The 112702-nt window shown below is 65.8% G+C and carries 109 protein-coding genes and 4 tRNA genes (2 of these 113 cut by a window edge); 41 read left to right on the forward strand and 72 right to left on the reverse strand.

Going from position 1 to position 112702, the window contains the following annotated elements:
- A protein-coding gene (locus tag NF551_RS12880) for a DNA-directed RNA polymerase subunit beta' (protein WP_227894260.1) crosses the window boundary here: on the reverse strand, nt 1-3116 show its 5' portion. 775 nt of this gene lie to the left of the window's left edge; only the first 3116 of its 3891 coding nucleotides appear in the window; the start codon lies at nt 3114-3116; the stop codon falls past the left edge of the window.
- A gap of 189 nt (nt 3117-3305) precedes the next feature.
- On the reverse strand, nt 3306-6806 hold the full coding sequence (gene rpoB, locus NF551_RS12885; protein WP_227894259.1) for a DNA-directed RNA polymerase subunit beta: 3501 nt from the start codon (nt 6804-6806) through the stop codon (nt 3306-3308).
- Nucleotides 6807-7354: 548 nt separating this feature from the next.
- Here rpoB and NF551_RS12890 point away from each other — a divergent pair.
- Together NF551_RS12890 and NF551_RS12895 are read left to right on the forward strand one after the other, a co-directional pair.
- Nucleotides 7355-8575 carry an acetyl-CoA C-acetyltransferase gene (locus tag NF551_RS12890; protein WP_227894258.1) on the forward strand — a complete coding sequence of 407 codons (1221 nt, stop codon included), beginning with the start codon at nt 7355-7357 and terminating at the stop codon, nt 8573-8575.
- 32 nt (nt 8576-8607) lie between these two features.
- Nucleotides 8608-9090: an aminoacyl-tRNA deacylase gene (locus tag NF551_RS12895; protein ID WP_227894257.1), complete on the forward strand. Its 483-nt coding sequence runs from the start codon at nt 8608-8610 to the stop codon at nt 9088-9090.
- 95 nt (nt 9091-9185) lie between these two features.
- Here the strand turns inward: NF551_RS12895 and rplL are convergent, their stop codons facing one another.
- The 8 genes from rplL to NF551_RS12935 all read right to left on the reverse strand — a co-directional run bounded on the left by rplL (nt 9186) and on the right by NF551_RS12935 (nt 14381).
- Entirely contained in the window at nt 9186-9560 is a 375-nt protein-coding gene (gene rplL / locus NF551_RS12900; RefSeq protein WP_227894256.1) for a 50S ribosomal protein L7/L12, read from the reverse strand.
- Nucleotides 9561-9621: 61 nt separating this feature from the next.
- Nucleotides 9622-10188: a 50S ribosomal protein L10 gene (rplJ, locus tag NF551_RS12905; RefSeq protein WP_227894255.1), complete on the reverse strand. Its 567-nt coding sequence runs from the start codon at nt 10186-10188 to the stop codon at nt 9622-9624.
- Between the two features lie 281 nt (nt 10189-10469).
- Entirely contained in the window at nt 10470-11543 is a 1074-nt protein-coding gene (locus tag NF551_RS12910; protein WP_227894254.1) for a GNAT family N-acetyltransferase, read from the reverse strand.
- 122 nt (nt 11544-11665) lie between these two features.
- A complete protein-coding gene (rplA, locus tag NF551_RS12915; protein ID WP_152226438.1) occupies nt 11666-12373 on the reverse strand; it encodes a 50S ribosomal protein L1 in 708 nt (235 codons plus the stop codon).
- Between the two features lie 132 nt (nt 12374-12505).
- On the reverse strand, nt 12506-12937 hold the full coding sequence (gene rplK, locus NF551_RS12920) for a 50S ribosomal protein L11 (protein ID WP_227894253.1): 432 nt from the start codon (nt 12935-12937) through the stop codon (nt 12506-12508).
- 126 nt (nt 12938-13063) lie between these two features.
- A complete protein-coding gene (nusG, locus tag NF551_RS12925; protein WP_227894252.1) occupies nt 13064-13840 on the reverse strand; it encodes a transcription termination/antitermination protein NusG in 777 nt (258 codons plus the stop codon).
- 98 nt (nt 13841-13938) lie between these two features.
- On the reverse strand, nt 13939-14205 hold the full coding sequence (gene secE, locus NF551_RS12930; protein WP_227894251.1) for a preprotein translocase subunit SecE: 267 nt from the start codon (nt 14203-14205) through the stop codon (nt 13939-13941).
- Nucleotides 14206-14308: 103 nt separating this feature from the next.
- Nucleotides 14309-14381, reverse strand: a tRNA-Trp gene (locus NF551_RS12935).
- A 360-nt stretch (nt 14382-14741) separates the two neighbouring features.
- Here NF551_RS12935 and NF551_RS12940 point away from each other — a divergent pair.
- Nucleotides 14742-15965: a pyridoxal phosphate-dependent aminotransferase gene (locus NF551_RS12940; protein WP_227894250.1), complete on the forward strand. Its 1224-nt coding sequence runs from the start codon at nt 14742-14744 to the stop codon at nt 15963-15965.
- On the opposite strand, the gene NF551_RS12945 is transcribed toward NF551_RS12940, so the two are convergent.
- Entirely contained in the window at nt 15962-16621 is a 660-nt protein-coding gene (locus tag NF551_RS12945) for a LuxR C-terminal-related transcriptional regulator (RefSeq protein WP_227894249.1), read from the reverse strand. The genes NF551_RS12940 and NF551_RS12945 overlap by 4 nt on opposite strands.
- On the reverse strand, nt 16618-17895 hold the full coding sequence (locus tag NF551_RS12950) for an ATP-binding protein (protein ID WP_227894248.1): 1278 nt from the start codon (nt 17893-17895) through the stop codon (nt 16618-16620). The genes NF551_RS12945 and NF551_RS12950 overlap by 4 nt, the downstream gene beginning before the upstream one ends.
- A 133-nt stretch (nt 17896-18028) precedes the next feature.
- On the opposite strand from NF551_RS12950, the gene NF551_RS12955 reads away from it, so the two are divergent.
- From NF551_RS12955 to NF551_RS12975, 5 genes are all read left to right on the forward strand, one after another.
- Nucleotides 18029-19459: a PspC domain-containing protein gene (locus NF551_RS12955; protein ID WP_227894247.1), complete on the forward strand. Its 1431-nt coding sequence runs from the start codon at nt 18029-18031 to the stop codon at nt 19457-19459.
- Nucleotides 19456-19755, forward strand: a complete 300-nt coding sequence (locus tag NF551_RS19010) for a hypothetical protein (protein ID WP_341482251.1) — start codon at nt 19456-19458, stop codon at nt 19753-19755. Before NF551_RS12955 ends, NF551_RS19010 begins: the two co-directional genes overlap by 4 nt.
- Nucleotides 19756-19822: 67 nt before the next feature.
- Complete coding sequence (locus NF551_RS12965) at nt 19823-20062, forward strand: PspC domain-containing protein (RefSeq protein WP_227894246.1); 240 nt, start codon at nt 19823-19825, stop codon at nt 20060-20062.
- 132 nt (nt 20063-20194) lie between these two features.
- On the forward strand, nt 20195-21223 hold the full coding sequence (locus tag NF551_RS12970) for a 6-phosphofructokinase (RefSeq protein WP_227894245.1): 1029 nt from the start codon (nt 20195-20197) through the stop codon (nt 21221-21223).
- A 65-nt stretch (nt 21224-21288) separates the two neighbouring features.
- The gene (locus NF551_RS12975) at nt 21289-22008 is read left to right on the forward strand and encodes a GNAT family N-acetyltransferase (RefSeq protein ID WP_227894244.1); all 720 of its coding nucleotides are present in this window, start codon (nt 21289-21291) and stop codon (nt 22006-22008) included.
- A gap of 16 nt (nt 22009-22024) precedes the next feature.
- Here NF551_RS12975 and NF551_RS12980 read toward each other — a convergent pair whose 3' ends face one another.
- The 4 genes from NF551_RS12980 to NF551_RS12995 form a co-directional block, all read right to left on the reverse strand.
- Entirely contained in the window at nt 22025-22432 is a 408-nt protein-coding gene (locus tag NF551_RS12980) for an ankyrin repeat domain-containing protein (protein WP_227894243.1), read from the reverse strand.
- A 70-nt stretch (nt 22433-22502) separates the two neighbouring features.
- Complete coding sequence (gene ygfZ / locus NF551_RS12985) at nt 22503-23600, reverse strand: CAF17-like 4Fe-4S cluster assembly/insertion protein YgfZ (RefSeq protein WP_227894242.1); 1098 nt, start codon at nt 23598-23600, stop codon at nt 22503-22505.
- Nucleotides 23601-23695: 95 nt separating this feature from the next.
- A complete protein-coding gene (locus NF551_RS12990; RefSeq protein ID WP_227894241.1) occupies nt 23696-24295 on the reverse strand; it encodes a nitrobindin family protein in 600 nt (199 codons plus the stop codon).
- A gap of 209 nt (nt 24296-24504) precedes the next feature.
- Entirely contained in the window at nt 24505-25257 is a 753-nt protein-coding gene (locus tag NF551_RS12995) for a hypothetical protein (RefSeq protein ID WP_227894240.1), read from the reverse strand.
- A 135-nt stretch (nt 25258-25392) separates the two neighbouring features.
- Here NF551_RS12995 and NF551_RS13000 point away from each other — a divergent pair, with 135 nt between their 5' ends.
- The 10 genes from NF551_RS13000 (at nt 25393) to asd (ending at nt 36075) form a co-directional block, all read left to right on the forward strand.
- Nucleotides 25393-26103, forward strand: a complete 711-nt coding sequence (locus NF551_RS13000; RefSeq protein ID WP_227894239.1) for a winged helix-turn-helix transcriptional regulator — start codon at nt 25393-25395, stop codon at nt 26101-26103.
- Between the two features lie 41 nt (nt 26104-26144).
- Entirely contained in the window at nt 26145-27119 is a 975-nt protein-coding gene (mshD, locus tag NF551_RS13005; RefSeq protein WP_227894238.1) for a mycothiol synthase, read from the forward strand.
- Between the two features lie 89 nt (nt 27120-27208).
- Nucleotides 27209-29434 (forward strand): RNA degradosome polyphosphate kinase, encoded by a 2226-nt coding sequence (locus tag NF551_RS13010; RefSeq protein WP_227894237.1) that lies wholly within the window; start codon nt 27209-27211, stop codon nt 29432-29434.
- Nucleotides 29434-30489 carry an NUDIX hydrolase gene (locus NF551_RS13015; protein ID WP_227894236.1) on the forward strand — a complete coding sequence of 352 codons (1056 nt, stop codon included), beginning with the start codon at nt 29434-29436 and terminating at the stop codon, nt 30487-30489. The genes NF551_RS13010 and NF551_RS13015 overlap by 1 nt, the downstream gene beginning before the upstream one ends.
- Before the next feature lie 115 nt (nt 30490-30604).
- Nucleotides 30605-31129 carry a ferritin gene (locus NF551_RS13020; protein WP_227894235.1) on the forward strand — a complete coding sequence of 175 codons (525 nt, stop codon included), beginning with the start codon at nt 30605-30607 and terminating at the stop codon, nt 31127-31129.
- A gap of 174 nt (nt 31130-31303) precedes the next feature.
- Complete coding sequence (locus NF551_RS13025; RefSeq protein WP_227894234.1) at nt 31304-33019, forward strand: hypothetical protein; 1716 nt, start codon at nt 31304-31306, stop codon at nt 33017-33019.
- Nucleotides 33016-33426 (forward strand): GntR family transcriptional regulator, encoded by a 411-nt coding sequence (locus tag NF551_RS13030; protein WP_227894233.1) that lies wholly within the window; start codon nt 33016-33018, stop codon nt 33424-33426. Before NF551_RS13025 ends, NF551_RS13030 begins: the two co-directional genes overlap by 4 nt.
- Nucleotides 33423-34229 (forward strand): thymidylate synthase, encoded by an 807-nt coding sequence (locus NF551_RS13035; protein ID WP_227894232.1) that lies wholly within the window; start codon nt 33423-33425, stop codon nt 34227-34229. The genes NF551_RS13030 and NF551_RS13035 overlap by 4 nt, the downstream gene beginning before the upstream one ends.
- 13 nt (nt 34230-34242) lie before the next feature.
- Complete coding sequence (locus NF551_RS13040) at nt 34243-34920, forward strand: dihydrofolate reductase (protein ID WP_227894231.1); 678 nt, start codon at nt 34243-34245, stop codon at nt 34918-34920.
- 9 nt (nt 34921-34929) lie between these two features.
- Nucleotides 34930-36075, forward strand: coding sequence for an aspartate-semialdehyde dehydrogenase (asd, locus tag NF551_RS13045; RefSeq protein ID WP_227894230.1), 1146 nt, complete (start codon nt 34930-34932; stop codon nt 36073-36075).
- A 90-nt stretch (nt 36076-36165) separates the two neighbouring features.
- On the opposite strand, the gene NF551_RS13050 is transcribed toward asd, so the two are convergent.
- From NF551_RS13050 to NF551_RS13090, 9 genes are all read right to left on the reverse strand, one after another.
- Entirely contained in the window at nt 36166-37239 is a 1074-nt protein-coding gene (locus tag NF551_RS13050) for a UDP-N-acetylmuramate dehydrogenase (protein ID WP_227894580.1), read from the reverse strand.
- 5 nt (nt 37240-37244) lie between these two features.
- Complete coding sequence (locus tag NF551_RS13055; RefSeq protein ID WP_227894229.1) at nt 37245-37676, reverse strand: MaoC family dehydratase; 432 nt, start codon at nt 37674-37676, stop codon at nt 37245-37247.
- 2 nt (nt 37677-37678) lie between these two features.
- A complete protein-coding gene (locus NF551_RS13060; RefSeq protein WP_227894228.1) occupies nt 37679-38128 on the reverse strand; it encodes an FAS1-like dehydratase domain-containing protein in 450 nt (149 codons plus the stop codon).
- The gene (locus NF551_RS13065) at nt 38125-38355 is read right to left on the reverse strand and encodes a hypothetical protein (protein WP_227894227.1); all 231 of its coding nucleotides are present in this window, start codon (nt 38353-38355) and stop codon (nt 38125-38127) included. Before NF551_RS13065 ends, NF551_RS13060 begins: the two co-directional genes overlap by 4 nt.
- A gap of 69 nt (nt 38356-38424) precedes the next feature.
- A complete protein-coding gene (locus tag NF551_RS13070) occupies nt 38425-39336 on the reverse strand; it encodes a DUF2797 domain-containing protein (protein WP_227894226.1) in 912 nt (303 codons plus the stop codon).
- 136 nt (nt 39337-39472) lie between these two features.
- Nucleotides 39473-40039, reverse strand: a complete 567-nt coding sequence (locus NF551_RS13075) for a type 1 glutamine amidotransferase domain-containing protein (protein WP_227894225.1) — start codon at nt 40037-40039, stop codon at nt 39473-39475.
- A 95-nt stretch (nt 40040-40134) separates the two neighbouring features.
- Entirely contained in the window at nt 40135-42018 is a 1884-nt protein-coding gene (locus NF551_RS13080) for a hypothetical protein (protein ID WP_227894224.1), read from the reverse strand.
- 272 nt (nt 42019-42290) lie between these two features.
- A tRNA-Met gene (locus NF551_RS13085) sits at nt 42291-42364 on the reverse strand.
- A 73-nt stretch (nt 42365-42437) separates the two neighbouring features.
- Nucleotides 42438-42509: transfer RNA gene (locus NF551_RS13090), tRNA-Thr, on the reverse strand.
- A 263-nt stretch (nt 42510-42772) separates the two neighbouring features.
- Between NF551_RS13090 and NF551_RS13095 the strand changes: the two genes are divergently transcribed.
- Both NF551_RS13095 and NF551_RS13100 read left to right on the forward strand, forming a co-directional pair.
- Complete coding sequence (locus tag NF551_RS13095; RefSeq protein ID WP_227894223.1) at nt 42773-44149, forward strand: protein kinase domain-containing protein; 1377 nt, start codon at nt 42773-42775, stop codon at nt 44147-44149.
- A 45-nt stretch (nt 44150-44194) separates the two neighbouring features.
- Nucleotides 44195-44491, forward strand: coding sequence for a PLDc N-terminal domain-containing protein (locus tag NF551_RS13100; RefSeq protein ID WP_227894222.1), 297 nt, complete (start codon nt 44195-44197; stop codon nt 44489-44491).
- Between the two features lie 47 nt (nt 44492-44538).
- On the opposite strand, the gene NF551_RS13105 is transcribed toward NF551_RS13100, so the two are convergent.
- The 3 genes from NF551_RS13105 to NF551_RS13115 all read right to left on the reverse strand — a co-directional run bounded on the left by NF551_RS13105 (nt 44539) and on the right by NF551_RS13115 (nt 48746).
- Nucleotides 44539-46467 carry a DEAD/DEAH box helicase gene (locus tag NF551_RS13105; RefSeq protein ID WP_227894221.1) on the reverse strand — a complete coding sequence of 643 codons (1929 nt, stop codon included), beginning with the start codon at nt 46465-46467 and terminating at the stop codon, nt 44539-44541.
- Nucleotides 46468-46795: 328 nt separating this feature from the next.
- The gene (locus NF551_RS13110; RefSeq protein ID WP_227894220.1) at nt 46796-47449 is read right to left on the reverse strand and encodes an MOSC domain-containing protein; all 654 of its coding nucleotides are present in this window, start codon (nt 47447-47449) and stop codon (nt 46796-46798) included.
- Between the two features lie 10 nt (nt 47450-47459).
- A complete protein-coding gene (locus NF551_RS13115) occupies nt 47460-48746 on the reverse strand; it encodes a glycosyltransferase 87 family protein (protein ID WP_227894219.1) in 1287 nt (428 codons plus the stop codon).
- A gap of 268 nt (nt 48747-49014) precedes the next feature.
- Here NF551_RS13115 and NF551_RS13120 point away from each other — a divergent pair, with 268 nt between their 5' ends.
- Nucleotides 49015-49431 (forward strand): hypothetical protein, encoded by a 417-nt coding sequence (locus NF551_RS13120; protein WP_227894218.1) that lies wholly within the window; start codon nt 49015-49017, stop codon nt 49429-49431.
- Nucleotides 49432-49516: 85 nt separating this feature from the next.
- On the opposite strand, the gene NF551_RS13125 is transcribed toward NF551_RS13120, so the two are convergent.
- On the reverse strand, nt 49517-50665 hold the full coding sequence (locus tag NF551_RS13125) for a cystathionine gamma-synthase (RefSeq protein WP_227894217.1): 1149 nt from the start codon (nt 50663-50665) through the stop codon (nt 49517-49519).
- 52 nt (nt 50666-50717) lie between these two features.
- Complete coding sequence (locus NF551_RS13130; RefSeq protein WP_227894216.1) at nt 50718-52091, reverse strand: cystathionine beta-synthase; 1374 nt, start codon at nt 52089-52091, stop codon at nt 50718-50720.
- Between the two features lie 122 nt (nt 52092-52213).
- Here NF551_RS13130 and NF551_RS13135 point away from each other — a divergent pair, with 122 nt between their 5' ends.
- Both NF551_RS13135 and NF551_RS13140 read left to right on the forward strand, forming a co-directional pair.
- On the forward strand, nt 52214-53221 hold the full coding sequence (locus NF551_RS13135) for a DNA-3-methyladenine glycosylase family protein (RefSeq protein WP_227894215.1): 1008 nt from the start codon (nt 52214-52216) through the stop codon (nt 53219-53221).
- 39 nt (nt 53222-53260) lie between these two features.
- Nucleotides 53261-53539 carry a putative quinol monooxygenase gene (locus tag NF551_RS13140; RefSeq protein ID WP_227894214.1) on the forward strand — a complete coding sequence of 93 codons (279 nt, stop codon included), beginning with the start codon at nt 53261-53263 and terminating at the stop codon, nt 53537-53539.
- Here NF551_RS13140 and amt read toward each other — a convergent pair.
- The 6 genes from amt to NF551_RS13170 form a co-directional block, all read right to left on the reverse strand.
- The gene (gene amt / locus NF551_RS13145; protein ID WP_227894213.1) at nt 53536-55137 is read right to left on the reverse strand and encodes an ammonium transporter; all 1602 of its coding nucleotides are present in this window, start codon (nt 55135-55137) and stop codon (nt 53536-53538) included. The genes NF551_RS13140 and amt overlap by 4 nt on opposite strands.
- 311 nt (nt 55138-55448) lie before the next feature.
- The gene (gene fdhA / locus NF551_RS13150; protein WP_227894212.1) at nt 55449-56675 is read right to left on the reverse strand and encodes a formaldehyde dehydrogenase, glutathione-independent; all 1227 of its coding nucleotides are present in this window, start codon (nt 56673-56675) and stop codon (nt 55449-55451) included.
- A gap of 252 nt (nt 56676-56927) precedes the next feature.
- Nucleotides 56928-57326 (reverse strand): thioredoxin, encoded by a 399-nt coding sequence (trxA, locus tag NF551_RS13155; RefSeq protein ID WP_227894211.1) that lies wholly within the window; start codon nt 57324-57326, stop codon nt 56928-56930.
- A 66-nt stretch (nt 57327-57392) separates the two neighbouring features.
- Nucleotides 57393-57839 carry a MarR family winged helix-turn-helix transcriptional regulator gene (locus tag NF551_RS13160; protein ID WP_227894210.1) on the reverse strand — a complete coding sequence of 149 codons (447 nt, stop codon included), beginning with the start codon at nt 57837-57839 and terminating at the stop codon, nt 57393-57395.
- Nucleotides 57840-58015: 176 nt separating this feature from the next.
- Nucleotides 58016-58097, reverse strand: a tRNA-Tyr gene (locus NF551_RS13165).
- Between the two features lie 91 nt (nt 58098-58188).
- The gene (locus NF551_RS13170) at nt 58189-58566 is read right to left on the reverse strand and encodes a hypothetical protein (RefSeq protein ID WP_227894209.1); all 378 of its coding nucleotides are present in this window, start codon (nt 58564-58566) and stop codon (nt 58189-58191) included.
- A gap of 148 nt (nt 58567-58714) precedes the next feature.
- On the opposite strand from NF551_RS13170, the gene NF551_RS13175 reads away from it, so the two are divergent.
- Nucleotides 58715-59206 carry a YajQ family cyclic di-GMP-binding protein gene (locus NF551_RS13175; RefSeq protein WP_191747349.1) on the forward strand — a complete coding sequence of 164 codons (492 nt, stop codon included), beginning with the start codon at nt 58715-58717 and terminating at the stop codon, nt 59204-59206.
- Nucleotides 59207-59295: 89 nt separating this feature from the next.
- On the opposite strand, the gene NF551_RS13180 is transcribed toward NF551_RS13175, so the two are convergent.
- From NF551_RS13180 to NF551_RS13190, 3 genes are all read right to left on the reverse strand, one after another.
- Entirely contained in the window at nt 59296-59979 is a 684-nt protein-coding gene (locus NF551_RS13180; protein ID WP_227894208.1) for a histidine phosphatase family protein, read from the reverse strand.
- 53 nt (nt 59980-60032) lie between these two features.
- Complete coding sequence (gene htpX, locus NF551_RS13185) at nt 60033-60905, reverse strand: zinc metalloprotease HtpX (RefSeq protein ID WP_227894207.1); 873 nt, start codon at nt 60903-60905, stop codon at nt 60033-60035.
- 162 nt (nt 60906-61067) lie between these two features.
- Nucleotides 61068-62339: an MFS transporter gene (locus NF551_RS13190; RefSeq protein ID WP_227894206.1), complete on the reverse strand. Its 1272-nt coding sequence runs from the start codon at nt 62337-62339 to the stop codon at nt 61068-61070.
- Between the two features lie 156 nt (nt 62340-62495).
- Here NF551_RS13190 and NF551_RS13195 point away from each other — a divergent pair, with 156 nt between their 5' ends.
- Nucleotides 62496-63239, forward strand: a complete 744-nt coding sequence (locus NF551_RS13195) for an MBL fold metallo-hydrolase (RefSeq protein WP_227894205.1) — start codon at nt 62496-62498, stop codon at nt 63237-63239.
- Here the strand turns inward: NF551_RS13195 and NF551_RS13200 are convergent.
- Both NF551_RS13200 and NF551_RS13205 read right to left on the reverse strand, forming a co-directional pair.
- Nucleotides 63236-64012, reverse strand: a complete 777-nt coding sequence (locus NF551_RS13200) for an esterase/lipase family protein (RefSeq protein ID WP_227894204.1) — start codon at nt 64010-64012, stop codon at nt 63236-63238. The genes NF551_RS13195 and NF551_RS13200 overlap by 4 nt on opposite strands.
- On the reverse strand, nt 64009-64767 hold the full coding sequence (locus NF551_RS13205) for an alpha/beta fold hydrolase (protein WP_227894203.1): 759 nt from the start codon (nt 64765-64767) through the stop codon (nt 64009-64011). Before NF551_RS13205 ends, NF551_RS13200 begins: the two co-directional genes overlap by 4 nt.
- Nucleotides 64768-64877: 110 nt before the next feature.
- Between NF551_RS13205 and NF551_RS13210 the strand changes: the two genes are divergently transcribed.
- Nucleotides 64878-65342: a Fur family transcriptional regulator gene (locus NF551_RS13210; RefSeq protein ID WP_227894202.1), complete on the forward strand. Its 465-nt coding sequence runs from the start codon at nt 64878-64880 to the stop codon at nt 65340-65342.
- A gap of 41 nt (nt 65343-65383) precedes the next feature.
- On the forward strand, nt 65384-66874 hold the full coding sequence (locus NF551_RS13215) for a catalase (RefSeq protein ID WP_227894201.1): 1491 nt from the start codon (nt 65384-65386) through the stop codon (nt 66872-66874).
- 160 nt (nt 66875-67034) lie between these two features.
- Here the strand turns inward: NF551_RS13215 and NF551_RS13220 are convergent, their stop codons facing one another.
- Genes NF551_RS13220 through NF551_RS13245 form a run of 6 tightly spaced genes read right to left on the reverse strand, consistent with a single transcriptional unit; the run spans nt 67035 to nt 72198 of the window.
- Nucleotides 67035-67925, reverse strand: a complete 891-nt coding sequence (locus NF551_RS13220) for a prenyltransferase (RefSeq protein WP_227894200.1) — start codon at nt 67923-67925, stop codon at nt 67035-67037.
- Entirely contained in the window at nt 67922-68260 is a 339-nt protein-coding gene (locus NF551_RS13225) for a lycopene cyclase domain-containing protein (protein WP_227894199.1), read from the reverse strand. Before NF551_RS13225 ends, NF551_RS13220 begins: the two co-directional genes overlap by 4 nt.
- Nucleotides 68257-68607, reverse strand: a complete 351-nt coding sequence (locus NF551_RS13230; protein WP_227894198.1) for a lycopene cyclase domain-containing protein — start codon at nt 68605-68607, stop codon at nt 68257-68259. The genes NF551_RS13225 and NF551_RS13230 overlap by 4 nt, the downstream gene beginning before the upstream one ends.
- Nucleotides 68607-70211 (reverse strand): phytoene desaturase family protein, encoded by a 1605-nt coding sequence (gene crtI / locus NF551_RS13235; protein WP_227894197.1) that lies wholly within the window; start codon nt 70209-70211, stop codon nt 68607-68609. Before crtI ends, NF551_RS13230 begins: the two co-directional genes overlap by 1 nt.
- Nucleotides 70208-71128 (reverse strand): phytoene/squalene synthase family protein, encoded by a 921-nt coding sequence (locus NF551_RS13240; protein ID WP_227894196.1) that lies wholly within the window; start codon nt 71126-71128, stop codon nt 70208-70210. Before NF551_RS13240 ends, crtI begins: the two co-directional genes overlap by 4 nt.
- Nucleotides 71129-71130: 2 nt before the next feature.
- Entirely contained in the window at nt 71131-72198 is a 1068-nt protein-coding gene (locus NF551_RS13245) for a polyprenyl synthetase family protein (RefSeq protein ID WP_227894195.1), read from the reverse strand.
- A gap of 35 nt (nt 72199-72233) precedes the next feature.
- Here NF551_RS13245 and idi point away from each other — a divergent pair, with 35 nt between their 5' ends.
- A complete protein-coding gene (idi, locus tag NF551_RS13250) occupies nt 72234-72764 on the forward strand; it encodes an isopentenyl-diphosphate Delta-isomerase (protein ID WP_227894194.1) in 531 nt (176 codons plus the stop codon).
- On the opposite strand, the gene NF551_RS13255 is transcribed toward idi, so the two are convergent.
- Complete coding sequence (locus tag NF551_RS13255; RefSeq protein ID WP_227894193.1) at nt 72712-73488, reverse strand: glycosyltransferase family 2 protein; 777 nt, start codon at nt 73486-73488, stop codon at nt 72712-72714. The genes idi and NF551_RS13255 overlap by 53 nt on opposite strands.
- A gap of 84 nt (nt 73489-73572) precedes the next feature.
- Here NF551_RS13255 and NF551_RS13260 point away from each other — a divergent pair, with 84 nt between their 5' ends.
- A complete protein-coding gene (locus tag NF551_RS13260; protein WP_227894192.1) occupies nt 73573-74205 on the forward strand; it encodes a DUF2238 domain-containing protein in 633 nt (210 codons plus the stop codon).
- Here the strand turns inward: NF551_RS13260 and NF551_RS13265 are convergent.
- The 11 genes from NF551_RS13265 to exaC form a co-directional block, all read right to left on the reverse strand.
- Nucleotides 74164-74946, reverse strand: coding sequence for an ABC transporter permease (locus NF551_RS13265; RefSeq protein WP_227894191.1), 783 nt, complete (start codon nt 74944-74946; stop codon nt 74164-74166). The genes NF551_RS13260 and NF551_RS13265 overlap by 42 nt on opposite strands.
- Nucleotides 74946-75764: an ABC transporter permease gene (locus NF551_RS13270; RefSeq protein WP_227894190.1), complete on the reverse strand. Its 819-nt coding sequence runs from the start codon at nt 75762-75764 to the stop codon at nt 74946-74948. Before NF551_RS13270 ends, NF551_RS13265 begins: the two co-directional genes overlap by 1 nt.
- Nucleotides 75761-76621, reverse strand: a complete 861-nt coding sequence (locus NF551_RS13275) for an ABC transporter ATP-binding protein (protein WP_227894189.1) — start codon at nt 76619-76621, stop codon at nt 75761-75763. The genes NF551_RS13270 and NF551_RS13275 overlap by 4 nt, the downstream gene beginning before the upstream one ends.
- Nucleotides 76622-77692, reverse strand: coding sequence for an ABC transporter substrate-binding protein (locus tag NF551_RS13280; protein WP_227894188.1), 1071 nt, complete (start codon nt 77690-77692; stop codon nt 76622-76624). It lies immediately after the preceding gene.
- A gap of 192 nt (nt 77693-77884) precedes the next feature.
- Complete coding sequence (locus tag NF551_RS13285) at nt 77885-79072, reverse strand: TerC family protein (protein WP_227894187.1); 1188 nt, start codon at nt 79070-79072, stop codon at nt 77885-77887.
- A 182-nt stretch (nt 79073-79254) separates the two neighbouring features.
- Nucleotides 79255-79947, reverse strand: coding sequence for a nucleotidyltransferase family protein (locus NF551_RS13290; protein WP_227894186.1), 693 nt, complete (start codon nt 79945-79947; stop codon nt 79255-79257).
- A 116-nt stretch (nt 79948-80063) separates the two neighbouring features.
- Nucleotides 80064-80363, reverse strand: coding sequence for a DUF4193 domain-containing protein (locus NF551_RS13295; protein WP_227894185.1), 300 nt, complete (start codon nt 80361-80363; stop codon nt 80064-80066).
- A gap of 249 nt (nt 80364-80612) precedes the next feature.
- Nucleotides 80613-81014: a YtxH domain-containing protein gene (locus tag NF551_RS13300; RefSeq protein ID WP_227894184.1), complete on the reverse strand. Its 402-nt coding sequence runs from the start codon at nt 81012-81014 to the stop codon at nt 80613-80615.
- A 107-nt stretch (nt 81015-81121) separates the two neighbouring features.
- Nucleotides 81122-81523: a DUF779 domain-containing protein gene (locus tag NF551_RS13305; RefSeq protein ID WP_227894183.1), complete on the reverse strand. Its 402-nt coding sequence runs from the start codon at nt 81521-81523 to the stop codon at nt 81122-81124.
- Nucleotides 81523-82542, reverse strand: a complete 1020-nt coding sequence (gene adhP / locus NF551_RS13310) for an alcohol dehydrogenase AdhP (RefSeq protein ID WP_227894182.1) — start codon at nt 82540-82542, stop codon at nt 81523-81525. Before adhP ends, NF551_RS13305 begins: the two co-directional genes overlap by 1 nt.
- Before the next feature lie 58 nt (nt 82543-82600).
- Complete coding sequence (gene exaC, locus NF551_RS13315; RefSeq protein ID WP_227894181.1) at nt 82601-84124, reverse strand: acetaldehyde dehydrogenase ExaC; 1524 nt, start codon at nt 84122-84124, stop codon at nt 82601-82603.
- A gap of 192 nt (nt 84125-84316) precedes the next feature.
- On the opposite strand from exaC, the gene NF551_RS13320 reads away from it, so the two are divergent.
- Nucleotides 84317-85981: a DHA2 family efflux MFS transporter permease subunit gene (locus tag NF551_RS13320; protein WP_227894180.1), complete on the forward strand. Its 1665-nt coding sequence runs from the start codon at nt 84317-84319 to the stop codon at nt 85979-85981.
- Here NF551_RS13320 and NF551_RS13325 read toward each other — a convergent pair.
- Entirely contained in the window at nt 85978-87306 is a 1329-nt protein-coding gene (locus NF551_RS13325) for a GAF domain-containing protein (RefSeq protein WP_227894179.1), read from the reverse strand. The genes NF551_RS13320 and NF551_RS13325 overlap by 4 nt on opposite strands.
- A gap of 259 nt (nt 87307-87565) precedes the next feature.
- Entirely contained in the window at nt 87566-88993 is a 1428-nt protein-coding gene (locus NF551_RS13330; protein WP_227894178.1) for an FAD-dependent oxidoreductase, read from the reverse strand.
- A 138-nt stretch (nt 88994-89131) separates the two neighbouring features.
- On the opposite strand from NF551_RS13330, the gene rarD reads away from it, so the two are divergent.
- Nucleotides 89132-90169, forward strand: a complete 1038-nt coding sequence (rarD, locus tag NF551_RS13335; protein ID WP_227894177.1) for an EamA family transporter RarD — start codon at nt 89132-89134, stop codon at nt 90167-90169.
- Between the two features lie 99 nt (nt 90170-90268).
- On the opposite strand, the gene NF551_RS13340 is transcribed toward rarD, so the two are convergent.
- The 4 genes from NF551_RS13340 to NF551_RS13355 form a co-directional block, all read right to left on the reverse strand.
- Nucleotides 90269-91762, reverse strand: coding sequence for a CAP domain-containing protein (locus tag NF551_RS13340; protein WP_227894176.1), 1494 nt, complete (start codon nt 91760-91762; stop codon nt 90269-90271).
- 249 nt (nt 91763-92011) lie between these two features.
- Entirely contained in the window at nt 92012-93583 is a 1572-nt protein-coding gene (locus tag NF551_RS13345) for an APC family permease (RefSeq protein ID WP_227894175.1), read from the reverse strand.
- Nucleotides 93580-94479, reverse strand: coding sequence for a universal stress protein (locus NF551_RS13350; protein ID WP_227894174.1), 900 nt, complete (start codon nt 94477-94479; stop codon nt 93580-93582). The genes NF551_RS13345 and NF551_RS13350 overlap by 4 nt, the downstream gene beginning before the upstream one ends.
- A gap of 4 nt (nt 94480-94483) precedes the next feature.
- Nucleotides 94484-95854 (reverse strand): flavin monoamine oxidase family protein, encoded by a 1371-nt coding sequence (locus NF551_RS13355; protein WP_227894173.1) that lies wholly within the window; start codon nt 95852-95854, stop codon nt 94484-94486.
- Between the two features lie 159 nt (nt 95855-96013).
- Between NF551_RS13355 and NF551_RS13360 the strand changes: the two genes are divergently transcribed.
- The gene (locus tag NF551_RS13360; RefSeq protein WP_227894172.1) at nt 96014-96682 is read left to right on the forward strand and encodes a TetR/AcrR family transcriptional regulator; all 669 of its coding nucleotides are present in this window, start codon (nt 96014-96016) and stop codon (nt 96680-96682) included.
- Between the two features lie 96 nt (nt 96683-96778).
- On the opposite strand, the gene gabT is transcribed toward NF551_RS13360, so the two are convergent.
- Nucleotides 96779-98134: a 4-aminobutyrate--2-oxoglutarate transaminase gene (gabT, locus tag NF551_RS13365; protein ID WP_227894171.1), complete on the reverse strand. Its 1356-nt coding sequence runs from the start codon at nt 98132-98134 to the stop codon at nt 96779-96781.
- Between the two features lie 152 nt (nt 98135-98286).
- Between gabT and NF551_RS13370 the strand changes: the two genes are divergently transcribed.
- From NF551_RS13370 to NF551_RS13380, 3 genes are all read left to right on the forward strand, one after another.
- Entirely contained in the window at nt 98287-99702 is a 1416-nt protein-coding gene (locus NF551_RS13370; protein WP_227894170.1) for a PucR family transcriptional regulator, read from the forward strand.
- A gap of 82 nt (nt 99703-99784) precedes the next feature.
- Nucleotides 99785-100417: a putative glycolipid-binding domain-containing protein gene (locus NF551_RS13375; protein WP_227894169.1), complete on the forward strand. Its 633-nt coding sequence runs from the start codon at nt 99785-99787 to the stop codon at nt 100415-100417.
- Between the two features lie 96 nt (nt 100418-100513).
- Nucleotides 100514-100948, forward strand: a complete 435-nt coding sequence (locus NF551_RS13380) for a hypothetical protein (protein ID WP_227894168.1) — start codon at nt 100514-100516, stop codon at nt 100946-100948.
- A 39-nt stretch (nt 100949-100987) separates the two neighbouring features.
- Here the strand turns inward: NF551_RS13380 and NF551_RS13385 are convergent, their stop codons facing one another.
- From NF551_RS13385 to NF551_RS13395, 3 genes are all read right to left on the reverse strand, one after another.
- Nucleotides 100988-101998 carry a polyprenyl synthetase family protein gene (locus NF551_RS13385; protein ID WP_227894579.1) on the reverse strand — a complete coding sequence of 337 codons (1011 nt, stop codon included), beginning with the start codon at nt 101996-101998 and terminating at the stop codon, nt 100988-100990.
- Between the two features lie 87 nt (nt 101999-102085).
- Nucleotides 102086-103432, reverse strand: a complete 1347-nt coding sequence (locus NF551_RS13390) for a geranylgeranyl reductase family protein (protein WP_227894167.1) — start codon at nt 103430-103432, stop codon at nt 102086-102088.
- A gap of 1 nt (nt 103433) precedes the next feature.
- Nucleotides 103434-104141 carry a demethylmenaquinone methyltransferase gene (locus NF551_RS13395; protein WP_227894166.1) on the reverse strand — a complete coding sequence of 236 codons (708 nt, stop codon included), beginning with the start codon at nt 104139-104141 and terminating at the stop codon, nt 103434-103436.
- Between the two features lie 144 nt (nt 104142-104285).
- Here NF551_RS13395 and NF551_RS13400 point away from each other — a divergent pair, with 144 nt between their 5' ends.
- The 5 genes from NF551_RS13400 to NF551_RS13420 all read left to right on the forward strand — a co-directional run bounded on the left by NF551_RS13400 (nt 104286) and on the right by NF551_RS13420 (nt 109091).
- The gene (locus NF551_RS13400) at nt 104286-105605 is read left to right on the forward strand and encodes an isochorismate synthase (protein ID WP_227894165.1); all 1320 of its coding nucleotides are present in this window, start codon (nt 104286-104288) and stop codon (nt 105603-105605) included.
- A gap of 100 nt (nt 105606-105705) precedes the next feature.
- Nucleotides 105706-106491, forward strand: coding sequence for a basic amino acid ABC transporter substrate-binding protein (locus NF551_RS13405; protein WP_227894164.1), 786 nt, complete (start codon nt 105706-105708; stop codon nt 106489-106491).
- 180 nt (nt 106492-106671) lie between these two features.
- Nucleotides 106672-107457, forward strand: a complete 786-nt coding sequence (locus NF551_RS13410) for a basic amino acid ABC transporter substrate-binding protein (RefSeq protein WP_227894163.1) — start codon at nt 106672-106674, stop codon at nt 107455-107457.
- A gap of 80 nt (nt 107458-107537) precedes the next feature.
- Nucleotides 107538-108323, forward strand: a complete 786-nt coding sequence (locus tag NF551_RS13415) for an amino acid ABC transporter permease (protein WP_227894162.1) — start codon at nt 107538-107540, stop codon at nt 108321-108323.
- Between the two features lie 6 nt (nt 108324-108329).
- A complete protein-coding gene (locus NF551_RS13420; protein WP_279324711.1) occupies nt 108330-109091 on the forward strand; it encodes an amino acid ABC transporter ATP-binding protein in 762 nt (253 codons plus the stop codon).
- A 75-nt stretch (nt 109092-109166) separates the two neighbouring features.
- Here the strand turns inward: NF551_RS13420 and menD are convergent, their stop codons facing one another.
- The 3 genes from menD to NF551_RS13435 are packed head-to-tail and all read right to left on the reverse strand — an operon-like array spanning nt 109167 to nt 112428.
- Nucleotides 109167-110876, reverse strand: coding sequence for a 2-succinyl-5-enolpyruvyl-6-hydroxy-3-cyclohexene-1-carboxylic-acid synthase (gene menD, locus NF551_RS13425; protein WP_227894161.1), 1710 nt, complete (start codon nt 110874-110876; stop codon nt 109167-109169).
- Nucleotides 110877-110885: 9 nt separating this feature from the next.
- A complete protein-coding gene (locus tag NF551_RS13430) occupies nt 110886-111371 on the reverse strand; it encodes an ester cyclase (RefSeq protein ID WP_227894160.1) in 486 nt (161 codons plus the stop codon).
- Between the two features lie 49 nt (nt 111372-111420).
- Nucleotides 111421-112428, reverse strand: a complete 1008-nt coding sequence (locus NF551_RS13435; protein ID WP_227894159.1) for an o-succinylbenzoate synthase — start codon at nt 112426-112428, stop codon at nt 111421-111423.
- Nucleotides 112429-112503: 75 nt separating this feature from the next.
- Between NF551_RS13435 and NF551_RS13440 the strand changes: the two genes are divergently transcribed.
- Nucleotides 112504-112702, forward strand: partial view of a phosphatase PAP2 family protein gene (locus NF551_RS13440; RefSeq protein ID WP_227894158.1) — the beginning only. Its footprint extends 698 nt past the window's final position; the window shows 199 of its 897 coding nt (coding positions 1-199); the start codon lies at nt 112504-112506; its stop codon lies beyond the right edge, outside the window.

The following is a 112702-nucleotide window of genomic DNA, read 5'->3' on the forward strand; positions in this document are numbered from 1 at the left end:
CCGGCCGTCTCGGAGATCGGAGCAACGCCCTTGGGGGTACGTGCTTCGAAGAGCTCCTGGATACGGGGCAGACCCTGGGTGATATCTTCCGCCGATGCAACACCACCGGTGTGGAAGGTACGCATGGTCAGCTGGGTACCGGGCTCACCGATGGACTGTGCGGCAATGATGCCCACGGCCTCTCCGATGTCCACGGTCTTACCCGTGGCCAGAGACCGGCCGTAGCACAGTGCACAGGTTCCAACGGCCGACTCACAGGTCAGCACGGAGCGGACCTTGATGTCGGTGACGCCGGCAGCGAAGAGCTTCGCGATCAGCACGTCGCCGACGTCGTCGCCGCCCTTGGCCAGGACGTTGCCTTCTGCATCGGTGACGTCGGTGGCCAGCGTACGGGCGTACGCCGAGTTCTCGACCTCTTCGTGCAGCACCAGTTCACCGTTGTGATCCGGAACAGCAATGGTGACGTTCAGGCCGCGCTCGGTACCGCAGTCCTCTTCGCGGACAATGACGTCCTGCGAGACGTCCACCAGACGACGGGTCAGGTAACCCGAGTTGGCGGTACGCAGGGCGGTATCGGCCAGACCCTTACGGGCACCGTGGGTGGCGATGAAGTATTCCAGGACCGACAGGCCTTCACGGTAGGAAGACTTGATCGGACGCGGGATGATCTCGCCCTTCGGGTTGGCCACCAGACCGCGGATACCGGCGATCTGCCGGACCTGCAGCCAGTTGCCTCGTGCACCGGAGGACACCATGCGGTTGATGTTGTTCTCGATCGGCATGTTGTCACGCATAGCCTTGGCAACCTCGTTGGTTGCCTGGTTCCAGATGTCGATGAGCTCCTGGCGGCGCTCGTCTTCAGCGATCAGGCCCTTGCCGTACTGGCTTTCGACCTTGGCTGCGCGTGCTTCGTAAACCTCCATGATGGCGGGCTTGTCGATCGGAGCAGCGATGTCCGAGATGGCAACGGTGACGCCTGAGCGGGTGGCCCAGTAGAAACCGGAGTCCTTCAGGTTGTCCAGCGTGGCCGCCGTGACGACCTTCGGGTACCGCTCGGCCAGATCGTTGACGATCTGGGAGAGCTGGCCCTTGTCGGCAACCGCCTCGACCCAGGGGTAGTCCTCAGGCAGGGTCTGGTTGAACAGAACCTGGCCCAGCGACGTCGGGATGAGGGCAGGAGTGCCTTCTTCCCAGCCTTCCGGAGCCGGCTGACCGTCGCTCGGGACGAAGCCGTCAACGCGGATCCTGACCGGAGCGTTCAGGTGCAGCTCGCCAAGGTCGTGGGCCATGATGGCCTCGGCCAGCGAAGCGAACACACGGCCTTCACCGGCTGCGCCCTGACGCTTGGTGGTCAGGTGGTGCAGGCCGATGATCATATCCTGCGAAGGCAGGGTCACCGGACGGCCGTCGGACGGCTTCAGGATGTTGTTCGAGGACAGCATCAGGATGCGTGCTTCGGCCTGGGCTTCGGGGCTCAGCGGCAGGTGCACTGCCATCTGGTCGCCGTCGAAGTCAGCGTTGAAGGCGCCGCAGACCAGCGGGTGCAGCTGGAGGGCCTTGCCCTCAACCAGCTGCGGCTCGAAGGCCTGGATGCCGAGGCGGTGCAGGGTGGGTGCACGGTTGAGCAGCACCGGGTGTTCGGTGATGATCTCTTCCAGCACGTCCCAGACCTGCGGGCGGAAACGCTCGACCATGCGCTTGGCGCTCTTGATGTTCTGTGCGTGGTTGAGGTCAACCAGGCGCTTCATCACGAACGGCTTGAAGAGCTCCAGAGCCATCTGCTTGGGCAGGCCGCACTGGTGCAGCTTCAGCTGCGGGCCAACCACGATCACGGAACGGCCGGAGTAGTCAACGCGCTTGCCGAGCAGGTTCTGGCGGAACCGGCCCTGCTTGCCCTTGAGCATGTCCGAGAGCGACTTCAGCGGGCGGTTGCCCGGTCCGGTGACCGGACGGCCACGGCGGCCGTTGTCGAACAGGGAGTCAACAGCTTCCTGGAGCATGCGCTTTTCGTTGTTCACGATGATCTCGGGGGCACCGAGATCCAGCAGGCGCTTCAGGCGGTTGTTGCGGTTGATCACGCGGCGGTACAGGTCGTTGAGGTCCGACGTCGCGAAACGGCCGCCGTCGAGCTGGACCATCGGGCGCAGTTCCGGCGGGATCACCGGGACAGCGTCGAGGACCATGCCCATGGGGCTGTTCGTGGTGGTCAGGAACGCGTTGACAACCTTCAGGCGCTTCAGGGCACGCGTCTTGCGCTGGCCCTTGCCGTTCTGGATGATCTCGCGCAGGTTCTCAGACTCCTGCTGCATGTCGAAGTCTTCAAGGCGCTTCTTGATTGCTTCCGCACCCATGGAGCCTTCGAAGTACAGGCCGTAACGGTCGCGCAGTTCGCGGTACAGGCCTTCGTCGCCCTCGAGGTCGCCGACCTTGAGGTTCTTGAAGCGCTCCCAGACCTGCTCGAGGCGTTCGATGTTGTTGTCGGCGTCGCGGCGGACCTTGGCCATCTGGCGGTCGGCGGAGTCGCGGGCCTTCTTCTTATCGGCAGCCTTGGCGCCTTCACCTTCGAGGCGGGCAAGCTCGCCTTCGAGGTCCTTGGCAATGGCGGCGATGTCGGAGTCGCGCTGGTCGACGAGGTGCTTGCGCTCCAGGTCGTGCTCGGCCTGCAGGTTCGGCAGTTCGGCGTGGCGGTTATCTTCGTCAACGGCAGTGATCATGTACGCAGCGAAGTAGATGACCTTTTCAAGGTCCTTCGGCGCCAGGTCAAGCAGGTAGCCCAGACGGGAGGGAACACCCTTGAAGTACCAGATGTGGGTAACCGGAGCGGCGAGCTCAATGTGGCCCATCCGCTCGCGGCGGACCTTGGCACGGGTTACTTCGACACCGCAGCGCTCACAAATGATGCCCTTGAAGCGGACGCGCTTGTACTTGCCGCAGTAGCATTCCCAGTCGCGGGACGGACCGAAAATCTTTTCGCAGAAAAGACCGTCCTTCTCCGGCTTCAGGGTTCGGTAGTTGATGGTTTCCGGCTTTTTGACCTCGCCGTAAGACCAGTTGCGGATTTCGTCCGCAGTGGCAAGGCCGATTCGCATGAGGCCGAACGTGGAATCGTTGGACATGGGTCCCTGTTCTCTCTTGTTCTCTAAATCTGAATGTCTCGGGTACGGGAAGAAGCGAAAGCTGAACTGGTCCCCAGCCAGGGCCGGACGGTCCGGGTTGGACGGCTTTAATATTCCTGCGAGCTCTGCGAGCAAGGAATTTCGTTGCCGCCGTTCCGGGCCGCCCGGCCCCAGCCGGGCCAGTTACGGCTAAACCTCTTCTACTGAGCTCGGCTCTGCGCGGGACAGATCAATACCCAGCTCTTCCGCGGCCCGGAAGACTTCTTCATCCGAGTCACGCATTTCAATCGTGTTGCCCTCGGTGGAAAGGACTTCCACGTTCAGGCAGAGCGACTGCATTTCCTTGATGAGCACCTTGAACGATTCCGGAACGCCGGGCTCCGGGATGTTCTCACCCTTGACGATGGCTTCGTAGACCTTGACGCGGCCGTGGATGTCATCGGACTTGATGGTGAGCAGTTCCTGCAGGGTGTAAGCGGCACCGTAGGCTTCCAGGGCCCAGACTTCCATTTCACCGAAGCGCTGGCCGCCGAACTGTGCCTTACCACCCAGCGGCTGCTGCGTGATCATGGAGTACGGACCCGTGGAGCGTGCGTGGATCTTGTCGTCGACAAGGTGGTGCAGCTTCAGGATGTACATGTAGCCAACGGAAATCGGATCCGGGAACGGCTGGCCGGAGCGGCCGTCGAACAGACGGGCCTTTCCGGAAGCACCGATCAGGCGGTCGCCGTCGCGGGTGACGTTCGTGGAGTCCAGCAGGTTGGTGATTTCATCCTCACTGGCACCGTCGAACACCGGGGTGGCAACAGTCGTGGGACCGGTCTCACGCGGCAGTTCGGGCAGGTCCTTGACCCAGTCCGGCTCGCCCTCGATCTTCCAGCCCTGCTTGGCAGCCCAGCCCAGGTGGATTTCCAGGACCTGTCCGACGTTCATTCGGCCCGGGACACCCAGCGGGTTCAGGACGATGTCGACGGGGGTTCCGTCTTCCAGGAACGGCATGTCTTCGATCGGGAGGATCTTGGAGATGACGCCCTTGTTGCCGTGGCGGCCGGCCAGCTTATCGCCGTCCGTGATCTTGCGCTTGTGGGCAACGTAGACGCGCACCAGCTGATTGACGCCCGGGGGCAGCTCGTCGTCGTTGTCACGGTCGAAGATTCGCACGCCGATGACGGTTCCGGACTCGCCGTGGGGAACCTTCAGGGAGGTGTCGCGGACTTCGCGGCTCTTCTCGCCGAAGATGGCGCGCAGCAGGCGCTCTTCGGGGGTCAGCTCGGTTTCACCCTTCGGGGTCACGCGGCCAACCAGGATGTCTCCTGCTTCAACCTCGGCACCGATGTGGATGATGCCGCGCTCGTCGAGCTGGGCCAGAACTTCCTCGGACACGTTCGGGATGTCCCGGGTGATTTCCTCGGCACCGAGCTTGGTGTCGCGGGCATCAACTTCGTGCTCCTCGATGTGGATCGAGGTCAGGACATCGTCGGAGACCATGCGCTGCGAGAGGATGATCGCATCTTCGTAGTTGTGGCCTTCCCAGGACATGAAAGCGACGAGCAGGTTCTTGCCCAGCGCCAGTTCGCCCTGGTCGGTGGAGGGGCCGTCGGCGATAACGTCGTTGACCTCTACCCGGGTGCCCTCAGAGACGGTCACGCGCTGGTTGTACGCGTTGCCCTGGTTCGAGCGCGCGAACTTCATGATCGGGTAGCTGGTCTCGGTGCCGTCGTCGTTCATGACGGTGACAAGGTCAGCGGAAACCTCGGTGACGACGCCGGCCTTGGCGGCGGTGACGGAGTCACCGGCGTCGATGGCTGCGTACTTCTCCATACCGGTGCCCACCACGGGACGCTCGGAACGGAGCAGGGGCACGGCCTGCCGCTGCATGTTCGCACCCATGAGGGCACGGTTGGCATCGTCATGCTCGAGGAACGGAATCAGGGCCGTTGCGACCGACACCATCTGGCGCGGGGAAACGTCCATGTACTCCACCTCGGTGGGCTCCACGAGCACGGGCTCGCCGGATCCGCCGCGGGCACGGACGAGGACCAGGTCCTCTTCGAAGTGGTTGTCGGCACGCAGCGGGGCGTTGGCCTGTGCGATCGTGCGCTCGACTTCGTCATCAGCCGTCAGGTAATCAACCTGGTCGGTCACGACGCCGTCAACAACCTTGCGGTACGGGGTCTCGATGAAGCCGAAGGCGTTGATCCGGGCGTAGGACGCCAGCGAACCGATCAGGCCGATGTTCGGGCCTTCAGGGGTTTCGATGGGGCACATACGTCCGTAGTGCGAGGGGTGGACGTCACGGACTTCCATGCCTGCACGGTCACGGGACAGACCGCCCGGGCCCAGCGCGGACAGGCGGCGCTTGTGCGTCAGACCGGCCAGCGGGTTGTTCTGGTCCATGAACTGCGAGAGCTGGGAGGTTCCGAAGAACTCCTTGATCGCAGCGACAACCGGACGGATGTTGATCAGGGTCTGCGGCGTGATTGCCTCGACGTCCTGGGTGGTCATCCGTTCACGGACAACGCGCTCCATACGGGAAAGGCCGGTGCGGATCTGGTTTTCAATCAGTTCGCCGACGGCGCGGATGCGGCGGTTGCCGAAGTGGTCGATGTCGTCGACCTCAACGCGGATGTCGACGTCTTCACCGTTGCGCTTGCCGGGAATGGTCTTCTCGCCGGCGTGCAGCGCCACGAGGAACTTGATCATCGCGACGATGTCGTCGATGTTCAGGACCGAGGCATCAGAATCGCCAATGGGCTTCTCGACGCCCAGCTTGCGGTTGATCTTGTAACGGCCAACCTTGGCAAGGTCGTAGCGCTTCGGGTTGAAGTACAGGTTCTCCAGCAGCGTCTTTGCGGCTTCGACCGTGGGCGGCTCTCCCGGACGCAGCTTGCGGTAGATGTCCAGCAGGGCATCTTCCTGCGTCTCCGTGGGGTCCTTCTCCAGGGTGGCGCGGATGGAGTCGTACTCGCCAAAGGTCTCGAGGATCTGGCCTTCGGTCCAGCCCAGGGCCTTCAGCAGGATGGTGACGGACTGCTTGCGCTTGCGGTCCAGGCGGACACCCACCTGGTCGCGCTTGTCGATTTCCAGCTCGAACCAGGCACCGCGGGAAGGAATGATCTTCGCGGTGTAGATGTCTTTGTCACTGGTCTTGTCAGCGGTGCGCTCGAAGTAGGCGCCCGGGGAACGGACCAGCTGGGAAACAACGACACGCTCGGTGCCGTTGATCACGAAGGTGCCCTTGTCCGTCATCAGCGGGAAGTCACCCATGAACACGGTCTGCTGCTTGATTTCGCCCGTGTTGTTGTTCATGAACTCGGCCTTAACGTACAGCGGTGCCGAGTACGTAGCGTCCCGGTCCTTGCACTCGGCCATGGTGTACTTCGGGTCCGCGAATTCAGGTTCCGAGAAGCTCAGGGACATGGTGCCCTGGAAGTCTTCGATCGGGGAGATTTCTTCGAAGATGTCCGCGAGGCCGGAGGTGGTAGCGAAGCCGGCGTCGCCTTCTTCCTGCGCCTTCCTCAGGCGTTCCTTCCAGCGTTCGTTGCCGACAAGCCAGTCAAAGCTGTCCGTCTGCAGTGCAAGAAGATTGGGAACATCCAGCGGTTCGTGAATCTTTGCGAATGAAATCCGGGAAGCTGCGTTCTCCGGAGTGGTAGCGGTTGCGTTATTAGAGGTGCTCGAGGCGACCAAGAGGGATCCTTCCACAGACCTTCAGGCGTGTTTCGCGCTCCCCCTCTGCACTGACGGACCTGGTCCGCGTGCGTCCTCCCGGGGCACCGGGCATCGAACAGTTCTTGTGGGAACGCCTATCGATGCCGCCTGGCCCGTGACACAGCCCACCGCTATATGAAGGCTGAAGGTTAAGAGAGGGAAGCAAATATCCACTATAGGGCATTGGGGACACAGAAGTCTACCCGGTAATCGAAACCCCTGCCAGCTCAACCCTGGTTCCAGCAGCTTCGAACCTCTGGTTCGTCGTCTGCTGCGTCCTTGCGGGGAGCTACGGGCGCGGTGCCAGCGTACCGATATGCGGCTGGCTACACACAAGCGTACCCCAAGTCCGCCGGCTGTGCGTGCTTTCATCCACACGCTTCCCATTCCCTGCACAAAGCACTGTGCCCCTGTTCCCCCATCCTGGTTCTCCGGCGCCGCTGCGCCGGGTGTGTCCCACGCCACGGCAAGGGAGGTAGCCTAAGGGCAGAATCTGTACTTCCTCCAACTGAAAGTGGACAGTCCGCATGAGCACATCGGCATTTGCAGGATCCAGTACCGACGGCGCTCCGGAGGTGGTGATCGTCGGCGGCGCGCGTACGCCGCAGGGACGCCTGAACGGCCAGCTGGCGGCCTTTACCGCCGTCGAACTCGGAGCTTTCGCCATCTCCGCCGCCCTGGAGCGTGCCGGTGTTGCCCCGTCCCAGGTGGACGCCCTGATCATGGGGCACGTTGTACAGGCCGGCTGCGGGCAGAACCCCGCCCGCCAGTCTGCCATCAAGGCAGGGCTCGGCTGGGATGTGCCCACGGTGACCATCAACAAGGTCTGCCTCTCCGGCCTCGCTGCGATTACGGACGCGGCACGCCTCATCCGCTCCGGGGAAGCGACCGTGGTTGTTGCGGGCGGCCAGGAGTCCATGACCCGCGGCCCGCACGTGCTGCCGGGTTCCCGCCAGGGCTGGAACTACGGCAACATGTCCGTGGTGGATTCCGTGGCACACGACGGACTGACCGATGCCTTCGACAATGAGTCGATGGGCGTTTCCACGGAACGCGGTAACACTGCCCTCGGGATCGGCCGGACCGCCCAGGACGAAGTTGCCGCTGCTTCGCACCAGCGGGCGGCTGCTGCTGCCGAGGCAGGCATCTTCGACGTCGAAATTACCCCCGTGTCCGTTCCGCAGCGCAAGGGCGACCCGGTGGTGCTCACCGCTGATGAAGGAGTACGGCCCTCCACGACCGTGGAAACCCTGGCGGGACTGCGGCCGGCCTTCGCGGCCGACGGGACGATCACCGCGGGCAACTCTTCACCGCTTTCCGACGGAGCGGCCGCTGTTGTCCTTGCCTCCCGTGCCTTCGCCGAGGAGCAGGGCCTGGAGATCCTGGCCTTCGTGGGCATGCCGGGCCAGGTGGCAGGACCGGACAACAGCCTGCATTCCCAGCCTTCCAATGCCATCGCCCAGGCGCTCAAGCGCGCCGGCTGGACCGCAGCAGACCTGGACTTCGTCGAGATCAATGAAGCCTTCGGTTCCGTCGCCGTACAGTCCCTGCAGGAGCTCGGTATAGACCTGGCCGACTGCAACATCCACGGCGGGGCGATCGCGCTGGGCCATCCGATCGGCGCTTCGGGCGCAAGACTTGCCCTTCATGCCGCCCATGAACTGAACCGGCGGGGCTCCGGCCGCGCCGCCGTCGGTCTCTGCGGCGGCGGCGGGCAGGGCGAGGCGCTGCTCCTGTACCGCAACTAGGAGAGAAACCAGGGAAACCAGGAGAAATGGTCATGGCGGAGGAACTCCGCGGGCGCGAGCGGGTGCTGCGGGCCGCGGACGCGCTGGGACTGGACGTCACCATCGTGGACCGGCCGGCGGCGGCGAGCCTGCCGGAAGCGGCGGCCGCGCTGGGCATCAGCCCGGCGGACATCGTGAAGTCCCTGGTGGTTCGGCGAAGAGCCGGGGATTACCTGTTCGCGCTGGTTCCCGGAGATGAGCAGATTTCGTGGCCTAAGCTCCGCGCCGCAGCGGGCGCGAACAAACTGGTGCTGCCGCCCGCAGACGAGGCATTCGAGGCCACCGGCTATACCCGCGGAACAATTACGCCGCTGGGCAGCACGGCCGCGTGGCCCGTCTTCGCCGCCCCGGGAATCCGCGGCCGGCGCGTTTCCATGGGCGCCGGAGAGCACGGCGCCAGCCTGTTCGTGAACGGCGATGAGCTGCTGGCCGCGCTGGACGCCGAGGTCCTGGACATCACTGAACCGCTCCCCTAGTTTCGCCCGCACGTGAATGCCAAAAGCCCCCGCTGCCTGTTTCCAGGCGGCGGGGGCTTTTGAAAAGCACTGCGGGCAGGCCCGCGGAACTGATGCTACTTGAGGGTAACCGTGGCGCCGGCTGCCTCGAGGGCTTCCTTTGCCTTGTCAGCGGTTTCCTTGTTGGCGCCTTCGAGGATGGCCTTCGGAGCACTGTCAACCAGGTCCTTGGCTTCCTTCAGGCCCAGGGAAGTCAGCGCACGGACTTCCTTGATCACTGCGATCTTCTTGTCGCCTGCGGCTTCGAGGATAACGTCGAATTCGCTCTTCTCTTCAGCAGCTTCAGCAGCGCCTGCGGCCGGGCCGGCAACTGCAACAGCAGCAGCGGTGACGTCGAAGGTCTCTTCGAAGAGCTTCACGAAGTCGGAGAGCTCGATGATGGACAGTTCCTTGAAAGCTTCAATGAGCTCTTCGTTGGTGAGCTTCGCCATGATGTGGCGTCCTTCCTATAAGTGGCGCCCTGGGGCGCCGGAGTTTGAGGGTGAAGAGTTCTTACTCTTCGGTGGCTGCTTCGGCGGCCGGTGCTTCTTCTGCGGCTGCCGGAGCTTCCTCCGCAGCGGGAGCAGCAGCGCCGCCTTCTTCTTCGAGCTTGACGCGCAGGGCATCAACCGAGCGGGCCAGCATGGACATCGGTGCCTTGAGGACACCGGCGACACGTGCAAGCTGGAACTCGCGGGACTCGAGCGCAGCCAGGGCAGCAACACCGGACGCGTCAAGGGCATTGCCCTCGAAGACACCGGTCTTGATGATCAGCTGCGGGTTGGACTTTGCAAAATCCGTCAGGCTCTTCGCAGCGGCAACTGCGTCACCCTTGATGAAGGCGATTGCAGTGGGGCCGGAGAGCTGGCCATCGAACGCGTCGATGCCGGCTTCCTTGGCTGCAATGCCCGTCAGGGTGTTCTTGACGACCGAGTACTTGGTGTCCTGGCCGAGCGAACGGCGCAGCTCCTTGAGCTGTGCAACGGTGAGCCCGCGGTATTCGGTTAGGACAGCGGCGGTTGAATCCTTGAAATCGTTGGCGATTTCTTCAACTGCTGACACCTTGGTTGGCGTTGCCATAACCCTCCTTCCGGGGAAAATAATGCCGGTGGATCTGGTCCTGCCCATAAAAAACGCCCCGGGCAGATGCACGGGGCTTCACTCAACGGATTTCTCCGGAGTTCAGTTCGTTCACCTGCGCAGGCCGCCCTCATGAGGGACTTTCGGATGTTTCCCCAACCGGTTTCCACCCGCGCAGGCTGAAGGTTCAGCTTTTACAGTGGGATTGAAGGCACATCGACCGACGGTCTTTGGTAGTTCAAGAGTACGGGAGATCCCGGGGAGGGACAAATCGGCGGGGCTTAGCCCAAAGAAAGCTCCTTCTGCCACTCCCCCGAATAGCCAATGGCCCGGAACCCGAGCTGTAAGTTGATGGCGAGCATGTACCGGTTCTCCTCGGCGTTCCAGGTGTAAACCCGCTGAACTTCGGGGAAGAGCTGCCCCAGCCGCCGGAGGTTTCCGGCCTTCATCATCATGCCCAGCCGGTTGCCGCGGTGGCGATGCAGCACCAGCGTATCGTCCTGGTAGGCCACGGCGGGGTTGCTCCGCGCAACTTCCAGCACGGTATGCCCCGCGAGCTCACCCGAGGCCGTATGGCGGACGGCGCATACCAGCACGTCATACCCCATCCCGCGGGCCTTGCCCTCGGCTTCCCGGACCCTGGGCACGTCCCAGACTTCCGGCAACAGGTCCAGGCCGCCGAGGGGCGCGTCCGTGCTCATCTTCTGCCTGAGCTGGGCGTAGGCATCCACCAGTGCGTCCGGGCACGCGTCCTGCCAGAAGACGAGTTCGTAGCCGGCGCCCGCTGCGCTGCCCGGGAAACCTTCGCCGGGACCGTCCACCGGCAGGTCGAGCCGGCTGATCCGCTCAACGAGTTCCAGGCTGAATCCGCAGGCCGAGGCGAAGGAAGCCGCTGCGTCCTGCGGGATGAACGACGCCGGACCGCCGCCGGCTCGCTCTTCCCCTCCATCCAGTGGGTGCTCGGTTTCCGCTATCAGCGTCCGCCGGCCGTCCGCGGAAGCCAGCTCCCCAGCCGCAGCGCAGAGCGCCGCGCCGATGCCTCTCCGCCGAGAACGGGCATCCACCACCACGTTCACGGTGCCCGTGTGCAGGTTGTCGGTCAGGGGAAAGTTGAGCTGGGCCACGCCGAGGATTTCCTGCCCGGAACCGCTCCGTGCAACCAGCAGCTGCCGCCGGCGGGTGGGTGTGCTCTGCAGCCTGGCCAGCTGCGCCTGGGGCGTTTCACAAAAGTCGTCATTTCCCCAGATCTCGCGCTGATGGGCATTGAAGAGCCCGGCGGCAGCCAGGAACCCGCCCGCGTCCGGCGATTCCGTGCTCTGCGGCAGGACGAGCGGTTCAATAGCCAAGGGAGTCATGGTCTATATCCTCCCGGAGAACTCCACCGGAACCAAAGAAGGATCCGCAGCGGAAACACAAAACGGCCGCAGCATGAGCTGCGGCCGTTGTGGGGAGGATGCCTCCCGAAGTGATGCGCTGACTATGCGTCTGCGAGAACCTTCGTGACGTTCGGGTCCACGGCGATGCCGGGGCCGAAGGTGGTGGTCACGGTGGCCTTCTGGATGTAGCGGCCCTTGGCTGCGGACGGCTTCAGGCGAAGCACCTCTTCGAGGGCAGCTGCGTAGTTCTCAGCCAGCTTCTGCGCGTCGAAGGAGGTCTTGCCGATGATGAAGTGCAGGTTGGAGTGCTTGTCGACGCGGAAGTCGATCTTGCCGCCCTTGATGTCCGACACTGCCTTGGCAACGTTCGGGGTCACCGTACCGGTCTTCGGGTTCGGCATGAGGTTACGCGGGCCGAGCACGCGGCCCAGGCGGCCGACCTTGCCCATGAGGTCCGGAGTAGCCACTGCGGCGTCGAAGTCGGTCCAGCCTGCTGCAACCTTTTCGATCATGTCATCGGAGCCAACGAAGTCGGCGCCGGCAGCGATTGCTGCTTCAGCCTTCTCGCCGGTCGCGAAAACGAGGACGCGGGCGGTCTTGCCCGTGCCGTTGGGAAGGTTGACCGTGCCGCGGATCATCTGATCAGCCTTGCGGGGGTCAACGCCCAGGCGGAAGGCAACCTCAACGGTTGCGTCCGTCTTGGACGGGTTGGTTTCCTTCGCCAGTGCTACGGCATCTACCGGCGCGTACAGCTTGTCCGCGTCGATCTTTGCCACAGCGGCTTCATATGCTTTGCTGCGCTTTGCCATCTGCTTTTTCTCCTTGTGCAGTTGTGGTCTGTCGGACCGCGCTCGGCCCTGCCACGTGCTGTCCTGCCCTGATGGCGGATCAGCGATGATGAATTTGGTTGTGCCCGGGCGAACCCGTGCGGAAAGGCGTTATTAGCCTTCGACGGTGATGCCCATGGAACGGGCGGTGCCGGCGATGATCTTTGCAGCAGCCTGGACGTCGTTGGCGTTGAGATCTTCCATCTTCTGGGTAGCGATCTCTTCAACCTGTGCCTGGGTCAGGTTCGCAACCTTGACGGTGTGCGGGGTGCCCGAGCCCTTGGCGACGCCGGCAGCCTTCTTGATCAGTTCAGCCGCCGGAGGCGTCTTGGTGATGAAGGTGAAGGAACGGTCTTCGTAAACCGTGATTTCAACCGGGATAACGTTTCCGCGCTGGGATTCCGTTGCAGCGTTGTACGCCTTGCAGAATTCCATGATGTTGACACCGTGCTGGCCAAGCGCGGGACCAATCGGAGGAGCCGGGTTGGCGGCGCCTGCATTGATCTGCAGCTTGATAAGGCCGGTGACCTTCTTCTTGGGGGCCATGAAAGGGTCCTTCTCTAAATTATGTTCCCGAAGAACAGGAGCGTCCATCCGGGTTGGTGGCCGCCGTGGCGCGGCGGCCGAACGCTGCTTGGCGGGATAAAGCGGTCCCGCGGCAGCGAAGTCTGGTTACTGCAGCTTTGTGACCTGGCCGAAGGAGAGCGTCACCGGAGTCTCGCGCTCGAAGATGGTCACCAGGACCACAAGCTGCTGCGATTCCGGCTTGATCTCGGAGATCGTTGCCGGAAGGGTCTCGAACGGGCCCTCGTTCACGGTCACGGACTCGCCGACCTCGAAGTCCACGGTTACGGCGGACTGCGCGGCCTTCGCCTGGGCGCCGGCTGCGGCAGCCTTGGGCGAAACCACCGTGTGCTCCAGCATGGAGAAGACTTCGTTCAGGCTCAGCGGAACCGGGTTGTGTGCGTTGCCGACAAAGCCGGTGACACCCGGAGTGTGGCGGACAACGCCCCAGGAGGCGTCGGTGAGTTCCATGCGGACCAGGACGTAACCGGGGATACGCACCCGGTTCACGATCTTCCGCGTGGTGTTCTTGATCTCGACGACTTCCTCCATCGGAACCTGGATTTCGAAGATGTTCTCTTCCATGTCCAGGGTCTGGATGCGGGTCTCGAGGTTGGCCTTTACGCGGTTCTCGTAGCCTGCGTAGGAGTGGATGACGTACCAGTCACCCTCCTGGCGGCGCAGCTTGGCCTTGAATGCTTCAACAGGATCTTCTTCGGGCTCTTCAGCAGCCGCGGTTTCCGCTTCCTCAGTGGGAGCCTGTTCCGCGTCTTCGGCCGATGCGTCACCGGCAGCCGCCGTGGCGTCTGCTTCGGTTACCTGATCCTCGGTATCCAGATCAGCGGTTTCGTCATTGATCTGTGATTCGAGTTCTTGCTCGGACACGTAGATTCCTGCTTTCTTCTTCAGAGCTCTTTTGGGTTTGTCACTAGCTCAGGTTCTTCGCCGTACCTTCGCGCCTGTACGGCTAAAGGTGCCGGTGGCTAGCTTTCGCCGCCGCCCGAACCGAAGATCCACAGTGCGCCGGTGCCGAAGATGAAGTCCAGCAACGACACGATGATCATCATGACCACCACGAAGGCCATAACCACGATGGTGAACCGCAGCAGCTCCTTGCGGGTGGGGGTCACCACCTTCTTCAGCTCAGCAATGACCTGGCGGAGGAAGAGGGCGATACCGGCGAAGAAGCCGCGCTTCCGGGGCTTGCCTGAGGGGTGTCCCTTAGAGCTGCTGGCAGCTGTTTCGGTCACCTTTCGCCTCACTCATCTGTCGGTTCACAGCTCCGCAGCGTGCGCTGGGAACTGCTGCTTCATGAAGGAACTGCTCTAGACGGCGAAAAAACGACGTCATGCGCAGGGCAGACAGGACTCGAACCTGCAACCTGCGGTTTTGGAGACCGCTGCGCTACCAATTGCGCCACTACCCTTTGGGAGAGTCCCACATTACCGCTACATACCTGCTCCGGCCTAACCGGGCTGCGGGCATGAACCAGCATCGAGAGAACAACACCGAGGATCAAGTCTACGCAATCTTTTGCCCTGAGTCGAACCGGCCCCGCAGGGCCCTGCGGGCACAGCCCCCGGGACAGGCGAACAACCGGCGTCTCAGCCGCAGGAATCAGCCCCCGGGGCCCGGCAGGAAAGTGTAAAAGACTGAAATGTGACTCCGGCACGCCTAAGCTTGGCTTCCATACAGGGGCGGACACCCGCCCTGCGCGGAAGGCAGTGCTTTCCGCGGACAACACACGTAACTGCACGCCTTCAGCATCAAACCAGACGGGAACGCCATGCCTTCCAACGGCCGAATCTCAGAGCGCATCGCCTCCATTGCAGAATCCGCCACCCTTGCAGTCGACGCGAAGGCCAAGGCCCTGAAAGCCGCCGGCCGCCCGGTGATCGGCTTCGGTGCGGGCGAACCGGACTTCCCCACCCCCGGCTACATCGTGGACGCCGCCGTTGCTGCTGCCCGGGAGCCGCGCTTCCACCGGTACTCCCCCGCCGCCGGACTGCCTGAACTCAAGAAGGCCATTGCCGAAAAGACCAGGCGGGACTCCGGGTACGTCGTCGACCCTTCCCAGATCCTGGTGACGAACGGCGGTAAGCAGGCCGTCTACGAGGCATTCGCCACGCTGCTTAATCCCGGCGACGAGGTTCTGGTCCCGACGCCCTACTGGACCACCTATCCCGAAGCCATCCGGCTCGCCGGGGGTATCCCGGTGGAGGTCTTCGCGGGGCCGGAACAGGGCTACATGGTGACCGTCTCACAGCTCGATGCTGCCCTGACGGACAAGACCAAGGTGCTGCTGTTCGTTTCGCCCTCCAACCCCACCGGCGCCGTCTACCCCGCCGAGGCGGTTGCGGAAATCGGCATGTGGGCCGCTGACCACGGGCTGTTCGTCGTTACCGACGAAATCTACGAACACCTGACGTACGACGGAGTGCCGTTCACGTCCATCGCCACGCGCTGCCCGGAGCTGGGCGACAAGGTCGTCATCCTCAACGGCGTGGCGAAGACGTACGCCATGACCGGCTGGCGGGTCGGATGGATGATCGCTGCACCGGACGTCATCAAGGCGGCCACGAACCTGCAGTCCCACCTTTCATCCAATGTTTCGAACATCTCCCAGATGGCCGCCCTGGCAGCAGTGTCGGGCCCGCTGGCCGCCGTCGATGAAATGAAGCTGGCGTTTGACCGCCGCCGCAAGGCCATGGTGGAGGCCCTGAATTCGATTGAGGGCATTAACTGCCCGATGCCGGAAGGCGCGTTCTACGCGTATGCCGACGTCCGCGGCCTGCTCGGGAAGGAATTCCCCGGTGCGGCGGGTCCGGTGCGTCCGCAGACCTCGGCAGAGCTTGCCGCACTGATCCTGGACACCGTGGAAGTCGCAGTCGTTCCGGGTGAGGCCTTCGGCCCCTCCGGCTACCTGCGCCTCTCCTATGCCTTGGGCGACGAAGACCTCAAAACCGGTATGGACCGGCTCAAGGACTTCCTGGGACAGGCCAAGGCCTAGAGCAGCCTGCGGGCTGCAGCCCACCTCGTCAGTTCGTGGCGTGAGGAGAGCTGCAGCTTCCGCAGGACTGCGGAAACGTGGGTCTCCACAGTCTTGACGGAAATAAACAGCTCCTTCGCTACCTCTTTGTAGCTGTAGCCCCGGGCTATCAGGCGCATGACCTCGCGTTCACGCACCGAGAGCCGGTCCAGTTCGTCCTCCACGCTGACCGTCGTCGAGGCCCCGAAAGCGTCGAGGACAAACCCTGCCAGGCGCGGCGAAAAGACGGCGTCCCCGTCTGCCACCCGGAGAACGGCGTCGGAGATCTCGGCGCCCGAAATGGTTTTCGTAACGTAGCCCCGTGCTCCGGCGCGGATCACGGTGACCACGTCCTCGGCTGCGTCGGAGACGCTGAGGGCCAGGAACCGGGTGGAACCCAGCAGGTCCGCGCAGCCAGCAAGGACTTCGGCTCCGCCGCCTCCGGAGCCCCCGGGCAGGTGGACGTCCAAAAGTACTACCTGCGGCTGGAACCGGCGGATGGCTGCAATCGCCGTTTCAACCGTCGCAGCCTCAGCCAGGACATCTATCCGCGCGTCAAGGTCTGCCTTGAGGCCGGAGCGGAAAATCGCGTGGTCGTCCACCACCACTACCGAAATAGGTTCTGCTGGGCTGCTCAACTGTTCTCCGTTTCCCGTTTCGGTTCCACCGGGACGTCGGCGCCGGCCAGTGGCAATGCCAAATGTATCTCGGTGCCGTCTGCACTGCTCCGCACCTTCGCTGTCCCGCCGTTCCGGGTCATGCGCCCGATGATCGATTCCCGTACGCCCAGGCGGTCCTGGGGCACGGCGGCCGGATCAAAGCCGCTGCCCCGGTCGCGGACGAACACTTCAGCCGCCTCGGGCCGGCATTCGAGGTACAGGGAGATCTGTCCGCCGGCGTGCTGGGCTGCGTTGAAGAGGGCTGCCCTGGCGGCCTGGACCAGCGCCGAACTCTGTTCCGTCAGCTCCGCCGTCCCCACGGCAACAAAGTCCACCGGGTGTCCGTACGCGTCTTCCACCTCGGCGGCCGCGGCCTTAAGGGCGTCAGCCACGGTGCCTGTGCCCTTTTCCGGGTCCGCATAAAGCCACTGGCGCAGTTCACGCTCCTGTGCCCGGGCGAGCTTGACGACGTCAGCCTCGGAACCTGCCCGGTTCTGGATCAAGGCCAGTGTCTGGAGGACCGAGTCGTGAAGGTGCGCGGCAATCTCGGCGCGTTCGGTCTGGCGGATCCGGCCGGCCCGTTCAGCATGGAAGGCCCGCCAGGACTTCACGGCCCACGGTGCCAGCACCAGCGCGATGCCGGCCAGCACGGCCAGGGAAGCCAGGGACGCAGCCAGCAGGACATCCCAGGTAAAGGACCCGGAAATCACCAGCAGGAAGCCGGCGATCACCAGGACCAGCCCGGTCACCAGCCGGAACAGGCCCATTTTCCGGTCCCCTCCCGCTCCGGCAACCAGTCCGGCCCTCCTGCTGGCGTCCAGCTGGGACCAGGCGAGGACAGCACCTGCCACGATTACCGCGAAGGGAAGCAGGATCTGCAGGTTGATTGAGGCGCCAAGGGCCTGGGCGACGATCGCAGCGGCCGCCAGGAGCAGTCCGACGCCGATCAGGATTTCCCGGCTGCCCAATACGGCGGTCCCGGCACCGGAACGGTCTCCCTGGCCCTGCTGAAGATAGCGGGCGAAGTTCTCCGCCACACTGCGCGGATTATGTTCCCCGGCAGCTGCCTTTTCCTCGGCGGTAGGCACCATGATCCAGAGCCATGCGTAGAGGACGACGCCGGCACCGGCCAGGAGGGACAGCAGCACCATCAGGAGGCGGACTGTCCGCACCGGCAATCCCAAGTGGGCAGCCAGGCCCGGGCAGACGCCTGCCACTACCTTCTGCTGGGAACGGAGCAAGGGCGGTCTCATGTTCCAATCCAAGCACGCCGGACAGCCGAAACCGCCTTCTCTACGGAGCAGGCGCACGGGTTCAGGGAAGGATCAGGGGTCCCTCAGGGGAAACCCGGATGTAACGTGCGGCCGGGAACGGAAGACTGGAAGCATGAACACGCACCCTTCCGAGCCCTCCAACGGGCACCACCCCGCCCCCGGGCCCAACACCCCGCCCGTTCACCCGAGCGGCGGAGCGCAGCAGAATTCTTTCTTCACCTGGCTTCGGCAGCTGGGCCTCCAACGCTCCCGGGACCGCTGGATTGGCGGAGTGGCCGGCGGAATTGCGCAGCGGACCGGCCTTGATCCAATCCTCGTCCGCGGCCTCGTCATCCTGCTCTCCCTCTTCGGGATCGGTGTGGTCCTCTACGGCGTCGCCTGGGCACTGCTGCCCGAGCCGGACGGCCGGATCCACCTGGAGCAGGCGATCCGCGGAACATGGACTGCGGGTATGACCGGCGCCCTGACCTTCACCATTCTTGGTTTCAGCGGCCCGGGCCTTTCCTTCTTGGCCGATGACGGCTGGCTGGGACCGATCTTCTGGGGACTCTTCTGGGTCGCTGCCGTAATCCTCGTCATCTACTGGGCCACAACGCGGAACGGACGGCCCGGTCCCGCCGGTACGCCGCCCGGGGTACCGGGAACGGACACACGCCGCCCTGCCGCGCCGGCCCAACCGGCGTGGCCGTCCGCAGAGTCTCCCGCAGCGGGCCCGTCCCCCGAGGCAACCGCCGGTTTCCCTCCTGCCGCCGGATACCCGGGTCCGGATGCGCCTACCATGCCGCTTCCCTTCCCCTCCGGAGCTACGGCCTACCCGGGGCAGCCGCACCGGGACAGCGGTTACGGCTACATGCCAGCCCCGCCGCCGCAGCCTGCCAAAGCCCCCAGCACTTCGCCCCCGGCGTCGTGGGCTGCACTGATCTGCGGATTCGCGCTTCTCGCGGCGGGGACCCTGCTGGCACTGGATTACACGGGCATTTACGCCCTCGGGGCCCCGGTAGCCGTCGCCCTCGCCAGCGCAGGAGTAGTCCTTGGCCTCGGCGTCGCGGCACTCGGCGCGGCCGGCAGGTCCTCCGGCATCGCCGGAGGACTGGGAGTCCTCGCCTTGGTCGGAGCGCTGCTGTTCAGCGGCAACTATGCCTACCGGAACCTGGTGGTCGCAAACGAGTCCACCTGGAACGCTGAACAGTCCAGCAGTGCAGCGGAGGGCTACAGCGTGATCGCCGCGGACGGCGCCCTGGACCTGCGTGGTATCGCCGGTGACCTCAAGGACGGTGATGTCATTGTTCCGGTGAGTGTCGCCGCGGGGGACCTCACCATCCTGGTGCCCGACGATGTTCCGGTCTCGGTCTACGGCGAAGTGGCAATGGGCGAAGTGGAGCTGGAGTACGGCGGAACACTTGCCACGTTCGGCGGCCTGTGGGTCGGTGACCAGGAGCGGCAGCTGAACCCCAACGCAACCGGCAACCGGATCGTCATCCAGATCAAGGGTGTCGCCAGCCACGTCCTGGTGACCACGAACGAAAGCAGCCTCAACCAATGAGCGATTTCACGAACGAATCGGAGAAGTTCGGCACCGGTGGCACAGGTGCCTTCGGAGCCGGTCCGTCAGATGACACCTACCTCCCGGAACCCGAACCTGAGCGCCGGCCGCTGCGGGTTGGAACGATCGTCTGGGGCCTGGTCCTGGCAGCGGTCGGCGGACTGATCCTGGTGGTCCAGCTCACCGGCGTCCGGCTCGACACCGCGATGGTGCTCCTTGGCTTGCTCATCGGTGCAGGCGCCGCCCTGGTCATCGGGGGGCTGCTGGCGGTGCTGGGCCACAGGCGAACTCCGTAGCACCCGCACCCCTCCACGCCGGGACCACTACCCTGGCACCAGAACTGAAAGCAGGCAGAATAACCCCATGGAAAAGTTCTATGACGTACTCCGTTCTTCCCCCATCAAGCGTGCCCGCGGCGGCTGGGTAGCCGGCATCTGCGCCGGAATCGCCCAGAAGTTTGGCTGGGACGTCTCCCTGGTGCGCATCGGCGTGCTGCTGAGCTTCCTGCTGCCTTTTATCGGTATCGGCACCTACCTGGTGGCCTGGCTTCTCCTGCCAACCACCGACGGCACGATCGCGCTGCAGAAACTCATCCGCAGCTAACGCCTGCAGCGGCCCCGGGAAGTAAATCCCGGGGCCGCTGCCCGCGCGTGCCGCGTCAATGACGGGACGGTGGGCCGCGGTGGCTAGAATCAAAGAAGGCCGCCGCCCACCAACAGATCCAGGGGTTCTGCAATGAAGATCGGCATTCTCACCAGTGGGGGCGACTGCCCCGGACTCAACGCGGTGATCCGCGGAGCAGTGCTCAACGGCATCAAGACGCACGACGCCGAGTTTGTTGGCTTCCTCGACGGGTGGCGCGGTGTCGTTGACGGGGACATCATTGACCTTCCCCGGACAAGGGTCCGCGGCATTTCCAAACAGGGCGGCACCATTCTGGGCACCTCCCGCACCAACCCCTTCGAAGGTCCCAACGGGGGCCCGGAGAACATCAAGGCAACGATGGACCGTCTCGGCATCGACGCAGTGATCGCCATCGGCGGGGAGGGAACACTCGCTGCCGCCCAGCGGCTCACCGATGCCGGCCTGCATATCGTCGGCGTCCCCAAGACAGTCGACAACGACCTCGACGCAACAGACTTCACTTTCGGTTTTGACACAGCGGTCCAGATCGCGACGGAAGCGATTGACCGGCTCCGCACCACGGGTGAATCGCACCACCGCTGCATGGTCGCGGAGGTAATGGGACGCCACGTCGGCTGGATCGCCCTGCATTCCGGAATGGCCGCCGGCGCGCACGCGATCCTGATTCCCGAGAAGCCCGTCAGCCTGGACCAAATAGCGCAATGGGTCAACGATGCCCGTGAGCGCGGCCGTGCTCCCCTGGTGGTTGTCGCCGAAGGCTTCGTCACCACGGACATGGAAGCCCCCCACTCCGAGCGCGGACTCGATGCCTTCGGCCGCCCGCGCCTCGGCGGGATCGGCGAGCTGCTGGCCCCGGAGATCGAAGCCCGCACCGGCATCGAAACAAGGGCTGCGGTACTGGGACACATCCAGCGCGGCGGGGTGCCCACTGCCTTTGACCGGGTGCTGGCGACCCGGCTGGGCATGGCAGCCGTGGACTCCGTGATGGAGGGCCTGTGGGGCACCATGGTTTCGCTCCATGGAACGGATATAGTCCGGGTTGGATTCGAAAAAGCGCTCGGCAACCTCAAGACCGTTCCGGAGAGCCGCTACGAGGAAGCTGCCATCCTTTTTGGTTAGGGCTCCTATCAAATTCGGGACTCAGTCTTGCGCAGGGCGGCGCACCCCCGTGTAGTTTGACATTTATGGACCTTGACCCCGGCACTGTTGCCATCATTCAGCTCGCATGGTCCCGCAGGCTGGGACTCGACGACGACGCCCTGGCGGCCGCGGACCGCCACGAGCGCATCTACGACGTCCATGACGAGGCCCAGGAAGTTTCGTTCGTCAAGCTGTTTGGACGCGAAGTCTTTTCCGGTCCGGGATGGGCGGCAAAGCAGGTCCGCTCCATCAGCGGAGCCGAACTGAGCAGCGATGCAGCGCTTTTACGGCTTTCCCACCACCACGGCGGCTGCGCAATGGCCACCGAGTACCTGTACTACGCCGATTCTTTTCCCCCGGTTCCCCCCGCCGAAGAACTCGCTGTCGCCCAGGAACCGCACATCGCTGAAGCCCTGGAGCGGCTCTGCCCCCCGGACGACGTCATCGAAGCGAAGCTCTCGCACCGGGATTCGCTGTTTGTGCTGGTGGATGACTCTGACGGGAACAGTCCGGTCCCGGTTGCCGGCGCCGGCTACAGCATCAGGGACGGTATCCTGGCTGACGTCGCCGCGCTGACAGCGCCGGGCCTGCGGATGCGCGGGCTGGGTTCCTATGTCACCAGCATTGCGGTCGAAGATGCCATGGCGGCAGGGCTGATTCCGCAGTCACGCATTCCGTCGAACAACGTCGGGGCGACACGGACGGCTGCAGGCGCAGGGTTCGTCCCGGCGGGCATGCGGTCCTCCGTGTCCCTGACCGCCTAGGCTGCCCGCCGGCGCCCTAGGCAGTTCCGGAGAGCAGGTCCGTCCGCTGGAAGTAAGCAGCTGTTGCGCGGGCCGAGGGGTTACCCGCGTCCGGGTCGGCTCCCGCTTCAGCGAGGACACGGACGACGTCCGCGCATCCCTTGAAGACGGCGCCGGCCAGCGGAGACTGCCCGCGGTCATTGAGCGTATTGACGTCCGCACCCAGCTCCACCAGCAGCGCAACAGCGTCTGCGTGGCCGTGGTAGGCAGCAAGCATCAGCAGGGAATCGCCTGCCGAGTTGGTCAGAGTGGCCGGCACACCGGCCGTGACGTACGTTCGCAGGAGCCCGGTGTCTCCCTCACGTGCCGCGTTGAACAGGCGTTCGGCCAGCTCCAGCATGTCGGCATCCATGCCGTCCTGTGCTGTGTCAGGGGAATCTGTCATCTGTCTTCATCCTTCCTTGCCCCGGCAACACCGCGGCTGCAGGGGCTGTTCCTGGTTCAGGCACCGGCGCTCAGCTGCGCGCCCGTGGCGTACGCAGCAACCCGGACGGGCGGCCGACTGCCTGTCCGGCGTCCGGGGAAACAATCAGTTCCTGGGCTGCGGCGTACAGTTCGCCCTCGTCATCGACGGTCAGTGCGGCTTCGGGGTCTACCGAGCGCTTGATAACAGCCAGGGCCACGGCGCCCATCTCATAGTGCTGGGCCACCGACGTCACGCGTCCGACGGTCCGCTCGCCGAACTTCACGGCAGCTCCGGCGGCCGGAAGGGTGTGCTGGGACCCGTCCAGTTGCAGGAAAACCAGCCTGCGGGGCGGGTGGCCGAGGTTGTGGACACGTGCCACTGTTTCCTGGCCCTTGTAACAGCCCTTGGCCAGATGGACTGCAGTGCGGATCAGGTCGAGTTCGTGCGGAATGGCTTTGTCGTCCGTTTCCATGCCGAGCCGGGGGCGCCAGGCCGCGATGCGCAGCGCCTCTGCTGCCATGGCTCCGGCCAGCGTGCGCCCGGACGCGGCAACAGCTTCCTCCAGGGAAGCACGCGGAATCAGGTATTCATACCAGGAGCGTTCAAGGCCCGGATGCGTTTCCTCCGGAGTCTCCGTGTAGGCAAATCCCCCCGGGCCAACCTTGGGCCACGGGTCGATCCAGGTGAGGTAGCCGGACCACGCCGGCACTGCGGCAACAGAGCCCGCAACGGCCCAGTCGGCGCTGACGTCCCGGACGTCAACCCGGAGCATGAACTTCATGCTCTGCAGCCACGATGCCAGGACCGGCGCTTCGTTCCCTTCCACAATGAGCCAGGTGCGTTCGCCGTCGTCGAGCACGCGGGCGTCATGCTCAATGCGCCCCTGGACACTCAGCAGCAGCAGCTCTGTACTCTCTCCCGGCTCGAGGGAAAGCAGCTGCTGCGAGGAGAGCGTGTTCAGCCAGCTCAGGCGGTCCGGTCCTTCGACCGTGAGAACTCCCCGGTTGGAAAGGTCGGTGACGGCCTCGCCGCGGGCCAGGGCACGCTGTTCACGCAGGGGGTCCCCGTAGTGGGCCGCGATGCCGGAATCCGGGGCACCGGCTTCGACGGCGCCGGAACGGGTCAGGAGAGGGCTCTTGATGCTCATGTCAGGTGCAACGTCCTTGGCTGGCAGCAGTATTCCGGGAAGGCGCATGAAGGGTGCATCACCGTGCCCGCGGCACGGTGAGCGGGCACCGGCGGCTAGGGCTGCTTTTTCAGGATGGCGGAGGCGTGCGCTTCAAGGGCCTTGCCCTCTGCGGCTACGTCCCAGCGCCAGTAAAGATCGCCGTTGACCAGCCCGTAGATGCGGGTGGCCGCAGTGTATTCCTTGGAGTTGACGCCGCGCATGACGAGGTCGGTGCTCAGCTGGATCTGCGGACCTTTGATCTGCCCGTAGTACAGTTCAGCGATTCCGCCGGGATGCACGATCGTGGCGGTGATGTCGAAGCCGCCGTCGTCATTGCGCAGCTGTTCCACCTCATCAGCGCTGCGCATCGCGGGAACAATGTCCGCGGGAATCAGGCCCGGGCCGCCGTCGGCGTCGTTCAGGGGGCGGTCCAGGGCCCAGAAGCCCGTTTCCACGGCCAATGGCCGCAGGACCGTGCCTTCCTCGTCCGTCAGCCAGCTCTCCGCTGTGTACTGCAGGTAGGGCAGGCCGTTCTGCGTAAAGGTGACACGCTGCGAAAAGTGCTCAGATTCGGCATCGCCTTCACCGAGCCGACCTGTTCCTTCCCACACTCCGAGGAGCCAGGAAAGCGGCACCAGTTCAGGTGTCAGGTCAGTGGGGATCTCCATGGGCATGGCCGGACCCTTCCTGTGGTTTTACGGGTGTGGAATTACTTCTGACCCTTGTACAGGCGTGCCACGACGAGGGCTGCGAAGCCGGCCATGGCCAGGCCGGCAACACCCAGGAGAACAATGAAGAAGATTTCGAGAGCAAGAAGCGACATGCCTACATCCTAACCTGCCGGCAGACTGCTTTGTCTCCGTTACGCCGTACTGCAGGCGGCCTACGGGACCAGCAGGCGACCGGCGAAGTACACGGCCGTGCCCAGCGCCAGCACCGGCGCCATACCGGCTGAGACCAGGCCCAGCAGCCCGGGAGAATCATCCCGGATCAGGGCAAGGCGGCGCACCGCCACAACCACGGCCGCACACAGCGCGCCGATGAAAGCGCCGGCAGCGACGGGAAGTCCCGGCACCAGTGCTGCGGCCGCGGCAGCCGCGAGAGCCCCCGTCAGGACACCCAACGGCGCGGTGATCCGGTCCGGAAGCGGAATCAGGGAAACGGCGCCCGCGACGGCGATCGCTGCGGCACTGGCGACGATCAGGCCCTGGGAACCCTCGGCACCTGCCAGCCTGTCCGCGGCAACCCATCCCGCTCCCATGCCGGCAACAAGTGCTCCGCTGATCACTCCCAGGGTGGATTCCAGGCGCTGGGCCTGGCCTGTGCCGCGCAGCAGCTGAATCACGAAGACGGCACCCACGCCTACGGCAACGACGCCCGGCATCCAGGTGAGCATGGCAGTGGCCGGGGCAAAGAAGGCTGCGGCAGTGCTGCCGGCCCCGACGAGTGCCAGGACCGCTCCCTGGGTCTTGCGGGCGGGAACCCCCAGCAGGTAGGGCCAGCCAAAGCCGGCCAGCGCCGCTGCCGCTCCGGTGACGATGGCGACTGCTTCGGGAGAAACGTAGGATGCTGCCACGATGCCGGTCAGTACAGTGGCGGCCGGCACCGCTATGGTCCAAAGTTTCACCCTAGCCATACTGCCTTATTACGCGGCACTCATAAAAGCTACGGGTTCTCCGCGTGCCGCTGGGTATACTTTCAACCACTCTCTGGCCGCTGGGACCGGGTAGTAAACGTGCCCGATGATGTGCGCCTAACTTTCGGAGGTTCGATGTCGCACATTCTGCTCCTGACCAACAGTGCCGGGTCATCAGTTGAAATCCTGCCTGCCCTGGAACTCCTGAACCACAAGGTCCACATAGTCCCGGCCGAACCGACTGCGCTGCTGGATATCGAGCCGTGCGAAGTTGTACTTGTTGATGCCCGCAAAGACCTGGTCGGGGCGCGGTCGCTAACTCAGCTGCTCAAGGCCACCGGACTCGGCGCACCGCTGATCCTGGTCCTGACCGAAGGCGGCATGGCCGCTGTGGCAGCGAACTGGCTGGCCGACGACGTCGTCCTGGACACCGCCGGTCCGGCCGAGCTGGAAGCCCGGCTGCGCCTGGCCGTCTCCCGGTCCAACGCCGCCGCCGAGGACACGGGCACCGAAATCCATGCCTCCGGCGTCGTCATCGATGAGGCAAGCTACACCGCCCGCGTCAGCGGCACGGCGCTGAACCTCACATATAAGGAGTTCGAACTCCTGAAGTACCTTGCCCAGCATCCGGGCCGGGTCTTCACCCGCGACCAGCTGCTGCACGAAGTCTGGGGGTACGACTACTACGGAGGCACCCGAACCGTCGACGTGCACGTCCGGCGCCTCCGCGCCAAGCTGGGGCCGGACCACGAAAACCTGATCGGCACCGTGCGCAACGTCGGCTACCGGTTCGCACGCTCACGGACAGCTGAAGAGCAGACGGCCACCGCCGGACGCGAGGGCTGATGCGTCTCCCCTGACGGGCCCATGGGGGCTAGTCTTCTTCAATGAGCGAGAATCCCCTGACCACATGGCCTATCCTCACTACCCGCGGCACTCCTGACGAAGGTTCACTGCGCGGCATCCTGGAGCTTGCCGGCGCTGCCGCCGAGGCTGACGGAAACCCCCCGCTCTCGGAACAGACCCTGGTGGACCTGCGGGCAGCTGACGCAGACCCGGACCATCTGCGTGTCTATTCCACCTTCGCCCATGACGACCACTCCGATCCCTCCACTGCCCAGGAACTCGCCGGCGTCGCCGTCCTCAGCGGTGATCCCGCAGATCCGGACGCCGGTGTCCTGGAACTCGTGGTGCATCCGAACTACCGCAACAAGGGCGTGGGATCGGCACTGGCCCGTGCCGTACGGGAAGACACCGGCCGGGATTACAAGGCCTGGTCCCACGGCAACCATGAGGCAGCCGTCAGGCTGGCTGCCCACTTCGGCTACCGTCCGGTGCGTGAACTGTGGCGGATGCGCCTCACCCGCGATTCCCTCAAGGCGGAGCTGCCCGCCCCGTCCCTGCCCGACGGCGTCGTGCTGCGTTCCTTCGAACCCGGGCGCGACGAAGATGCCTGGCTGAAGGCCAACGCTGCAGCCTTCGCGCACCACCCGGAACAGGGCGCCATGACCCGCGCGGACCTGGCGGCGCGGATGGAAGAGCCGTGGTTTGATCCTGCCGGGTTCCTGCTGGCGGTCCGCGAAGACGACGGCGAACTGCTGGGCTTCCACTGGACAAAGGTCCACCCCCGCATGGGCAGCCATCCGGCAATGGGCGAGGTGTACGTCGTGGGGGTCACCCCCGAAGCGCAGGGCACCGGCCTGGGCAAGGCCCTGACACTGGCCGGTATCAGGCACCTGCATGATGCCGGGCTGGACGCCGTCATGCTCTACGTCGATGCGGACAACGCCCCCGCGGTTGCGCTCTACCGGAGGCTCGGCTTCGTCCGCTGGGATGTCGACGTGATGTACGCGGCGGAATAGGCGCTGCCGGCTTGTAATGTGGAGGATGAGGTGCGGCACCGGCCTACCGGCGCCCGCAGCCTGCCAGAACTGCCAGGGGAGATAAGACTATGGATTCCGACACCGCAGCCAGCACACGGACTTCCTTCGGGTCAGCCGAAGCCATGCCGGCACCGCGGGCCACACAGGACCGCATCGACATACCGGACTTCGGGCCGGCACTGCTGCCCAGCGGTGAAGTCACCCCGGACCGTTTCCTGGACCGCGAAATCAGCTGGCTGCACTTCAACGCCAGGGTCCTGGAACTGGCTGAGGACCCGGACCTGTACCTGCTGGAGCGGGTCAACTTCCTCTCCATCTTTGCCTCGAACCTGGATGAGTTCTTCATGGTGCGGGTCGCCGGCCTCAAGCGCCGCATCGCGACCGGCCTTGCCGTGCCCTCCGCCGCCGGCCTCAGCCCGGTGGAACAGCTGGAGGAAATCACCGAAGCCGGCTACCGGCTGCAGCAGCGGCATGCGGAGGTCTTTGCCCGGCAGATCCGCCCGGCGCTCGACGACGAGAACATCCACCTCATCAGCTGGAAAGAACTCGACGACGCCTCCAAGGCGCAGCTGCACCGCCAGTTCGCGGCGAAGGTCTTCCCGATCCTGACCCCGCTCGCCGTCGACCCGGCGCACCCGTTCCCCTACATTTCCGGGCTCTCCCTGAACCTGGCCGTGGTGGTCCGCAACCCGGTCAGCGGCAAGGAGTTCTTCGCGCGGGTCAAAGTGCCGGACCAGCTTCCGCGGCTGGTCTCCGTCGACGGGCCCAGGGCGGGAACCGTTGCCGGGCGGACGGCCCGCTTCATTCCGCTCGAGGAAGTCATTGCGGAGCACCTCGACCAGCTCTTCCCCGGCATGGACGTCGTGGAGCACTACACGTTCCGGGTCACCCGCAACGAGGATCTCGAAGTTGAAGAGGACGACGCCGAGAACCTTCTCCAGGCACTGGAGAAGGAACTGCTCCGCCGCCGCTTCGGACCGCCCGTCCGGCTTGAAGTCACTCCGGATATCAATCCGAGCATCCGCCAGCTGCTGGTCCGCGAACTCGGCGTGGAAGAAGACGAGGTCTACACCCTTCCGGCCCCGCTGGACCTGCGCGGGCTCAGCGTCATCAGCCGCATCGACCGGGCGGACCTGCACTATCCCAAGCAGGTTCCGCACACGAGCCTGCACCTGAAGGAGTCGGAAACCTCCAAGCCGGCTGACGTCTTCGCCGCCATGCGCCGCCGGGACATCCTGCTGCACCACCCCTATGACTCCTTCTCCACCTCTGTCCAGGCCTTCCTGGAACAGGCAGCAGCGGATCCCCGCGTGCAGGCCATCAAGCAGACCCTGTACCGCACGTCGGGTGACTCCCCCATTGTCGACGCACTGATCGATGCCGCAGAGTCCGGCAAGCAGGTACTGGCGCTGGTGGAGATCAAGGCCCGCTTCGACGAGCAGGCGAACATTTCCTGGGCACGCAAGCTCGAACAGGCCGGCGTCCATGTGGTCTACGGAATCGTGGGATTGAAGACCCACTGCAAGCTGTCCCTGGTGGTGCGCCAGGAGGTCGACGGGCTGCGCCGCTACTGCCACATCGGCACCGGCAACTACCACCCGCGCACGGCCCGGTACTACGAGGACCTTGGGCTCCTCACCGCCAACGACAAGGTCGGAGAAGACCTGACCAAGCTGTTCAACCAGCTCTCCGGCTACGCCCCCAAGTCCACCTTCAAGCGCCTGCTCGTGGCACCGCGGTCGGTCCGCTCCGGACTGATCGACCGGATCGAACGCGAAATCGCCAATCAGAAGGCCGGACTGGACGCGCGGGTCATCATCAAGGTCAACTCCATGGTGGACGAGGCAATCATCGATTCCCTCTACCGCGCGTCACAGGCAGGCGTGCGGGTGGACGTGATCGTGCGGGGGATCTGCTCGGTGCGGCCGGGCGTTCCCGGCCTCAGCGAGAACATCACCGTGCGTTCGGTGCTGGGACGTTTCCTGGAGCACTCGCGGGTTTTCGCGTTCGCCAATGCCGGGGACCCGGTGGTCTACATCGGATCTGCGGACATGATGCACCGCAACCTGGACCGCCGTGTGGAGGCCCTGGTCCAGCTGGGGTCCAAGGACGACATCACGGACCTGATTGAACTCATGGACCGCTACCTGGACGCCGGAACAGCCAGCTGGCACCTGGACGCCGACGGCATCTGGACCCGGCACCACAAAGACGGTGAAGGAACCCCGCTCCAGGACGTGCAGTCCTGGCTTCTGGCTTCACGCTCCCGCCAACGTGCGTTGGCCCGCCGCTAATGCCCGGCACGGACAGCCCTGCTTCCCTGCAGGGAACCGGCGGCGGCGCCGAACCGATTCCGGGGCAGGACACGCCCGAAGAGACGGCTGCGCTGCTGCTGGGCCGGAGCAGCGCTTCCCTGGACCTCACCGGGGAGCCGCGCGTGGTTGCCGCTGGTGCGCTGTGCTGGCGGGTGCGTGCCGAAGGGCTGCAGGTGCTGCTGATCCATCGTCCGCGGTATGACGACTGGTCCTGGCCCAAAGGCAAACTCGATGCCGGCGAGACCCTGCCGGAATGCGCTGTCCGGGAAGTGAAGGAGGAAGTGGGGCTGGAAATCCGGCTCGGCATCCCGCTGCCGGAAACCCGCTATCCCGTAGCGTCGGGGATCAAGGCAGTCCATTACTGGGCAGCGCAGGTCGACACCGAGAAGCCCCGCCCGGACCGCAAGGAAGTCGACGGGTTCCGCTGGTCCGCGCCGGAAGAAGCCTCCGCGCTGCTCACAAACCCGACCGACCGGGCCCCGCTGGAAGCACTGGTAGCGGCCTTCGAAGCCGGGGACCTCGCGACGTGGCCGCTGATCATTGTCCGTCATGCCAAGGCAAAACCCCGCTCCTCCTGGGCCAGGGCAGAGGGCGACCGTCCGCTCGCCGCGACGGGGCAGCGCCAGGCCAAGGCAACCGCACGCCTTTTGGTTGCATGGCAGCCGGGCCGGGTGGTGTCCAGCCCATGGCTGCGGTGCGTCCAGACCATGGGTCCCTACGTGAATGCCCGCAAGCCCAAGTTCAAGACCGTAGACGCGCTCACGGAACACAATGCCAAGCGCAAGCCCGGGAAGGCGCGCGGCGCCGTCGACAGCCTCTTTGAAAAAATGCGGCCCGTGGCGCTGTGCACGCACCGCCCGGTCCTGCCCCTGGTCTTCGAGGTCCTGGCCTCAACCATGACTGATGCCCTGGCGGACAAACTCCCGGACAAAGACCCGTACCTCGCCCCGGGCGAAATGGTGGTGTGCCAGGTCAGCCGGCGCAATCCGCGCCGTACCGTTTCCGTGGAACGCTACCGCCCATTTGATGACTAGGGTTTGACGGCCAGGGACCGGCGGCCGGCGGCCGGCGGTGAATGCGTAGCCTATCCTTGGCGAGCTAAGCCTATCCGTCCTTTTATCCGCAGGTCAGCACACATATTGTGGGGCTATGAGCAAATTCACCGAACTCCTTGAAGCCCAGATCGGGAACGAATTCAACGCCTCGCAGCAGTACGTGGCCATGGCCGTCTACTTCGACAGCGAAGACCTCCCGCAGCTGGCACGCCACTTCTATGCACAGTCCGTCGAAGAGCGGAACCACGCCATGATGCTGGTCCAGTACATGCTCGACCGGGACCTGCCCGTCCGGATCCCCGGCATCGCTGCAGTGAAGAACGACTTCTCGGACGTCGTGGAGCCGATTGCACTTGCACTCGCACAGGAAAAGCAGGTCACCTCGCAGATTGAGGCCCTGTTCGCTGCTGCCCGCGCCGAAGGCGATGCCCTCGGTGAGCAGTTCATGCTCTGGTTCCTCAAGGAGCAGGTGGAAGAGGTGGCGTCCATGAGCACGCTGCTGACCGTGGCCCGCCGCGCTGACAACCTCTTCGACCTGGAAAACTTTATGGCCCGCGAGCGCGTGGGCGACGGCGGCGAGGACTCGGGTGCTCCCGAGGCCGCGGGCGGCGCCCTCTAACGAGATGACAGAAACTGCCCGTATGAGCGCTCATACGGGCAGTTTCTGCTATCTCGAGTGGTTGTGCGATTGATCCCCGCCCCCCCTTTCCCCTCGAGGGGAAGACCCTTGACGCCCGGAGTTTTGTACCAGAGACTCGGTACAAATATTCGCGGATGAGTTCGGGGGCTCCACATGGCTGCGGCCGCACTATCGGTTATTGGCACCATGGTCTTCTGCGCTGTGGTGGTCGCCTTTATGATGCTCACCGTCCGGCCGAAGCCGGGCACCGACCCCCGGACCATTACTGAAGCGGCGCAGAAGTACGCCCGACGGATCGGGATGGTCGCACTGGGCACCGCGCTGTGGCTTCCCGGAGTGCTGCAGCCGGTGCTGCGGGAAACCGGCGGTGAACTCTGGTGGGACGGACACTACGCGTTCTCCTCCGCAGTGGTGCAGCTGGGCGCACCCACGGTCTTCGCCCTGGCCGTGCTTGCCGCCGGGGAACTCACCTGGCCGCGGCCGCGCGGAACCGTCCGCACCGCCCGCCTGGAACACCGCGGAGTCCGCGCCCTGATCCCCCGGTATATGACGGGCCTGGCCTGTATCTTCCTGGCCTACAACCTGCTCATCCTGGCGACGACGCTGGCCCGTGATCCCGGTTCAGTGCCTGCCCGGCAGCTTCTGGCAGGCTGGGCGCCCTGGCTCCTGCTCACCGTGGCGGCGGTTGCCGGGGTCCTGAAGCTCATCTCGGTCCGGCCTGCTGTTCCGGGCACGGCCCCGGAAGCCGACGCCGCACTGCGGAGGGCTTCAGCCCACCGGGTACTGCGAACTGCGGCCGCTGTGATGCTGCTTCTGGCCTCTTCCGGGGGCATCTTCCTCGGCAACTATCCGGACCCGCCGGGGCTCAGCCCTGCCGCTGACGGCCTGCGGAACCTGTCCCTGCCCCTGTTATTCGCCGGCATCCTGGCACTGTTCAAGCGGGCTCCCCGGGTCCCGCTGCCGGAACCGTCCGCCTTCGCCGGCGCCGTCCCCGCATCCTCGCCGCTGGCGGTGAAGTCACTGGCATCGAGCCTGCGCCTGACCATCGGCGGCACGCTGCTCGCAGGGGTTGCCTGGATCGGGATCTTTGCCCCCAACTGGGAGTACCGGACCGCAGCACCCCTCGCCCTGGCGGCAGCAGCGGGCAGCTTTACCTTCCTTTGTGCGCTGACGGAATACACCTCTGCCCGCCGGATTCGGAAACACTCGCCCGCCGCCGGACCGCTTGACCCTGGGGCCTATGACTTCGTCCGGCCGCCGCGCTGGCTCGGGTGGACCGGAACGGCTGCCGCAGCGCTGGCCCTGGGAACCCTCCTGGGTACCGCGCTGCTTGCGCCGTCCGTGGACCGGGCAGCCCAGGCATTCGCTGAGTCCGCAGCCAACGCGCGTTCCGGGCCCGGGGCCGGCCAGCCCGGCCCCGTCACAGCTCCCGAGCCCTTTTTCGACTGGCGCTTCGCCCTCGCCGCCACCCTGCTGGTCCTGCTGCTGCCGCTGCTGACCTATCTGGTGTCACGGAAGGTGCTGGCCCGGCCGGCTTTGCCGGCAGACCGCGACGTTGACCTCAGGCTGCGCCGGGTCGCCCTGTTCCGGCTGGCGCGCACCAGCACCGCCACGTGCCTCGCGGCCGCGGGACTGGTGTTCTTCGACGTCTCCCTGCACAGTCCGTGGGCCCACACGTACATCCGCGACATAGAAGTCGAACCTCCCCTGACCTGGCTCGCTCCACTGGTCCAGCAGAGCAATGCAGTGGCTTCCCTGCTGCTGCTCGCAGCGATTGTCGTTGCGTGGCGCCAGTTCGGTCCGTCCCATTTCCCGGACGACCCGCGGTACGCCGAGCGGGCAGACCTCTCGCCTGCGCAGCGGGCATGAGCGCACAGATCCAGGTGGATCTGGGCTCCCCCGTACCGCCGTATGAACAGATCCGTGCCCAGGTGAGCACCCTTGTCTCCGCCGGGGCCCTGGCACCGGGCGACCGCCTGCCCACCATCCGCACCCTCGCCTCGGATCTGGGTGTCGCCCCTGGAACCGTCGCGCGGGCGTACAAGGAACTCGAAGCCGAGGGAACGGTCACAGCCCTCCGCCGCCGCGGCACCGTCATTGCACAGCGCGCTGCCCCGCCCGCCGCCGAACCCGGTACCGTTCCCGCTGAAGTGGGCGCCGCCGTCGGGCTCCTCACCGCAGCGGCAGGCCGGCACGGGCTCAGCGACGCCGTTGTGCTCTCGCTCCTGCGCGATGCACTGGCCCACCGCCAGCCCGCTACTACACTGGAGCAGTGACCACCATTCCCACCCCGTACGAAGACCTGCTCCGCGACATCCTGGCGAACGGCACCCGGAAGTCCGACCGGACAGGCACCGGAACCCGCAGCGTCTTCGGCCGCCAGATGCGCTTTGACCTCAGTGAGTCTTTCCCGCTGATCACCACCAAGCGGGTCCACTTCAAGTCCGTGGCCCTGGAGCTGCTGTGGTTCCTGCGCGGAGACTCGAACGTGCGCTGGCTGCAGGAACGCGGCGTCACCATCTGGGACGAATGGGCGGACGACGACGGCGAGCTCGGCCCGGTCTACGGCGTCCAGTGGCGCTCCTGGCCCACTCCGGACGGCGGGCAGATCGACCAGATTCAGAAGCTCATCGAGGGGTTGAAGACCAACCCGGATTCGCGCCGGCATATCGTCACGGCCTGGAACCCGGCTGAAGTCGAGAACATGGCACTGCCTCCCTGCCATGCCATGTTCCAGTTCTACGTTGCCGACGGAAAACTCTCCTGCCAGCTGTACCAGCGCTCGGCGGATACCTTCCTGGGCGTCCCCTTCAACATTGCCTCCTATGCCCTGCTGACGCTGATGGTCGCGCAGCAGGTTGGCCTGGAACCCGGCGAGTTCGTCTGGACCGGAGGCGACGTCCACATCTATGACAATCACATGGACCAGGTAACGCAGCAGCTCACCCGCGCGCCGTTCCCGTATCCTAGACTGCGGCTCAGGCGGAAGCCTGAGAGCATCTTCGACTACGAACTTGATGACTTCGAGGTCCTGGACTACCAGCACCACCCGGGCATCAAGGCACCTATCGCCGTGTGAAAGGGCACCCGCCTTGAACGATCTGAACAAGTTCGCAGATTCCATGCACTACTACCCCGTAGGCGTCGCCGACGCCGACGGCCAGGACCTTGACCAGGCGCTGGCCTCCCGGGGCATGGGCGGCTCCGGCGTCCCCCTGGTGGGCATGATCTGGGCACAGACCACCAACGGAGTCATCGGCAAGGACGGCGGCATGCCGTGGCACCTGCCCGAAGACCTCAAACATTTCAAGGACAGCACGCTGGGGCACCCCGTCGTCATGGGCCGGCGCACCTGGGAGTCCTTCCCCGACGCCTTCCGCCCGCTGCCGGGGCGCACCAACATCGTGATCTCCTCCCGCGAAGGGCTCGCTGCGGAGCTGGAGCCGCTGGGCGCCGTCGTCGTCCCGTCCCTGGAAGCGGCGCTGGAGACAGCGGAGGGAAGCGAAGGCAGCGACAGGATCTGGATTGTCGGCGGATCGCAGGTCTACGGCGAAGCCGAACCCCTGGCGGACATCGCCGTCGTCACCGTCATCAATACCGAAACTGAGGGCGACAGCTACGCTCCCCGGCTTGGGTCGGAGTGGACGTTCACCGGCGTTAGCCCCGCACAGGGCTGGTACACCTCCGGCAACGGACTTCAGTACCGGTTCGCACTGTGGACCCGGAACCGGAACGTAACCGATCAGGACGGCCGCGAGCCGCTGGCCTAGACTGAAACCATGACAACAGCAGCTTCCTCTGTTCCCACCGCGGGCTTCGTCGGCTGGCGGGGCATGGTCGGTTCCGTCCTCATGCAGCGCATGCAGGACGAGGGCGACTTCGACCTGATCAACCCCGTCTTCTTCTCCACGTCGAACGCCGGCGGCTCCGCTCCGGATTTCGCCCAGGGTGCGGGCACCCTGGAAGACGCGTATGACATCGAGACCCTGGCCAAGCTGCCCATTATTGTCACCGCGCAGGGCGGGGACTACACCTCCGAGGTCTACCCCAAGCTGCGCGACGCCGGCTGGGACGGCCTGTGGATCGATGCCGCTTCCACCCTGCGCATGGACGAGAGCGCCATTATCGTGCTGGACCCGGTCAACCGCGACGTCATCGACGCCGGCCTGGCCAGGGGCGTGAAGAATTTCGTTGGCGGCAACTGCACCGTCTCCTGCATGCTGATGGGCCTGGGCGGGCTGTTCCGCAACGGTCTCGTTGAGTGGGGCACGTCCATGACCTACCAGGCAGCGTCCGGCGGCGGTGCCCGCCATATGCGCGAGCTGCTGAACCAGTTCGGTTCCCTGAACTCCGCTGTCGCAGCGAACCTCGCTGATCCGGCGTCGGCCATCCTCGAAATCGACCGCGCGGTCCTGGCCCAGCAGAAGGATCCTTCCATGGATTCTTCGCAGTTCGGCGTTCCGCTGGCCGGTTCGGTCATCCCCTGGATCGACGCGGACCTGGGCAACGGGCAGTCCAAGGAAGAGTGGAAGGGCGGCGCGGAGACCAACAAGATCCTCGGCCGCAACACCGCCGGCGCCGCTCGGATCCCGTTCGACGGGCTGTGCGTGCGGATCGGTGCCATGCGCTCGCATTCCCAGGCGCTCACGCTGAAGCTGACCGAAGACCTGTCCGTCGCCGAGATCGAGCGGATCATCGACGCCGACAATGAATGGGCCAAGGTAGTTCCGAACACCAAGGAAGCCACCATGGAACAGCTCACCCCGGTGGCTGTGACCGGCACACTGGACATTCCCGTCGGCCGGATCCGGAAGCTGGAAATGGGCCCTGAGTACATCAGCGCCTTCACCATCGGCGACCAGCTCCTCTGGGGAGCAGCCGAGCCGCTGCGCCGCATGCTGCGGATCGCCACCGGCAACCTCTAGGTTCTCCTGCCCTTCTCGCCGAGAGGCCAGTTACGGCTCTTTTGAGGTCTCAAAAGAGCCGTAACTGGCCTCTCGGTGGTTAAGCGGGGGCTAGAGCGCGCAGTTGATGAGCAGCGGCTCCGGGTGAAGGCGGATGCCAAACGCCTGTTCGACGCCGTCCGCGACCGCGCGGGCCACCGCCAGCAGGTCTTCGGCTGAGGCAGAGCCGCGGTTCGTGACGGCCAGTGTGTGTTTGGAGGACAGGGCAGCCCGCCCGCCGGCAAGCTCAGCCCCCGGAGTGCCGGGCAGACCGAAGCCCTTTCCAAATCCGGCATGCTCGATCAGCCAGGCAGCGCTGAGCTTGACCATGCCCGGCTCGGCCACGGGGTAGCGGGGGGCGCCGGCGGGGAGCCGGTCAGCGTCCGGAGCAGGCAGGATCGGATTGGTGAAGAAGGAACCGGTGCTGTAGGTATCAGCGTCCGCGGCGTCCAGGACCATCCCCTTCCCGGCACGCAGGCGCAGCACTTCCCGCCGGACATCCGCGGCGTTGGCAGTATCTCCCACTTCAACGCCCAGGGCGCGTGCCAGCTCGGCGTAGCGGATGGGCGCACTGGTGGATCCTCGGGTCAGGGAGAACTGAACGCTCAGCACAACATAGCGGGGCGAGCCGTTCACGGTTGTGCGCTTGAGCAGGGAATCGCGGTAGCCGAACTCGAGTTCACCTGCTCCGAAATGGCGTTCCGTCCGGGTCTGACGGTCCCAGGCACGCACTGAGGCGATGGTGTGCGAGACGTCGGCTCCGTACGCGCCCACGTTCTGCACCGGCGTCGCACCGGCCAGTCCGGGGATGCCGGACAGGGCTTCCAGACCGGCGTATCCCTGGGCGATGGTGAAGGCGACCAGCTCGTCCCAAGGATGGCCGGCCTGCGCCTCGACGAGCGCGGTATTGCCTTTGCCCTCCAGGATCTCGACGCCGCGGTTCCCCACGTGCACGACGGCGCCGTCGAACCCCGCATCAGAGATCAGCAGGTTCGAGCCGCCGCCCACCAGGAGCAGGGGTTCACCGGCTTCATCCGCGGACCGGACCATCGAGATCAGTTCGTCAGCAGTTTCGGCATTGAGGTAACGCCTGGCCGGTCCGCCGACCCGGGAAGTCGTCAGTGATGCAAGCTGTATCGAGGTCAGGGCACTCACCAGACCCGCACCACCGCCTGGGCTTTGACCAGGACCTTCTGGCCGTTAAACGTCACGGAAAGGTCCACACGGGCCGTTGAGTTGTCCGGGTCGATGGCACCGATGGTTCCAACGACGTCAACGACGGCGCCGGGCGCATCGTCGAGGTCTTCGACCGTCACCGGGCGGGTGAACCGCGCCTGGTAGTCAATGACGGCCCCGGGGTCCCCGGTCCAGTCCGAAACAAGCTGGACGGCTGCTCCCATCGTGAACATTCCGTGCGCGATGACGCCGGGCAGGTCCACGGAGCGTGCAAAACGTTCGTTCCAGTGAATGGGGTTGAAGTCGCCGGAAGCGCCGGCGTAGCGGACCAGGTCCGCGCGGCTGATCTCGATGGTGGTGCGGCCAATCTCCTGGCCGGTCTCGAGTTCACTCAGTGCAATGGACATGGTTACTGGCCCTCTCCCCGCACGAGGATGGATGAAACCGTGGTGGCGACTTTCTCGCCTTCCACGGTGGAGATCTCGGCACGTGTGGTGACCAGGGCACCGTCGCCCATGGCGCGGACGGTGTCCACGTGCAGTTCAGCCAGGAGCTCGTCCCCCGCCACGATTGGCCGGTGGTGGGTAAAACGCTGGTCTGCGTGCACTACCCGGGAGAAATCAATCCCCGCGTCGGGATCGCCGATCAGCTGCGCGTCGGCGCGCTGCGCCACGATGATCGCTAACGTCGGAGGGGCGACCAGATCTGAGTAGCCGAGCTTCTGTGCTGCAGCGACTTCGAAGTGGGCGGGATTGCTGGCCTTCACAGCCCGGGCGAACTCGCGGATCTTCTCGCGTCCCACCTGGTAGGACTCGCTGGCGGGGTATCTCCGGCCAGCCAGCTCGGGGTTGATGCTCATTTGGTTCCCTTCATCCGGCGTCGGGCGTCGCGGGCTCGCACCACCATACCGCTCAGGTGCACACTCATGCCCACCACGATGACCGGCAGTGCCAGGTACATGATGATCTGCTGATTGGTGACCGCACCGAGCAGGACCATCAGGATTCCTGCGCCGGTGACGGAAAGAGCGATGACAACCAGGCGGCGGTACAGCGGAGATCCGGTTTCCCAGGGGGTGTTAAGCATGGCTTCAGAATACAGTCGGGGTGCTGGCAGTGCCGAAACGGCCGGCCGCCCGGCAGGCGGCGGTACAGCTCAGAAAAGCGGTTCCTGCAGCGCCGGAAGGGCGCTTGAATAGGCGCCCAGTTCAAGGCGCTGTCCCTTCAGGGCGGTGAGGTCGGCAAGGAAGGAAAGGCCGACGTCGTCAGTTGCCGCGAGTGCGGTGCTCCCGAGCATGCCGCGGAGGACCAGGCCATGCTCGCCCGCGCCAAGCGGAAGCGGATACAGACCGGCGCCGGGGTTCTGCAGCACGACGTCGAAGGCCTCCGGCCGGGTCCAGGCCTCCTTCACAACGTCGAAGCCCTGCTGTTCGCGGTCCAGCAGGAGAGTCCTGGCATCATCAGCGTGGCCTGCATTGATGGATTCCAGGACAGTGTCCGGCAGCGCTGCGGCCAGGGAAGCGCATTTGTGGCCGGAGCGCACAGCCTGAGGCAGCCCCAGGCCTGAGGAAACAGCGTCTTCCAGGATGCGGACCTGCAATCCGTTGGCCGCCCGTGCCACGTACTGGGCTGCCAGCGCACCCTGCTCCGTGAGCCGGAGGGTTTTGCGCTGGTCTGCTGCGGTTCCCACCTTGGTGGTTCCGTCTGCGAACGTCGCGATATAGAGCCACTGCGGGCGTGCAAGGAAGCTGCGCAGGCCTGCCGGCAGGTCCCCGCCGCGGTGGCTGTTGTGGACCAGCCGTCCTTCGTCCGCGAAAAAGCAGCGCCGGCACTGGTATCCGCGCTCGGCTGCAGCCTGGTCGGGGCAGGCACGCGGTTTCCGGCCTTCTTCGTGGACCAGCTCATAGCCCAGGCAGTAGCGCGGCGCTTCGGAACGGATGCGGAAGCGCAGTTCCGCTCCGTGCCCCAGCCGCAGGGCTGCCGGCTGTCCGGCGGGATCGGACAGCCGGAGGAAGGCACCATCACGGTCCCAGCCTGTGCCACCGCACAGGAACGAAGAATTGATCATACGGCAGCGGCCTCCAGAGGCAAAACGGGTTCCCTTTCACGCTAGCGCACCCGCCGTGGGCCCGGGTGCGGGTACGCCCTGGACAGCACTCCGCCCCGGATACCCGAGGGCATCCGGGGCGGAGCAAAGGGCGACGCTAGGCGTGCTGGCCTGCGTGCTGTCCCTCTGAGATCTCCTCGACGACCTTGTCGTTGAAGGCCGGGAGGTCGTCCGGGGTGCGGCTGGTGACCAGTCCCTGATCGACGACGACTTCCTCGTCGGACCAGTTGGCGCCTGCGTTGCGCAGGTCCACTTCCAGGGTATGGAAGGAGGTCAGGTCCCGTCCCTTGACGACACCTGCGTCGATCAGCAGCCACGGACCGTGGCAGATCGCAGCCACCGGCTTGCCTGCTGCGAAGAAGTCCCGGGCGAACCGGCGGGCATCTTCGTTCACGCGCAGGTAGTCGGCGTTGATCACACCGCCGGGCAGGACCAGTGCGTCGAAGTCGGCTGCGCTGGCATCTGCCACGTCCAGGTCGACCGTAAAGGTGTCTGCCTTGTCGGCGCCGTTGAATCCCTGGATGCTGCCGCTGGAGGGCGAGACCAGGACGGGCTGTCCGCCGGCGTCCTTCACGGCTTCCCAGGGACTGGTGAGTTCAATCTGCTCCACGCCGTCCGTGAGCAGGAATGCGACCTTCTTGCCGGAAATATCATGTGCTGACATTTTGCCTCCGTTCGTGGGTCAGGCGGTCCGTTCTGAACCGCCGCTGACCCCTACCCTAGGAAAAGAGGCAATACTAAGCAAGCTGATCTTTCTCCCTAAAGGCCTCCGGCGACGGCGGCCGCGGCCCTCAGCCAGGCACGCTGCGTGGCCGGGCGCAGGGAGGCGTAACGAATCTGTCCCTTTACCAGGGCAGGGTCGTACGGGATGGTCACCGCGGCACGGGCCAGGACGCTGAAGGCCTCCGCGACTTTCCGCGCCTGCGCGTCAGTGCCGTTGCGGTCCGCCTGGGAAACGACGACGACGGCGCCCCGGGCGAGTTCCGCGTACCGTCCCCCGCGTTCGGAAAGCGCTTCGAGCAGGAGCGCACCGGCCTCGGCGTGTTCTTCCACAGTGGTGGTGGCAATGACCAGCTGGTCAGTGTGGTGGATCATCCGCAGCCACCGCTCGGCACTTTCATCATTGCCGGAGTCGACGATGCTGAGCCGGAAATACTTCGAGGCCACGGCATGCAGGGAATCGAAGTCATCCTTCGTTACCTTCTGGGCTGAGGCCAGGACATTGGGGTTCGAGCGGAGGACGTCGTACTTGTCATCAGTCTGGTGGTGCACGAACCGCGCCAGCATGGCCGACTGCGCCTTGGGAGAAAGCAGCAGCCCGGTCTCGGGCAGCAGGTCCATGACCGTTGAGTCGTGCTGGGCCTGTTCGGTACGCCAGCCAAGGGTTCCGCGGGTCTCGTTGTTGTCCCACGCCAAAACCGGCCCACCGCCGTTGCGCGCGAAGAGTGCAGCGAGCATCACCGTGGTGGGCGTCTTGTTGGCCCCGCCCTTGCCGTTCACTACGGAGATGGTCCGCGGCCCCGGCCAGTGCTGGCTGACCATCCGGATGTCACGGCGTTCAGAGAGCTCCTTGGCTGACGGGGCAACACGAAGCCCCATGGACGCGAGGAAGCCGCGGAAACCCCGTGTCGCCGGAATCTTTGCGGTCGAAGTGTCCAGGAAGGTCGCCCTGCGGAAGTCATGCGGTTCACCGCGGACGGCCGCACGGGATTTCTCCCGCAGGTCAACGGGCATCTCTGCGGGATCCTCCGGGAGGTAGTCCTCTCCTGCCTGAACCGGGCCCTCCGCCAGGGGAAGCTCATCGGAATTCGTGGGCGGCTCGGCCGGGGGCTCGGGCACTGCAGCCGGGAAGGGCGACGCCGGCAGGTCCGTATGCAATGGAATCCTGGAAATCCCCGTAGTCCGCGGATTCGGATCCTCCCACCGCTGGACCGGCAGGCTTTCGGACGGTCCGTCCGCTGGTTTTGCTTCCTCGGTGGCCCGGCCTGTGCCGTCCGCTGGCTGGTCCAGCAGCTCGGGTTCGTCATCGCGCAGCTGGACGCCTTCGTACTGGCCTGCCGCAATATCTCCGTGGCCTGCATCGGAAGGAGCATAGGCCGGCTCCGGAAGGAGGGCAGGTTCGGCGACGGGGCCCGGATCCGCAAACTGGGCGGCATCCGGCGCGAAAGAAGGCTCCGAAGCGAAGGAAGACTCCGGGAGCACGGAAGGTTCAGGCAGATACGCGGGCTCAGGCTCAGGCACGGGCTCGTACGCCCGGGCGGGCTCAGGCTCAGGCACGGGCTCGTACGCCTGGGCGGGCTCCGGCTCAGGCACGGACCCGTACGCCTGGGCGGGCTCCGGCTCAGGCACGGACCCGGGACTGAAACCGGGTTCCACCGGAACGCTTGCAACAGCCAGTGCCCCGGGGGCGTTCTGGACCCGGCTACGCCGGCCCGAGACGGGCTGCGGGCTTCCCACTGCACGTCCCTGCTCCCCTGTGGTCCCCTGGTCCGCAGCGGGAAGCTCCTGGGGTGCGGCATCCGCGTCCGCGCCGGTGGCCGGCGTTTCTACGACGTAGGCTGCCCGGCGTGCTTCGGCAGCCCTGCGTCCGCGCCGCGTCGGCCAGGCTTCCGGCTGCTCCGGATCAGGAAGGTTTTCAGTCATCGGGTCTGCATCTTTCGTTCCGCGTTCGGTGCGATTGATTCCGTGCGATTTATTCCGTGTTATTCCGTGTTGTTCCGTGCGGTTGGTTCCGCACGGTTGATCGGGACAGCCTGCTCTCCCCTGCGATCCTACAAGCCGTCCCGCGCCGTCGTTGCTCGTTCCGGGGCAGGTGGGGTAGCGTGTCCCGCGCCCGCCGGACCACCGTCCAGGCAGGACCGGCACCAACCCGGACAACAAAAGGACCCCCGGAGCAGGCTCCGGGGGTCGATCTGTAGCGGTGGGGAGGCTCGATCTCCCGACCTCACGATTATGAGTCGTGCGCTCTAACCAACTGAGCTACACCGCCATAAATGAGTCAAGCCCGCGTGCCTCACCCCTGTTGGACAACAGGGGCTGGAAACGCGGACCCTCCCATTGAGAGCCCCGACCGGGAATCGATCCCGGGACCTCCATCTTACCAAGATGGCGCTCTACCACTGAGCTATCGGGGCATCGCCCCTTACCGGGGCAACGACATAAAACTCTACCAGCACTTTCTCCGCATCACGAAATCGATTCGGGCCAAACTGGGCTTCTGTGACCTAAGACACCGTCTTCGCCTGTCAACCGCCTGTCTTGCCGCCTTTTGGCATGGCCCCAACAGTAGACTGGGAAAGGAAACAACATCGTTTCCGCACCGCCGATCCCCCCGCCGGCAGGACTAGATTCTTACAGGAGTGCGCGGATGCCTAGGCACATGGGTCCAGGAACGGTCGTGGGCGGCAGATACCGCCTGCAGGAAAGAATTGGCTCCGGCTCCATGGGGTCCGTCCACCGCGCAGTAGATGAATTCCTGGGCCGTGAAGTGGCAGTGAAACTTATCGCCTCCCTGGCCCGCACGGAAGAAGAACGCAGCCGGAACGAGGCAGAAGCCAAGGTCCTGTCCCAGCTCAACCACCACAGCCTGATCACACTGTTTGACGCCGGCACCGAGGTTTCGCCGTCGGGCACCTCGATCGTGTGGCTGGCCATGGAACTGGTCCAGGGCTCGGACCTCAGCCGCCGGCTGGCAAAGGGCACGTTGCCGCCCCGCCAGGTGGCGCACCTGGCGTACGACCTGGCGATCGGCCTGGACTACATGCACCGCGGCGGCATTGTGCACCGGGACATCAAACCCGCGAATATCCTGCTTTTTGACTACCGGGAAGACGAGAACCGGCTGCGCGCCAAACTCACGGATTTCGGCGTCGCCCAGATGGCCGGCTCTCCGGACCCGCAGGGAGACGAGTTCACCGGCACAGCCGGCTTCATGAGCCCGGAGCAGGTTCGTTCCGAGCCCGCCGGACCGCACAGCGACGTGTACTCACTGGGTCTCGTGCTGCTGCGCTGCCTTACCGGGAACCGTGCCTTCCCTGGCATGGCTGTAGAAAGCGCACTGGCGCGCCTGTTCCGCGGGCCGGAGATTCCGGATGACCTGGGACCCGAGTGGGTGGGAATCCTGCGGGCCATGACCGCGCTGGAGGCGGCGGAGCGGCCCTCGGCCCACGAGGTTTCCGAAGCCATGCAGGACCTGGCTACGGCCGGCCGCGGACGGCGGAGCACGGCAGCGGACACTGAGCGCGATCGCGCCGCGGAGGAGGTCGCCGCGGTTTCCGAAAACGGACCCGATCCGATCCTCGACCGGATCACTGCCCTGACAGCCCGCATGCTGGACGTGCCGGTGGCGGCCGTTTCGATCGTGGGCGGGGACCGGGTATGGACCATGTCCGGCAGCGGAACGCAACGCGGTTCAGGAGATGCAGCGGACTCCCTTTGCCCCGTGGCCGTGCGCGAAGACTCCCCTTTTATTGTTGACGACGTGCAGAAGGACCCGCGCACTGCAGATGACCCGCGGGTGGCCGCCTCCCCCGGCTTCGGCTTTTACGCCGGCGTGCCCCTGCACAACGCCGAAGGCCAGGCACTCGGCACCCTGTGCGTCATGGACCGGAAGGCCCGGAGCTTTACCGGGGAGCAGGAAGCCACCCTGCGCGACCTGGCTGCCCTGGCGGCCGACGTGCTGCAGCTGCGGCGGGATGCGAGGAACGCCAGGGATGCCGGGGAATCCAGCCGCTGCGCAGAACCCCTGCACAGTCAGCAGGCTGTGGCAGACTAGCTCGGGACCGCGCCGAAAGGCGGCCGCATTCCACAGGAGAGCAGCATGGGCCCAGCCAGCAATCCGACCGTACCGGCGGCATGGGAGTTCATGGTCACGGCCATGGGAGCCCTCATCCTGCTGCTGACAGCCGCTGCCGTCATTTCCCTGGCCCGGGAGAAGACACTGGCGCCGGGCATGAAGTTCCTCTGCCTGCTGGGCGTACTCGGCTTCCCCGTCCTCGGCCCGGCCATCTGGTTCTTCCACCTGCACCGGTCACGGCGCAGCCATCCCGGGAATCCCTCCGAAGACATAGAAGACATAGCTGCGGCCCGGAGACAGGGGCAGCATAACCGGCGTTAAACACAGGAAGGGTGCCCCCTGCGGGACACCCAACCTGTTAGGAACTCTTAGTCGCGGAAACGCGGCTTACGGGCACCCGTTCCGGCACCGGCAGGCTTGCTGAAGCTGCGGTCGCCGTCGAACTTCTTCTTGTACGGGCGGTCCGAACCGCGGTCACCGAAGGAACGCTCGCCGTCACGCTTCTTGAAATCCTTCTTGAAGCCGCCGCGGTCGGCGCGGTCGTGGGATCCGCCTTCACGTGCGGGGCGGCGTCCGTTGTCCAGCTCGAGGTGGATCAGCTCGCCGCCGATCCGGGTGCGGGACAGTGCGCGCAGCTGGTCCTTGGACAGGTCTGCGGGCAGCTCCACCAGGGTGTGGTCGGCACGGATGTCGATGCCGCCGATCTGGGCGGAGGACAGGCCGCCTTCGTTGGCGATGGCGCCGACGATCGAGCCGGGCATCACGCGCTGGCGGCGTCCGACGGCGATGCGGTACGTTGCATTGCCTTCGGTCAGCGGGCGCGTCGGGCCGCGGGAACCGAAGCCGTCGTTCCGGCCTTCGGAACGCTCGCGCTGGCGGGCCGGAGCCTGCGGAATCTCTTCCATCAGCAGCGGGCGGCCGGCCTGGGCCATAACGACCAGGGCTGCGGCGACTTCCTCGGCGGGAACGTCGTTCTCAGCGATGTAATTGGTGACCAGTTCACGGAAGACGGAGAGGTCTTCGGAGTTGCGGGTCTCGGTGATGCGCTCGGAGAACTTGGCCAGGCGCTTGGCGTTGACAACGTCAATGCCGGGCAGCTGCATGTGCTCAACGGGCTGGCGGGTGGCCTTCTCAATGGCCCGCAGCAGGTACTTCTCACGCGGGGTCATGAACAGGATCGCGTCACCGCTGCGGCCTGCACGGCCGGTACGGCCGATGCGGTGCACGTAGGACTCGGTGTCGTGCGGGATGTCGTAGTTGAAGACGTGGCTGATGCGCTCGACGTCCAGGCCGCGGGCGGCGACGTCGGTGGCAACCAGGATGTCGATCTTGCCGTCGCGCAGGGCCTCGACGGTGCGCTCACGCTGCTGCTGCGGGATGTCGCCGTTGATGGCGGCAGCCTTGTAGCCGCGGGACTTCAGCTTGTCGGCGAGGTCCTCGGTGGCCATCTTGGTGCGGACGAAGGCGATGACGCCGTCGAAGTCCTCGGTCTCGAGGATGCGGGACATGGCATCGAGCTTGTGCGGGCCCATGACCTGCACGTAGCGCTGGCGGGTGTTCACACCGGTGGTGGTCTTGGACTTGACCGTGATTTCAGCCGGGTTGTTCAGGTACTTCTTGGCGATCTTGCGGATCGCGCCCGGCATGGTGGCGGAGAAGAGGGCAACCTGCTTCTCATCCGGGGTGGTAGAGAGGATCTGCTCCACGTCTTCGGCGAAGCCCATGCGCAGCATTTCGTCAGCTTCATCCAGGACCAGGTACTGCAGGTTGGACAGATCCAGGGAACCCTTGGAGATGTGGTCGATGACACGGCCCGGGGTACCAACAACAACCTGGGCGCCGCGGCGCAGGCCGGCCAGCTGGGGACCGTACGGGGAGCCGCCGTAGACGGGCAGGACGGTGAAGTCGTCCATGTGCACGGCGTAGGAGGTGAAGGCTTCTGCAACCTGCAGGGCCAGTTCGCGGGTCGGGGCAAGGACCAGGATCTGGGTGTCCTTGGTGGGTCCGTTGACCTCGGCCAGTTCAGCCATGCGGGAAAGGGCGGGGACAGCGAAGGCTGCGGTCTTGCCGGTGCCGGTCTGGGCAAGGCCCACGACGTCGCGGCCTTCAAGCAGAACGGGGATGGTGGCAGCCTGGATCGGCGACGGGGTCTTGTAGCCGACGTCGGTCAGTGCGGCGAGGATGCGTGCATCCAGGTTGAAATCGGAGAACAGAATCTCGTTGGCTTCTTCAGCAACGGCTTCGGTGTTTTCTTCGACAATTTCTTGGGTGTTCTCAGGCAAAGGAGTATTCCTCATCAGTGGGGCCGGGCAGCCAGTTCAGGCGGCTGCAAGTACATAAGTCCGGGCACTGTTGCAATCCCAGGCAGGACTCTCCGTCACAGCTGTGGGCCTGAATCACTGGTTTGCGACCGCGGCTCGGTGTGACGATTTCTTTGCCGGCGCTCCCAGGAGATGAATCTGCCCGCATGTTTCATGCGGGCCCCAACACAACGTACCTGCAATGGACTTAGTCCGCAGGAAAATCAGGGAATACCGGAGTGGGGGATTACTCAAGTGTACGGTATTTACGCCCAAGCGCCAGCCAGCGGGGCGTGAGGTCCGGCACATCCGGGTGGGGAAGGGGTTAGAAGGCCTCTTCCAGGGCCGGCCGGCGGCGCAGGACCTTGCGGATTTCCGGGGACAGGTACTGGCCGGATTCCCCCGCCCCCTGCAGCAGTGCATGCTGCTCAGGGGACAGCCCGGCAAAGACGTCGGCCACTGTTACTCCGTGCTCGGGCCGGGAAAGGACCTGCACGGTGTCTCCGGCCTGGATGGTGCCGCGCTTCAGTACGCGGAGATAGGTTCCCAGCCGGTTCGCTGCGGCGAAACGGGCGACCCACTTCGGCTGGCCCATGTACTGGGCGAAGTTGCGGCACGGGGTGCGCGGACAGGTCACTTCCAGCTCCACGGATTCCCCCACCCGCCACCGCTCCCCCACCACGGCATGGGAGGCATCAATGCCGGCAACCCTGAGGTTTTCGCCGAACCGGCCGGGAGGTACCGCTTGTCCCAGCTCGGCTTCCCAAAACTCGGCGTCTTCCTGCGAATAGGCATAGATGGCCTTGGACTCACCGCCGTGATGCCGGCGGTCCGCCTGCACGTCCCCGGTCAGTCCCAGGGCATAGACCTTCACCGGGCCGTCGGCGGGGCGTTTGTCGATGGCGCTGACGCCCACGGCGTCAGAGGTCGGCCGTAGAACGTGGACGCGGCATACGGCCAGGAGTGATCCGGAACTCATAGGCAACAGTCTAGGGCCGGTGCGCCGGAGGGTGCGCTGCGGCGTGGCCGGGGCGCCACCAGGCTTTGGGCCGGTTGGGCCAGAGCAGGGCGAACCACCAGGCCAGCATGCCGGCTCCGCAGAAAACGCCCGCACTGGCGAGCATCAAGTACGGGAGGGGCGCCTGCGAATCCAGGTCCTGTGCTCCCAGCAGGACGGCGATTGTCTTGGGAGATAAGTAGAACACCACGGTGGAGACTGCCAGCAGGATCCATCCGGCCAGGCTCGACAGGCGCCGCGAGGAATGCAGTCCATACAGGCCGGAGGCAATCAGCGGCAGGAACAGCGCCACCCAGACCCAATGGTGGGACCAGGAGACGGGCGACACGAGCAGCATGAGCAGAGCCGCCGCCGCCAAGGCGAGGAGATGGGAGCCCTGCAGGGTAGCCAGGCGGATGACGACGGCGGCGGCTGCCGCCGCGGCCACGCTCAGCAGCAGCCAGTAGGGTGCCACCTCGGCGTCACCCCCGGCAAAGTGCAGCAGTGCGCCGCGGATGGAGAGATTGTCGATGTAGCCGCCGCCGCCCACACGCGAGGTGTCCGGCAGCAATTCACCCCAGTAGATCTTCGATTCCCGCGGAAGAATCAGGAAGCCCAGCGCAAACGCCGCAAGGAACCCGAAGGCCATGTTCCGCAGGCCCCGCCAGTCTCCGCGCACCAGGAAGTAGAAGGCGAACGCCAGCGGGGTGAGCTTGAGTCCTGCTGCGGCCCCGGTCAGCAGGCCACGGGGCCAGCTGTCCCTCCGCTCGAGGAAATCAAGCATCACCAGGGAGAACAGCAGGATGTTGACCTGCCCGAAGGCCATGGTGTCCCGCCATGGACCCAGCGCGGCCACAAGGCCAAAAGAGACAATGGCGGCAGGCCGAAGCCAAAAGCCCCGGAGGACGGCACCAATGCTGTGCCTGCCGCTGAAATGGCTGACCAGCCACAGCGCCGTCAGCGCTGTGACGGCCAGGGACAAGCCGAAGAAAACGTCAAAACCGATTCGTTCCCCAAACGGAGCCAGCACCGCGAACAGCAGGGCGGCCGCCGGCGGGTAGGTAAACATCAGCCCGGGATTGGGATCGTTGGGGATACTGACGGAATAGAGCTCACCCGTTGCATCGATCACGCTCTGGCCCCCGGCGAGGTACACCCGAAAATCGATGCCGTCCCGGGGCGCAACAGTGAAGGCGAAAAACAGCAGACCGGCTGCGGCGGCCACGGCGCCCAGTGTGAGCGCGGCAGCAGCAGCATGCGAGCGCAGTACCCTGGCCATGTGCCTGTCCCTCCGGCCTGCTCCCGGGCAGGCGAGGGATACTCTACCGGGGCTGCACTCCGGCCGGAGTGGGGACAGCGATATTTCAGTGCCGCCGGCGCAGCATTCACTTTCGGAGATGACGCACCAGCCTGTCCCCTCTCTCCCCCGCTCTCCCCCGCGGGCGCGGGCGCGCGGCTACCTCCGGAAGTCGGGCTACCGTAGGAAGCAAAGACGTACCGCGTCCCGCTTCGGCGGAAGAATCCCCTTCGCTTAGGAGACCACCAGGTTGAGCACTTCCTCCACCGGCACCCCGCTGCCCGGCACCATGCGCATTGCTTCGGTGGCGTGGATCGTTGCCGCCGCCGTCCTGATCCTTGCCGGCGGATCCTTCCTCTTCACGGCACAGACCCAGCGGCAGGACAGCCAGGGACTGCTGAGCCTGGGGATCCTGGGCATCGCCCTGGGTCTGCTGACGGGCTTTTACGCCTTCCGCCTGCGCCGCGGCAAGCGCAGCAGCAGGGAAACCCTCACCACGCTGGGTCTCATCGTCGGAGTTCCGCTGCTGTTCCGGGGGCCCTCGCTGATGGCTCTGGGCCTGCTCCTGCTGTTCTGCGCAGCACTGCTCTGGATGCCGCAGAGCAGCCGGTTCTACGCCCTGCGGGACCCGGTGGTGCGTAAGCGCAGGCTGACCGGACGCCGCTGAAGCTCCTGGCCTCCGCCGAAACCCCTGTCCGCACAGCACGAAGCCCTGCCGGTTCTGGAACGAACAGGCAGGGCTTCGTACTGTCCTAGAGCTGGTTCAGGGCCTGGTCAAGGTCCGCGATCAGGTCTTCGACGTCCTCGATGCCCACCGAGAGCCGCAGCAGGTTCTCGGGGACAGCAAGCTCCGTCCCCTTCACGGATGCATGCGTCATTTCCGACGGATAGTTCATGAGGGACTCGACGCCGCCCAGGGACTCGGCCAGCGTAAAGACCTTCGTGGCCTCCGCTACCTTGCGCGCCGCAGCTTCACCGCCCTTGAAGGACACCGAGACCATGCCGCCGAAGTCCTTCATCTGGGCCTTGGCCAGATCATGTCCCGGATGGTCTTCCAGCCCCGGGTACAGCACGGACTCGACGGCAGGCTGACCCTGCAGCCACGTGGCCACCGCCATGGCATTGGAGGAATGGCGGTCCATCCGGACGCCGAGGGTCTTCAGGCCGCGCGTGGTCAGCCAGGCCTCCATCGGAGCGGAGACCGCACCCACCGCGTACTGGATGAAGCCGATCTTCTCGGCTGCGGCGTCGTCGTCCAGGATGACTGCGCCGCCCACCGCATCCGAGTGCCCGCCGATGTACTTGGTGGTGGAGTGCACCACAATGTCCGCACCGAGGGCGAGCGGCTGCTGCAGGTAGGGGGACGCGAAGGTGTTGTCCACCACCAGGAGGGCACCGGCGTCGTGCGCTGCCTGGGCGACCGCAGCAATATCGGAGATCTTCATCATCGGGTTCGACGGCGTCTCGAGCCAGACGATCTTCGTGTTGCCGGCGGCAATGGCCGTTTCGAGCGCTGGAATGTCGGACATGTCCACCGCTGCGTTGGTGATACCCCAGGCCGAAAGCACCCGGTTGATCAGGCGGTAGGTTCCGCCATAGGCATCGTTGCCGAGGACGATGTGGTCCCCCGGTGCCAGCAGCGCCCGGATCAGGGCGTCTTCGGCAGCCAGTCCGGAGCTGAAGGAGAACGCGTGGCGGCCGCCTTCGAGCGCAGCGAGCTGTTCCTGCAGCGCATCGCGGGTCGGATTGGTGCCGCGGCCGTATTCGTACCCGTTGCGCAGCCCTCCGATCCCGTCCTGGGCGTACGTGGTGCTCTGGTACAGCGGCGGAATCACCGCTCCGGTCGTCGGGTCCGGGGTCTGCCCGGCGTGGATGGCGCGGGTGTTGAAGCCTTCGGTCATGGTTCTTCCTCCTTGTGCCGGCGGACCGGCGGTCGGGGCGTTGGTCGTCTGCCTAGGCGCTCAGGTAGTTGAGCAGGTCGCGGCGGGTGAGGATGCCGTGCCAGGTTCCACCGGAGGAGACCAGCAGCGTGTCGGCTTCGGCCAGGCGCTCGCGGGCCGCGGACACGGATTCGGCTGCACCGATCTGCGGCAGCTTGGGCGCCAGGTGCTCGCTCACGGGATCGCCGGGCTTGGCTTCTCCGCGGAAGAGCTTTTCGGTCAGCGAGCGCTCGTCCACCGATCCGTGGACTTCGCCCAGCACCGCAGGCGGTTCGTGGGCGAGGACCGGGAGGCTGGCAGCGCCGTGCCGTCCCAGCAGTTCCACCGCTTCCAGGACGGTGGCGGATTTGGGGACAAACACCGCTGCGTCCCCTGCCTTGGCGGCCAGCACGTCCGCCACGGTGGCGTCCTCGCCCTCTTCGGCCAGGAACCCGTGGGACTTCATCCAGCCGTCATTGAAGATCTTGCCGATGTAGCCGCGGCCGGAATCCGGCAGCAGGACGACCATGACGTCGTCGGGCCCCAGGTCCTTGGCAGCGCGCAGCGCTGCGACCACGGCCATGCCGGAGGATCCGCCTACCAGCAGGCCCTCTTCCCGGGCCAGGCGGCGGGTCATGGCGAAGGATTCAGCATCGTTGACGGCGATGACTTCATCCGGGACCGACGGATCGTAGTTGCCCGGCCACATGTCCTCGCCCACTCCTTCGACGAAATAGGGGCGTCCGGTACCGCCGGAGTACACGGAACCTTCGGGGTCTGCGGCAATGATCTTCACCGGACCCGCTGCACGGCCGGCAGAGACTTCCTTCAGGTACCGTCCGGTGCCGGTAATGGTTCCGCCGGTTCCCGCGCCGGCCACGAAGTGGGTCACCTTCCCCTCGGTGTCGGTCCAGATTTCGGGTCCGGTGGACTCAAAGTGGCTGGCGGGGGCCGCCGGATTGGAGAACTGGTCCGGCTTGTAGGCGCCGTCAATTTCCCGGACCAGCCGGTCGGAGACGCCGTAGTAGGACTCCGGGCTTTCGGGGGCGACGGCGGTGGGTGTCACCACGACCTCCGCACCGTAGGCGCGCAGCACGTCGCGCTTTTCCACGCCCACTTTGTCCGGGGTGACGAAGATGCACTTGTAGCCCTTCTGCTGGGCCACCAATGCCAGGCCGACGCCGGTGTTGCCGCTGGTCGGTTCGACGATGGTTCCGCCGGGCTGCAGCGTGCCTTCGGCTTCCGCCGCCTCGATCATCCGCACCGCGATGCGGTCCTTGATGGAACCGCCGGGATTGAGGTACTCCAGCTTCACGAGCACCGTGGCTTCGATGCCTTCGGTGACGTGGTGGAGTTTCACCAGCGGGGTGTTGCCGATCAGGTCCAGGACAGTATTGGCATACTTCATGGGCACCACGTTACTGTCTTGGCCCCAAAGGAGCAGGTCCCGCTGAACACGGCGTAGCAAACGTTCCTGCATACTTGCCCATTTGGGACAGAAGTAGCCTTGCGCCGTGCGAGCATGGTGGCATGTCTTCCGGTACCGCAGCAGAAATTCCCGCTGCCGCTGCCGGCGCCTGCGGCAGGGCCCGGACTTCCGGGGCCAGCGCCGGGTTTGAATTCTCCCGGCCGCTGGACCTCGCTGCGACCCTGCGCATTGTGGCGCACGGCGGCGGGGATCCCACGGTCCGATTAGCCGGCTCGCGTGCCTGGCTGTCCTTCCGCACGGCTTCCGGTCCCGTGACGCTCCTTCTGGTGCAGAGCGGGGGCACGCTGCGGCCGCCCGCCCGGGTCTCGGCGCAGGCATGGGGCCCCGGTGCCGCCGAGGCACTGCAGTCCGTCCCGGCACTGCTGGGCGAATTCGACCATTGGACGGGTTTTGACGACCCGGCGTTTATGGCTACGCTGCCGCCTGCCCTCCAGGAGGCCCGCCGGCGCCATCCAGGTCTCCGCCTGCCCAGCACCGGGCGGATCATCGAGTCCCTGGTTCCCGTGGTCCTGGAGCAGAAGGTCACCCAGATGGAGGCGTACCACGCCTGGCGGTACCTGGTGCAGCGCTTTGGCCGGCCGGCTCCGGGCCCGGCACCGGCCGGGCTCATGACAGCCCCTGACGCTGCCGGCTGGCGGAAGGTTCCCAGCTGGGACTGGCACCGGGCCGGCGTGGATTCGCACCGCTCCCGGACCATCCTGGGCGCCTGTTCGGCGGCGTCGGGCCTGGAACGCCTGGCCGCGCAGCCGCTGGGACCCGGGGTCTCCGCGAAGCTGCAGTCCGTGCCTGGTATCGGGCCGTGGAGCGCGGCCGAAATCCTGCAGCGCACGCACGGCTCCCCCGACGACGTTTCGGTGGGAGACTTCCACCTGGCCGCATACGTGGGCGCGGCGCTTACCGGTAAACGGACCGACGACGCCGGGATGCTGGCGCTGCTGGAACCGTGGCGCGGACACCGCCAGCGGGTGGTGCGGCTGATCGGGCTGACCGGCTTCCGCAAACAGGCCTTCGGCCCGCGCCTGTCCCCGCAGGACCACCGCCGTCACTGACCGGGGTGTGGACGGCAGCGTTCGCCTAGAGTTATTCCCATGAGTGCACCCGTAGACCTGACCGCCGTTTTCGTCCCGAACCCCGGAGAGTTCTTCCGGGTCAAGCTGGCCCTGGAGATCGCCATTGAGCAGGTCACCGCGGAGCCTGGATGCCTGCGCTACGAAATCACAGAGGAGTCCGAGGACCGGATTGTGCTGACCGAGCAGTGGGCCTCCGAGGAGGATCTTGACCGCCATGCCCGCGGCGCGGCCAAGCAGGACCTCGACGAATCCCTCAGCGCCCTGCTGGCCGAGCCGGTGGCCCTGCACCGGGGTTAGGAACCGCCATCAGGGCTGAGCTCCAGCCGGTGGATGGAACCCGGTTCCGCACCAAACCGCCGCAGGACGGCAACCACGGCTTCTTCGTGCTCGTCATCAACTGCCGCGGAGACACGCAGCCGGTCTTCGAAGTCGAGCTGGCGTACTTCTGAGCGGAACACCTGGGAGTGGATCCTGCCGGTGTATACGGTGGTCTCGGTGAGCTCCAGCGACCTGGCTCCGGCCATGAGCATTGCATCGCGCAGCCCGTCGATCCGTTCGGTGTTCACGATCGCACTGACCACGTGCAGTCGGGGTCCGCCCGGCTGGACTGCAGCCTCGCGTCCCTCTCCTGCACCCCGCCCGCTGGTGGAAGGCCGGGTGGTGACACCGCTCAGCGAATAACCGGACTGGCCCTGCTGCACCAGATCCAGTGAGTCCTGCTCCGGACCCGGCTCACGCAGTCCAATGGTCTTGCTGATGACGGCTGCAGCGATCCAGCTGACGACGAAGGAAAAGAGGACCACGCAGACGATAGCCACGGTCTGGTGCCATAGCAGGGCCCCGCCTCCGCCGGTGAAAACGCCGTCTTCGCTGACCGGGTTGATGCTGCTGTCAGCGAAGAAGCCCAGCAGGAATGAACCTGTCACCCCACCCACGAAGTGCACAGCGATGACGTCCAGCGCGTCGTCGTAATGCAGGACGCGCTTCAGCCCCACGGCAAAGCAGCAGACACATCCGGCGATCAGGCCGATGAGCAGCGCTGCACCGGTGCCGACATAACCCGCGCAGGGAGTGATGGTGGCCAGCCCGGCCACCGCACCGGACACGGCTCCCACCAAAGTTGAATGGCCGCTGGTCAACCGCTCCACGAGCAGCCACGTCAGCATGGCCGCCCCTCCGGCAACGTGGGTGTTCACCAGTGCCTGGGCAGCGATGCCGTTGGCCTGCAGTCCGTCTCCGGCGTTAAAGCCGAACCAGCCGAACCACAGGATTCCGGCACCCACAAGCATCAGCGGCAGGTTGTTGGGTGAAGTCTTCAGCCTGGGCCAGCCCCGCCGGCGCCCCACCACCAGCAGCACAGCGATGGCCGCGGCACCTGCCGAGGCATGCACCACGATCCCGCCGGCCCAGTCCTGGGCACCGAGCTGGGTCAGCCAGCCCTTGGGGTGCCAGAGCCAGCGGGCGACCTGGGGATAGACCAGGATCGAAAAAGCCACGAGGAACACTGTCCAGCCGGCGAACCGCAGCCGTCCCGCGGTGGCACCGGTCAGCAGCGCCGGGGTAATGATCGCGAACATCATCTGGTAAGCCACGAACGCGAGCGCCGGAATGGTGACTCCGGTGGTCACGGTATGGAACTGCGGCGTATCCACCCCGATCAGGGCGAAAGCATCAAACTCCCCCACAATCGAGTTCCCCTGGTTACTGAAGGCCAGCGTGTAGCCCACCAGCACCCAGGTCACGGTGATGACGCCGAGCGGAATGATGTTCTGCATCATCATGGTCAGCACGTTCCGCACGGGAACCATGCCGCCGTAGAAAAGCGCCAGCCCGGGTGTCATAAACAGCACCAGGCCGGCGCAGACCAGCACCCATGCGGTATCCGCCCCGTTCACAGCCGGGCTCCGGTCCGGGGCACCCGGTGTCCGTGGGAACCGGAAAGCCACGGAATTCGTGCCCGGACTCCGCCGAAGAAATACTTCCTTGAAAGATTGCCTGTTTCGATTGCCAGGAGTGTCCGCATCCGATCCCCGCTTCCAACTCGTATCCGCATGAGTGGTGCCGCCGAGGGGCCGTGAGAATTGGTGGGGTGTCCCCGGCGAATCGAGCTTACCGGCCGGGAAGCGGCGTTTAGAAGGCCGGAAGCCGAAACCGCCGGTGCCGGAGGCAAACACGGATCAGGTGTTTGCCTCCGGCACCCTGCGCGCTAGTTGGCGTTCGGTCCGGTCACGCCGTGCGGGTCGATCACGTACTTTCGTGCCGCCCCCGAATCGAACTCCCGGTACGCTTCCGGTGCGCCGTCCAAACTGATGGCTGTCGCGTTCACGGCTTTGGCGATCTGCACCTTGTCGTTGAGGATCGCCATCATCAGGTCACGGTTGTACTTCATTACCGGACACTGGCCGGTGGTGAAGGACAGGGACTTTGCCCAGCCCGTCCCCAGGCTCAGGGAGAGCGAGCCAACCTTCGCTGCCTCGTCCACTCCGCCCGGATCACCCGTGACGTAGAGTCCGGGGATGCCAAGCGCACCGCCGGCGGCGGTGACATCCATCAGTGAGTTCAGCACGGTTGCCGGTGCTTCGGATCCGGATCCGTGGCCGTGGCCGCGGGCTTCGAACCCCACAGCATCAACGCCGCAGTCGACCTCTGGCACACCGAGCAGCTGCTCGATCTGGTCCCGTGGATCACCCTTGGAGATATCCACCGTTTCGCAGCCGAAGCTGCGCGCCTGGGCCAGACGGTCCTCATTGAGGTCACCGACAATGACGACGGCGGCACCGAGCAGCTGGGCACCGGCTGCAGCGGCCAGTCCTACTGGTCCCGCACCGGCGATATAGACGGTGGATCCGGTCCGAACCCCGGCCGTTATGGCGCCGTGGTAGCCGGTCGGGAAGATATCCGAGAGCATGGTCAGGTCCATGATCTTCTCCATGGCCTGGTCCTTGTCCGGGAACTTCAGCAGGTTCCAGTCCGCGTAGGGCACCAGCGCATACTCGGCCTGGCCGCCCACCCATCCGCCCATGTCCACGTAGCCGTAGGCACTGCCGGGCCGGTCGGGATTAACGTTCAGGCAGACACCGGTCTTGCGTTCCTTGCAGTTCTTGCACCTGCCGCAGGAGATGTTGAAGGGAACCGACACCAGATCCCCCACCTTGATGAATTCGACGCCGGGGCCGGTTTCAACCACCTCGCCGGTGATTTCATGGCCAAGGATCAGGTTGGGCGGTGCCGTGGTGCGGCCCCGGACCATGTGCTGGTCAGAACCGCAGATGTTCGTTGTTACCACCTTCAGGATTGCGGCGTGGGGCAGTTTCCGCCCCACGTTGGCCGGGTTCACACCCGGTCCGTCCCTCAACTCGAAAGTCGGATAGTCGATGTCCTGGACTTCCACGACACCGGGTTCGATGTATGCAATTGCTCGATTACCGCTCATGGTTCCTCGCCTTGTCACCTAGGTCCTCATTGACTGGTTCCCCGGCAGGCAGGCAGCCGGAGGCCGCTTCGCTCCCCCGGGAGCCCGAGCCTACAACGCGAGCCGGTATGCGGCTAGGGCGAAAGATGCCGATCCGCGAGGTCCAACCGACGCTGCAGCCTTCCTTAAACGGCAGCGGGCAGCCCCTCCGTCCTGGAGGGGCTGCCCGTCAATGCAGTAATGGTGAAGGCGCGTAAGGCGCCGGCACGCTGGCTAGCTCGCCTGACCGTCCTGGCTTGCCGCCGCCTGGCCCTTTTCCTGGGCTGCGATCTGCTCATGGACGGCCTTCATGTCCAGGCCCTTGACGGCTTCAACCAGTTCGGTGAACTGGTTGGCGTTCAGGGCGCCGGGCTGGGAGAAAACGAGCACCTTCTCACGGAAGGCCATCAGTGTGGGGATCGACGTGATGCCGGCGGCGGCTGCGAGCCCTTGCTCAGCCTCCGTGTCCACCTTCGCGAAGGTGACGTCTTCATGCTGCTGCGAGACGGCGTCGTAAACCGGTGCGAACTGCTTACACGGGCCGCACCAGTCAGCCCAGAAGTCAACGAACACAATGTCGTTGTCCTCGATGGTCTCGGGGAACGTTGCCTCGGTGATGTCGATAGTTGCCATGGAACCAACGCTATCGGTCCCATGCGGGGATGTCTGCAACTGTTCGCTCTACGGTGAAGGGCCTGGTTAGGCCATGGCGGAGTATCCCATGTGGGTGACTTTGGCTATTACCGGCATGGCATCATGCAGTTTCTCCCGATCCGCATCGGTGAGCTGGGCCAGCATGCCGGCCAGCAGCGAGTTGCGCTGTTCCGTTTCGACAGCCAGTTTGCGGCTGCCGTCCGGGGTGAGCGTGACCCTGACGCCGCGGGAGTCCAGCGGATCGGGGCTCCTTCGCACCAGTCCGGCGTGTTCCAGCCGGATAATCTGTTCAGTCGCACTGGGAACCTTGATCCCGAGGTTCCGGGCAATGTCACTGACCCGCATGCCGTCTCCGGAGACCATCCGCAGGGTGCCCAGCTGATTGGCAGTAATCCCGAACTCCGTGTCCATATGGCGTACCAGGAAGACAGCTTCACGCAGCGCCTCGATGAAGTCCTCAGCTAAGCGGTCCAGAGCTGTTTCCTCGTTCATGCTTAAGAAGCCTAGACCGCCTAGTCATCTGGGGTTAGGGGCCTCACCGTACTTGCCTGTTTTCCGGCAAGATTGCGTGAACCGGCGGTTCTGCCCTGCCGGTACTCCGCCGGCGGGTTAGGTTGGGCAACAAAAATCCCGCCCCAGCCTGAGGCTGGAGCGGGATTCTTCTTCGGTGGCAGATGAGGGATTCGAACCCCCGTAGGCATTGCCAGCTGATTTACAGTCAGCCCCCTTTGGCCGCTCGGGTAATCTGCCGAAGGCCTTCTTGCGAAGACTTTGTCCGCGGTAACCGCGGGCAAGACAACTTTACAGAAGATTGGCCGCAGAATCGAATCGGGCTCCGGGGCTAGCGTCCGCGGGCGATCCGGGAGCTGATTTGGGCGTAAAAACCCTGGGCCTGTTCGGTGCTGACCTCCCCCCAGGAGACGGCCTCCTCGAGCTCTGTCCGGACACCTGCGAGGCGTTCGGCAGCCGAGGGCCCCTGCCGGGCAACAAAGCCTCCGGCTGCTTGACCTGTCCTGGTTTCCGAAGGCGCGGCCTCCGGGCTGCCGGGCACGCCGGCCTGGGCAGGAGCGGCTGCAGCGCCGAGGCCCATCACGGAGACTGCGGCCAGGACCGATGACGCCGCAGCGGTCCGCAGCAACACACCCGGCCGCCGCCGGCCGGGAGGCGGGGGCTCCAGATCAGGCCCCGGCCCGGATGATCCTTCGTTCTGCTCGCTCATGCGCCCAAGCTTTCCGTGTCCGCTTGGGAGTACTGTGCACGCGGGCTGTACGTCCGCTGTGAGGCATGCCTCCTGCCCGCGAGCGCGGCCTACCGATTAGGCTTGGAGTCAGGAAAGTCCAACAGCCCTCCAAACCAAGGAGTCCACCATGGCCAGTGAGTCAACATTCGACGTCGTCAGCAAGATCGACAAGCAGGAAGTTGCCAATGCCCTGAACCAGGCCCAGAAAGAGATCGCGCAGCGCTACGACTTCAAGGGCGTCGGCGCGGAGATTGATTTCAGCGGCGAGAAGATCCTGATGAAGGCGAACTCCGAGGACCGGGTCAAAGCCGTCCTGGACGTCTTCCAGTCCAAGCTGGTCAAGCGCGGCATCTCGCTGAAGTCCTTCGACGACGGCGAGCCCTACGCGTCGGGCAAGGAGTACCGCATCGAGGGCACCATGAAGGAAGGCATCGCCCAGGACCAGGCGAAGAAGATCAACAAGCTGATCCGCGACGAAGGCCCCAAGGGCGTTAAGTCCCAGATCCAGGGCGATGAACTGCGTGTCAGCTCCAAGTCCCGGGACGACCTGCAGGCCACCATGGCGCTGCTCAAGGGCGCGGACCTCGACGTCGACCTGCAGTTCATCAACTTCCGCTAAGCCCGCGCAGTTCCGCAGCGCAGAAGCGAACGACGGCGGCGCCCCCATTCCGGGGAGCGCCGCCGTCGTTGTTTGTGGTTTCGGGGCGGTCAGGGTGCCAGTTCGACGTCGTCAGCTGCCGGACCATCGGTCTCCGGATCCTGCAGTGCCGCGCCGCCAACGGCCTCGCCCTGCCAAGTCAGCAGCTCCCAGGCGTGCCCGCGGGCCTCGGGCCGGGGCGTGGTTTCCAGGACGACGATCCCGGTGTTGCTCAAAGAATTTTCCACAATGAAGTCCGGCCCGACGTTCCTGGCCCGCAGTGTTGCCCAGGCCCGGATGATGGCGCCGTGGCTGAACACCACCGGGACTCCATGCCCCGCCCGCTGGAGTTCAGCGACCACCTCGTCGAAGCGGCCGATCGTTTCCGCGCCGTCCGGCCCGCCGGGCATCTGGACGGAGAGGTCGCCGTTCACCCAGGCGTAGACCGTCCGCAGGTAGGCCTGGATCGATTCCGGGTCACCCCGCATTTCCAGGGTCCCTGCTGAGACTTCCCGCAGGCCCTCGCGTACTTCGATTGGCTGGGCCAGTGCGTCTGCCAGCGGCTGCGCCGTCAGCTGCGTCCGGATGAGGTTCGACGCGTAGACCGCACTGACCTGCTCATGTCCCAGAGCCTTGGGAAGCGCTGCTGCCTGCGCCATCCCCAGCTCGGTCAGTCCGGGCCCGGGCGCGTCCGTGTCCAGCAGTCGTTCAATATTCGACGGCGTCTGTCCGTGACGGACCAGAATCAGGCGCATCGCTGCATTCCTTCCCAGTTACCTGCCAGTGGCATTCCGCGCTGCTCCACAGACTAGGAGCCGAGCGGGTGTCCGGCCATGTTTTCCAGGCGGCGAATCCGGTCAGCCATGGGCGGGTGGGTCGCCAGCAGGCCGCGGACACCGTTGCGGAAGGGATTGGCGATCATCAGGTGGGAGGTATTCACCAGTTTCTGGTCGGTGTTGGGCAGGGGCGCCTGCTGGGTACCCGTCTCCAGCTTGCGCAGTGCCGAGGCAAGCGCCAGCGGATCGTCGGTGAGCTTCGCGCCGTCTTCATCGGCGTCGTACTCCCGGGTCCGGCCAATGGCCATCTGGATCAGGCTCGCCGCCAGCGGAGCGAGGATGGCCATGGCAATCATGGCCAGCGGGTTGGCGTTGCGCCGGTCACCGCCGCCGAAGAACAGCAGGAACTGCCCGAGGGACGTGATGACGCCGGCAATCGCGGCGGCAATGGAGGAGGTGAGGATGTCGCGGTTGTAGACATGCATGAGCTCATGGCCGAGCACCCCGCGCAGCTCGCGTTCGTTCAGCAGCGCCAGGATCCCCTGGGTGCAGCACACCGCAGCGTTCTGCGGGTTCCGTCCGGTCGCAAAGGCGTTGGGGGCCATGGTCGGGGAAATGTAGAGCCTCGGCATCGGCTGGCCGGCCTTGGCTGAGAGCTCGCGGACAATCCGGTACATTTCGGGGGCCTGCGCTTCCGTCACCGGCACGGCGTGCATGGCGCGGATAGCCAGCTTGTCACTGTTCCAGTAGCTGTATGCCGTGGTGGCCAGGCCGATGAGAAGGAAGATCCAGATAAACGCGGAGTTGCCCGTACCGCTGGAGAGCAGGCCGCCGATTCCCAGCAGCACGGCGAAGAGCACCCCGAAGAGGACTGCAGTCTTCAAACCGTTGAAATGTCGGTGCACGTGTACACGATCCTTCCTGGGCGGAAGGCCCCCGCCTCCCACGGGAGGGCAGGTCCAAAACCTTCCGCATTGACGTTTTCCGTAACCCTTAACGTATTTGCACCGCGCACTGTTCCGCGCACGCTTCGAGGGTGGGTTACGGTTCCCCGGTTACGGTTACGGTTACGGTTCCGGGTGCCGGGCGTCGTATCGCGCGAAGGCGGGCTGCACGCGGGCCAGGACGACGACGGCGGCAACGCACGCGAGTCCGCCGGCCACCGCGGCCCATCCCTCCCCGAGGAACGATGCGTCAATCCCGGAGACCAGGTCCCCCAGCCGCGGCCCGCCGGCGACCACCACGACGAAGACGCCCTGCAGCCTGCCGCGCATCGCATCGGGGGTAGCGGCCTGCAGGATCGTGGAGCGGAAGACACCGCTGATCGAGTCGGCGATCCCCGCAGCTCCCATGGCCAGCGCCGCCGGCAGCAGCCACGGCGAGACCGCGCCGCCCTCGTGCTCTCCGGCGAGCACCACCACAACACCGAAGGCGGCGACCGAGAGTCCCCAGGCCACGACCGACCACATCACGGCCAGCCCCTGCCGGCGCACCAGGCCCAGCGGGCCGGAGAAAAGCCCGGCAAGGAAGGAGCCCGCGGCGGTCGCTGCGAGCAGGATTCCCACCGTCTCGGCGCCGCCGCCGAGCATCAGTGCTCCGATGGCGGGCAGCAGCGCCCTGGGCTGGGCCAGGACCATGGCCGCCAAATCGACGATGAACGTCATGCGGATGTTCGGACGCGTGCCCAGGAAGGTAAAGCCTTCCAGTACGGACTTGAGGCCGGCCTTCTGGACCTGGCCGACGGGCGGCATCGGCTTCAGCCGGTAGAGCGCCCACATGGCCGCGGTGAAGGTGACGACGTCGATCGTGTAGGTCCAGCCGTACCCCACCTGGCCCACCAGCACGCCGGCGAGCAGGGGCCCGATGGCCATCGCCAGGCCGAAGGTGATCATGCTCAGGGCGTTGGCGGCGGGAAGGAGCTCGGGACGGATCAGGCGCGGAATGATGGCACTGCGGGCCGGGTGGTTGAGTCCGCCGGCCCCGGAGTTGATAGCCACGAGGACAAACAGCAGCCAGACGTTGTCCAGGCCCAGCCACGCCTGGACCGCAATTCCGATCGTGGTCAGCCACAGGACGACGGCGGAGAAGAGTGCGACTTTCCGGCGGTCGTAGGCGTCCACCACCGAGCCGCCGTAGAGGCCGGCCAGGATCAGCGGAACCAGGCCCACCACCCCGAGCATGCCGACGTACAGGCTGGAGCGGGTCAGGTCGTAGACCTCCAGGCTCACTGCCACCAGCGTGAGCTGCGTTCCGATTGCGGAGAGTGCTGTTCCGGTCCAGAGCCGGCGGTAATCCGGGCTCTCACGCAGCGGGGTCAGGTCAGCGAGCAGTCTTGGCACCAGAGCAGTCTAAGCGAGCACAGCCCCCGGGACCGGCAGCTCGCCGGGGACGGCGCGGGGGATGCCGCTGGCGATGTGACGGCTCGAAAAGGCAGGACGAAAGCATGCTTAGGGTATTCTGTTTCGCACCTCTCCCCCCATTAAAGGAGGCCCGCCATGCTGACCCGCGATGTTGCCGACGGCATCCACCTGATCCAGCACGCCTACACGAATGCGTACCTCGTTGAGGGCGGCGGCGAAGTCATGATTGTCGACACGGGCCTGCCTGCTGCGCAGCACGCGATTTCCAGTGCCGTGCGTTCGCTGGGCTACGGACCCGGTTCCGTCAGCGCCATTGTGCTGACTCACGGGCATTTCGACCACACAGGCACCGCCGCGAAGCTGCGCACGGAGTTCCGTGCTCCCATCCTGGCCCATCCGGCAGACCATTACATCGCTGCACATCCGTACCGGTACGCCCACGAACGGCCGCGGCTGGAATACCCGGTGCGTTTCCCCGCAGCCCTCCGCTGCCTTGGTGCCATGACCCTGGCCGGGGCGTGGATGGTGCGGGGCGTCAGCGATGTCCTGGAGCTGGCCCCCGATTCCGGTGCCACCCTGCCCGGGGCCCCTGACCTGCTTGCGACCCCCGGCCACACCGCAGGGCATGTGGCCCTGCACTTTCCCGAGCGCGGCGCAGTGATCTGCGGAGATGCGCTGGTAACACTGAATCCCTACACCGGCCAGACCGGACCGCAGATTGTCTCCGGAGCAGCCACGGCCAACAGCGCCGCCGCACTGGACTCGCTCCAGGTCCTGGCCGGCACCGGAGCTCCGCTGCTGCTGCCCGGACACGGGGACCCCTGGACCCAAGGTGCCGAAGCCGCCGTCGAGCAGGCGCTGGCGAAGGGTGCCAGCTAGCTGCCGATGCCGGCAGGCCGGCCCGGCGGGGAATCGGCGCCGTCCAGCTCCTGCGCCACGATGCCGTGCAGTTCAGGGTCCGCAACCGGCCGGAAGTGGCCCATGGCGTCCAGGATGATGTTCCTGGCGCCGTCCAGGGCGCTGCCGCCTGGGATATGCGGGTCGAAGGACGCATACACGGATGAAATGCGCGCGTTTACCTCCAGGCTGGCCTGAAGCAGGCGCAGGTTCCGGTCCCGCGGAGAAAACGCTCGGATGGCAGGGATCAGGAACAACCGGGCGTACGGCGAACCCGAGAACGGGGTGTTGACGGCCACCATCCGGGTGATGCGGTGCCCCTCGGGGCCCAACATCACGCTCTTGCCGATCAGGCCTCCCTTGCTGTGCGCCACGATTGCCGCCTGCCAAAGGTCCTCCTGTTTGAGGTAGTCCTCTACCCTGCGTGCCATCTCATCCACGCGCCCGCGGTTGTAGCCCAGGGTCTTGACGGTGTGTACCGGGTGCCCGTGTTCGGCGAGCGCCGCCGCCAGCGGGCGCAGGAACTGCCAGTTCTCGTAGACACCCGGGATCAGTACCACCGGCTGGCGCAGCTTGCTGCCGCCTGCGGGACGCAGATAGGGTGCCGGATCCAGCCGGAAGAGAAAGCCCTGAATCTGCCAGCGGGCAACGTAGGCGTAGTCGGCTGCCCAGGCCGCCGCACAGGCCACGCGGCGCCGGACCCCCGGGCGCGAAGGCTGCTCCGGTGGGTGGGCTCCCCGCGCCCTGGGCCTCACGTCCCTGCCTCCACCATCCTGTGCACCCAGGCGGCAGTCTCTGCCGGACGGTTCCACATCAGGACGTGCGGCGCCCCGGGAACCTCCCCAATGAGGATCCCGGGGCGTGCGTCCTGCAGCCGCAGCAGCCACGAGGGCGGAACAATGGGGTCCCGGGCACCGCGTACGACGGCGACCGGGCAGGACACCAGCGCCAGTCGGTCTTCCAGGCGGTGATCCATCATCCTCCGCAGGGTGGACAGGTACCAGGGCGGCCCGGCGCGCAGGTAATCAGTGAACAGGATCCGGTTGAGTGCCGGCCGCTCGCGCAGCGTGTCCTGGGCCAGCCGCATGCCCTGCAGGACGGCATGGTGTTCGGCCCGGTTTACCGTAGGCCCCAGCAGCAACAGGGAAGACACCATCTCCGGCGCAGAAATGCCGGTCTCCACGGCCACCTGTCCACCCATGGAGTGGCCCACCATGTGGGCCCTGCCGATTCCCGCCTGGCGCAGGGCCTGGAGAACCACGTCCGCATATCCCTGCATGGTCAGCGGCTCGGGCGGGCGCGGCAGTCCGGCGTGGCCGGGCAGTTCCAGGCAGTGCACCCGGGCGCCGGCGGACAGCTCGGCGGCGAGGCGCTCGAAGTACCGCGCCGAGGCGCCGATGCCGTGGACCAGCACAATGTCCGGCCCCTCCTTGCCCGAGGTGCGCAGGCCGACGTCGTACTCTCCCACACGCAGGCGCTGCACCTTCGTTTCCGCCGCGGTTCCGGACACCTTGTCTCCTTCGGGTTGGCAGCCGCCGAGGCGCTGCAGGCTCCACCCTAGCGCCAGGCTTAGGGTGGCCTTATTATGAGTTATTCAAAATAAGGGAGTATGATAGTTCCATGACTTCCACAGCAGCATCCGCGGCAACCACTGACAAGTGGTCAGCGCAGCTGCGTGCACACGGACGCCGGGTGACCAAGCAGCGCCTGGCCGTGCTGGACGCCGTCGACCACTCACCGCACGCAGATGCGGAAGAAGTCGCAGCTATTGTGCGGACCACCCTTCCGGACATCAGCCTCCAGTCTGTCTACGTAGTCCTCACCGACCTCACCGACACCGGACTCCTGCGCAGGATCGAGCCGCCGCATTCGCCGGCGCGCTACGAGACCCGTGTGAATGACAACCACCATCATGCAATCTGCACCGGCTGCGGCCGGATCGAAGACGTGGACTGCGCCGTCGGGCACGCACCGTGCCTGACGCCCAGCGACACCCACGGCATGAACATCCAGATTGCGGATGTCCTGTATCAGGGGCTCTGCTCCGACTGCGCAGCAAAGGCGAGCGCAGCACAGAGACCCTGATTCACTGCCTTACCGCTCCACCCAAAGAAGAAAGAGAGAGAATGTCGAACTTCACCACCACCCAGACCGGCACTCCGGTTGCCAGCGACGAACACTCGCTGAGCCACGGAGCTGACGGCGCGGTTGTCCTCCACGACCGTTACCTGGTTGAGAAGCTTGCCCAGTTCAACCGGGAGCGCATCCCGGAGCGCATCGTGCACGCCAAGGGCGGCGGCGCGTTCGGCGAATTCACCGTCACCGAAGACGTTTCGAAGTACACCCGTGCAGCTGTTTTCCAGCCCGGCACCACCACGGAGACCGTGCAGCGCTTCTCCTCGGTTGCCGGCGAAATGGGCTCCCCTGATACCTGGCGCGACGTCCGCGGATTCGCGCTGCGTTTCTACAGCTCCGAGGGCAACTACGACATCGTCGGCAACAACACCCCGGTGTTCTTCATCCGCGACGGCATCAAGTTCCCGGACTTCATCCACTCGCAGAAGCGCCTCCCGGGTTCCGGCCTGCGCGACGCCGACATGCAGTGGGATTTCTGGACCAACTCCCCCGAGTCCGCACACCAGGTCACGTACCTGATGGGCGACCGCGGCCTGCCGCGCTCCTGGCGTGAAATGCCCGGCTTCGGCTCCCACACCTACCAGTGGATCAACGCCGCGGGCGAGCGCTTCTGGGTCAAGTACCACTTCGTCTCCAACCAGGGCAACGTCGAAATGACCGGTGCCGAGGCTGAGAAGATCGCCGGCGCCGACGCCGACTACTACCGCCGCGACCTCTACGAGAACATCGCTGCCGGCAACTTCCCGTCCTGGGACCTCTTCGTCCAGGTCATGCCGTACGAAGATGCCAAGACCTACCGGTTCAACCCGTTCGACCTGACCAAGGTCTGGCCGCACGCGGACTACCCGCTGATCAAGGTCGGTACGCACACGCTGAACCGCAACCCGGAGAACTTCTTCGCGCAGATCGAGCAGGTTGCCCTGTCTCCCGCGAACCTGGTCCCCGGCATTGCCGCTTCCCCGGACAAGATGCTGATGGCCCGCATCTTCTCCTACCCGGATGCACAGCGCTACCGCGTGGGCACCAACTACAACCAGCTGCCGGTGAACGCACCGAAGGCTCCGGTGAACAACTACTCGCAGGACGGCTACGGCCGCTTCGCGTTCAACTCCCCGGAGACCCCGGTCTACGCCCCGAACACCCTGGGCGGCCCCGTGGCCGACCCGGCACTCGCCGGTGAAGGCACCTGGGAAAACGACGGCGCGCTGGTGCGTTCCGCCGCTACCCTGCACTCCGAGGACAGCGATTTCGGCCAGGCCGGCACGCTGTACCGCGAGGTGTTCGACGACGCCGCCAAGGCCCGTTTCCTGGAAACCATCACCGGTGCCGTCTCCGGTGTGCAGCGCCCGCACATCCGCGAAGCTGCAATCCAGTACTGGACCAACGTTGACGCCGGGCTCGGCGCCAAGCTCCGTGCCAGCCTCGCCGCCGGCGAGACCACGGCCAACGAGCAGGCCGAGTACGTAGGCGTCGCAGAGTAATCTGCTAGCCCCAGCACGGCTAAGCGGCCGGTCCCTTCGGGGGCCGGCCGCTTTTGCGTTCCACGGTGTTCCTTCCCGCTTCCCATCGAGAGGCCAGTTACGGCTCCTTTGAGCGCTGAGAAGAGCCGTAACTGGCCTCTCGATGGGGGGGTGGGGCGGGCTAGCGGGAGGGCCAATACCAGATCAGCAGCATGGTCACGAGGAAACCGGTCAGGAAGTTCAGCTTCAGGAACCGCTTCCAGCCGGCGTTGGCTTCCTCTGACTGTTCATCCGGGATGGAGAAGAACGGCAGCAGGTTCACCAGGTACGGCACCGCCAGCAGTGCACCCAAAAGGGCCGGCCAGGGCGTGAACAGCATCAGGACGCCGGCGGCGGCATAGGCCCCGAAGGCCAGCCGCACCACGGTGCGTGCCCCCAGGACGGTGGCGATCGAGGAGATTCCGCCCTCCCGGTCCGGGACCACATCCTGTACTGCGCCAAAGGCCTGGCTCGCCATCCCCCACAGGAAGAAGGCACCCAGTACGGCCCACAGCCCGGGGCTGAACTGGGCTCCCGCCAGCACGAGGGCGTACACGGCCGGAGAGACAAAGTGTGTGCTGGAAGTAATGGAGTCCAGGAAGGGCCGTTCCTTGAACCGCAGGCCGGGAGCGCTGTAGGCAATGACGGCGAAGACGCTCACGGCCAGCACCAGCCAGGACAGCGGGGACCCCATCAGTGCCAGCACTACAAGGAACGGAACGTTGGTGGCCACGGAGGCCCACAGGGTGATCCGGTGGAACCTCCGGTCCAGCAGGGCCCCCTCGACGCCGCCCTTCCGCGGGTTACGCAGGTCAGATTCGTAGTCAAACACATCGTTGATGCCGTACATCGCCAGGTTGTACGGAATGAGGAAGTACAGCGTCCCGATGATCCAGGCCGCGTCAATGCCGCCGGCGGTCAGCATGTAGGCCGCCGCAAACGGATAGGCCGTGTTGACCCAGGACAGCGGCCGCGAGGAGACCAGCAGCATACGCAGCGTGGATCCGGGCGTACGGGTGGCGGGGGCGCTCATCGGGTTTCCTCCGGGACGGTAGTCGGACGCGGGGACAGCAGCTCCCAAAGTGCCGGGAGGAGAAGCACGGCGGCGAGCGGGTAGGCGAAGTCCTCCAGCGGAGCCAGCCCCAGGAACGCACCGGAAATCCGTTCCGGGTTGTAGCCGAAGAGGTCCACCGCAATCATCAGGTTGTCAAAGACCGCAGTCAGCAGCAGCAGGACCGCTGCGGTACCGGCGAGCCGGAGCAGGAAGGTGCGGTTGCTGCGCCCGGCACGACGGCGGCGCAGCAGTGCCGCGGCCAGCACCAGGGCAGCGGGCAGCAGGAAGCAGAGGTTCAGCAGCCAGTACGTCACCGAGTGGCCTCCTGTCCGGAACGGTTCCGCCCGAAGTGCGCCGCTGCCACTTTCAGCAGGCCGAACAGCACCATGGTGAGGTAGCAGAGGAAGGCGAGGAAAAAGGCTTCCTCCAGCGGCAGGTGCGGCGCCAGTTCCACTCCGAGCATGAACTGGGTTTCGCCCCGGTAGAAGATGTCCAGCCCGATGCCGAACAGGTCCCAGACAAGGAAGAACGCCAGACCGGCCGCCAGGAGCACGGCAGCCCGCAGCGGGGCGCCGGAGAAGAACAACAGCTTGAAACGATGGTCCAGCAGCGCCATGCAGCCGATCGAGGCCAGCAGGAACAGCAGGTACAGGGACCCCATCAGCCCTGCCGTTCCGCCGCGGTGCCCGGCTCCGGCAGCGCCTCGGTACCCGTTTCGCCCCGCAGCCGCTTGAGGACGAGTTCCGCGCTGATCAGGCACATGGGCAGCCCAATGCCGGGCAGGGTGGAGCCGCCGGCGTAGAGCAGGTTCGTGACCTTGCGGCTGGCATTGGACCCGCGGAAAAAGGCTGACTGCTTCAGCACGTGCGCCGGCCCCAGCAGGGTTCCGCGCCAGGAATTGAAGTCTGAGTGGAAGTCGCCCGGGCCAACCGTACGGCGGACGGTGACCCGCTCGGCCAGGTCGGGGATGTCCGCCCACGAAGCGATCTGCCCAATGACGGTGTCCGCCAGCTTTTCCAGCCCGGGGTCCCCGGCGCCGTCGGTCCCGCCGGTGCCCAGGCCCGGGTCCGACGGGACCGGGACCAGGACAAACAGGTTCTCCTGGCCTGCCGGTGCGGCGTCGGTGTCGGTGGCGGAGGGCCTGCAGATGTAAAGCGAAGCCGGATCAGGAACTGACGTGTTCTTGCCAAAGATCTTCTCGAAGTTCGCTTTCCAGTCCTTGGTGAAGAGCAGCGTGTGGTGCAGCAGCTGGGGCAGTTCGCCGCGGACACCGAGGTGGAGCAGGATGCCCCCGGGACCCGGGATCCGGGATTTCCAGTACTTTTCCGGGTAGGTCTGCAGGGCCGGCGGAAGCAGGGCGGTTTCGGTGTGGTGCAGGTCCGCGGCAGAGACAACCAGGTCAGCCTCGACCGTGGCGGGGTTGCCGGCGGCATCCCGGTACTCCACGCCCGTTGCGCGCGCACGCCGCCGGCCGTCCGGCTCCGTCCGGATACGCGTGACGTCTGCATTGACTTGGACTTTCACGCCTTCGGATTCGGCGAGGGCCGCGATGACGGTAATCAGCCGGTGGAATCCGCCGCGCGGATAAAGCACACCGTCTTCCAGATCCAGGCGGCTCATCAGGTGGTACATGCTCGGGGTCGTGAACGGGGAGGACCCCAGGAACACGGCCGGGTAGCCCAGGATCTGCCGGATCCGCGGGTCGGTGAACTTACCGGCCACAAAGGAGCTCAGGGGCTGCAGCAGCAGGCGGGCCAGCCGCGGGCCCCGGGAGAGCACGTCGGGGCGCAGCAGCGGAAGGAAGGAAGCGAAGGTGCTGTAGAGGAAGCGCTTCTTCGCCATGTCGTAGACGTCGGCAGCCGAGTCCAGATAGGCGGCCAGCCTGGCACCGGCTCCCGGCTCGAGCGATTCGAACAGGGCAATGTTCTTTTCCCGCGTGGCCTGCACATCCACCGGAGCCCCGTCTCCCTCGAAGTACACCCGGTAGCCGGGGTCCAGCTGCACGAGGTCCAGCTGTTCATCGGCGCTGGTTCCCAGCAGGCGGAAAAAGTGGTCGAAGACTTCGGGCATCAGGTACCACGACGGACCTGTGTCGAACCGGAATCCGTCTGTTTCCCAGCTGCCGGTGCGCCCGCCCACCGTGGCATTCTTCTCCAGGACGGTGACTTCGAGGCCATCGCGGGCCAGCAGTGCCGCTGTCGCCAGGCCGGTAATCCCGCCGCCGATCACGACGGCGGTGCGCGGCTTGGTGGTCTTGTTTCTCATGGCGCCCTTTCGGCGTCGGGTGCGGGGGTCCGGGCCGAAGCGGCCCGGCGCAGGCGGTGGGTCACCACAGCGTCGGCTGCGATCCGCAGCTTCACGGGGTTGGGTACCCGGATCCTGGTGGTGCGAAGCAGGGACGCCGGGGTGCGGCGCAGCCGCCGGGCAAGTTCGGCGAAGAGTTCCTGTGCCAGCGCGACGGCGGCGCGGCACGCGCGCGGCAGCTCGGCAATGGCCGCGCCGGACACCCGCAGGTCCGCCTCGATGTCATCAAGGAGGCGGTGCTTGTCCTTCTCGGTGAAGGCATCCACGGTGACTCCCGGGAAGTAGCTGCGGCCCAGGGCTTCGAAATCCTCGGCAAGGTCGCGGAGGAAGTTCACTTTCTGGAAGGCAGCACCCAAACGCTGTGCTCCTTCACGCAGCCGTTTTTCCTGGTCGTCGGGGAGCTCGATTCCTTCCAGGAAACACTGCAGGCACATCAACCCCACCACTTCGGCGGAGCCGTACACGTAGTCGTCAAAGCTGGCCTGGGTGTGTTCGGCGCGGGTGAGGTCTGCCCGCATGGAGGCGAAGAACGGGGCCGTCAGGTCGGTTCCTATGCCGGTGCGGCGCGCGGTCAGGGCGAAGGCATGGACCACCAGGTTGACGCTGTACCCGGTCCTGATGGCGTTGGCGGTTTCGGCTTCCAGATCGTCAAGCATGCGGCGTATCTCCGCCGGAGGAATGCCCGCCGCCGACGCGACGCCGTCGACGATTTCGTCTGCCAGCCGGACCAGGGCGTACACCGTTTCGATCTGCCGGCGGGTCTGCGGTGGCAGCAGCCGCGAGGCCAGGCCGAACGACGTCGAATAGGCCTTGATCATGACTGCTGCTGTTTCGGCTGCTGCCCGGTTGTAGAGGGGAAGTCCCGTTTCGTGCGGCATGCTCACCGGCCCCGGTTCACGGAGCTGGAGACGATGTCGTCCAGCGCGGCAGCCAGGCCAGCGGGGACGTCGCTGCTGGCCAAGTGGCTGCGGGCACTGGATGCATACTGTGCTGCAAGGTCCTGGGCGTAGTCCTGGGCGCCGCAGTCAACCAGGATCTCGCGGGCACGGTCGGCGTCGCCGGGACACATGTCCGGCCGGCCGATGAGCCCCGACAGTTCAGCCCAGCAGGGTGTCTGCGCGGCGTAGGCGATCAGGACGGTGCGCTTGCCTTCACGCAGGTCGCCCATGCTGGATTTCCCGGTGGCGCTTTCGTTGCCGAAGACGCCAAGGAGGTCATCGACCACCTGGTAGGCGATTCCGGTGTCGCGGCCGAACCGGCCAAGCGCCGCGACGGCGTCCGCACCGGCACCGGCGAGCACCGCGCCTGCCCGCAGCGGTGCTTCGAAGGAGTACACCGCCGTCTTCAGCCGTTCCATGTCCAGGATCTCGGTGACGGGCGGAGCCCCCGGCGAGAAGGAGAAGTCGACGTCGATCAGCTCTCCGCCGGCGGAGGCAAAGACGGCTTCGTCAAGGATTCCGGCGAGCAGCTCCCTGGTTCCCGGATCCGTAGTCACCGAATCGAGCATCCGGAACGCGCCGGTCAGGGCCAGGTCTCCGGCGATGATGCCGACGGACAGGCCGCGGTGGCGTGCGACCTCCGCGGGTTCTCCGGCAGTTTCGGCCATCCTGCGGTAGACCCCGGAGACGTTGTCCTGTCCGCGGCGGACAAAATCGAGGTCGATGACATCGTCATGGACGATCAGGGCTGTGTGCAGGAGTTCAAAGGCAGCGCCGACCCGTGCCGCAGCTTCAAGGTCCGTTCCGCCCAGCTGGGTGTAGGCCGCCAGGACGATCTGCGGACGCAGCCGCTTGCCGCCGACGGTGGATTTTTCGAGCGTCTCCCAGAGGCTAAGGTAGCTGGAACTGATACGCTCCGCGCGCTCCTTGGCCGCGGCGAAAAACCCGTCCAGGACACGGTCCACCTGCTTTTGGCCAATTCTCTCGTCAAGCAAGTGTTCTGTCTCCATGCATAAAGTAAACACGCTCATCGTTAGGGGAAGAAATGCCGCAACGCCGGGAAGAAGTCATTTTGGTAGATAACGGGGGCCAAATGATAGGTACCGCGGACAAGTCGACGGTCCACACGGCAAATACTCCCCTGCACCTTGCCTTCTCGACGCACGTCTACCATCCGGACGGGCGCCTGCTGGTGACGCGCCGGGCGCTGGAAAAGCTGACCTGGCCCGGGGTTTGGACGAACTCCTTCTGCGGCCACCCGGGCCCCGGGGAAGCCACGGAAGACGCGGTGGTGCGCCGGGCTGAACGTGAGCTGGGCCTGCGGCTGCGGGACATCGCCGTCGCCCTTCCGGATTTCCGCTACCGCGCCGTGGATGCCTCCGGCATCGTCGAAAACGAGATCTGCCCGGTGTTCACCGCCGTGGCGGAGGCTGATCCTGTGCCAGCCGCGGATGAGGTCATGGACTGGATCTGGGCCGATCCCGGGCAGCTGGCGGAGTCAGTGCGCCTGACGCCGTGGGCCTTCAGCCCTTGGCTGGTGCTGCAGCTGCCGCTGCTGTACCCCGAAAACGCCTGATCCAGCGCTCCCACGGCGCTTCCTGGCGCCAGTGCACCGCCAGGGTATGGAAGGCACGGCGGAACCTGCGGACCAGGTTGGCCGGCCCGATAACGGCCCGCGGTGCCATGCCGACAACCAGGGAACGGTCCCAGGCGCAGCGGTAATCCAGGCAGAGGTGGGCGGAGAGGCAGACGTCGTCGTGCTGTTCAGCGTCCTTCCGGTGGACCGCTTCCCGAACCGCCCGCCAGGCCGTGGACCGCATCGCCAGGTTGGAGCCGAACAGCGGCCGGCGCGCGAGCGCCAGGCGCATCGCCTGGTAGTACGAACCCAGATAGAGCCAGCTCAGCAGCGGCCCGATCCAGCGCGGAAAACCATAGAACCTTCCGGGCCCGCTGAGGGCGGCGAGCTCCGGATCGGCGGCAAAATGTTCTGCTATCCGCTGAATCCAATCAGGCGGCAGGACACAGTCGGCGTCGCAGCGGGCTATCACCTCGCCGCGGGCGGCGTCGTAACCCGCGGCTGCCGCTGCCGGAATCCCCGGGCGCCGTTCAGAAACAACCCGGGCACCGAATTCAGCCGCCACTTCAGCACTGTTGTCCGTGCTGTCGTTGTCCACCACGACGATTTCCAGCGGCTCCACGGCCTGTTCGGTCAGGGAGGCGAGGCAGCCGCGCAGGGCTTCAGCGTCGTCGAGGCAGGGAATGACAACGCTGACGGCGGGCAGCGGGGCGGGCGCAGGCATGTCTGCGATCCTACGTGCATTCGCGGGCGCCGGTTCCGAACCGGATGCTGTGCCTGCCCGGCTGCCCTCGGATACCGTGGCTTTATGATCGACGCACTCCTCCGCAGACCTGCCAGTGGAGCGGAAGTGGTTTCGGACGCCGTACGGCTCCTGGGAGCGGCCAGCTTGCTGGCCGCTCTGCTGCTGTACGGACCGGTGGAATCCGCGCTCTTTGCGCTGGTGCTGATGGGGCTATTGGTATCGCGGTGCCTGCCAGCCGCGCCACTGTTCGATTCGCTGTACGGTCTGACCCTGCTGGTTGCCGCATGGAGCAGCGTGCTGGACCTCTACGCCAGCATCAGCTGGTGGGACCTGGCTGTGCACTTCGCGGCCACCGGAACCATCGCCGTCATGGCCTGGTACCTGCTGGCAGGCTTCGGCGTCGTGACGTGCCGGCCCTCGTCGGGGCGCATCCTGCCCGCCGTCGCCGTTCCCGCCGTCGTCGTCTCCCTCGGCCTGGCCCTGAGCGTGCTGTGGGAGTTCGGCGAATGGTGGGGCCACACCTACGTCGATGACACCATCAACGTCGGCTACCAGGACACGATGGGTGACCTGGCAGCCGCCGGCCTGGGCGCGCTGCTCTCCGGCGTCCTCCTGGCGCGGCTCCTGCGCCGTGAACAGGAAACCGCGCCGGGACTAGCTTCCGGCGCGCCGCTTCAGCGCCGATTCCAGCGCTGAAACCAGGGCGTAAAGCACGATCGAGGCGAGGGTGACCACGACGACCCCGGCCCAGACATGGTCATACCGGGCGCGCGAGACCGCGGAAACGATCCCGTAGCCCAGGCCCTGTCCCGTTGCCAGCCATTCGGCCAGCAGCGCACCGGTGAGGGCACCCGGAATCGAGACCCGAAGCGCGGTGAAGAACGCGGGGGCACAGGACGGCAGCGCCACTTTGCGGAACGCATCGAGCCGGCTTCCCCCGTAGACATGCACCACTTCCAGCATGGCCGGGGATGCCGACCGAAGCCCCGCCACGATGGTCACCAGCGCCGGGAACAGCACAACGATCCCGCCCATGGCGGCCACGGCGGCTTCCTGCCGGCCGAAAACCAGGATGATGACCGGTGCCAGCGCCACCAGCGGGACCGAACGCAGCAGCATGGCCATTGGCATCAGCGCCTGTTCCACGCCGCGGAACAGCGTGAAAACGCAGGCCCCGGCGACGGCAGCCACCATACCCGCGCTGAACCCCATCGCGGCGTCCAGCAGGGTCTGTCCCAGCTGGCCCATGACCAGCGCCCGGTTCTCCGCAGCGTCGGAATCCAGGAAGAGGTACCGCCACACATCCAGCGGTCCCTTGCCGATGTAGCTGGAAACACCAAAGACCTCCAGCATGCCCAGCCACAGTCCGGCCACCACCAGCAGGGAGACCGCCAGCCCGCCGAATATCCGCCCGGCCCCGCGTACGGCCGCGCCCATCAGAGGCCTCCTGTCCGGACGCCCGACGCCCACGGCGCCGCGATCCGGGAGGCGAGCCCCAGGAGGGCGTAGGTTCCCCCGGCCAGGACGGCACACGCCAGTGCCACTCCCCAGACCCTGGCTACCTCCAGCGTCTGCTGCGCGTTGACCATGGCCGGGCCCAGTCCCCGGTCCACCCCGCCCACGTATTCGCCCAGGACGGCGCCGAGCAGGGCTGCCGGTGCTGCGATCTTCAGTGCCGCAAACACGGAAGGAACAGCGGCAATGAGCCTGACTTTGAGGAGCTGGTGGATCCGGCGGCCGCCGAAGACAGTCACGACGTCGAGGCAGGCCTTATCGGCGGCCTTCAGCCCGGCCAGTGCACTCACCATGGTCGTGAAGAAGACGGAAAGCGCTGCCAGCGCGACGGCGGTCCCTGAAGGATCCCCGGTCCGCGGCGGTCCCAGCACAATGAAGATCACCGGTCCTATCGCCACCACCGGAAGGCAGTAGGTGACCACCGCGAGCTGCACGGCGAGGCGTTCAGCCTGCGGGACCAGCAGTACCGCAAAGGCCAGTGCCAGGGCCAGGGCGTTCCCCCAGGCATAGCCTGCACCGGCTTCGGCCAGGGTGACTGACGCATTCCGCCAGTAGAAGCCGAACCCGTCCTCCCCCATCTGGGACAGAACCTGCCATGGGGTCGGGATGGCACCGGGTGCTCCGCCGCCCGGAGAACCGATCCCCCGCAGGAACGTGGCGGCGCCGGCCCACCAGAGCGCCAGGAGCGCAGCCGAGCCCAGTACGCCAACGGTCCAGGGCGGCAGGGGTGCGCGCCTCAATGTGCCTCCCCGGATCCGAAGAGCAGTTCCGAGGCGTGGTCGTGCAGTGCATGGAACTCCGGGGTGCGCATCATGTCCGGGGTCCGGGGCCGGGGCAGGTCCACGCTGATGACTTCCTTGACCCGCCCGGGGCGCGGGCTCATGACCGCCACCGTGTCGGAGAGGAAGATCGCCTCGGAGATGCCGTGGGTAACCATCAGGGTGGTGGCGGGTTTCTCCGTCCAGATGCGCAGCAGCTCCAGGTTCAGCCGCTGGCGGGTCATGTCATCCAGGGCACCGAAAGGCTCGTCCAGGAGAAGCACCGACGGTTTCAGGACCAGGGCCCGGGCGATCGAGACACGCTGCCGCATTCCGCCGGACAGCTGTGCCGGACGTGCTTTCTCGAATCCTTCCAGCCCCACGAGCCGGATCAGTTCCCGGATGTGGGCATCGTCAGCCGGCCGGCCGGAGACTTCAAGCGGCAGCCGGATGTTGGAGTAGACGCTGCGCCACGGCAGCAGGGCCGAATCCTGGAATGCAATCCCCAGTTCGTGCCCCCGGCGGAGGTCCTGGGGTGTCCTGCCGTCCACCATGACCTCCCCGGTGGTTGGTGTCTCCAGTCCGGCGAGGATGCGCAGGACAGTGGACTTTCCGCAGCCCGAAGGTCCCAGCAGAGAGAGGAAAGAGCCCCGAGCCGTCTCCAGGTTGGTTTCCTCCAGTGCGGTGACGATGTTCCTCCCGGTGCGGAAGGTCTTGCCCAGGTTCTGCAGCTGGATGCCGCTGCCCGGGGCGGATGGTGCGCGCGCCTCCGGGCCCGGCGCGGCGGCATCAGTCGCAGACGGGGTGGCGGGGGCGGCTTCAGCGGCGTGCGCAGCCATCTACTTCAGCTCCGGGTTTTCTTCGTAGACCTCAGCGAGCAGGCTCAGGTCGAACACGTCTTCCTTGGCGAGGTCGTAACCAGCCAGCTTGAGGATGGCCAGGTTCTCCTCAATCAGCTCGTCGCTGATGGTAAACAGACCGTTGGCCTCGGTTTCCTCAGTGACAACCAGCTTGGTGTTCTGCTCCTCGGCCTGCATCTTCTCCTTGGCAAGATCAAGGTTCAGATCCGCACCGTAAACCTCGACCGCAAGCCGGGCCGACTCGTCGGGATCGGCGACGGCGTCCTTCCAGCCGCGGAGCGTAGCAAGGAGGAATGCCTTGAGCTCATCTCGCCGGGTCTCGATGTTCTCATCCGTGGTCACGAAGCTCTCGGCGATGAAGGGCAGCCCGTTGTCCGCGAAAGGAAGGACAGCGGTCGTGTGCCCGGACAGCTCGAGCGTCAGGACCTCATTGGTGAGGTAGCCGAAGAAGCCGTCCACGTCGCCGTTGATCAGCGGCTGCGGGTCGTACTGCACCGGGACCTTCTCCAGCGAGGCCGGGTCGATCCCGTTGACCTCCATCAACGCGTCGAACAGGGTTTCGTTCACACCGGCCTGGACGCCGATGCGCTTGCCTTCCAGGTCCGCGGGGGCGGTGATGGGGTTGCCGTCCAGCGAGACAATCACGAACGGATTCTTTTGGTATGTGGTGCCGATGATCTTCAGCGGTGCATCTTCCTCGACAATCACCGGTGCCACACCCATGGGGCTTGAGGTGCCCACCAGGGCTCCGCCGGAGAGGACCATTGTTTCGGACGAAGTTCCGCCCGGCCCGCCGGCAATGAGGTTCACTTCGCTGAAGCCGGCTTCGTCGTAGTACCCGTTGGCGTCGGCGAAGTACTCGCCGGCAAACTCGGCGTTCTTGATCCAGGACAGGTTGAGGTCAAGGGTCCCGTAATCGCCTTCGCCGGCACCGGCTTCTGCCTCGGAGCCTCCGCACGCAGTGACCAGCAGCAGGCTGGACACTGCCGCTGTGGCCGCGAGGATGCGGACAGCCGTGAGACGTTTTTGCAGGCGTGGGGTGATGGTCATGGGTACCGGGCTTTCCGTAGGTGCGGGTGATAACCACTGAGCCTAGGAAGGGATTGTTTCTACGGTCGGCCAGCCGGGTTACGTTGCTGTAAACGGGCGGTTACCCAGAGGGTCCGGGCTTGAAGAACCGCACACACAAAAGGGCCCGCCGCAACACGTTGGCTGCGGCGGGCCCTTAGGCGGGGATGCCGGTTACTTGCTGGTGAACCGGGAATGTTCCTCATGCGCGCGGGCGACCTCGGCGCGGATGTCCTCGATGTCCTTGACCTTGTCGCGGTATTTCTTGTCCATCTGCAGGATCTGCTTCTCCTCTTCGCAGAGGGCACGGTAGATGCGCTCACGCTCGGACTCGTCAGAGGTGTAGGAGAGGTCCAGGTAGTCGACGGCGTGGCGGCGTGCGTTGTTCACGGCAGTCTGCGCCTTGCCCGCGGGGCTGACCAGCGACGCAATGACAGTGACGGCCAGGACGCCGATGATGACGCTCAGCGACAGGCCCGTGCTGATCTCGACGACCGAGACGTGTTCGCCGTTGTTGATGAACCACAGTGTGTTCTCGTGCAGCGCGTGCAGTACCAGCTTCACACCGATGAAGGCAAGGATCGCGGCCAGGCCGTAGGAGAGGTAGATCAGGCGGTCCAGCAGGCCGTCGATCAGGAAGTAGAGCTGGCGCAGCCCCATCAGGGAGAAGGCAGTGGCGGTGAAGACGATAAAGGTGTTCTGCGTCAGGCCGAAGATGGCCGGAATGGAGTCCAGCGCGAAGAGGATGTCCGTTCCGCCGATGGCCACCATCACCAGCAGCATCGGGGTGAGGACCTTCTTGCCGTTCTCGACCGTCATCAGCTTGTCGCCGTCGTAGTGGTCGGTGGTCGGCAGCACGCGCTTGGCAATCCGGATGATGAAGTTGTTCGCTTCATCCTTCTCACTGTCTTCGGGCTTAAGCAGGTTGCCCGCGGTGATCAGCAGGATCAGGCCGAAGAGGTAGAAGACCCAGGAGAAGGAGTTGATCAGGGCCGCGCCCAGGAAGATGAATCCGGTCCGGGCAATCAGGGCGAAGACAATGCCGAAGAGCAGCACCTTCTGCTGGTCCTCCCGGGGCACCCGGAAGGAGGCCATGATGATCAGGAAGACAAAGAGGTTGTCCACGGAGAGGGCCTTCTCCGTGATGTAGCCGGCGAAGTACTCACCGCCCATGGTGACCCCGCCGAAGACCAGCACCAGGATGCCGAAAACAATGGCCAGGCCCACGTAGATGGAGGACCAGACGGCCGCTTCCTTGAGCGTGGGGATATGGGCCTTGCGGATGTGGAAGAAGTAATCGAAGGCCAGCAGGCCGAGGATGACGACGATCGTCACGCCCCAGATGAGGGGGGAAACAGTCATGGAGTCTCTGCTTTCGTAGGGTACGCCAAGGGACCGCAAGTCTCTCCGGCAGTTTGTGGCTGCCCGCTGGTCCCGGCCGGGCGTCGGTGCCCCACGTGTTGACGAGATTCAGCGTGGGTGGATACTCCCCTACGAACGGTCCACTTTACCCGAAGCCCGGGCCCGGCGGCGACGTCCACCACTCAGGCCCCCGGACCGTTCACGGAACCGGACCCGGGCAGGGGGCCGGAGCTGGGCAGGGGGCCGGACCCGGGCAGGGGGCCGGAGCTGGGCAGGGGCCTCTTGAGCAGGATCAGGTCCGCCGGGGTGTCTATGTCCAGACCGTCGGGCTCGCTGCCGCACTCCACCAGATCCACCAGACCCGGGTGGGCGGCCAGGAACGTCCGGGCTCCGGCGTCTCCCCGCGCACCGGCAGCAGCGGCCCGGGCCAGCTGCGGTGCGAACAGCACGGGATGGCCTCGTTTGAGTCCCCCGTTTTCCAGCCGGTATCCCGCGCAGGAGACCCGTGCAGGTGCTCCGCGGGAAATCAGGCGGGCCACGGTCTGCACGCTCAGCCCGGGCTGGTCCGAAAGCGCGACGAGGACCGGTTCCTCGGGCGCCAGCCGCAGCGCCTCCGCCGTGCCGGCCCGGAAAGACGAACCCATGCCGGTTTCCCAGTCCGGGTTCGTCAGGACATGGGCACCGGAGAGGTTGGCCGTGGCCCGGACCCGCCGCGATTCGGCCCCAAGAACCACGATGACGCGCGAACAGCCGCCTCCCGCCAGCACACCGGCAAGATGCTCGATGAGGGGAGCACCGTTAAACGGCAGCAATGCCTTGGGGCCCAGCCCCAGGCGGGTTCCGCTCCCTGCCGCCAGGAGAACCGCACTAACCATGTCCCGAACACAAACACACCGGATGCCTTAACCACAACTGCCGCACGCGGATGAACCTGTGCGGCAGCTGCATGGGGCCGCGGCGGACGCCTGCCGGCCGGGCGGACTCAGCGGATTCAGCCCTCGCAGTCCTTGCAGTACTTCGTGCCGTTCTTCTCCAGCGCGAACTGGGAGCGGTGGCGTACCAGGAAGCAGGAACCGCAGGTGAATTCGTCCTCCTGGGCGGGCACTACCCGGACCAGGAGCTCTTCGCCGGAGAGGTCGGCCCCTGGCAGCTCGAAGGCTTCGGCAGCCTCGGATTCGTCGACGTCAACCACGGCAGACTGCTTGTCGACCCGCCGGGTTTGGAGCTCCTCAATGGACGCAGTCCCGGTGTCCTCTTCAGTCTTGCGTGGTGCGTCATAATCCGTAGCCATATCCAGGCTCACTCTCCAATGCGTGGTGGGTGGGGTCGATCCAAGCAACCCGATGGTAACCGGTACCCCCGGTGCTGGAGGTGCACCAGTGCAATATACGCGACACATTGCGCTCTTCGCGCAAACGCGGACGCATCCGGGGTCCAGCCGCGGAGATGACCGATGACCCGGGACAGCACTATGCCCGCCCCGGATTCCGGGACGGGCATAGTGCGTTAAGCCTGCCTGGCAGCAGCCAGGTCCAGCAGGCTACTGTCCGTCAGGCTGGGGACGTGCCGGATTCATGGTGGACCCGCCGCCGGAGGTGTGCGAATGGTCCGCCGGGTTCGACGTGCCCGCCACGGGGGACGCTCCGCCGCCGTTTGAGCTGCCGGAGCCCGACCCGCTGCCGCTCCCGCTGCCGGACTTGCCGGCCATGTTGTCCTTGGCCCCGGAGGCTGCATCCTTGGCTGAGGATGCAGCGTCCTTGGTCACCGAGGAAACCTTTTCCTGGATTCCCGGGGCCTTCTGCTTTGCCCAGTCGGTGCCCTGGCTCACTTTGTCCTGCACCTTGGGATCGTTCCACAGCGACTTGAGCTTCTCCCGGCCTGCCTGGGAACCAATCAGGTATCCCACGCCGATTCCTGCCAGGAAAGTCATCTTCTTAACCATGGTGCTCCTCATTCCCGCCCCGTCCGAGGCATCATGATGTACCGGTTCTCCCGGCGGCGGAAACCCGCCGCAAGGAATTAAACAGCAACCTTACTACCTGTTTCCCGTCAGGGCACATCCAACAGCCGCGACCGGATCAGGAACCGCTTCCCCTCCGGTGCCTCGACGGAAAAACCGCTTCCCCGTCCGGCAACGACGTCGACGGTCAGGTGGGTGTGCTTCCAGTACTCAAACTGTTCAGCCGACATCCAGAACCCGATCTCTCCGCCGTCGAGGTTGAAGGTGCCGAGCAGCACGTCCGCATCTGAAGTAATGAAGTCCCCTTCGGGGTAACACATGGGTGAGGAACCGTCGCAGCACCCGCCGGACTGGTGGAACATCAGCGGCCCGTGCTGCTCCCTGAGCAATCTCAGCAGGTCCCTCGCCGCCGCTGTCAGCCCTACCCGGGAAGAGGTTTCCCCGGGCAGGGCCGGCGCGGCGTCCAGGACGGCGCCCCGTACCGGTTCCATCAGTACTGGACCACTACCCGTCCGTCGATCCGGCCGGCAGCCAGTTCGTCGAGCACATCATTGATGTCCTCCAGCGGACGCGTGGTGATTCGCGGGTGGATCAAGCCGCGGTCGTAGAAGTCCAGGGCTTCAACCATGTCCTGGCGCGTGCCTACGATCGAACCGCGGATGGTCAGGCCCTTGAGCACGATGTCGAAGATAGGAGCAGGGAAATCCCCCGGGGGCAGCCCGTTGAACACGATCGTTCCGCCCCGCCGGGTCATTCCGATCGCCTGGCCGAACGCGGAGGGATGCACTGCAGTAACCAGCACGGCGTGCGCTCCCCCGGTCTGCGCCTGGACGGCTTCCACCGGATCCCCGTCCAACGCGTTGACGGTCACTTCGGCACCGAGCTCGCGGGCCAGGGCCAGCTTGTCTTCGGCGATGTCGACGGCGGCAACCCGCAGCCCCATGGCCTTGGCATACTGCACGGCAATGTGCCCCAGCCCGCCGATGCCGGAAATCACCACCCACTGTCCCGGACGCGCTTCGGTCATCTTCAGGCCCTTGTAGACCGTGACGCCGGCACAGAGCACCGGAGCGATCTCCACCGGATCCGCTCCGTCCGGGATATGTGCAGCGAACTTGGCGTCCACCAGCATGTATTCCCCGAAGGACCCGTTGACGCTGTAGCCGCCGTTCTGCTGCGCCTCGCACAGCGTTTCCCATCCGGTTCGGCAGTACTCACAGACACCGCAGGCGGACCAGAGCCAGGCGTTGCCGACCATGTCCCCTTCCTGGAGTTCCATGACGCCCTCTCCCACCGACACCACGCGGCCCACACCCTCATGGCCGGGAATGAACGGCGGGGTGGGTTTCACCGGCCAGTCTCCCTGCGCGGCATGCAGGTCCGTGTGGCAGACGCCCGTGGATATGAGCTTGACCAGGACCTCTCCCGGCCCCGGACTGGGAATTTCTGTTTCGCCCACGGTGAGCGGTTCACCCAGGGCGTTTACGACCGCGGCCTTCATATGTTCCATGACGATCTCCTTTAGTGGGGGCTGCTGTTTGCGGGACTGGCAGGTGGAACCGGAGTGGCTAGAAGAAGCCCTGCTTGGATTCGGCGTAGCTGACCAGCAGGTTCTTGGTCTGCTGGTAGTGGTCCAGCATCATGGCGTGATTCTCGCGTCCGATGCCGGAGGACTTGTACCCGCCGAAGGCCGCATGCGCGGGGTACGCGTGGTAGTTGTTCACCCAGACACGTCCGGCCTGGATGTCACGGCCGGCACGGTAAGCGGTGTTGCCGTTCCGGGACCAGACGCCTGCACCCAGACCGTAAAGGGTGTCGTTGGCGATCGCCATGGCCTCACCGTAATCAGAGAACCGCGTCACCGACACCACCGGGCCGAAGATCTCCTCCTGGAAGATGCGCATATTGTTGGTGCCCTCAAAAACGGTCGGCTCAACGTAGTAGCCGCCGGCCAGATCGCCGTCGAGCATGTTGCGCTTGCCTCCGGCGAGGACCTTGGCACCTTCCTGCCCGGCGATGTCCATGTAGGAGAGGATCTTCTCCAGCTGGTCGTTGGAGGCCTGGGCACCCACCATGGTGTTGGTGTCCAGCGGGTTTCCCTGGATCATCTGTGCGGTCCGGGCCAGCGCGTCGTTCATGAAGCTGTCATAGACGGACTCCTGCACGAGGGCCCGGGAAGGACAGGTGCAGACCTCGCCCTGGTTAAGGGCGAACATGTTGAAGCCCTCCAGCGCCTTGTCGTAGAAGGCATCGTCCTGCGCGGCCACGTCGGCAAAGAAGATATTGGGGCTCTTTCCGCCGAGCTCCAGGGTGACCGGAATCAGGTTCTGGCTGGCGTACTGCATGATCAGGCGTCCGGTGGTGGTCTCACCGGTGAAGGCGATCTTCCGGATCCGCTTGGATGAGGCCAGCGGTTTTCCGGCTTCAACGCCGAAGCCGTTGACGATGTTCAGCACGCCGGCGGGCAGCAGGTCCGCGATCAGTTCCGCCAGCACCAGGATCGAGGCGGGGGTCTGCTCTGCGGGCTTGAGCACAACGGCGTTGCCGGCTGCGAGCGCCGGAGCCAGCTTCCAGGTGGCCATGAGGATGGGGAAGTTCCAGGGGATGATCTGTCCCACGACGCCGAGCGGCTCATGGAAGTGGTACGCAGTGGTGTTGTCGTCAATCTGGGACAGTGTGCCTTCCTGGGCGCGGATGGCACCGGCGAAGTACCGGAAGTGATCCATTGCCAGCGGCATGTCGGCGGCGAGGGTCTCGCGAACGGGCTTGCCGTTGTCCCAGGTCTCGGCGACGGCCAGCATCTCGAGGTTCTCTTCGATCCGGTCGGCAATCCGGTTCAGGATGTTGGCCCTTTCGGCCACTGACGTCTTACCCCAGGCCGGTGCTGCCTTGTGGGCCGCGTCCAGGGCCAGGTCAATGTCCTCGGAGGTGCCGCGGGCTACCTCGCAGAAGACCTTGCCGGTCACGGGCGATACGTTCTCGAAGTAGCCTCCCTTGACGGGGGCCACCCATTCTCCGCCAATCCAGTTCTCATACCGCGGTTTGAAAGAAACCAGTGAGTCATTCTGGCCTGGCTGCGCGTAAACGGTCATGACTTGTCTGCTCCTCATTTTGAGCGTTGGTACACGACCTCTGTGTCGTGTTCCGTCGATGACCCGAACAGTACGCAGGCGGACGTAGCATCTGCGTAGCAGGCGGGTTTGCGCACCGTCTGGCGGGTTTCGACAGACAGGATTATGGTTACCTAGGGCAATTTCTCACTGATCGAGATATAAGGACAGCTAATGAGTTCCGCACAAAGTGGCAGCAGTACCGCACCGGGGGCCAGCCGCTACATCCGCTACCGCTGGTGGGGCCTGCTGGCCATTAGCCTCGGGGTAGCGATGATCATCATGGACGCCACCATCGTGTCCGTGTCTGTTCCCTCGATTGTCGGTGACCTGGGTATCTCCAGTACCGAGATCCAGTGGGTACAGGAGATTTACACCCTGCTCTTCGCCGCGCTGCTGCTGACCTGGGGCCGGATTGCAGACAGGGTGGGCCGGCGCCGGATCATGCTGATCGGCGTCGTGCTCTTTGTCGCCGCCTCGGTGCTGTGCGCGCTCGCCGAATCCGGCGGAATCCTGATCCTGGGCCGTGCACTGCAGGGCCTGGGCGGCTCAATGATCCTGCCCACCACCCTGGCGCTGCTGAACGCTAACTTCCAGGGCCGGGACCGCGGCATTGCCTTCGCAGTCTGGGGATCCACGATCGGCGGCATGGCAGCCATCGGCCCCCTGCTGGGCGGCTGGCTGACCGAGAATGCCAGCTGGCGCTGGGCCTTCGGCATCAACATTCCGGTGGGCATGCTGGTGGTTGCCGGGCTCCTGCTGTTCGTGGCGGAATCCTCAGAAGCCGTGACCGGCGCCGCCCAGCGCCTGGACCTCGGTGGCGCCGCGCTGTCCATCCTGGGCTTCGGCGCGCTGGTCTTCGGCCTGATCGAGGGCCGAAGCTACGGCTGGTGGAACGCCACTGAGGACGCACCCTTCCAGGTCGGGTCCCTCTCCCCCGTGCCGGTGGCCTTTGCAGTGGCCGTGGTGGCGCTGGCGAGCTTTGTGCTGCTTGAGCGGTCGCGCACGAACGCCGGCAAGGGCGTCATCCTGGACCTCTCGCTGTTCCGCATCCCGTCCTTCGCCAACGGCAACGTGACCGCCCTGATTGTGAGCTTCGGCGAATTCGGGCTGATCCTTTCGCTGCCGTTGTGGTTCCAGAATGTGCTGGGCTATACCGCCTTCGAAGCGGGACTGGCATTGCTTCCCCTGGCGGTTGGGTCCTTCCTGGCCTCCGGCGGCGTTGCGTCCCTGGCACGCAGGTACAGTCCCGTGGTGGTGGTGCGGATGGGCCTGGCCCTGGAAATCCTCAGCATCGCCGCGCTGGCCCTATTGATCCGTCCGGACAGCACCGCCTGGCTCACTTCCCCGATCCTGCTCTTCTACGGCATCGGCGTCGGCCTGGCCACCGCGCAGCTGACCTCGGTGATCCTGGCCGAAGTTCCGCTCGCCAAGAGCGGCCAGGGTTCCGCTACCCAGAGCACGGCCCGGCAGACAGGGTCAGCACTTGGCATCGCGGTACTGGGAACGGCGTTCTTCACCACGCTGCGCACCGGAACCGAGAACCAGGTTGCTGACGCGGTTGCCGGTGCCCCCCAGCTTGCCGGGGCCGTTGATTCGGTGAATGCCACCTCGGGCGGCAGCATCACGGCCCTGGCAGCAGATCCCCAGACCGCCTTCATTGCCGACGCCGCCCGGGATGCCATGACCAGCGGCGCATCCCTGGCCGGCTGGATCGCCGCCGGGGCACTGCTCATCGGTTTCCTGACCAGCCTGCGGATCAAGCCGGTCATCGGGCCGCAGGCCGGCGAGCCTGCCGGCGTCCGGGCAACGGATGACGGCGGAGAAGCCCGCTCCTAGGCCAGGTCGCGTTCGATCCGCTGCAGCCCCGCGACGATCGCCGCCCGTCGCGGGGAACGCCGGGGCAGCAGCTGCAGCGCCAGGCGCCACGCCTCGGCGTCGTCCATTGCTTCGTCGAGCTTGAGGTACTGCAGTACAGTCTCGACCCCGGCTTCAGACAGAACCGCTTCGCGCAGTTCGGCGCCCAGCCTCCGCCGCAGTTCCACGATGCCGGGAGCCAGGGAATGCGGCAGCACTGGGCCCTTGTAGATGTTCAGTGCCAGTCGGTGCGCGCCGCGCGAGAGGCAGGCGCGAACCTGCCCGGCGTCGAGCACCAGGTCCGCCGGCAGACGGTACGGCCGTGACTCGGGCACAATACGTGCCGATGCCGAACGGGAAAGGAGCTTGCGCAGCCGCAGCATTTCGGCCCGGACACTGCCCACCGAGGCTTCCTCCGGATACGCAAGCACCGCAAGTTCCTCGGCGGTAAGACCGCGCGGATGCAGGGCCAGCAGGGTCATCAGCTCCGAATGGCGCAGGCTCAGCTGCAGCCGGGTCCCGTCCACGCACAGCACGGCGGCATCCGTGCCGAGGATTTGCAGGCTGTCCTGGTACAGGCCGGGCCGCGGCTCCCGGGCCGTACTGTTCCGCCGCCCCTGGGGCCGCTGCTGGCTCTGCAGGCGTTCGACCCGCAGCTGGGTTGTGGCGGCAGCGACGGCGGCTTCGACCAGCGCGAGGGTGTGGACGGCGACAGCCTCTTCCTTGCCGGTAATGTCCACCACGCCCAGCACGCTCCCGGAGTCGGGGTCGTGGACGGGAACCGCGGTGCAGGACCAGGGATGCACCTGCGGGCTGAAGTGCTCGGCTCCCGCGATCTGCACACTGTGTCCGGTCACAAGGGCGGTACCGGGAGCACTGGTGCCGATCGAGTTTTCGGACCAGTCGGTTCCGGGCATGAACATCATGCCTTCCGCCCGGCGCAGCAGCTCGGGATCACCGTCGACCCAGAGCAGCCGTCCCAGCTGGTCCCCTACCGCCACCAGCAACCCGCTGTCCTTGCCCGGATCAACGAGCAGGCGCTGGATGACGGGCATGATCGATGCCAGCGGGTGGGAGGCGCGGTAGACGGCCAGTTCGTCGCCGTCGAACACCAGGGCAGGAGCCGCCGCATCCGGATCAGGCAGGTGGCTCAGCGACCGCTGCCAGGATTCCAGGACCCCGGGCCGCAGCACATCCAGCACCCGGCCCTGTGTCCGCAGGCTTTCATGCGCCAGCCAGGCGTCCTGCTGGAGTGATTCCGCCGTCCGGGGCTTCCGCCCGTGCACGGCACTTCGAGTGTGCTGCACCGTCCAACCTATCCGCGCTGATAAGGAGACCGCTCACTCCGGCAAGCCATTGCCGGGGCAGCCAGGGGCTGCCCGTCCATGGTGACACGGCTCACGTTCCAGGGCCAGCCTCCCAACGGTGCCGGCTCACAGCAGTGCCGGTCTCACAGCAGTGCCGGTCTCACGAGGGCGTGCAGTACCCGCTTAAACGTCTGTTGCCAGGACGCGTGGTGCGCCCTGGCAACAGATCTGCTCAGTGAGGAGAAGCGGGAGACGGCAGCTAGCCGGCGTCGCCGCGGGAGATCCGGGTCATTTCCTCGCGGTCCACGACCTTGACGCGTTCGCGGACCAGCTCACCGATGCCGGGATCGCCGTGGACGTAGCTGGCTCCGAGGGATTTCTCGTAAGCATCAAGCCGCTTCCAGCCTTCCCAGGTGGTGTATTCGACGCCGCGCTCTTCCAGCAGCGAGATGATGGCACCGGGGTTCGGCTCTTCGGCTGCGGGAAGGGTACGCCGGTCCTCCAGCAGGTAGCCGATGGTCTCAAGTGCGTCGCCCTTGGTGTGGCCGATCAGGCCGACCGGTCCGCGCTTGATCCAGCCGGTCGTGTAGATGCCGGGAACCGGTTCGCCGCTGGTGTCCACCACGCGGCCGCCTTCGTTGGGGATCACGCCGCGGCGGGAGTCGTAACCAACCTCAGGCAGTTCGGAGCCGAAGTAGCCCACGGCCCGGTAGACGGCCTGGACCGGGTAGTCCACGAATTCCCCGGTGCCGCGCGCGTTGCCGGTACCGTCGAGCTCGGTGCGTTCCATCTTGATGCCGGCAACCTTGCCGGGAGCGGACGGATCTTCCTGGATCTCCACCGGCGAGTGCAGGAAGTGCAGGTGCAGCCGGCGCGAGGCACCGGTGTCCTGTTCCTCGACCAGCCAGTTGGTCAGGGTGTTGACCATGGTCTTGGTCTGGTTGTTTGTACGGATCTGCTCATCCGAGGCTTCGTCGAACTCGAAGTCCTCGGGGTAGAGAACGATGTCCACGTCGCGGGAATGCGAGAGTTCGCGCAGCTCCAGCGGCGTGAACTTCACCTGTGCCGGCCCGCGGCGGCCAAAGACGTGGACGTCGGTGACGGGCGACTTCTTCAGGCCCTCGTAGACGTTGGACGGAATTTCGGTGGTCAGCAGGTCATCGGCATGCTTGGACAGGATCCGGGCGACGTCGAGGGCCACATTGCCGTTGCCGATCACCGCGATCTCTTTGGCATCCAGCGGCCAGTCACGCGGCACGTCCGGGTTGCCGTCATACCAGGACACGAAGTCCGCACCGCCGAAGGAACCTTCGAGGTCGACGCCCGGGATATTCAGCGGCGCATCCTTGAGCGCCCCGGTGGCGAAAATGATGGCGTCGTAGAAGTGCCGGAAGTCCTTGAGCGTGAGGTCGCGCCCGTAGTTCACGTTGCCGAGGAAGCGGATGTCGCCGCGGTCCAGGACCTTTTCCAGGGCGTTGACGATGCCCTTGATACGCGGGTGGTCCGGAGCCACTCCGTAGCGGATCAAGCCGTAGGGTGCCGGGTACTGGTCGAAGAGGTCGATGCTGACTTCGAAGTCGCGGTCGGCTTTGGTCAGGATGTCTGCCGCGTAAACGCCGGCCGGACCAGCACCGATAATTGCGACCCGCATGGGACGCTTCGAGCTGTCCGGAGCTGAGTTAGACACGTATAGTCCTTCTTCTTGGGAGTCGTGGCACGCAATAGGCGCACAGTTATCTATTCTAATTGCCCCCGTTCGCGCCGTCTAAATGACAAGCCTGCTGCCCCGGGGAATACGCGCAGGGCGTAGTGCGTTACACGGCGTATGCCCCATGAGCCGACAGCCGGCGCTTCTGCCGCCGATGCACCCGTATCTCCCCCCGCGGCTTTCGCGGACCCGCCTGCAGCAGTCCGGGACGGAGCAGGGCGCCGTACCCCGGCGCCGGCAAATGACGAGAAGCTCAGCGGATCGGGCCTGCTTTTTGGAATCGGTGCCTATGGCATCTGGGGATTCCTGCCGCTCTATTTCCTGCTCCTGGAGCCGGCCGGCGCTTTGGAGATTGTGGCGGCCCGGATCGTTTTCTCGCTCGTGTTCTGCGCCTTGCTGCTCTCGGTCATGCGGTCCTGGCACAAGGTCCTGGCAGCCGGCCGCGACCTTCGCCTGCTCGGCACGCTCAGCCTGGCGGCAGTTCTCATCGCGGTGAACTGGCTCGTTTTTGCCTGGGCAGTCTTGAACGGCCATGCCGTCGAGGCGGCACTTGGCTACTTCATCAACCCGCTGGTCTCCGTGCTCCTGGGCGTGTTCCTCCTCAAGGAGAAGCTGCGGCCGCTGCAGTGGGCCGCCATAGCCGTCAGTTTCATTGCTGTACTGGTCCTGGCCCTGGGCTACGGGAACGTTCCCTGGGTGTCCCTGGCCCTTGCCTTCAGTTTCGGATTCTACGGCCTGGTCAAAAAGGGAGTGGGAGGAAAAGTCGACGCCGTTTCCAGCCTCTCGATCGAGACTGCCGTCCTCGTGCCGGTTGCCGCCGCAGTACTGGTGATCATGTCCCTGAACGGGAGCGGAACCCTGCTGACCTTCGGACCCGCCCATTTCTGGCTGCTCGCAGGATCAGGGATCGCCACCGCCGTGCCGCTGATCTTCTTCGGCGCCGCCGCGGGCAGGCTCCCGCTGACTACGATCGGCATGCTGCAGTACCTGGCGCCCATCCTGCAGTTCACCATGGCCCTGCTGGTCTTCAACGAGGCCATGCCGCCGGAGCGCTGGGCCGGTTTTGGACTGGTCTGGCTGGCACTGGCGATACTCAGCATCGACATGCTGGGATCCCAGCGCCGGTCCCGGCTGCGCAGGGCGGCCATGGCCTAGGACTTTCCACGCTTCTGCCCGGCCCTGCCGGGAACGGACAGACACGGACGAACGGCGAAGGAGCAATCCTTCGCCGTTCGTCTGTCCGGGGGCAGATCGCTAACCCGCCTCAGTGGGGTGCCTGCGGCGGAGCAGCAGGAGCGCGGCCGCTCCCCCGAGCACCATGAAGGCACCTGCAGCAGCGGTCAGGGCCTGCCCCGGCGCGACACCGGTGGCAGCCAGCGCCGCCGGCGCGGCCGTGGCGGCCGGTGCCGGTGCACCCAGCACCGTCACAACCGGCTGCACGGAGAAGGACTGCCATCCGGCGAGTGTTCCCTCCAGGGTGTACAACGCCACGCGGTGCTCTCCCGCCTCCAGGCTGGCCGGGATCTGAACCGGGAGCGTCCCGTCCGCGTTGACGCTCAGGATGCCGGCCTTAATGGGCGTGGAGTGCAGGAATACCTGGTACTGCTCGCCGGGTGTGAGGCCCGTCAGGCGCAGTTGGCTTCCGGTCGCCTGGGCGGCAAAGCTGCCGCGGGTCCCGGGTACCAACAGTGCCGGATCGCTGGTTTGCAGTTCGGTCCGTGCCCCCGCCGGTGCCGGAGAAGGCGTTTCGGCGGGATCCGGATCCGGGGAAGCGGACGGTTCCGCGGGCGCTTCCGGCACGGGTGCGGTGACCGCTGGTTCAGCCGGTGCCGGTGCCGGCAGTTCCGCCTCCGTCGGCGCGGTGGGCGCAGGCTCAGCCGGCGGCAACGGTGCGGGGAGGGTTGGAGCGACCTCCGGGACGGCTTCCGGTGCCGGTGCCGGTTCTGGCGCCGGGTCGTCAACGGGAGAGGGTGCCGGAGCCGGGTCCGCCTCAGTCCCGGCAGCCGGAGCCGGGTCCGCCTCAGTCCCGGCAGCCGGTGCCGGTTCGGGCGTCAGTGCCGGCTCCGGCGTCTGTGCCGGCGTTTGCGCAGGCGTTTCGACCGGCTTCTGGGCCGGCGTTTCGGGCGCATCGGTCGCTGGCTGCGCAGGCGTCTCCGGCGTTTCGGCCGGTTTGTGCGTCTGCATCTGCTCGGCAGGCTGCGTTTGAGCCGGTGTCGGTGCCGGTTCAGGTTCCGGCGCCGCAGGGGCGGGCGCGGGCTGCTCGTACTGGCCGAAGTTGACGGTCGCCAGGTAGACGCCCTTGTTCGGCCCGGAGGTGAGCAGGACAACTCCAATACCCAAGTCGGTGTCCGCGGCCCGGAGCATGTTTGCACGGTGGGGCTCGGAGTTGACCCACCACTCAAAGGCCTGGTCCACGCTCATGTTCCAGGCGATGTTCTCTGACCAGTGCCTGGCGCCGACCGGATACTGGGAGGCGAAGGACGGATTGTGGGTGAAGGTACCCGCCCCGTCCCTATTGGCTGTCTGCGCAGACCTCAGCGTCCAGTCCTGCGCCACGGCCGCGATTCCGTTGTTCCACACCAGGGGCTTCAGCGCGTGCTTTGCGCGGTAATCGTTGACCAGGGTGTGGAGCCGGACGGCCGCCTGGCCGTCTACTGCCGTGGCGGACGCCGCCGGCAGTGAAACGGCGGTCGCCCCCACCGCCAGTGCGAGCGCAGTAAAAACGCCCGCGAGTTTCCTCAATCGCATTGCTTTGTAGTCCTTGCCTCGAGACCCGCGGATTTCCCCGTGGAGGCCTGTCCTGCGCAGCCATCCCCAAAACGGCCGCGACACGCCGCGTAATTACGGGGTGCTTGACATGCAATGTAATCGAGGACACTCGAATTTACAATCTTCACATTGGCTAACTCTCTTCACTTTCATCCCGTAAATCACGGCAAAAGCAGAAAGGAACTGCAGGAGCACCGGGCTCCTGCAGTTCCTTTGAAGGCAGCAGACCTAGACGTTGGCCGCGCCTGCTTCTTCCGGAGCCTGCTCAGCGGCAGTGCCGGAGTGGCCGACGCGGAGCGTCTCGCCCTGGAAGAATCCGGGGTTCCGGCGGTACATCACCAGCATCAGGACGGCACCAAGTCCGATCACGCCCATTCCCAGGACGAAGACCAGGCCAACGCCGCCCAGGGAAGATCCGGAACCGTAGTCAGGATCCATGGAGTCCACGGCTGTCTTGGCGAACATCACGAACAGGATCACGCCGCCCAGCCCCGGGGCAAGGATCTTCAGCAGGAAGCTGCGGACGGAGGTGAAGGCTTCCCGGCGGAAGTACCAGACACATGCCAAGGCGGTGATGCCGTAGTAGAAGCAGATCATCAGGCCCAGGGCGGTGATGGTGTCCCACAGTGCATTCTCAGACAGGAGCCTGGTGATGACGTAGAAGCCTGCTGCAGCCACGGCTGCCGCGACCGTGGCGTAACCGGGGGATTTGTAGGCCGGGCTGATCCTGCCAAAACGGCCGGGCAGGGCACGGTAGTGCCCCATGGCCAGCAGGGTCCGCGCCGGCGAAACGAAGGTCGACTGCAGGGACGCCGCCGAACTGCTCAGGATGGACAGTGACATAAGGATCGCGAACGGACCCATGACAGGGCCGGCCAGGACCGCAAAGATGCTCTCCTGGTTCTCCGGGTTGCCTGCTCCGAGCTCTCCGTCTCCTACACCTGCATAGGAGATCACCGCCAGGGCGATCATCATGTAGATCAGCACGATCACGAAGACTGTGGCAGTGGCGGCACGGCCCGGCGTCCGGTCCGGATTACGGGTCTCCTCATTCATGGTCAGGGTGACGTCCCAGCCCCAGTACACGAAGATCGACAGCGAGACTCCGGCAGCAAAGGCGGAGAAGGACTCAACCGCGAACGGATTGAACCAGTCTGCGCTGATCTGCAGCGGATCGAACGCCGTGCCCTGTGCCACGTGGATAAACGCAGCCACCGAGAACCATGTGAGCACCACCAGCTGGAAACCCACCAGGACATACTGCACGGTCTTGGTGGTCTCAACGCCGCGGTAGGAAATCCAGCAGGCCAGGGCAATGAAGGCCAGGGTGGTAGCAATGTTCACCGGAAGGTTCCGGGTCAGGTCTGCCAGCGCATCGTTGCCCGTTACCTGCGCGAGCATGAGGTAGAAAAAGTCGACTGCCACCGCAGCAAGGTTGGAGAGCACGATGATAGTCGCCGCAATCAGCCCCCACCCGCCCATCCAGCCCACCCACGGCCCGAAGGCACGTGTTGCCCAGGTGAAGGAGGTGCCGGAATCCGGCATGGCCGTGTTCAGTTGCCGGTAGCCGATGGCCACGAGGATCATCGGAATGAAGCCCACCAGGAAGATCGCCGGGAGCTGGACTCCAACTTCTGCGACCGTCGGGCCCAGCCCTGAGGTGAGTGTGTAGGCCGGGGCGATGCAGGAGATGCCAATGACGACGGCGCCCAGGAGGCCCACCTGCCCGCCTTTGAGTCCCTTGCTGCTCAGGCCGGTGCCCTGGGCACCGGCTGCGGATTTACGGGGCCTTGTGCTCATTGCGGTTCTCCTGGCTGGGTGTTGGGGAACTCCGGGCCCAACGGCGCGGGTCCGGTGTAGTTGCGCGGCACCACCACCATGGGAACGGGCAGGCTGCGCAGCACCTTGGATGCCGTGGGGCCGATAAAGAGCTGGTTTTGCCGGGCAAGGCGGCTGGATCCGATCACCAGGATCTCGCCGTCGTCGAATTCCATGCCGTCCACGGCGTTCTCGATGGTGCGGCCCTGGGCCGCCTCGCCGGTAACCTCGCTGCGTCCGGACGTGAGGACCTTGGCACGGGCCACCCGGTCGGCGATGTGCAGCCGGGCTTCGTCCATGGCAGCTCCGTCCTGGGAGTCCACCGCGAGCATCGATACGAGCCGCAGCGGCAGCCCCCGGCGTGCTGCGGATTCCGAGGCGACCTCAAGCACGTCTTCGGCACCCCGGCGCTCCCCCACGGCGCAGGTGATCCGCGAAATCGGGGCCACCCGGCTGTAGCCGCGCGGAGCGAGCGCCACGGGGATGTGGGCCGCGTGCAGCAGGGCGTTGGCAACGCTGCCGATGGTGAAGCGTTTGAAGAGGCCGTTGCTCCCGGCGCCTACGACGATGAGTTCGGCACCGAACTCGGCTGCCGCATCGATCAGTCCGCGGGCGTCCGAATCCGCGGGACGGATATGGCCCCGGGCCTCGACATCTTCCGGGACCAGGGCCAGGGCCTCGTCCAGCCAGGTCCGCATCTGTTCGGCCAGCAGGCCGGCATAGGAGCGGTCCGGCGGATAGACCGCTGTGTAGGGGGATTCCTCGGGATCCACCATCACCACGTCCAGTGAAGCGCCCTGGCTCCGGGCAATGGCGCAGGCCAGGTTCAGCGCGTCCCTGCCCCGTTCAGTGGCTGTATAGCCGACGACGTAACGCACGGCGTCAGTCTTCGAACCGCGCGATGATGCGCTCTGCCGTCAGCGCGCCCATGCGGACGGCACCGTCGACGTGCTGGTAGCCCTCCGCCGCCAGATCGGAGCAGGACCAGTAGATTGGCCCCACCGGGGCCAGCTGGTCCGGTCCGTACCGGTGCAGGCCGCCGAGGTCATAGCTGGCGGCGTAGGCGCCGCGGGTCCATTCCTCCGAACCCCAGTCAGACTCGTAGTAGACCTCGGGTGCCAGGGCCTGCTCCCCCAGGTAGCCGGCAATGGACTCCAGGATCGCCGTCTTGCGTTCCCCGGCGCTGAGCTCGAACATGGCATCGGCTTTTTCGTCGGAGACAAAGCCCACCAGCGTGCCGCGGGGATCGCCGTGGTTTGTGTTGTCATAGACCTCCTGCACCAGCTCATGGGCGCCGAAGCAGGTACCGGAGAGTCCTGCCTCCCGCCAGAACGGCGTCGCATAGACGGCGTGGACCTTGATCACCAGTCCCAGGGACTGGTGCTGGTGCATCTGGTGCTGCCGGCGGGGCAGGGGCGGGTCAAAGGAGACGCGGGAGTAGAGGTTCGGCGGGACCGCCATGATGGCGTAGCGGGCGGTGACCGTGACGCCGTCGGCCTCAGCCGTGACCGAGGTGCCCTCCGGACCGTCGGACCAGCGCAGCGTACGCACCGGAGCGTTGAGTACGACGTCGTCGCCCAGCTCAGCGGCCATGCGCTCGGAAACCTGCTGCATGCCGCCCGCCACGCGGCGGTCCAGGATGAAGTTCTCGTCCACGAGGTTGGAGAAGGACCCCGCCGAGGCTGCCATGAGCAGTGCCTGCAGTACGGAGAAGGAATGGGCCGGTTTGGTGAGCATGCCGCCGGCCACGAACAGGCCAATGTTGTTGCAGGCTTCCTCATCCTGTGATTGGCTGCGCAGCCACTGGGAGAACGAAACCGTGTCCAGTTCACGCGCCTGGGGATGTGTCCACGGCGCCGCCGGATCGGTTTGCGCGGTCATTGCGTCCAGGAGCTCGATCAGCCGCTCCATTTCCTTCGCTGTCGACTCCGCTACCGGGAACATCTCCCCCGAGTAGCGCACGGCGCGGCGGTCGGAGCCGATGTACACGGATTCGCCCTCGCGGTAGCGCGGGAACGTTTCCAGGCCCAGTTCCTCCACCAGTTCGCTCAGCGCTTCCTGGTCCGGTGAGATCCACTGTCCGCCGATCTCCAGGAAAGCGCCGTCGACGGTATCTGACCAGGTCCGCCCGCCAACGCGGCTGCGGGCTTCAAGCACGGCTACGGTCAGGCCAGCGGCCTTCAGCTTCCGCGCTGCCCTCAGGCCGGAAGGTCCTGCACCAATGATGACGACGTTACGTTCCAGGCTCTGCACTGTGTGTCCTCTCTCGACGGCCGCATACGGCCGCGCCATGCCATAAATGAATACGATTCATTTAGTCGACACTCTAGCCGACCGCAGCTGCGCGCAGAGAGGCGTGTGCGAATATTAATTTTTGGGATACCCAAGCGCCCGTGACCTTTGGAGGAACACATGCCGGCACCACGCGCCAGGCGAAGCGCCGGACGCCCCCACCAGCGTGTGCTCACCCAGGAGAACATCACTGCGGCGGCCCTTGAGGTCATTGGCAGCCGGGGTTACGAGGGCTTCACCATGTCCTCGCTTGCCGCAAAGCTCCAGGTAGCGCCCTCGGCCCTGTACAACCACGCCGCCTCGAAACAGGAAGTCCTTCGCTGGATCCAGGACGACCTCATGGCGGAAGTCGACGTCTCCGCGTTTGCCTCGGAACCATGGGAGCAGGCAGTCCGCGTCTGGGCCCGCTCCTACCGCAGCGTCTTCGTCCGGCACACTCCCCTGATTCCGGTCATCGCCGTCCTGCAGGTCAGCGGCGCGCCGCGGACGCTTGCCATGTACGAGGCAGTCACGGCCGGATTCCTCCGGGCGGGATGGCAGGAGGCCGCCATAGTTCCGGCTATCGTCGCGCTGGAATCCTTTATTTTCGGCTCAGCGTTCGACGCCGTTGCGCCCGAGGACATTTTCGACACCGGCTCGCTGGCGGACCAGAGCCCGCTTTTCACCTCGGCCGTCGCAGCAGCCCACGCCCGGGAAGGCGGCAAGGGTGCCGAGGAGGCTTTCGAAGCCGGTTTGGATGCGGTGGTCCGGGGGTTTTCGGGGCAGCTTCCCGTCCCCGGCCACGCTTGAAGATGAGACCAGCGCGCTGCTGACAAAACTGCTGACAAAAGAGGGCGGCCCCCGGAAATGTTCCGGAGACCGCCCGTTAATCCTTGCCGCTGCAGCCTAGGCCTGCGCGCGGATCGCTGCTTCCAGCACGTCAAGGCCGTCCGAGAGCAGTTCGTCGCTGATCACCAGCGGCGGCAGCAGGCGGATGACGTTCCCGTAGGTGCCGCAGGTGAGGATGATGACGCCCTCGGCCAGGCAGGCCGCGGCGATCGCCTTGGCTGCTTCGGCGTTGGGAGCCTTGGACCCGGGCTTGACCAGTTCAATGGCCAGCATGGCGCCGCGGCCGCGGACTTCGCCGATGACGCCGGTCTTTTCAGCGGTCTCCTGCAGACGGGGAACGGTTAGTTCCTCAATCCGGCGTGCACGGCCGGCAAGGTCCTGTTCGATCATGGTTTCGATGACTGCCAGTGCCGAGGCGCAGGCCACCGGGTTGCCGCCGTACGTGCCGCCCAGACCGCCGGGGTGGACGGCGTCGAGCAGGTCCGCCCGGCCGGTCACCGCGGAGAGCGGCATGCCGCCGGCAATGCCCTTGGCCATCGTCATGATGTCCGGAACAACACCTTCGTGGTTCACGGCGAACCACTCACCGGTGCGGCAGAAACCGGACTGGACTTCATCCGCGATGAAGACGATTCCGTTTTCCTTGGCCCAAGCTGCCAGGCGGGGAAGGAAGCCCTCCGCGGGGACGATGAAGCCGCCTTCACCCTGGATCGGCTCGATCAGGAGGGCAGCAAGCTGGTCGGCGCCGATCTGCTTCTCGATGGCCAGGATCGCGCGCTCTGCGGCCTCGGTGCCGGTGATCTCCGGGTTCTCTTCACGGAACGGGTAGCTCATGGGCATGCGGTAGATCTCGGAGGCGAAGGGACCGAAACCGGTCTTGTAGGGCATCGCCTTCGCGGTCAGGCCCATGGTGAGGTTGGTGCGGCCGTGGTAGGCGTGGTCGAATGCAACGACAGCCTGGCGGCCGGTGGCCGAACGGGCAATCTTGATGGCGTTCTCCACAGCTTCGGCGCCGGAGTTGAAGAGCACGGTGCGCTTCTCGTGGGTGCCCGGGGTGAGCTCTGCCAGCTTCTCGGCGACAGCCACATAGCCTTCGTACGGCGTGACCATGAAGCAGGTGTGCGTGAACCGGGCAACCTGCTCCTGGGCCGCAGCGACGACGGCGGGATCAGAGGCGCCTACGCTGGTAACTGCGATTCCCGAACCGAGGTCGATGAACGAATTGCCGTCAACGTCCTGGATGATGCCGCCGTCGGCGTCCTGGACATACACGGGAACGCTGGACGCGACTCCCTTGGCGACGACGGCTGCACGGCGCTCATTCAGCGCAGCGGACTTGGGCCCGGGGAAGGTTCCGGTAATGTTCCGCTTCTGCTCCAGCCGGTAGGTCGGTTCAGTGGCTGATGTGCTCATGGTTCTGCCTCTCAAGGGAAAAGTGATGGGGGCTATAGGCCGCAGTGATCCAAATTTACGCTCCAGGCCGGAACTGAGGGACGGTCATCCGCACAACAGGGCCAGCCACTTGCCGTGCATCCGTCCAATCCGGACATCCTATAGTTGAACCCGTGCCTATCTCCCTCACCACCCTCCTCGATGCCGAAAACCTGGGTCTTGCGGTCAAGGGGACCGCACCCGTTGAACCCGTTGAAGTGCAGTGGGTAGCGGTGACCGAGCTCGAAGATCCGTCCCCTTTCCTGAGCGGCGGTGAAGTGGTTCTGACCACCGGCATCCGGCAGCGGACCGGTGCGGTGCAGCGCCGGTTCGTCGAGAGTGTGCACCGTGCAGGGGCACTAGCCATCGGCTTCGGTACCGGACTGAGCCAGGCCCGTGTGCCCGGACCCCTCTTGGAAGAAGCCAACCGCCTGGGCGTGCCGGTATTCGAGGTTCCCTACGACACCCCGTTCATTGCCATCGGAAAGCTCGTGGCCGACGCCTTGTCGGCAGACCACACCGAGCACCTGCGCGATCTGCTCTCTGGGCACCAGATCCTGGCCCAGGCGCTGCTCTCCGGGCAGGGCCTCGCCGGTCTGCTGCGGCAGCTGGGCCGCATCCTCGGATCCGAGGTGGCCCTCTACCGCTACGGCAGCCGCGTCTTCAGCACCGGGGAGCCTCCGGAAGGAACCCGCTGGCACAGCACGCCGATCGCCACCGGGATGCGGGACCGCTGCACCCTTGAAGTAGCTGAACCGTTCCGCCAGCCGGATCTGCTCGCCTATGCCCAGAGCCTGATCAGTGTGGAGCTGAACAACCTCTCACGCAGGCGGGCACGCGAACGCGTGGTGAACGGCCAGCTGCTGGCCGATGTGGTGGCGGGCAAGCTCTCCGGCCAGGACGCCGTCCACCGGCTGCGTGCCGCGGGAGTGGACACCGAGCGCCGCCAGCTGACCTTGCTGGTGGAGGCTGTCCCGGGCCAGGCTCGGCTCCTGCCGTCCCTGCCCCTGCCGGCACTCTTCGACTCCGCCGTCACTGCCATCTGCGAGGACCGGCTGGCACTCCTGGTGGCCGACGGCAATTCCACGGAGCTGGCCGCCGCGCTGGGTGGATACCTGCGGGAAGCGGGCATCACCGCCAAGGTGGGCGCGGGCGGCGCCTACGCCGAACCGGCGGGCCTTCGCTGGGGCTACTACGAGGCAAAGGAAGGGCTGCTGCGCGGCGCCGCGGTCAACGAACCCGACCGTCTGAGCCTGGCGTCGCTGCTGATGGCCAGCCGGGACGTCCCGCTGGCGGACCTCGCCGCGGAGGCACTGGACCCGCTGACGGACTTTGACAAGGCCCACGACGCGGAGCTGGTCCCCACTCTCGAGAAGTACCTGGCGCTGAATGGTTCGGTCGCCAAGGTCGCCCAGGCCCTGGGCCTGCACCGGAACACAGTGCGTTACCGGCTCTCCCAAATTGCTGACCTTTCGGGCTACGACCCGTCCGTCACGGCAGACCGCGTCCACCTGTACCTCGCGCTGAACGTCCGCCGGCTCGCCGGGTAGGCGGGCTTGGCGGTGCCGTCCCCTGCCTGGCCTCCGGCGGCACGGTTTTGTGCCCCTTTGTGCCGGACTTTACTCTGTAGGGATGGACTTGCCAGCGCAGCCCGCCAGGACCCTTCACTGGGCGGGCACCGACGACCCCGGCCGCCGGGATACCGCCGTCGTCTCCTTCCGCGAAACGGAACTGGCCGCCAGCGGCACGTCCACGTGCGATGACTACCGCGCAACCTGGACGCTGAGCACTTCCCCCGGCTGGGTGACACGCCGGCTGCAGGTAGAGGTGACGGGGCCGGACTGGTCGCGCTCCCTCGAACTGACACGCTCGGTCGACGGGCGCTGGGATTCCCAGGTGAGATCCTCCGGCAACCCTGACCTGCCTGAACCCGGCATCGAAGATCCCCTGGCCCTGGACAACGCGCAGGACTGCGACCTCGGTCTCTGCCCGCTGACCAACACCATGCCGATCCTGCGACTGGACCTGCTTAACCATGCCGCGCCGCCTGACGAGACACGGCTGACCATGGCGTGGGTGGAAATGCCCAGCCTGCGCGTACTGGCCAGCGAACAGGTCTACTCGCAGGTCTCCCCCTACCGCGAAGAACGCGGGAACGCGATTGTCCTTTACAGCTCCGCCACGCGCGGCTTCACCGCGGAACTCACGGTCGACGCCGACGGCGCCGTGATCGACTACCCCGGACTTGCCCGCCGGACCGGTTAGCTGCGCCCGTCACTGCCGGGAACCGGCGCGGACCTTCCGGCCCCGGCGCACGGCTAGGATTGAAGTACGCCCGCCTGCAACGTTGGAGATCCCCCAATGAGTGAAATGTTCCTGGAAAAGTTCCGCGCCCTGGTTCCGAAGTACCTTGAGGACAAATGGCGCCCCGAGGACGGCCTGGCTCCGGACGAGCTCGACGAGATCCTCGACGAACACGACTTCGACATTCCGCTGGTCCTGCGTGAGTTCTATCTGGCACTGGGCAGCTGCGAAGACCTGATGGAGGCCTACCACTTCTTCTGGGACCCCGACGAGCTCGAGGTCGAGGACGGCTACCTGCTCTTCCTGGAAGACGAGGACGAGAAGTTCGCCTGGGGATTCCGCGTCGACCAGCTGGCCGTGCCGGACCCGATCGTCTGGCGCCGCAACAACGCCCGCGGCGAGTGGCAGAGCGAAGAAGGCACCTTCAGCGAGTATGTCTTCGACATGTTCGAGTGGGTCTTCGAGGACGACGAAAACCTGGACGACCAGTAGTACCGGCCGCGGGTGCTGGGCACCCGCGGCGTACGGGCCTTACGCCTCGCGCTCCACGACGGCTTCGGCAAACGCTGCCAGGGATGCCTTGACCACGGAATCGGGCATCGGCTCCAGGGCTGCGACGGCGTCTGCAGCCCACTGGCGTGCGACGTCCCAGGCCTGGGCAGTGGCACGGTTGCCGCGGACTGCGGCAACCGCAGCAGCCAGGGCCTCATCCGATGTCAGGTCCGCGTCCACGAGTTCCAGGACCGCGGCAGCATCCGCGTCACCGGCAGCGGCGTTGCGCCGCAGCAGCAGGACCGGAAGGGTGGGGACGCCTTCGCGCAGGTCGGTGCCGGGCGTCTTCCCCGACTTGTCCTTCAGCCCGGCGACGTCGATGACATCGTCGGCGAGCTGGAAGGCCACGCCAATCTTCTCGCCGTACTCGACCATGATCTCGACAGTCTTCGCATCAGCCCCGCCGAACAGTGCACCCAGCTGGCCGGACGCCGCAATCAGCGAGCCGGTTTTTCCGCCGATGACGGACAGGTAGTGTTCCAGCGGATCCTCGCCGTCGGCCGGTCCCATGGTCTCCTGCAGCTGCCCCATGACCAGGCGTTCGAACGTGCGGGCCTGGATCGCCAAGGCTTCGGGACCCAGAACGGACACCAGGGAGGAAGCGCGCGCAAAGATCAGGTCGCCGGTCAGGACGGCCACCGAGTTTCCCCATACTTCGTGGGCTGTGGGGGCCCCGCGGCGCACCGGAGCCGAGTCCATCACGTCGTCGTGATAGAGGGTGGCAAGGTGGGTCAGTTCAACAACGACGGCGGAGGTACGAACCTCGGGCCCGCCCGGGTTCGGTCCCAGGTGGGAGGCCAGCAGCACCAGTAGCGGGCGGATACGCTTCCCGCCTGCTTCGAGCAGGTGCCTGGAGGTGGCGTCAGCGAAAGGGTCCGAGTTGGCAATCGCTTCCCGAAGCTCCTCTTCCACCTTCTCAAGACCGGACACGATGGCGGGCCCCAGGACAGGATCCTCGGCGAGGGGCGCAAATCCCGGCGGCAGCGCCATCTCAGCGTCCCCGAAGGCGTCCGGGCTGGCATTGGTGGATTCAGTCACTGTTCAAGGCTAACTTCTCGGCGGGACGGGTTGGCAGGGTTAGACATGGCCGGCCTCAGCGGCAGGGCGTGCACCCCGGGCCGGGGCAGGCACGGAGTCCTGGTTTGAAGCGGCTGGAACAAGCATTTCCATCAAGGCAATCACTCTATCCTCCACCCTCCGGGGCGATGCATCGGTGAGGTTCGCGAGCATCCGCACCACGAACTTCATCAGCACGGGGATCGGCATACCGGTGCGCAGCGCCAGTTTCATGACCGCGGGCTTGCCGATCAGGCCGGCAAAAATGCGGCCCAGGGTGAAGTGGCTGCCCCACTCGGACCGCACGCGGTCCGCATACCCGGCCAGGACGCCGTCGTAAGCGGCTTGTGCCGAAAGCATGCCCGGACGGGAGGCAGCCTGGCCGGCGGAGACAATGTAATCCGCCGCAAACCGGGCTGATTCCATCGCGTAGGAAATGCCCTCGCCGTTGAAGGGACTGACCATTCCGCCGGCGTCGCCCAGGAGCAGCAGCCCGGGCGAATAGTGCGGAGTGCGGTTGAAGCCCATGGGCAGGGCCGCTCCGCGGATTTCCCCCACCTGGTTCTCCGGGGTGAAGCCCCACTCCGGAGGCATTCCCGCCGTCCAGTCACGCAGGACCTTGCGATAGTCCAGCTTGCCGAATTCCTTGGAGGAGTTCAGGATTCCCAGTCCGACGTTGGAGGTTCCGTCTCCCACGCCGAAGACCCAGCCGTAGCCGGGAAGCGGATTGCCGGAGGCATCGGGCAGTTCCAGCCAGCCTTCCATCCAGTCGTCATTGGTGCGCGGGGACGTGAAGTACGTGCGCACCGCGACGCCGAGGGGCCGGTCATCGCGTTTTTCCAGGCCCAGGCTCAGGGCGGTGCGGCTGGAGTTCCCATCGGCAGCGAGGACCACGTCGGCGGCGAATTCGCGGGTTTCTCCCGTGCGCCGGCCGTTCTCGTCGAGGACATTCGCGCGCACACCGCAGACCCGTCCGGTGTCATCGCGCAGCGCCTCCGTGACGCTGTGCCGCTCCAGGATGACGGCTCCGGCAGAGCGCGCATGCTGCGCCAGTTCTTCGTCGAAGCCCAGGCGCGTGCGCACCAGTCCGTAGGAGGGGAAATCCTCAAGGTCCGGCCAGGGCAGCTCAACCGTGCGTCCCGCAGCGATCAGGCGCAGGCCCTTGTTCCTGCGCCAGCCCGCAGCTTCCTCATGCGGCAGGCCGAGTAACTGGATTTCCCGGACGGCGCGCGGAGTCAGTCCGTCGCCGCAGACTTTTTCACGCGGAAAGGACGTCTTCTCCAGTACGGTCACGTCGATCCCGGCAGAGGCCAGGTAATAGGCTGCGGTGGAGCCGGCGGGGCCTGCCCCGACTATCAGGACGCTCACGTCAGCCGGCGGTCCCGCCCGGCTTGACGGCGCGGTGGATCGCGACGATTCCGCCGGAGAGGTTGCGGTAGGCAACGTCCTGCCAGCCGGCAGCGGAAATCCAGGCTGCCAGCCCATCCTGGTCCGGCCACGCACGGATCGATTCGGCCAGGTAAACGTAGGCGTCCGGGTTGGAAGCCACCTTGCGGGCGATCGGGGGCAGCGCGCGCATCAGGTACTCGGTGTACATAGTGCGCCACACCGGTACCACCGGAGAGGAGAACTCAGCAATGACCAGCGTTCCGCCGGGCTTGGTCACCCGGTACATCTCTTCCAGGGCCTTCTGCGGTTCATTCACATTGCGCAGGCCGAAGGAGATAGTGGCGGCATCAAAGGATTCGTCAGCGAACGGCAGGTTGGTGGCGTCTCCGGCCACGAAGTCGATGTCCGGGCGGCGCCGCTTGCCCACCGTGAGCATGCCCAGGGAAAAATCACAGGCGACGACGCCGATTCCCGCATCGGCGTAGGGCTCACTGGAAGTGCCGGTGCCGGCTGCAAGGTCCAGCACGCGCTGGCCGCGGCGTGCACCTACTGCCTCGACCACCAGGCGCCGCCAGCGGCGGGTCTGGCCCAGGGACAGCACGTCGTTGACGATGTCGTATTTGGGTGCCACCTCGTCAAACATGGCAGCGACTTCATCAGGGCGTTTTTCCAAAGTTGCGCGCTTCACCCGCTCATTGTCTCAAACAATGTTCGGCCAGCCGAACCGGAAACTACCCGTTTGCATTTGGTCACAAACCCGTGTGTTTCCCGGCGCTGTCCCGACGGCATGAATATGGGGCAATCAGGCATGCGGAGTACAGTCGGAGATACTATGACCACCCTGCGTTCCCTTACTGTTCCCCTGGGCGTGCCTTCAGCCGCCATTGGACTCCTGGAGTACCTGGTCCGCGACGACCAGCTGTGCTGGGTCCGCCACGGCGAAGGCCTCGTCGGTTTCGGGGAAACCCTCCGGCACACCGCGACCGGACCGGAGCGCTTCGCTTCCGCCCGTTCCTGGTGGAACACGGTCAGCGCGGCCGCCGACGTCCAGGACGAGGTCCAGGTTCCGGGAACCGGCCTCGCCGCCTTCGGGTCCTTTGCCTTCTCCAAGCGCTCCCCCTTCCTCTCCCGCGTCGTGGTGCCGGAAATCGTTGTGGGTTCCCGCAACGGAACCGCTTGGGCCACCCTCACCACACTCGATCCGGACGCGGTCCTCGACCGGGAGTCGGTGGCAGCGGCCCTGGCCGGCTATCTGGAGGAAATCTCCGCGGACTCGCTGTCCCTGGGCAGCGACGCCATCCTGCCCGGAATGCTCTCCGAATCGGAATGGAAGAACGCCGTCGCCCGCTCAGTGGCCCATATCGCCGCCGGGGAGCTAAGCAAGATTGTCCTGGCCCGCGACATCGTGGCCAGCCTGTCCTCCCCCATAGCCACGGCGCAGGTCCTGCGGGAACTGGCGCTGCGCTACGCGAGCTGCTGGACCTATTCAGTGGACGGACTGATCGGGTCCACGCCGGAAATGCTGATCAAGGTAGAGGACGGCAAGGCCCGGGCACGGGTGCTGGCCGGGACGCTGGACCGCGCCACCGCCCCGCTGGACGATCCCGGCTATGCCAAGCGGGTCCTGGCCGGCTCGGAAAAGCAGCAGCACGAACACGCCATCGCCATTGATTCCGTGACCCGCCAGCTGGAGCCCTTCACGTCCTCCATGACCTCGCACAGCGAGCCCTTCGTGCTGGAACTGCCCAACGTGTGGCACCTGGCCTCTGATGTCACGGCCGACCTGCAGCCCCGCGACGGCGCCCTGCCCACGCCGCTGGACCTCGTCGAAGCGCTCCACCCCACCGCCGCCGTCTGCGGGTATCCCACCAGCGTGGCCGGGGAACTGATCAGTGAACTTGAACACATGGACCGCGGTCCGTATGCCGGTCCGGTGGGCTGGTTCGACGCCGCCGGGAACGGGGAATGGGGCATCGCTCTTCGCGGGGCGGTCATCGAAGAACCCCAAGCTGTCCGCCTGTTTGCAGGCTGCGGAATCGTCTCCGGTTCCAATCCGGCCGCCGAGCTGGAGGAAACCTGGTCCAAGTTCCGTCCGATGCTCGAAGCCCTGGGACTGGACCGGGCGAGGGTGCTCTCCGGCCAGCCTTCCTGAGCGGCGCGTACAATTTATTCCCGGAGAGCGGCCTTTGGCCGCCTTTTTCCTGCCCCCAACCGGAGCCGAACGCTCCGTTCCGACCTAAGGTTCTAAACCCATGCACCACAAAGCACGCAACGCCGTCGCCGCTGTTCTGGCCCTCGGTGCCCTCAGCCTCGCCGCCTGCAGCTCAGGGTCTGACGCCGCCGGGGACTCCGGCCTGGGACTGGTCAAGGACGGCACACTGACTGTCTGCTCCAACGTTCCGTTCCAGCCGTTCGAGTATGTCGATGACAACGGTGAGTACACCGGGTTCGACATGGACCTGACCCGGGAGATCGCCGCGGGCATGGACCTGGAATGGCAAGTGCAGAACGTGAGCTTCGACGGCCTGCAGAGCGGTACCGTCCTGGCCGCCGGCCAGTGCGACGTGATCGCTGCTGCCATGTCCGTCACGCCCGAGCGTGAAGCCAAGATGGCGTTCTCCGAGCCGTACTACGACTCCCTGCAGTCCCTGCTGGTTCCCAAGGATTCTGCCGTGAAGTCCCTGGAAGACCTGGCCGGCAAGAAGATCGGCGTGCAGCAGGGCACCACCGGCGAGTCCTATGCCCGTGAAAACGCCGGCGACGCCGAAGTTGTCTCCTTCCAGACCGACGCTGAGCTTTTCCCCGCCCTGCAGGCAGGCGCGATCGACGCCGTCCTCCAGGATCTGCCGGTCAATCTGGACCACACTGACGGCGGCGCCTTCACCATCTCCGCCACCTACGAAACGGACGAAGTCTACGGGCTGGCCATGAAGAAGGACGGCAGCGCTGAACTGGTTGCCGCCGTGAACGCTGAGCTCGCTGAGCTGCGCTCCAACGGCAAGTACCAGGAGCTCTACGACAAGTACTTCACCGAATAAGCACCCGCAGCTGCACGACGGCGCTGGCCTTGGTCAACCAGGGTCCGCGCCGTCTGTTGTGCAGGGCAGACTGTGACCGGCGGCACCCGGCCGAATGGGATGCGTACAATCGAGACTGCTCGCCCATATCGTCCGGAACCGCCCGCGGTTCCGCCCAGCTCCAAGAGAAGGTACCAATCCATGCCGTACAAAGCACGATCCACCGTCCTGGCCGCTGCGGCGCTTTCCGCGCTGGTACTGTCCGCCTGCGGCGGCGAAAGCGACAGCGCCTCTGACTCCGGAATGAACCTCGTATCCGAGGGCACGCTCACCGTGTGCTCGGATGTCCCCTACGCCCCGTTCGAATTCGAAGGTGAAGACGGCGAATACACCGGCTTCGACATGGATCTCGTCAAGGAGATCGCAACCGGCATGGGCCTTGAACTGGCCGTTCAGGACGTCGGCTTCGACGGCCTGCAGAGCGGCACCTCGCTGGCCGCAGGCCAGTGCGACCTCGTTGCCAGCGCCATGACCATCACCGAGGAGCGGAAGAAGAACCTCACGTTCTCCGATCCGTACTATGACTCGCTCCAGTCCATCCTGGTGCCCGAGGGCTCGGACATCACCGGCATCGAGGATCTCGCCGGAAAGAACCTGGGCGTGCAGCAGGGCACCACCGGTGAAGCCTACGCACGGGACAACGCTCCCGAAGCCAACATCAGCTCCTTCCCGAGCGATGCCGAACTCTACCCGGCGCTGCAGGCCGGCCAGGTAGACGCCGTCCTGCAGGATCTTCCCGTCAACCTGGGGCACACCGAGGAAGGCGCCTTCACCATCGCGGAAGAGTTCGAGACCAATGAATCCTACGGGTTCGCCATGGCCAAGGACGCCCCCGAAGAACTGGTTTCAGCCGTCAACGAGCAGCTGACCGAGCTGCGCGACAACGGCAAGTACCAGGAGATCTACGACAAGTACTTCACCGAATAACACCTGACTGACCGACTGCCGTCCCGGGTGGAAGAACCTGCCCGGGACGGCGCCATTCACTTCCGCGGAAGGCTCCCCCCTTGAAACCGTCCACCCGCAGACGCCTCACCCGGGGCATCCTGTATGCCGTCTTCGTTCTGGCTGTCCTCGCCGTAGTCCTGCTCGCGGACTGGAAGGCGATCGGGGTCAACTTCTTCGACGCAGAAGTGGCCCGCCGGGCGTTCCCGGACATCATTACTGTGGCGGTCAAGAACACCGTCATCTACACCGTCATCGCGTTCATCGGCGGACTGATCCTCGGCCTCATTCTGGCCCTCATGAAGCTCTCCCCCGTGGGGCCCTACCGCTGGGCTGCAACGGTCTACATCGAAATCTTCCGCGGACTGCCGGCCCTGCTGGTCATCTTCGCGATTGCCTTCGCGGTGCCGATCGCCTTCTCCTGGCGTCCGCCGGGCGGCAGCGCCGGTGCCGGCCTGATCGCCCTCATCATGGTCTCCGGCGCCTACATCGCCGAGACCATCCGCGCAGGCATCCAGGCTGTTCCGGCCGGACAGACCGAAGCTGCACGCTCGCTGGGCATGGGCCCGGCCTGGACCATGGTCTCGGTCACCCTGCCCCAGGCGTTCCGTATCATTACCCCGCCCCTGACCAATGAACTGGTGATCCTGATCAAGGACACCTCCCTGCTCTTCATTGCCGGCATGGCCCTGCAGGACCGCGAACTGACAACGTTCGCCCGGGATTCCGTCTCCCAGTCCGCCAACGCCACTCCCCTGGTGCTGGCGGCAGCCATGTACCTGGTCATCACCCTGCCGCTGACGCAGCTGGTCGCCAAACTCGAACGCCACAACCAGAGAGGCCGGTAACCTCAAGTGAGCACAGCGGCACAGAACCGGGCCGGCAACGTCCCGGCCATCGAAGTAAAGAACCTGCACAAGTCCTTCGGCGACAACGAAGTGCTCAAGGGCATCGACTTCCACGTCAACCAGGGCGAGGTTGTCTGCGTTATCGGCCCGTCCGGCTCCGGAAAGTCCACCCTCCTGCGGTGCGTGAACCGGCTCGAGGAACCGACCAGCGGCACCATCATGGTGGAGGGCACCGACATTACGGACCCGGAGACGGACCTCGATGCCGTCCGCACCCGGATCGGGATGGTCTTCCAGCAGTTCAACCTGTTCCCGCACCTGAACGTGCTGCAGAACCTGACCCTGGCCCAGCGCCGGGCCAAGAAGCGCGGCAAGGCAGAGGCCGAGGAAACCGCCATGAAGAACCTGGCGAAGGTGGGCCTGGCCGACCGCGCCAAGGCGTTCCCCGCCCAGCTCTCCGGCGGCCAGCAGCAGCGCGTGGCGATTGCCCGCGCCCTGTCCATGGACCCGGACATGATGCTCTTCGACGAGCCCACCTCGGCACTTGACCCGGAACTGGTCGGCGACGTCCTGGAGGTCATGCGCCAGCTGGCCCAGGAAGGCATGACCATGATGGTGGTGACCCACGAGATGGGCTTCGCCCGCGAGGTCGGAGACCGCGTGGTGTTCATGGACGGCGGCGTCGTCGTAGAACAGGGCGCACCGGCGGCCGTGCTGGGCAACCCGCAGAATGAGCGGACCCGGTCCTTCCTCTCCAAGGTTCTCTAGCTCTCCGCGAAGAAGCGGCTGTGGCCTGCACCTTCACCGGTGCAGGCCACAGCCGCTTTTTCTGCCGTTTTGGCGTTAGCCGACGGCGCCCTGCACGGCAGCCTGAACCCTGCGATGCAGTGCCCGCAGCCCGGAGCGCTGCACCGGGACTTCGATCACGGACCTGCCATGCACCGGAGCCTGGAGCGCCGCGGTAAGTTCGGCCGTCGTCCGGGCCAGCTGGTGGCGGACGCCGTAGCCGGCGCACAAGGCGGGAATGTCTGCCTGGTGGGGTGTGCCGAAGAAGCGTTCGACGACGCCTCGGTACTGGTCGCTCTCTCCCAGCTCGCCGTGCTCCAGCGTGGTGAAGATGCCGCCGCCGGCGTCGTTCAGGATCACCAGCTGCAGGTCCGGCTCGGTCTCGCCGTTGGGGAGCAGCAAGGCGCCGGCGTCGTGCAGGAAAGTGAGGTCTCCGAGCAGAAGCCGGGTGGGGATGCCGTGCGCAAGCGCGATTCCGGAGGCCGTGGCGATCGTCCCGTCGATGCCGGCCAGGCCGCGGTTCGCGTAGACGTCGAGCGGGTGCCAGGCGCCGGAGGCCACCAGGTCCACGTCCCGGATGGTGTTGGAGGATCCCAGCACCAGGTTTCCGTCAGAGTGGTGCCAGACCAGACCGGCGACATGGAGTCCGCTCAGTTCAGCTTCTGAGGCGAGCAGGTCCTCGAGTGCGGCCTCGGCAGCGGCGGAGGCCAGCTGCCACGCCTCAAGCCAGCCGGGCGAACCGGTTCCGGCGAAGTGCAGCAGTGCCGGGAGGTCGGAGATCAGGGTTTCCGGGCGCTTGCCGGGGATGAACCAGTTGACCGGCCGCGGCACGTAGAGCGCTTTCCTGACCTCGGGGCGGGCCAGCAGGGCAGTGATGGGCCTGGACAGTGTTGGCCGGCCAAAGACCACCACCCGTTCGATCTGCCCGCCGAGCTCCTCAAGCAGCAGCCGGTAGGCGGTGACGGAGTTCGGCCCGAAACGCGCGTTGGAGGAGGGTTCAGCAAACAGCGGCAGCCCAGCCCGCTGGGCAAACATCGCCGCGATTTCCCCTGCCCCGTCACCGGCCACCACAACAGTGCGGTGCGTTCCGCCGAGGTCTGCCAGCACCCCGGGCGTGTGCTCGGCACCGGCCGGCAGCACCGGAGCGGCTGTGCTGGCCGGGCCCAGTCCCAGGGCATCTGCCTCGGTGGGGACCAGAGGATCGCGGAACTGCAGGTTGATGTGCACCGGTCCGGCCGGGACGCTGCCGCCGACGCGGTCGAAGGCGGCGGTGATGGCACCGGCCGGGTCCTCCCCCGCACCCACGTTCGCTTCCGCGGCGGGGAACTTCCCGAAAATGGCGTCCTGGGCCGTGGTCTGGTTGGCTCCGGTGCCATGGAGTTCAGCCGGACGGTCAGCGGAAAGCACGACCAGCGCGATGCCCGCGTGGTGCGCCTCCATGACAGCCGGGAGCAGCTCACCCACGGCGGTGCCCGACGTCGTTGCCACGGCTGCCGGGCGTTTCCCGCCCCTTGCCAGTCCCAGGGCCGTGAACCCGGCAACCCGCTCATCAATGCGGACATGGACCTGGACCAGGCCCTGCACCTGTGCCTCGGCCAGCGCATAGGCCAGGGGTGCGCTGCGCGAGCCCGGGGCAAGGACAACGTCCCGCACTCCTGCCCGTGCCAGGGCCGCGACGGCCGAGCGGGCGGCCTGAAGCGAGCTGAGTTGCCCAGCCGCGGGCTCAGAGCCGGGGAGCTGGCTGGAGGAATTCGAGGATCCGGTCACCCCTCCATCCTAGGGTTTGGAGTCAGTCTGCCCACCCGTGCCGACCCCTGGAGCCTCGGCAGGGCGCAACCTCCGCAGCACTCCGGTTTGCTGCAGGAGCGAGAAGCGGTCGGGCACGCCCCAGTGCTCGGTGATCTTTCCGTCGACGACCGTGGCCACATCAATGACGGTCAGCTCCACGTGTTTGCCGCTGGGCGGGCCGAAGAACGGCCCGGTGTTGGTGCCCCGGCCGTAGAACCGCACCCACCCGGTGTCGCCGCGGGTGGCCCAGTCTTCCAGGTCATAGGTGAGGTCGGGCATGGCCTCATGGACCTGGCGAATGGCTTCACGGACCCGTTCAAGTGCCGCTGCCCCCTGCCCGTCGAGGCCGAACTGGTGCTCGATGAGGTCAGGAGAGCACAGTTCGTCCACGATGCCGGTGTTGCCGAGGGAAAAGCCTTCAAAGAGTATCCGCCGCAGCACGCCCACACTTTCCGGCAGTTCGATGTCGTCCATGGCCTGAACGATAGGCTTCCCGGCCGTGCCGGGGAAGGCTGTCCCGAGATTAGGGCTCAGGCGCCCCGATGAGCCGCGAGTACACCCGCTCCAGCCGGTCGATCCACCACGCCGAGCGGGCGGGCGATGCCGCATGGCGCGCCAGCAGCGCCTCGGAAACTCCCGGATCACGCACTGCCAGCACACCGTCGTCGGGCACCAGGGGTTGTTCCGAGACGTCGCCTTCCATCAGCGACAGCGTTCCCAGCCCGCAGGCCCAGGGCAGTTCGGGCAGGGCAGCAGCCAGTGCGACGCCGGCCCTGATTCCCACGGACGTGTCCAGGGCGGAGCTGACGACGGCGGGAAGGCCGGCCTGTGCGACCACGTCCAGTGCCCTGCGCACTCCGCCGAGCGGTGCGGCCTTGATCACCAGGAGATCGGCGGCTTCCTCGCGGGCCACCAGCAGCGGATCGGTTTCCTTCCGAACCGACTCGTCCGCCGCGACGGGCACCGGAACCTCCCGGCGTGCCAGCTCCAGCCGGACCGCCCGCAGGCCGGGGATGTCCGCTGCCGGCTGTTCGGCGTACTCCAGGCCGTAGTCCGCGAGCAGGGTCAGGGCGTGGACTGCCTCGTCTACGCTCCAGCCGCCGTTGGCGTCCACCTTGAGGCCGGCCTCCGGCAGCAGGCGGCGCACTTCGGCCACCCGGGCCAGGTCATCGGCCAAGGCCTGTCCGCGCTCGGCGACCTTCACCTTGACGGCGGGAACGGTACCGAAGCGGGCAAGGATTGCTTCCACCTTCTCCGGCGCCACGGCAGGGACCGTGGCATTGACCGGGACGCTTCCGCGGACCGGCTCGGGGAAGCCGTGCCAGGCAGACTCGAGGGCGCAGGCAAGCCAGGGTGCTGCCTCACCGTCGTCGTACTCCGGGAACGGCGAGAACTCGCCCCATCCGGCAGGCCCCTGCAGCAGCAAGGCCTCGCGGTGCAGGATCCCGCGGAACTTGACCCGCATCGGGAGGGACACAACGTGTGCCCCGCCGCGCAGGGCGTCGAGGCTCGGAAACGGATTCGGCTGCACGCTTCCCAGCCTACCCGCGCCGGTTCAGCGGCTGCTCACAGCAAACCGCCAAGCACCTGTGGCAGGCTGGAGGGAATGGATACGCGCAATCTCCTGAACCGACGGGCGCCGGCCAAGCGCCGGGCAGGGCACAATCCCGCCCTTTTCCTTTTCGCGGCGCTGCTGGCGGCTGCTTGCACCGCCGTGACGTACCTCGGTTTCGTCCGTACCACTACCGGGCAGCTGGCCGATGAGTCCGCCTGGCGCGAGGCGGAAGCAGTGGCTCCGAGCACCC

It is taken from the genome of Arthrobacter caoxuetaonis, assembly GCF_023921125.1.
Classification (GTDB): Bacteria; Actinomycetota; Actinomycetes; order Actinomycetales; family Micrococcaceae; genus Arthrobacter_B; species Arthrobacter_B caoxuetaonis.

Coding starts and splice junctions, on each gene's coding strand:
- NF551_RS12890 (WP_227894258.1), top strand. CDS start 7,355: ATGAGCACATCGGCATTTGCAGGATCCAGTACCGACGGCGCTCCGGAG.
- NF551_RS12895 (WP_227894257.1), top strand. CDS start 8,608: ATGGCGGAGGAACTCCGCGGGCGCGAGCGGGTGCTGCGGGCCGCGGAC.
- rplL (WP_227894256.1), bottom strand. CDS start 9,560: ATGGCGAAGCTCACCAACGAAGAGCTCATTGAAGCTTTCAAGGAACTG.
- rplJ (WP_227894255.1), bottom strand. CDS start 10,188: ATGGCAACGCCAACCAAGGTGTCAGCAGTTGAAGAAATCGCCAACGAT.
- NF551_RS12910 (WP_227894254.1), bottom strand. CDS start 11,543: ATGACTCCCTTGGCTATTGAACCGCTCGTCCTGCCGCAGAGCACGGAA.
- rplA (WP_152226438.1), bottom strand. CDS start 12,373: ATGGCAAAGCGCAGCAAAGCATATGAAGCCGCTGTGGCAAAGATCGAC.
- rplK (WP_227894253.1), bottom strand. CDS start 12,937: ATGGCCCCCAAGAAGAAGGTCACCGGCCTTATCAAGCTGCAGATCAAT.
- NF551_RS12940 (WP_227894250.1), top strand. CDS start 14,742: ATGCCTTCCAACGGCCGAATCTCAGAGCGCATCGCCTCCATTGCAGAA.
- NF551_RS12950 (WP_227894248.1), bottom strand. CDS start 17,895: ATGAGACCGCCCTTGCTCCGTTCCCAGCAGAAGGTAGTGGCAGGCGTC.
- NF551_RS12955 (WP_227894247.1), top strand. CDS start 18,029: ATGAACACGCACCCTTCCGAGCCCTCCAACGGGCACCACCCCGCCCCC.
- NF551_RS19010 (WP_341482251.1), top strand. CDS start 19,456: ATGAGCGATTTCACGAACGAATCGGAGAAGTTCGGCACCGGTGGCACA.
- NF551_RS12965 (WP_227894246.1), top strand. CDS start 19,823: ATGGAAAAGTTCTATGACGTACTCCGTTCTTCCCCCATCAAGCGTGCC.
- NF551_RS12970 (WP_227894245.1), top strand. CDS start 20,195: ATGAAGATCGGCATTCTCACCAGTGGGGGCGACTGCCCCGGACTCAAC.
- NF551_RS12975 (WP_227894244.1), top strand. CDS start 21,289: ATGGACCTTGACCCCGGCACTGTTGCCATCATTCAGCTCGCATGGTCC.
- NF551_RS12980 (WP_227894243.1), bottom strand. CDS start 22,432: ATGACAGATTCCCCTGACACAGCACAGGACGGCATGGATGCCGACATG.
- ygfZ (WP_227894242.1), bottom strand. CDS start 23,600: ATGAGCATCAAGAGCCCTCTCCTGACCCGTTCCGGCGCCGTCGAAGCC.
- NF551_RS12990 (WP_227894241.1), bottom strand. CDS start 24,295: ATGCCCATGGAGATCCCCACTGACCTGACACCTGAACTGGTGCCGCTT.
- NF551_RS12995 (WP_227894240.1), bottom strand. CDS start 25,257: ATGGCTAGGGTGAAACTTTGGACCATAGCGGTGCCGGCCGCCACTGTA.
- NF551_RS13000 (WP_227894239.1), top strand. CDS start 25,393: ATGTCGCACATTCTGCTCCTGACCAACAGTGCCGGGTCATCAGTTGAA.
- mshD (WP_227894238.1), top strand. CDS start 26,145: ATGAGCGAGAATCCCCTGACCACATGGCCTATCCTCACTACCCGCGGC.
- NF551_RS13010 (WP_227894237.1), top strand. CDS start 27,209: ATGGATTCCGACACCGCAGCCAGCACACGGACTTCCTTCGGGTCAGCC.
- NF551_RS13015 (WP_227894236.1), top strand. CDS start 29,434: ATGCCCGGCACGGACAGCCCTGCTTCCCTGCAGGGAACCGGCGGCGGC.
- NF551_RS13020 (WP_227894235.1), top strand. CDS start 30,605: ATGAGCAAATTCACCGAACTCCTTGAAGCCCAGATCGGGAACGAATTC.
- NF551_RS13025 (WP_227894234.1), top strand. CDS start 31,304: ATGGCTGCGGCCGCACTATCGGTTATTGGCACCATGGTCTTCTGCGCT.
- NF551_RS13030 (WP_227894233.1), top strand. CDS start 33,016: ATGAGCGCACAGATCCAGGTGGATCTGGGCTCCCCCGTACCGCCGTAT.
- asd (WP_227894230.1), top strand. CDS start 34,930: ATGACAACAGCAGCTTCCTCTGTTCCCACCGCGGGCTTCGTCGGCTGG.
- NF551_RS13055 (WP_227894229.1), bottom strand. CDS start 37,676: ATGTCCATTGCACTGAGTGAACTCGAGACCGGCCAGGAGATTGGCCGC.
- NF551_RS13060 (WP_227894228.1), bottom strand. CDS start 38,128: ATGAGCATCAACCCCGAGCTGGCTGGCCGGAGATACCCCGCCAGCGAG.
- NF551_RS13065 (WP_227894227.1), bottom strand. CDS start 38,355: ATGCTTAACACCCCCTGGGAAACCGGATCTCCGCTGTACCGCCGCCTG.
- NF551_RS13070 (WP_227894226.1), bottom strand. CDS start 39,336: ATGATCAATTCTTCGTTCCTGTGCGGTGGCACAGGCTGGGACCGTGAT.
- NF551_RS13075 (WP_227894225.1), bottom strand. CDS start 40,039: ATGTCAGCACATGATATTTCCGGCAAGAAGGTCGCATTCCTGCTCACG.
- NF551_RS13080 (WP_227894224.1), bottom strand. CDS start 42,018: ATGACTGAAAACCTTCCTGATCCGGAGCAGCCGGAAGCCTGGCCGACG.
- NF551_RS13100 (WP_227894222.1), top strand. CDS start 44,195: ATGGGCCCAGCCAGCAATCCGACCGTACCGGCGGCATGGGAGTTCATG.
- NF551_RS13105 (WP_227894221.1), bottom strand. CDS start 46,467: ATGAGGAATACTCCTTTGCCTGAGAACACCCAAGAAATTGTCGAAGAA.
- NF551_RS13110 (WP_227894220.1), bottom strand. CDS start 47,449: ATGAGTTCCGGATCACTCCTGGCCGTATGCCGCGTCCACGTTCTACGG.
- NF551_RS13115 (WP_227894219.1), bottom strand. CDS start 48,746: ATGGCCAGGGTACTGCGCTCGCATGCTGCTGCTGCCGCGCTCACACTG.
- NF551_RS13125 (WP_227894217.1), bottom strand. CDS start 50,665: ATGACCGAAGGCTTCAACACCCGCGCCATCCACGCCGGGCAGACCCCG.
- NF551_RS13130 (WP_227894216.1), bottom strand. CDS start 52,091: ATGAAGTATGCCAATACTGTCCTGGACCTGATCGGCAACACCCCGCTG.
- NF551_RS13135 (WP_227894215.1), top strand. CDS start 52,214: ATGTCTTCCGGTACCGCAGCAGAAATTCCCGCTGCCGCTGCCGGCGCC.
- NF551_RS13140 (WP_227894214.1), top strand. CDS start 53,261: ATGAGTGCACCCGTAGACCTGACCGCCGTTTTCGTCCCGAACCCCGGA.
- fdhA (WP_227894212.1), bottom strand. CDS start 56,675: ATGAGCGGTAATCGAGCAATTGCATACATCGAACCCGGTGTCGTGGAA.
- trxA (WP_227894211.1), bottom strand. CDS start 57,326: ATGGCAACTATCGACATCACCGAGGCAACGTTCCCCGAGACCATCGAG.
- NF551_RS13160 (WP_227894210.1), bottom strand. CDS start 57,839: ATGAACGAGGAAACAGCTCTGGACCGCTTAGCTGAGGACTTCATCGAG.
- NF551_RS13170 (WP_227894209.1), bottom strand. CDS start 58,566: ATGAGCGAGCAGAACGAAGGATCATCCGGGCCGGGGCCTGATCTGGAG.
- NF551_RS13175 (WP_191747349.1), top strand. CDS start 58,715: ATGGCCAGTGAGTCAACATTCGACGTCGTCAGCAAGATCGACAAGCAG.
- NF551_RS13180 (WP_227894208.1), bottom strand. CDS start 59,979: ATGCGCCTGATTCTGGTCCGTCACGGACAGACGCCGTCGAATATTGAA.
- NF551_RS13195 (WP_227894205.1), top strand. CDS start 62,496: ATGCTGACCCGCGATGTTGCCGACGGCATCCACCTGATCCAGCACGCC.
- NF551_RS13210 (WP_227894202.1), top strand. CDS start 64,878: ATGACTTCCACAGCAGCATCCGCGGCAACCACTGACAAGTGGTCAGCG.
- NF551_RS13215 (WP_227894201.1), top strand. CDS start 65,384: ATGTCGAACTTCACCACCACCCAGACCGGCACTCCGGTTGCCAGCGAC.
- NF551_RS13220 (WP_227894200.1), bottom strand. CDS start 67,925: ATGAGCGCCCCCGCCACCCGTACGCCCGGATCCACGCTGCGTATGCTG.
- NF551_RS13230 (WP_227894198.1), bottom strand. CDS start 68,607: ATGGGGTCCCTGTACCTGCTGTTCCTGCTGGCCTCGATCGGCTGCATG.
- crtI (WP_227894197.1), bottom strand. CDS start 70,211: ATGAGAAACAAGACCACCAAGCCGCGCACCGCCGTCGTGATCGGCGGC.
- NF551_RS13240 (WP_227894196.1), bottom strand. CDS start 71,128: ATGCCGCACGAAACGGGACTTCCCCTCTACAACCGGGCAGCAGCCGAA.
- NF551_RS13245 (WP_227894195.1), bottom strand. CDS start 72,198: ATGGAGACAGAACACTTGCTTGACGAGAGAATTGGCCAAAAGCAGGTG.
- idi (WP_227894194.1), top strand. CDS start 72,234: ATGCCGCAACGCCGGGAAGAAGTCATTTTGGTAGATAACGGGGGCCAA.
- NF551_RS13255 (WP_227894193.1), bottom strand. CDS start 73,488: ATGCCTGCGCCCGCCCCGCTGCCCGCCGTCAGCGTTGTCATTCCCTGC.
- NF551_RS13260 (WP_227894192.1), top strand. CDS start 73,573: ATGATCGACGCACTCCTCCGCAGACCTGCCAGTGGAGCGGAAGTGGTT.
- NF551_RS13265 (WP_227894191.1), bottom strand. CDS start 74,946: ATGGGCGCGGCCGTACGCGGGGCCGGGCGGATATTCGGCGGGCTGGCG.
- NF551_RS13275 (WP_227894189.1), bottom strand. CDS start 76,621: ATGGCTGCGCACGCCGCTGAAGCCGCCCCCGCCACCCCGTCTGCGACT.
- NF551_RS13280 (WP_227894188.1), bottom strand. CDS start 77,692: ATGACCATCACCCCACGCCTGCAAAAACGTCTCACGGCTGTCCGCATC.
- NF551_RS13285 (WP_227894187.1), bottom strand. CDS start 79,072: ATGACTGTTTCCCCCCTCATCTGGGGCGTGACGATCGTCGTCATCCTC.
- NF551_RS13290 (WP_227894186.1), bottom strand. CDS start 79,947: ATGGTTAGTGCGGTTCTCCTGGCGGCAGGGAGCGGAACCCGCCTGGGG.
- NF551_RS13295 (WP_227894185.1), bottom strand. CDS start 80,363: ATGGCTACGGATTATGACGCACCACGCAAGACTGAAGAGGACACCGGG.
- NF551_RS13300 (WP_227894184.1), bottom strand. CDS start 81,014: ATGGTTAAGAAGATGACTTTCCTGGCAGGAATCGGCGTGGGATACCTG.
- NF551_RS13305 (WP_227894183.1), bottom strand. CDS start 81,523: ATGGAACCGGTACGGGGCGCCGTCCTGGACGCCGCGCCGGCCCTGCCC.
- adhP (WP_227894182.1), bottom strand. CDS start 82,542: ATGGAACATATGAAGGCCGCGGTCGTAAACGCCCTGGGTGAACCGCTC.
- exaC (WP_227894181.1), bottom strand. CDS start 84,124: ATGACCGTTTACGCGCAGCCAGGCCAGAATGACTCACTGGTTTCTTTC.
- NF551_RS13320 (WP_227894180.1), top strand. CDS start 84,317: ATGAGTTCCGCACAAAGTGGCAGCAGTACCGCACCGGGGGCCAGCCGC.
- rarD (WP_227894177.1), top strand. CDS start 89,132: ATGCCCCATGAGCCGACAGCCGGCGCTTCTGCCGCCGATGCACCCGTA.
- NF551_RS13340 (WP_227894176.1), bottom strand. CDS start 91,762: ATGCGATTGAGGAAACTCGCGGGCGTTTTTACTGCGCTCGCACTGGCG.
- NF551_RS13345 (WP_227894175.1), bottom strand. CDS start 93,583: ATGAGCACAAGGCCCCGTAAATCCGCAGCCGGTGCCCAGGGCACCGGC.
- NF551_RS13360 (WP_227894172.1), top strand. CDS start 96,014: ATGCCGGCACCACGCGCCAGGCGAAGCGCCGGACGCCCCCACCAGCGT.
- gabT (WP_227894171.1), bottom strand. CDS start 98,134: ATGAGCACATCAGCCACTGAACCGACCTACCGGCTGGAGCAGAAGCGG.
- NF551_RS13375 (WP_227894169.1), top strand. CDS start 99,785: ATGGACTTGCCAGCGCAGCCCGCCAGGACCCTTCACTGGGCGGGCACC.
- NF551_RS13380 (WP_227894168.1), top strand. CDS start 100,514: ATGAGTGAAATGTTCCTGGAAAAGTTCCGCGCCCTGGTTCCGAAGTAC.
- NF551_RS13385 (WP_227894579.1), bottom strand. CDS start 101,998: ATGGCGCTGCCGCCGGGATTTGCGCCCCTCGCCGAGGATCCTGTCCTG.
- NF551_RS13400 (WP_227894165.1), top strand. CDS start 104,286: ATGACCACCCTGCGTTCCCTTACTGTTCCCCTGGGCGTGCCTTCAGCC.
- NF551_RS13405 (WP_227894164.1), top strand. CDS start 105,706: ATGCACCACAAAGCACGCAACGCCGTCGCCGCTGTTCTGGCCCTCGGT.
- NF551_RS13410 (WP_227894163.1), top strand. CDS start 106,672: ATGCCGTACAAAGCACGATCCACCGTCCTGGCCGCTGCGGCGCTTTCC.
- NF551_RS13430 (WP_227894160.1), bottom strand. CDS start 111,371: ATGGACGACATCGAACTGCCGGAAAGTGTGGGCGTGCTGCGGCGGATA.